This is a genomic window from Streptomyces sp. NPDC021100 (assembly GCF_044333095.1).
Taxonomy (GTDB): Bacteria; Actinomycetota; Actinomycetes; order Streptomycetales; family Streptomycetaceae; genus Streptomyces.
Map to the genome: position 1 here is coordinate 1 of NZ_JBIRQH010000002.1, position 115,343 is coordinate 115,343.

The following is a 115,343-nucleotide window of genomic DNA, read 5'->3' on the forward strand; positions in this document are numbered from 1 at the left end:
ACATGATCAGGCGGAGGCCGCCTCAGCGTCCGACGAATGCTCAGGTCAGCGACCCAGTTCGAGGCACATTTCGACGCCAGGGGTTAAAGAACAAGGTGAGCGGGTGTTCCCGATCCCCGGTTCCGGGGCGGGCAGGCGGCCTGCGCCGGCCCTGTGTCAGGTCCGCGCCGGCCCGGCCGCCCTGCGCGACCTGGCGGCGGAGAAGTGCGGTCCGGCTTGAGGACCAGGGCCACCGCTTCGGACTCCTGCCGCCGCTCACCCACGACGAGCCCGGTTCCTACCGCAGGATGTCCCGGAGGCGGGCGAGGTCCCGGTCGGTGAGGCCGGAGGGGCGCAGGACGGCGTTCCAGCCGTCGGCGTACGCGGCCCGGTAGGTGTGGCCGTGGCCGTCGGGTACCCCGGTGGCGAACGGGAGGTCGGCGGTCACCTGCCAGAACGTCACGAAGGGGACCCAGAACATGCTCTCCAGTACGTCGTGGCCCGGAGCTTCGCCGATCCAGTCCGGCTCCGCGTACATCAGTCGCGGGCTCCACCAGACGATGGGGTCCGAAGCGTGCAGGAGGTACAGCACCCGGGTGCCCTCCCACGGTGTGTGCGACGGCGGGGCGGCCACCGCGGCATCGGAGGCGAAGCGCACGGTGCGCCCGTTCTTGTAGACCGGCTGGATCTCGGGGCTGCCGGCCTCGCGGTGATCGCTGAACTCCCGGAACAGGGCGTTGAAGTTGGGCGGGCCGACGAAGAGCGCGCCCTGGGTGCGGTTGCGGAGGTCGTACTCCCCGCTGAAGGCGGTCTCCCCGCCGAACGACCCAAGGCTCTCACCCGCGACGTACAGCCGTGGCCTGCTGTCGGCCGGGAGCTTGGACCAGGCGTCGTAGACCGCGTCGAAGAGTTCGCGGCCCGCCTCGCGGGCCTTGGACCGGTCGACGAGGTACGACATCCACGACGGCAGGTAGGAGTACTGGAGCGCCACGGTCGCGGAGTCGCCGCCGGTGAGGTACTCGAAGCCGTCCACGGCGGCGGGATCGACCCAGCCGCTGCCGGTCGTCGTCATGACGAGGAGGTTGTGGCGCCGGAGCCCGCCGGCGCGGCGCAGGTCGGCGACCGCGCGGGCGGCCCGGGTCTCGGTGTCGTCCGCCGTGTGGAGCCCCGCGTACGAGCGGACGGGCTCCTGTGCCGGGCGGTGGGTGAACCGCTCGATCTCGACGGCCGAAGGGCCTCCGGCCGCGAAGGCGCGCCCGTTCCTGCCCAGCGAGTCCCACGGCACGAGCGAGCCGGGGCCGCCTGATCGCAGGGCGGTCACCGGTCGGCGCACCCCCTCCTCGGTCCGCCTGTCGCGGAGCGAGAACGCCTGGTTCGCGGCGGCGACCAGACCGTCGAGGAGCAGACCGCTGAAGAGCAGGACGAACACGACGGCCACGAGGATTCCGCCGACCGCCTTCGCGGCCCGCTCGCCGGTCCAGCGGCGAAGGAGGCGGACCGTCCAGCGGTGGGCCCGGCGGATACCGCGGGCGGCCAGCAGGATGATCCAGAACAGGACGAGCGCCACCAGGGGCATGGCGATCGTCTGGAGCCGGCTGTGGTCCGTGACGCCCAGCAGCCGGCGGATCCGGTGCTGCCAGTACTGCCCGAGGCCGAACGCGGTGCCGAGCAGGACGAGTGCGGTGACGAGGAAGATCCGCCAGGACCGGCGTCGCGCGGGACGCGGTCCGCGGTCGGCGAAGGCCCGCCAGATCCACGCGGCGGTCACACCGAGCGCGTAACCGATCGCGGCGAGGATCCCGGAGATCACCCCTTGGAGGATCCCGGCGCGCGGCAGGAGCGACGGGGTGAAGGACAGACACGCGAGGAGCAGCGCTCCGCAGGCGCCGGGCAGGGTGGTGTGCCACGTCGCAGGCTGTGCGCCGGCCTCGCGCCGCCGGCCGTCACCGGGTGGCGGCGCGCCCGCCGCCGTCGGCTCCTGGTTCATGGGCCCTCCGGCCGGGTCTTCACGCGCGTCAGGGCCGTTCGGTCGCCGGCCTGCCGTTCCCGTCGGGTTGCCGGGGGGTGCCGCCGCTCCCGCCCGCCAGTGACGACGGCACGAACACCCGGTAGCCCCGCACCGGGTCGTATCCGTGGATCTCCTTGGTGTCCAGGGCGTCCATGAAGTCGAGGATGTCCTCGCTGAACTCCTGTCCCGGGACCAGGATCGGGAAGCCGGGCGGGTACGGGGTGACGAAGATGGCCGACACGACCGGCAGCCCGGCGTCGACCCGGCGTCGTGCCTCGTCGGCCGGCACGAACTCGCACAACTCCTCCCGGTACGCCATGTAGTAGGCCCTGCGCATGTCCCCGTCGGCCGCGGCACCGGCGGGGTCGGCGCGGAACGTGGCGTGGAACCGCGAGAAGTCCGGCAAGGGCGGGTGGTCTTGGGCGAGTTGACGGACCCGGAGATCGAAGGCGCGCTTCCGCTCGGGCGTCATCCGGCCGGTGGCGGTCTCCAGTTCCTCCGCGATCCCGATCAGCGCCCTCAGCAGCCGGGCGACGGCGGTGCGGGTCGTGCCGATGTTCGTCATGGCCAGGACCGTGTTGCGCGTGGTCTTGTTGACCTGGATTCCCCAACGGTCCATCAGGTGCACGCGTTTGAAGGTGTCGCCGTCGATGCCGGTCGCCGAGATCTCGATGGTCACCCGGCACGGGTCGAGGACGAACTCGTCGACGCCCCATGCCTCTTCCATCGCCACCGGCCCGGCACGGACAGGGCACTCGGTGCCCCACGGCCGGTACTCGTCCGGGATCAGGTCGCCGCTGGAGAGCACGGTGAAGTACCGTGCGAGGAGAGGGTGTTCCGCGATCCGGTCACGGAGTGTCATGGCGATCTCGACCTGTCGCGCGACCAGCTCGAAGCCTTCCAGCTCGACCTGCCGCCGGCCGACGTCGAGGGATGCCAGCACCTGGTAGTTCGGAGAGGTCGAGGTGTGGGTCATATACGCCTCGTGGAACGCCTCCTCGCTCCGCCGGACGAAGTCGTCGTCGTAGACGTGGATCATCGATCCCTGGCGCAGTGAGGTCAGGGTCTTGTGCGTCGACTGCGTGGCGTACGCGCGGATCCGCACCTCGTCCGGGTCCGGGAGCAGCGGCTCCCGCACCAGCTCGTCGTCCGTCATGCCCCGGATCCGCTCCCGGTGCCGCTCGTACTCCCTCCGGTACTCCGCCGTACCGAAGCGCTCGGTCAGCCGGGCCGCGGCCGCCATGGCGGTGCGCCGCCGGTAGACCGGGTGGAAGCGGGCGAACGCGAACCAGGCCTCGTCCCAGAGGAACACCAGGTCGGGCTTGATCGCGAGGCACTCGGCCATCACCCGTTCCACGTCGTACACGACGCCGTCGAAGGTGCAGTTGGTGAGCGAGATCAGGGCGACCCGGTCGAGCCTGCCCTCGCGCCGGTAGGTCAGCAGGGTCCGCTTGATGTCGGCCAGCGGGATCGCGCCGTACATGGAGTAGGCGTCGATCGAGTAGCTGTCGAGGTAGGCGACGTTCGAACCGGCCAGCACCTGCGCGTAGTGATGCGACTTGTGGCAGTTGCGGTCCACCAGGACGACATCGCCCGGGGCCACGAGGGCCTGAGTGACGATCTTGTTCGCGGTGGAGGTCCCGTTGGTCACGAAGTAGGTCCGCCGCGCACCGAAGGCGCGCGCGGCCAGGTCCTGCGCCTCCCTGATCGCGCCTTGTGGTTCGAGGAGCGAGTCCAGTCCCCCGGCGGTCGCCGATGTCTCGGCCAGGAAGATGTTCAGCCCGTAGAAGTCGCACATGTCGTGGATCCACGGCGAGCGGACCACCGAGTTCCCGCGCGACACCGGCATCGCGTGGAACACCCCGGCCGGCTTGCGGGCGTAGTCGAGGAGGGCCGAGTAGAAGGGCGTCCGGTACCGCCGGGCGACCCCGCGCAGAATCGTCAGGTGCAGGTCCAGGACGTCCTCCTGCTGGAGGAAGACCGAGTCGAACTCCCGCCCGACCTGCGCCGTGAGCTGTTCGACCGACGCCTGCTCGACGAGGTGGAGGTCCACCTCCGGCCGTACCTCGCGTACCTGCCGGGCCAGTGCGCGGGCTCGCTCCGCCGCGGTGAAGCAGTCGAGGTCCGGATGGCCGGCCGGGGGCACGAGCTGGTGCAGCCACGTCAGGTCGGCAGCCGAACGGTTGCGGAAGTCGGGCCTGACCACGACCGCCTGGATCCACGGGTTGACGAGGATCGCCACCGTCGCGTCGACGAAGCTGGGCACCGCGACGATGTCGTACACGAACGCGTCCTCGCGACGGCGCACCGCACGCAGCTCGCGGCGGATCCTCGTCTCCTCCGCCTCGGAGAGATCGGCGACCACCAGCACGTCGAACCGGGGGCGCCGGTCCTGGGCGGGGCGCGTCGCGTCGGCGCTCCCGTCCTCCGTCCCCGTCACGGCGGCCGTCGGGATCGGCACGTCGCCGATCAGGCCGCGGCCGATCCGCTCCGCCGTCCGGCTCAGTTCGAGGTACGACTCGGATGCCTGCCCGCGCAGCGTTTCGGCCACCTGCCGCCCGGGACGGCTGAAGTAGGCGGCGAGCACCTCGACGTCCGCGAGCGTCCGGTCGAGGACCGCCTGCGCCTCGGCCCGCTCGGCGGCGCCGAGGCCGGGCGCCGCCAGTCTGCGGGCGGTGTCCGCGATCGACCACCAGAGATCGGTCTGCAGTTGCGCGACGCTGTTGTAGGCGGAGACTCCCTGCCCGGCCGCGGCGTGATCGGTTCGCCGCGCCGCGGGCCCGGCGGATGCCGTCGACGGTTCCATGAGGATGAACTCCCTGGCCTCGGCGTGTACAGGGCGATGCTAGGTTCCCCCGCCCGCGGCCGCATTCCGGCCGTCGGCCCCGGCTCGACGGCGGCGGGCCGGGGATCGTCGGCATCCGCGTCGAAGACACGGCGCGGGCAGCCGCTCTCTCCGCGCTCCCTCGAGGGCACGCGTCACCCCCGGGGCTCCCTGCCCCGGACGTCGGTACGGCCGAATGCCAGGTCGACGATCCGCCGCCAGTTCACCGGTGGCGGAGGTACGACGACGCCCGGGCGGTCGCGTGGCACCAGGACCCGCAGCGCGCCCCGGCGCAGCGTGCACACGACCGGGGTGGGCATGCGCAACGCCTCCCCGTCGATCGCCACGGGGATCTCGTCCGTCTCCGCGGTCACCTCGACCCTCCGGGCGGTGAGCACCGTCAGTCCTGGGGACCAGGTGCCCCGGACGGCCAGGTCGGCCGCTTGTGCCGCGTCTTCGACGCGGATGCCGATCACTCCCAGTTCGCCGCCGTCGAGCCGGGGCCGGCGGGCACCGCTACTGAGCGCGTCGGGTGAGGCGTAGGGGTTGTTGCTGACGAGCAGTGCCTGCTGGGACGAGAGCCGGGTGTCGTCGGCCCGCGCCCGCAGGCGTCCTACGCCCTCGCCGAGCAGGAGGTCCGGCGTGCGGGCCAGCGCCGTGCCCGCCTTGTCGTCGCGGTACTCGGGCCGTTGCACGATGTCGGCGTAGACCCCGAAGGAGACGGTGTTGACGAAGGCCCGGCCCGCGACGTCGCCGAGGTCGACGCGGAGTTCCTCGCCGTCGGTCAGGGCGTCGAGGCAGCGGGAGGGGTCGGAGCGGTCGAGGCCGAGGTCCATCGCGAAGTGGTTGCGGGTGCCGGCGCAGACCACGAGGAACGGCAGGTCGTGCTCGGCGGCGACCGCCGCGACCAGGGCCTGGGTGCCGTCGCCGCCCGCGACGCCGAGCAGGTCCGCGCCGTCCGCCACGGCACCGCGGGCCAGTTCGGCGACGTCGGCCGGCGCCGACGGGTCGAGCAGGATCACCCGCGCGCCGAGCTCCCGCGCCCGCTCGGCCAGGGCGAAGCGGCCGACCTTCCCTCCCCCGGACTTCGGATTCATGATCAGGACCGGATGTTCCGGCCGGGACGCGGGAGCCGCCCGCATCCACCGCTCCCGAGACGATCTGCGCAGCGCCTCCCGGGCGCAGGCCAATGCCACGCCCCAGCACAGGACCAGGATCAGCGCCGTCAGCCAGAGACCGTCGTGGGCGAAGAGGACGAGGACGGCGACGGGCGCGGCCACCGCGAGGAGCGCGCCGAGCAGCCGCGCCGGGCCACGGTACGCCACGAACCACCACGCACCCACGGCACAGATGATCAGCCCGAGGAGCCCGGCCCCGACGACCACCAGCCCGCCCTCGCCCAGTGCCGGCACGAGAACGGCCAGCGAGCCGACCGCCGCGAGCACCGCCAGGCGCGCGAGCAGCCGCGCGGGCCCGCCCGCGTCGGAGCCGGTCTCATGTGTCCTGCCCATGGGATGCCCTTCGCGCCGAGTCCGGCCGTGGCCGGTCCGAGGACCAGCCTGCACACTCCCGGACCGGAGGGCATCCCCGCAGGGCCAGGAGGTTGAAGCGGACGGGTCCGCGCCCGCGCCACCGGCCCGCTGCTCGACCGCGGCCCCGCGGAAGTTGAGCGACGGCGGCGGCAGGCGGGGCCGGACCGGGCCGTGCACCTGCGTACTCGTCCACGGCACGCACAGCGCGGGAGCGTACTGGCCGCCCGTCGCGCAGGAGCTGAGCCTGCGCGGCCACCGCGTGGTCGCCGTCGATCTCCCCCCGCACGGCTCGCAGGCCTTTGTGCCGGAGTCGTACCAGCGCTTCGGCAAGGACCGGACGACCGCCACGAAGCTCCAGGACCGGATGATCGCGGAGGCGGATGCCCGCACGCCCCGCAACCGCTTCCAAGTCCTCGACTTCCCGGCCGCCCCCCATCGGCCCGCTCGACCCCGCGCCGGTGGCGGGCGCACTGGCGGCGCTCGCCCCGTAGGCGACGCCGGGGCCCGGGGCGGCCCCATGACGGCCCCGGGCCGGATCCGACGTCTACTTCACGATCGACTTCCAGTCCGGGGACTGCGCCGGGTCGAGCCCGCGCAGCCGGGCCAGGACGTCCGGGTCCTGGACGTCCAGCCAGTCGGCCAGTTGCTTGAAGGAGACGCAGCGGACGCCGTCGCGTTTGCAGACGGACTTCACGACGTCCTCTATGGACTTCATGTATATGCCGCCGTTCCAGTCCTCGAAGTGGTTGCCGATGAACAGCGGCGCCCGGCTTCCGTGGTAGACGCGCTCGAAGCCGTTGAGGTAGCCGTCCCGGGTCAGTTTCCGCCACTCGGCGTACTTCTTCGGGTCGCCCTCGGTGTTGTCACCGGACTGGTTGTAGAGGAAGTTGAAGTCCATGGACAGGACCTGCTTCTCGCTCTTGGGGTAGGGCAGGAGCTGTAGCGGGAAGTTCCATATGCCGTCGATCTGGGACGGCCATATCTGGAAGTCGCCGGGCGAGCTGGCGTCGTAGCGCCAGTCGAACTGCCGCGCCGCCTTGAGCAGGTTCTTCTGACCCTCCAGGCACGGCGCCCGGCCGCCGGCCAGCTCCTTCTCGTAGTCGAAGGGGAGCGGCGGCAGGTCCTTGTAGCCGGTGTTCGTCTTCCAGTGCTGGACGAAGGAGTACGCCTGCTCGATCTCGCTCTTCCACTCCGTCTCGCTCCAGTCGCCGCCGCCCTTCTTGCCGCAGAAGTGGCCGTTGAAGTGCGTGCCGATCTCGTTGCCGTCGAGCCAGGCCCCGCGGAGTTGCTGGAGGGTGTCCCGGATGTGGGCGTCCGTCGCGTAGGAGATCGCGGATTCGCCCGGCTTGTGCTGCGGGGGCTTGTACAGGGTCGCCTTGGACTTGGGCAGCAGATAGGTGCCGGTGAGGAAGAACGTCATGGTGGCGTTGTTCTCCTTGGCGACCTCGCGGAAGTGCGAGAAGAGGTGGTCGTCGCCCTCCAGGGCGCCGTCCCAGGAGAAGACGACGAACTGCGGGGGCTTCTCCCCCGGCTTCAGCTTCTCGGGCTTCGGCTGCTTCGGCTGGGGGCCGGTGTAGGACGTGGAGCCGTCGCCGAGCACCTTGACCTTGCCGTCCCACTTCTCCTCCGGCTTGCGGCGGTTCTGCGGCCGGCTCTTGTGGGCGGAGGCGGAGTCCTGCGACGCGCTCCGCGAGGGCGACGCCGAGGAATCCTTTCCGCCGCCCTTCCCGCCGGAGTCTCCCCCGGAGTCGCAGCCCGACAGGCCGAGTGCGACAGTGGCCGCGGCGACCAGGGCCGTCGCACGCTGCATGGTCCTCTTCGACACCTTCGTACCCCCTGGCACCAAAACACACATTCCGGCCCCAGTATCACAGGGGCCACTGCTTCGACTTCCCCCCACCCTGTCTCCATTCGGACATTCACCATCAAAAGCGGCATAATCCATGGGTGGTCAGGGCGCGGGGAGACCAGTGGGTCCGGCCGGGGAAACCGGACCGGGCCCACCTCCCGGCCGCGCGGCGAGCGGTGCCCGCCCGCCGCGCGGCGGCACCGGTCAGGTGCGGTAGGCGTAGTAGACCGCGTCCGGGTAGGACGCGATGATGCTCGCGACCGACTTCCGGTAGGTGTTGGTGGAGTGGTACGTGAGGTACGGGAGGCCGTACCGGCTGCGGTACGTCACCATCATGGAGTGGTCCTTCGACCCGTCACCGTCGAAGTCCATCTGCATGACGTCGCCGACCTCGAGCTGGTAGACGTTGGCCAGGCTGGTGACGCGCTTGGAGTTGAGCGCGTACCACGACCACTCGTTGACGCCGACCCAGCTGTCGGACTGGTCGGAGGAGCCGTACCACCACTTGCGGTAGTCGTCCGCCGGGCCGGTCTCGGGCTTCCAGCCGCCGGCCTTCAGGGCCTGGCTGAGGAAGTTGGTGCAGTCGCCGCCGGCCTCGTTGAACTTCCGGTAGGACGGGTTGTAGTTCCGCCAGTACTTCTCGGTGTACGCGGCCATGGCCGCGTAGTCGACGCCGGCCTTGGCGCGCTTGGGCACCGACTGGTTCGTCCACGCCGTGGAGGCGCGGGGGGCGCTGGGCGTGGGGCCGAGGGAGGCGACGCGCTTCCGGACCGTGGGGTCGTTGATGGCGAGGGGACCGTCGTCGTCGGTCGTCAGGGCCGTGAGCTCCCAGGTGCCGCCCGGGCGGGCGGTGAAGCGGGCCTCGTGCCGGGCCTTGAAGCCGGTCGTGACCGGCTCGTCGCCGCGGACCTTCTTGTACGTGAGCGTGGTGGTCTCGGTGAGCCGCACGACCGCCCGGCCGCCGGCGGAGCTGGTCCCGTCCACGGTGACCTGCGTGTCCGCCTTGGTGTACGCCTCGTGGAGCCCGGCGAGCCGCTTCTTGCGCGCCTGGAGGGTGGTCAGCCCGGCCTGCTCCGTCTTGGCCGCGGCCGCGGCCAGCCGCACCTTGCGGTCGAGCTGGGTGGCTATTCGCGGCGTCTTCACCGAGTCGAGCAGCGCCGACGTGCGCTCGGTCAGCAGGGTGTCCGCGGCCCGGCCGAAGGAGGCGATGGTCGCCTTGTCCACCGTACCGGCCTTGGGCGCCGCGCTCGCGGCGGAGGCGGGCACCAGCACCGCCGGCACGGCCATGGCCAGCACGGCTCCGACGGCTGCTCTGAGAGTGGTTGGTTTCATGAAGTTTCCCCTTGTCACCCGGTCCACACGGACCGGGCACGGAATCTTCGCACGAGCCTCCGACGCCCGGAATGCTGGCCCCCGCATCCATCCCGGCCCCCGTGACGGCCCGTCCGCCGGGGCCGCCCCGGGCCCGGCGGACGGCGGAAAACCGCTGCCCCGGAGGGACCTTGTGACCTAGGGTCCAGACATGACGAGACTCCGCAGGGCGGCCTCGGCCGCCGCACTCGCCTGTCTGCTTCCCCTGACCGCGACCGTCACCGCCGCCTCCGCCGCCACGGAGGCCCCCGGGACACCGGCCACCGTCACCGCCGCTCCCCCGGAGGCGAGCACCGCGCCCCGGCTCCCGGACCCCACCGGGCCGTACGCCGTCGGCCGTTCGACCTTCCACCTCGTCGACCACGGCCGCAAGGACCTCTGGGTCCCGGAGGCGGACGGCCGCGAGCTGATGGTCGACATCACCTACCCGGCACGCCCCGGAGTCGGCCCGACCGCCCCGTACGCCACCACGGAGGAGGCCCGCCTGCTCCTGAAGAACCGTGAACTGGACAAGGTCATACCGGCGGTACGGTTCAGCGCGACGCGCACGCACAGCCGCGTCGACGCGCCCCCGGTGGGCGGGCGCCATCCGCTGGTGGTGCTCTCCCCGGGCTTCAGCGTCGCCCGCTACACCATCACCGCCCTGGCCGAGGACCTGGCGAGCCGGGGATACGTCGTGGCCTCGATCGACCACGCCTACGAGTCGGTGGGGACGCTGTTCCCCGGCGGCCGGATGCTGACCTGCGTGGCGTGCGAGAAGGCCAGGACGGAGAAGGACTTCCACGCGGCCGTGGCCAACCGGGCCAAGGACGCCTCCTTCGTCCTGGACCGGCTGACGGGGGCCCGTTCACCCTGGAAACACGCCGATCTGATCGACCGTCAGCGCGTGGGTGCGGCCGGGCACTCGCTCGGCGGCGCGACCGCGGCGGCCGTCATGGCGGCCGATCCCCGGGTGCGGGCCGGTGTGAACATGGACGGCTCCTTCCAGGGGGCGGTACCCCCCGGCGGGCTCGGCGGCCGGCCGTTCATGATGCTCGGCACCGACGACGGGATCCACCGCCCGGGCGGTGAGGACAAGTCCTGGGACGAGGCGTGGCGTCGGCTGGATGGCTGGAAGCGGTGGCTGACGGTGGCCGGCGCGGACCACTTCTCGTTCTCCGACTTCCCCTTCCTCGGCGACCAGTTGCTGCCGCCGGGGACCCCGTATCCGGGCTCCGGCCTCTCCGGCCGGCGGTCGCTGGACATCACCCGCTCCTACGTCGCCGCCTTCTTCGACCGGCATCTGCGGGGGATCCCGCAACCGCTGCTCGCGGGCCCGACGCGCGCCAACCCGGAAGTACGGTTCAACCGGCCCTGACGAGGGAGTGACAGGTGACGGCGGTCCGCCCCTCCGATGGGCAAGCGGCGCTCGCGGCACGGCTGTCGGCCGAGGACGGGATGGAACCGGCCGTGCACGAGGGCCAGTTCCACCGTGTGCTGGTCGGCGCGCGGCGGGTGGTCTGCCTCCCGCGCACCCCGGCCGCGGCGGCCCGGCTCCCCGCCCGCGCGGCGGTGCTGCGGGCGGTCGGCCGGGCGGGCCTGCCGTTCGCCGTCCCGTCGCCGCTCTGCGTCGAGGACGGCACCGGCGGGCCGGCCCACCTGGTGCTCACCCGGGTGCCGGGCGCGCCGCTGGAGCCGTCCGCGCTCGCCCGGCCGAGGCCGCCGACGCCGCGGCCCGGCAGTTCGCCGCGCTGCTGACGGCGCTCGGCCGCGCGGGCGGGGAGCCGGGGCCGCGCGGGGAGCTGCCGGAGGCCCCCCGCGACGAGTGGCGCCGGTTCGCGTCCGGGGTCCGCGCGGAGCTGTTCCCGCTGCTGTCCGCCGCCGGACGGGCGCGGGCGGAGCGGGAGCTGGCGGCGGCCGAGGCGCTGCCGTACGTGTCGGGCGCCCTGGTCCACGGCGACCTGGGCGGCGAGAACGTGCTGTGGGAGACGGAGGGCGGGCTCCCCGTGCTGCGCGGGGTGGTCGACTGGGACGAGGCCGCGATCGGCGACCCGGCCGTGGACCTGGCCGCCGTCGCCGCCTCGTACGGCGACGCGTTCCTGCGGCGCGTGGTGGCGTCGGCCGGCCCCGCCCTGTGCGGTGCGGCCGGCCGGGTGGCGGCGGTCCGCGGGACCTTCGCGCTCCAGCAGGCGCTGTCCGCGCTCCGGGACGGCGACGCGGAGGAACTGGCGGACGGGCTACGGGGTTACGGTCACGCCTGAGACAGCGCGCCGAGCCCCTCCCACAGGTCGTCGGCGTTCATGACGGGGTGCAGTTCGACCTCGGCCTCCATGCCGAGGAAGAACTGCTCGACGAGTGCCGGCATTTCGGCGGGCTCCCGCATCTCGAAGACCAGGAAGCAGGTGCGTCCGCCGTCCATGCAGGTGAAGTAGGCGGCTTCGGGGCGGAGCCGGTCCAGGACGCCCCGCATGGTGTCGGCCATGGTGCCGTTCCTGATCGCCTCGTTGGCGGCGGGGGTGTCCAGCCGGGCCCTGAGCAGAGTACGCATGGCGTTCTCCTTCGGCACGGCGTGCCGCGCCCGGCGCTCGGGTTCCGCGCCGGTCGGAGCGCGGGACGTCCCTTCCACGGTCCCTCCGGGCGGCCGGGGAGGCAAGGCCGGGCCTCAGGGGGGAGGCCGCGGCGGGGCCGCCCGGCGGAGACCGGCCACATCGGCTCAACCTGACCTGTACATGACCCCCTGGCAGTGGTGGCATGTCTCGCGCAGTCACTCGGCGGAGCAGCTGGAGGCATCCCCATGTGGAAAGCGGCACTCATCGGCACCGCGGCCGTGGCACTCGTCGCCACCGCCTTCTCCCCCCAGGCCACGGCGGCCGAAGGCACGCCGCCACCGGGCAGAATCCAGATCGACGTGGTCTCCGTCAACGGATCGGGCTGCCCGGCCGGGACCGCGGCCGTCGCCGTGGCGGGCGACAACACGGCCTTCACCGTCTCCTACAGCAACTACCTGGCCCAGGTCGGCGTCGGTTCGAAGCCCACCGACTTCCGGAAGAACTGCCAGCTCGGCCTGAACGTCCACGTCCCGCAGGGCTACACCTACGCCATCGCCAAGGCGGACTACCGCGGGTTCGCCCATCTGCAGAGCGGGGCGACGGGCCTGGAGAAGGCCAGCTACTACTTCCAGGGCATGCAGCAGACGACCTCCACCAACCACCGCTTCAGCGGCCCCTTCAGCGACGACTGGCAGACCACCGACGTGACGGACGTCGACGCCCTGGTCTACGCGCCCTGCGGCGTCCAGCGGATCCTCAACGTCAACACCGAGCTGCGGGTGAGCGCCGGCACCTCCGACCCGGCGTCGACCACCAGCTTCATGGCGATGGACTCGGCCGACGGCAGCGTCAACACCCTCTACCACTTCGAGTGGAAGCAGTGTTCCTGATCCGTGCCTCATCCGTGCTTCCGGGCGCGGCGCTGTGGGAGGGGACTTCATGCGCGGACGCACCAAGCTCAGACCGGCCGTGCTCGGCGGCGCCGTGGCGGCCCTGCTGACCGTCGCGGCCCCGCCGGCGGGCGCCACTCCGTTCGGGGTGCCGCCGCCGGACAAGGTCGTGATCGACGTGGTGACCGTCAACGGATCGGGGTGCCCGGCGGGGACCGCGAACGTGGCGGTGTCGCCCGACAACACGGCCTTCACCGTGTCGTACAGCGACTACGTGGCCCAGGTGGGCGTCGGCTCCAAGCCGACCGACGCCCGCCGGAACTGCCAGCTCAGCCTGAACGTCCACGTCCCGCAGGGCTTCACGTACGCGGTCGCGCGGGCGGACTACCGCGGTTTCGCGCACCTGGAGAAGGGGGCCGCGGGGCTGGAGCGGGCGAACTACTACTTCCAGGGGATGCAGCAGACCTCGTTCGTCAACCACCACTTCACCGGTCCGCTCAACGACAACTGGCAGACGTCCGACACCACGGACATCGACGCGCTGGTCTACGCGCCCTGCGGGGCGATGCGCTACTTCAACATCAACACCGAGCTGCGGGTGGACGCCGGCACCTCGGACACCTCCAAGACGTCCAGCTTCCTGATGATGGACTCGACGGACGGCAACATCAGCACCCTCTACCACTTCGCCTGGAAGCAGTGCCCCGCGGAGTGAGACGTCCCGGGGTACGGACCGGCCCGCCCGGCGACGGACGACGTCGCCGGGCGGGCCGGAACCACGGGGAGGCCGGGCAGCGCCTCAGTCGTGCGCCTCGGCCTCCACCGGCTTCGGGATCAGGAAGGACGTCCCGATCGCGAGGGCCAGGATCACCACACCGGCGATCATGCCGGCGACGTACCCGCCGGGCGAGGACGCGTCGGATGGCGCCATGGCCGTCTTGACGGCGTAGAGCGCGGCGAAGCTGAGCCCCGCGCCGAGGTTGAAGGCGCCCGCGTTCAGGCCGGGCAGGAAACCGGGGTTCTCCTTGGGCGAGAGCACGATGCCCAGTCCGTTGAGGACGATGTTGGCCACACCCGCGTAGGTGACGCCCACCAGCAGCGAGGTGACCAGCAGCAGGACCCGCGAGTCGGCCGGCACGGTCACGATCATCAGGACGACGGAGATCACGGCGCCGACGAGGCCCAGGCGCAGCACCCGTCCGTAGCCGTAGGTGGCGGCGAGCCGTCCGGCCACCGGTCCCATGGCCAGTCCGGCGAGCGCGTACGGGGTGAGGGTCCACCAGGCGGACTCGCTCGCGCTCATGCCGAGGCCGGCCTGCGCGTCCTGGGCGAACGCCGGGATCAGGCCGTTCATGACGGCGAACACGCCGGTCATGGTGAGCACGGTGGTGAGCAGAGTGGCCCAGGTGGCGCGCTGCTTCAGGTGGTGGGTGGCGACCAGCGGGTTCGGCGAGCGGTCCTCGGTGCGCCAGAAGAGGGCGAAGGCGAGCGCGGCCACCACGACGAGCCCGACGACGAGCGTCCAGTCGGCGGCCTCCAGCTTCCCGGCCTCGTTGAGGGCGACGAGCAGCGAGCCGACGGAGACGACGAGGAGGCCGACGCCGGGCCAGTCCATCCGGTGGGCCGACGGGACCCTGGTCTCGGGGGTCATGGTGGCGACCATGACGGTGGCGATGAGGGCGACGACGGCCATCGCCCAGAAGACGGCCTGGAAGCCGTGGTGGTCGGCGAGGTAGCCGCCGCCGAGGGAGTCCACGCCCGCGATGCCGCCGTTGACGGCCGTGATCACGCCGAGCAGGGTGCCGTAGCGCTTGGGCTCGGGCACCTCGACGCGGAGCATGATCAGGGCGAGCGGCACGGTCGGGCCGGACGCGCCCTGGATGACGCGGCCGAGGAAGAGGACGGCCACGCTGTGCGCCAGCGCGGCGACGACGCAGCCCACGGCCATCAGGGCGAGCATCCCGATCAGCACCTTGCGGCGCCCGAGGATGTCGCCGAGGCGCGGGAGGAACAGGGAGAACAGCGCCGCGGAGGTGAAGAACGCGGTCTGGGTGAGACCGATCTCCGCGGACGTGGCGCCGAGGCTGTCCTCGATGCTCTTCAGCGCGGGGCTGAGCATGCTCGCGTTGAGCTGGAAGGCGATGCAGGCCGTGAGGAGGGCGGTGACCAGGACGGCCACCCGGGTGGTGCGGCCGGCCGGGGGGCCGGTGGTGCCATCGGCGCCGCGATGGCCGGTGTGAGAAACGTTCATGCCTCGACGTCTTCGTGGGGGGCGACTCCCGCTGTCCGATGGGACAGCGGCGGAGCGGAGCGCGTCGGGTGTGCGGCATCGTCTCCGCCGTCCGCGGCGCGGGCCGTTCCGTCGGCCGGAACGAACCTGGTCACGAACCGCCCGTACGTCCAGTCCGTGCCCAAAGGTACCTGTTGTGGACCGTTGACCGGAGTCGGCCGTTCCGCTCCAGGGCCGGACAGCTCCCTCACGTCACCCGGTGACGCCCACGTCGTCACCGACCGCTACGAAGACCCCGGGAAGGCCGCCGCCTCCCGTCAGGCGGCGCCCATGGTCTCCGCGAACGCCTCCGGATCGGCGTCGAAGCCGCGGAGGAGCGGGCGGAACGACCACAGCCCGGCGGCGTCGCGGACGAACTCGCCCACCGTGGCCGCGGTGGACCCGCCGACGGACGCGAAGTCCTCCTCCGCCAGCACCTCGTACCCGGCCACGATCTGCACCCGGGGCGCGGCCACGTCCGCGAAGGTGAGCCGGCCGTCGGTCTGCTGGGCGGCCACGCCGACGACGACGCGCCCGTTGGCGTCGGCCATCCGGAAGAGCTCGACGGTCATCACCTCGTCCCAGCCCAGCCCCTTGCCGTTGCGGCTGTCGCGGTTGAGGGTGACCGTACCGTCGGGCGAGCGGCGGCCGAAGTGCACGAGCTGGGCCGGGGCGCCGTGCGGGTCGTCGGCCCTGAGGACGGCGATCACCAGGTCGAGGTCGTGCGGATCGGCGCCGTAGGGCGCGGGATCCCACTTCAGCCGCACCTCGGCCTTCTCGATGCCCTTGCCGAAAACGCTCACGCGTCGTCCCTCCCCGCGGTCCGGTGCCTGTGTCCCCACATGATGGCGTGCGGCGGGGCGGCCCCGGAAGGGGAATCGGACGGCACCGCACGGTGGGGGGACGCGGAAGACGGACGGCGGCCGGGGCGCCGGGGTCAGGACTTCCGGTAGCACCGCCGCATCCACGGCAGGGCCGTGGACCACAACCGCCGCCACACCGGCCCAGGGAGGAACCGGCTGCGCTCCTCCCGCGCCACCCGCCCGTACGGGTGCTGGAGCAGCCGGGTGGAAGGGGCGGCGTAACGGCGGCGGTACTCCAGGGCGACGACGTGCTTGACGCTCTTGTAGCCGTACTCCTCGGGGGCCACCAGCCGCACGGGGGCGCCGTGGGCGGCGGTCAGGGGTGCGCCGTCCAGCCGGTCGGCCAGCAGGACGCCGTCGTCCTGGGCTGCGCGGCGCCGGCAGTCGCGGTAGCCGTCCAGGCCGGTGACCAGCAGCCAGCGGGCGCGCGGATGGGGCCGGACGGTCTCGGCGATCAGCCGTTCGACCGCGTGGAAGGGGACGCCCTCCCAGGTGAGGTCCCGCGCGCTCCAGGTCGACACGCAGTGCAGGTCGCCGTGGCGGGTGCGGCGCGGGGCGGCCCGGCGCAGCAGGTCGTCGAGGTCGAACTGGGCGGGGTGGGCCACGTCGCCGCCCACGGCCAGGACCGGCCGCTCGGGGACGGTGACGTGACGGCCGGCGAACTGCGGGGGTCCGAAGCGTTCGAAGGCGGTGACGTGCTGGCCGGGGGGCAGCGGCCGGTCCGGTCCGTGCCCGCGTTCCCCGTCCCCGGTGCTCACAGGGTCTGTGGGGTTCATGGGACCAGGCTGCCACCGGGGCGGGGTCGGCGCCCTCCGGGAGCCGCGGGCTTCGGGGCGGTAGGCGCCGGTTCGTCCCGCGAGCGCCGGACCGCCTCCCCGGCCACTTCTCTCCTGACGTCTTGTCAATGCAATGTCACATTACTACGTTACGCATCACACAGCGCTCAGCGGCCGTCTCCCCCAAGCACCCCGTATCAGGGGGCAGTTCGGCCTCTTCTCACATCCCCCCACATATCCCCCCACTCTGGAGACAACGGTGTCCCGACACAGACCTGTCCGCCGCAGCCTCGCCGCCGGCGCCCTCGCCGCGGCCCTGTTCGGCCCGGCCGTTCCCCAGGCCGTCGCCGTACCGGCGGCCCCGCCCGGCCACCCGGCCCCGAAGACGGCGGCGGCGGCCGGTCCGGACTCCGGGCACGACCGGGCCGACCGCCTCGCCCGGGCGCCCCGCCCGGCCGCCCGCCCTCTGCCGGCCCCCGGCGGCCTTCCCGACGGCCGGGTGGCGGGCGCCCGTACGCCCACCGGTCCCGGCACGACGTCCCACCCGGGTCTGGCCCCCTGCACGCTCGACGGCATCACCGGCCTGGGGCCCGAGGCGTTCGCGGACTTCCTCGCCGATCCGGCCGTCACGGCGGACGGCTGCCTCCGCACCCTCATCTGGACCTGGGACGCCCGGCTCGCCCCCGTCATGTCCAAGGCGCACGTCCAGGCCGTCTCCCGCCGGATATCCGCCCTCGCGCCCCGGCACGACGGCCGCGACGGCAGCCACCTGCTGGAGATGCTCACCTACCTGCACGCCGTCGTGTACCACGACTTCTCGCGCCCGGAGATCGACGTCACGGACCCGCCGACCGCCGAGGCCATGCGCCGCGCGCTCAGCGCCTTCGGCGGCGCGGCTCACAGCTTCGACGTGACGCGCTCCAACGCGGAGAGCCTGCGCGAGGCCCTGTACGCGGGCAGCGGACCCGGCCTGCGGCAGTCGCAACTCGGCCTGATCCGCAAGGTCCTGGCGACCATGGACCCGTACCACACCACGACGTACAAGGACCCGTCCTGGGCCGGCGCCGCGCTCGCCGGGCTGTCCGTCAACTACCTGGGCCTGTACCCGGGCAACAAGGACACCGCGTTCCGCACCGTCGTCACCCGCAACGCCGCGTACCGCGAGGCGTTCCGCAAGTTCGCCGGCTACACGCACCTGAAGGGCACGCCCAACGAGTGGGTGGTGCGGGACGCCGTCGCCGAGTACGGCCGCTTCGGCGAGGTCGACGCGCTGCGCAAGGAGACGGTGTCCGGCCTCGGCGCACTGCTGCCCGTCGTCGAGCGGAACTTCGGCGCGCTCGGCTCACCGTGGGCCAAGGCGGCGGGCTGGCTGGTCTACTACCAGTCCTGTGCCGCCTACAGCGTCTGCAAGCCGGACATCGAGCGGCGCCTGTTCCCCGTCACGTACACCTACGACGGGGGCGGCATGAAGGTGCGCACCGCCCTGGACCGGGCCACGGTCGACCGGCTGTACTACGCGAGCAAGCAGGTGAAGGCCCAGTTCCACCGGGTGCTCGGCACCGACAGACCTCTGACGGGTGACGTCAACTCCACCCTGAACATCGTCCTGTACGCCTCGCGCGCCCAGTACGAGGACTTCCAGCCGCTGCTCACCGGCCTGAGCACGAACAACGGCGGCATGTACATCGAGCAGGGCGCGACCTTCTACACGTACCAGCGGCGCGTCCCGCAGGACTCCTCGCTGACCCTGGAGGAGCTCTTCCGGCACGAGTACACCCACTACCTCAACGGCCGGTGGGCCGTGCCCGGCCTGTTCGGCGAAGGCCCCTGGTACCAGGGCGACCGGACCACCGCGATGGACGAGGGCACGGCGGAGTTCTTCGCCGGCGCCACCCGCGGCGACGGCGTCAAGGTGCGCAAGTCCCTGGTCCGCGGCGTCATCAAGGACACCGCGAACGGCGGCCCGCGGATGAGCGTCGACCGGCTGCTGCACGCCACGTACGACGGCGACGGCTTCCGCTTCTACGACTACGCGGGCACCTTCTTCGAGTTCCTCTGGACCGAACGGCCGTCGCTGCTGCGGGAGATGTACGGCCTGCTGCGGGCGGACGACCCGGCCGGGTTCGACGCCTGGCGCGATCGGATGGGCAAGGACGCGGGGCTCCAGCGCGCCTACGACGCCTTCCTCGACCAGCGGATCGCCGAGGTGGACCGGCTGTACGTGCCCAGCACCGACGTCATCCCCAACGACCGGCTGCGGGACGCCTCCCCCGAGGCCGTGCGTGCGTCCCTGGTCTCGGCCGCCTCACTGACGCCGGACTGCGTCGCGGGACCCGACCCGTCGGTGCGGCGCTTCGTGTGCACCGGCCGGATCACCGCGCGGCTCACGGACGCGGCCGACCCCGACCGGGTGTTCCGCGACATGTCGGGCACGGTCGACTACTTCATCCTGGAGCGGGCCCGGCCGGCCTCCACCAACCTGGAGGAGATGAACTGCTCCTTCGGCCCGGTGGACGTCTGGTCCGACGGCCGGGGCGGGACCGCCGACTACTCCTGTGAAGGGCCGCTGCGCAGCTGAGCGGCCGCACCGGGCGGGCCGGCGGCGGTTGACCGCGCCGCCGGCCCGCCCGGTCACCGTTCGGCGCCGGTCTCCGGTTCCATCGGCGGTTCGACGGGCGCCTGCGGCTCGGGGCGCACCAGGACGGCCCGGGCGACGGCCGGCGCGAAGAGGGCGGACGGCGGTACGACGAGCCCCGTCATCGCCCGGAAGGCGGCTCCGACGACCGGGTCGCCGGTGGCCCTGCGGACGACCCGGGACATGTACCAGGCGCCGGGCCGGTCGACGGCCCGGACCCCGGCCGCGTTCCCGACGGCGGAGGGCAGCAGCCGGTCGCCGCCCGCGGAGATGTTCCACGGCGGGCGGACGGTCGCGCACAGCGCCCGCTGCACCCGCCGGGTCGTCGGGACCCGGCGGGTGTCGTCCAGCGCCTCCCGCAGGGCCAGGGCGCTCAGCGCCGCCACGGACATGCCCTGCCCGTAGACGGGGTTGAAGGCGCACAGCGCCTCCCCGGCGGCGAGGAAGCCCGCCGGCCGGCGGCCCGGAAGGTCGTAGCGGCGGCGGACGTTGGCGGTCGCCCGGTAGCCGTGGGCGGGGGTGAGCGGCTCGGCCTTGTCGATCCACTCGCCGAAGACGGGGTGCGGGAGGCGGTCGGCGAAGGCCCGGAACCCGGCGTCGTCGGTGGGTGGTTCGCAGCCCCGGAGCCCGGAGAGCAGGACGGTCCAGCGGTCCCCCTCCATCGGCAGGATGAGCCCGCCGTACGGCTGGGTGGCGTCGGGGACGATGTAGATGCCCCGGAACGGAACGTCCGCGTTGCCGCCGGCCCGGTAGAAGCGGGTGGCGTAGGCGAGTCCGGTGTCGATCCGCTCCTCGTGGGGCGGTTCGGCGCCGAGGTCCGTCAGCCAGCCGGGGGCCCGGGAGGAGCGGCCGGAGGCGTCCAGTACCAGGTCGGCCGCCAGCGTGCCGGGTTCCTCCCCCGCCCGCCCGGCGCCCCGGGCCCGGAGCCGGACGCCCCGCACCCGGTCGGCGTCGCCGGCCAGACCGGTGACCTCCGTGCCGTCGACGAGCCGGATCCGGGGATCGGCCAGGACCCGGCGGCGTACGACCCAGTCGACCAGCGGACGGGACGCGCTGACGAAGCGGATGGTGGCGGGGGTGCGGCGGTACCACCGCCCGGCCTGCCAGTGCAGCAGTTCGTCGGGCATCCCGATCGCCGGGGCACCGTGCCCGCGCAGCTCGTCCATGACCCCGGGCAGCAGCCGGTCCAGCGCCTGCCGCCCGCTCTCCAGCAGCACGTGCGTGTGCCGGTCCTGCGGCAGCCCGGCCCGGTGATCCGGCCCGTCGGGATAGCGGTCGCGTTCGACGATGGTCACCGTGTCGGCGTGATCCGCCAGCACATACGCCGCGAGCAGCCCGCTCAGGCTCCCTCCGACCACCACCGCGTGCCGCCCCGGCGCCCCTGCCGTCTCGCCCACGCTCAACCCCCAACTCCGGCCGCCCCCGCTCCCGCGGCGGAGCGGACTCCTTCCCCCGAGCAGGGCCACGTTACCGGGCACGCGGGCCTCACGGGGTGGCGGTTCCTCCGCTCCCGGCCTCCGCGAGGAGCGCGGCGACCCCGTCCAGGAAGCGCCGCAGGCCGAACTCGAAGACGTCGTCGAGCTCGAACTCGTAGGGGACGGCGGTGAACCGCGCCATGGCGGGGAAGCGTCCGCCGGCCAGGATCCGCCGGAGGGCGGGTTCCTGGGTGTCCATCCACGTGTCGCCGTCCATCCCGGTCAGGTCCTCCGCCTCCTGCTCGGCCTCGATGTCGACGGCGGTGCCACGGATGTAGTTGACCAGCGTCAGGTGGGTGGAGAAGACCGTCGCGGCGTCCAGCCCCCGGCCGTCCAGGGCGCCGAGCACCCATTCGGTGAACGGCAGGGCGCTGGGCACCAGTTGGGGGCGGGTCACCGAGAGGGCCGGGGCGAGCCAGGGGTGGCGGCGGAACACCCGCCACAGCAGCCGGGCCGCGACGGTCAGCCGCTCCCGCCAGTCGTCCGGCGGTACGTCCGGGAACGGGGTCCGGGCGAAGGCGGCCTCCATCATCCGCAGCAACAGGGCGTCCTTGTCGCCCACATGCCGGTAGAGCGACATGGTCGCCACGCCGAGACCGGTGGCGACCCGCCGCATCGAGACGGCGGACAGCCCCTCGGCGTCGGCGACGGCCAGGGCGGCCTCGACGATCCGTTCGAGCGAGAGCCCCTGATCCGTACCGCTCCCCCGCCGGGCCTCGGCGGCCTGCCGAACGGCGGGACGGCGGTCGGCGGTCCCCGGACGCCGGGGCGGCGGGGCGACGACGGTGCCCACCCCCGGGACGGCGTGGACCAGCCCCTCGTGACGGAGTTCGGTGAGCGCCTTGGTCGCGGTCGCCATGGCGACACCCCACTGCCGGGTGATCTCGCGCGTCGAGGGAACCCGGTCCCCCGGCGCCAGCTCGCCCGTCGCGATGCGCCTCCGGATCTCCCCGGCGATCCGCCCCGAGCGCGACCCCGTACCCCGATCCACGTTTCCGCCCCTCCCGCACTAGTGCACCTCGAAGGGCATCACCGTAGCGGTGGAGGGCGGGTGACGCCCCGGCCGGCCGCCCGGCGCGGTACATCGCACCCCCGGCGCACTAGTGCATCAGCACCTCAACACACCCTTCTGAACAGCGAGTTCACCGAGACGAGACGCCTTGCCGAACCCCGGCGTACGCCGTACATTCCTCGCCATGCAGAACACCGACATCCTGATCTCCGGCGGAGGCATCGCCGGCCCCGCGCTCGCGTACTGGCTGGGCCGGGCGGGCTTCTCCGTCACCGTCGTCGAACGGGCGGCCGCGCCGAGGTCCGGCGGCCAGGCCGTGGACCTCCGCGGCGCCGGCCGGACCGTCGTGTCCCGGATGGGGCTCCTGGAACAGGCGCGGGGGCTCGGCCTCGACCAGCGCGGCTTCGCCTACGTCGACGCCTCCGGCCGGATCTCCGCGCGGATGACGGCGGACAGCTTCGGCGGAGAGGGGATCATCTCCGAGATAGAGATCCTCCGCGGCGACCTGGCCCGCCTGCTGTACGAGGCGACCGGACCCGGGCAGGACACCGAGTACCTGTTCGACGACACGATCACGGAGCTCGTCGAGGACGAGCAGGGCGTCACGGTCGCGTTCCGGTCCGCGGGCACCCGCCGGTTCGGGCTCGTCGTCGGGGCGGACGGCCTCCACTCGGCGGTGCGCGGCCTCGCGTTCGGGCCCGAGCGGGAGCACGTCCGGCCGCTGGACCTGTACACGGCGTGGTTCACCGCCACGGACGGTCCCGACCTCGACGGCTGGTTCATGATGCACAACGCGCCCGGCGGACGCGTCGCCTCCGCACGGCCGGGCCGGCGGCCCGGCGAGATCAAGGCGGGCCTGAGCTTCCGTTCACCGCCGCTCACCGTCGGCCGCCAGGACGTGGCCGCCCAGCAGGCGCTGCTCACCGAGCGCTTCACGGGGGTCGGCTGGGAGACGCCGTACCTGCTGCGGGCGATGCGCGACGCGCCCGACTTCTTCTTCGACTCGGTGGGCCAGGTGCGCCTCGACCGGTGGTCCCGGGGCCGGGTGGCGCTGCTCGGTGACGCGGGGTACTGCCCGACGCCGCTCACCGGGCTGGGCACCAGCCTGGCGCTGGTCGGCGCGTACGTCCTGGCGGGCGAACTGGTCGCCACCGGCGGCGACCACCGGGTCGCGTTCCCGCGCTACGACCGCGTGATGCGGCCGTACGTCGACCGGGCCCGGGAGCTGCCGCCCGGCGGCGCGGCGGGGTACGCGCCGATGAGCGCGCTGGGCATCCGGCTGCGGAACCTCTCGATGCGCCAGGTGAACCGGTGGCCGATGCGGAACCTGCTGGCCGCCCAGTTCGCCAAGGCGGGGGACATCGACCTGCCCGAGTACCCGGTCGCCGCGGGGCGGTGACCCGCCGGCCGCCGGGTCCCCGCCGGTGCCGGTCCGCCCCCGTCGTCCGCCCGCCCTACGCTCCGCCGCGTGGCGGGTCCGTACGGCCGACGGCGCACGGTTCGTACGGGAAACGGACCATCGCGTCGACTCACCCGAAAGATGATCCGCTCATGGATGAGGACAATGACGGGGAGGAGCATGGCTCCTGTCCGCCAACCGGCTCTCCATGGGAGCGGCACATGACGAACCCCGACCCATCGGCACGGCGTCTGCGCACCCGCGTGAATCTCCACGGTGACCGCGCCGCCATCCGCCTCACGGGCGAGGTGGACCTCGGCACCGCACCCGGACTGCGCCGGACCATCTGCGCCTGCCTCGGCCGGCACCACCCGTGCGCCCTGGACCTGCACCTCGCCGAGGTGAGCTTCTGCGACTGCACCGGACTGAACACCCTGCTGTGGGCCCGGCTGAAGGCCGCGGACGCCGGAGCCGCGCTCGTCGTACGGGGGCCGCTGCAGCGCGGCGTCGCCCGCCTCCTGTCGGTGACCGGCACCGATACGGTGCTCGGTCCCGTAGCGGCCGCCTGAGCGGCCGCGCCGGCCGCGCGCCTCACGGCCCGGTGGGCACGCGGTAGACCACCAGGGCCTCGTTCTCCTTCTCCAGGGTCAGGCCGCCCGGCACCGGGGCGGTCTCGCCGTCGTACGCGAAGTGCGCACCGGAGTGCAGCCCGCCGACACGCAGCCGCCGCAGACGAGCGGTGCCGAGGACGGGGGTGCTGCGGATGCCGCCCGTCAGGGCCGCCGTCAGCAGGCGGGTGCGGGCCAGTCGGCCGGCGGAGACGATGCGGACGTCCAGGACGCCGTCGGCGAGGTCGTGGCGGCGCACCGGGGCCGCGCCGAGGCCGCGGTAGGTGCAGTTGCCCGCGAAGACCGTCCAGACCCGGCGGCGCCGGCCGTTGATCTCCACGGTGATGGGCCGGCCGGTCCGCAGGACGTGCACGGCGGCCAGGATCCCGGCGGGCCAGGCGCCGATCCGGGAGGCCCACCGCTCGCGGATCCGGACGAGCTCCGGGTAGGCGCCGACGCTGAAGGTGTTGAGGAACCACCGTTCGTCGCGCTCCAGCCCGCCGCGGATCCGCACCATGTCGACGGCGACCGCCTCCCCGCACTCGACGGCCCGGCAGGCGTCGCCGAGGGTCTCGATGCCCAGGTCGTAGGCGAAGTGGTTGCGGGTGCCGCCCGGCAGGACGGCCAAGGGCAGCCCGTGCCGCCTCGCGACGGCCGCGGCGGCGTTGACCGTGCCGTCGCCGCCCAGGACGCCCAGCGCGCCCCCGAGCTCCCGCGCCCGGTCCGCCGCCTCCTCCAGGGCCTCCTCCAGCGAGGGGCCCGGCCCGTCGGGGTCGGTGCCGACGGTCAGGAACTCGGCGCGCGGCAGGACGGAGCGCAGGGGGTCGACGACGTCCGGGCGTTCGGTCAGCCGCTGGCCCGAGCCCGGGTTCGCCACCACGACCAGTCCTTTGCCCTCCGTGAGGGCGGGCGCGTCCGCCTGCGGCCGGGCGGGCGGCGCGAGCTGCCGACGGGTGGGCGCCAGGCCGCGTACGGCGAACGCGGCACCCGCGCCGAGCGCCGCCCCGATCAGCACGTCACCCGGATAGTGGACGCCCGTATAGACGCGGGAGAAGCAGACCGACGCGGCGAGCGGGGCCAGGGCGAGCCCCCAGCCGGGGTTCTCCAGGGCGACGCCGGTGGCGAAGGCGGCGGCGGACGCCGAGTGCCCGGAGGGGAACGACGTGGTGATCGGCTGGCGGGCCAGCCGGCGGACCAGGGGGACGACGTCCAGCAGGGGCCGCGCGCGGCGTACGGACCGTTTGCCGAGCGTATTTACCGTGGCCGAGGCCAGGGCGAGCGACGCGGCACCGCGCAGCGCCGCCCGCCGGGCCGGCCTGCCGCCCAGTACAGCCGCTCCGGCCGCGAGGCCGAACCACAGCAGGCCCCGGTCGGCGCTGCGCGACAACCGGGGCAGTACGCGGTCGGCGCCGGGCCAGTGCCGGGTCGCCACCGCGCGGAAGGCCGCTTCGTCCCATGAACTCACCGCTTTGCGCATGCGCCACGACTACCCCGGCGGGGGATGTTGATGCGGACGCGCCGGAGGGCGGCGGCATCCGGTTTCCGGTGCCGCCGCCCTCCGGCGGTGCGTTTTTCGCTCTCCGTCAGTACGCGGAGTTGACGTTGTCCATCGAGCCGTACTTGTCGGCCGCGTAGTTGCAGGACGCGACGATGTTGGCCACCGGGTCGTAGATGTCCCAGGACGTGCCCTCGACGTGGTACGCCTTGAACGTCGGGTCGATGATCTGCAGCAGACCCTTCGACGGCACACCGTTGACCGCGTTGACATCCCAGTCGTTGATCGCGTGCGGGTTACCCGTCGACTCCCGCATGATGTTCCGCTTCACACCGTCGTAGGAGGCCGGGATGCCCTTGGCCTTCATGATGTCCAGGGCCTGGGAGATCCAGCCCTCCAGGTCGTTGCCGTACGCCTTCGGGGCGGGGGCGGCGGGGGCTGCCTTGACCGGCTTACGGGCGGTGGAGCGGTTCGCGGCCTGCTTCTCCGCGCGGTCCTTGTCCGCCTTCACCTTCGCCGCCGCCTCGGCCTTGGCCCGCGCGGCGGCCTCGTCCGACTTGTGCGCGGCCTCGCCCTGGCCCTGACCCGCGAACGCCTTGGCCTCGAACGCCACCGGCTTCACCACCGGACGCGCGTCCGCCATCGCCGGACCACCGGAGACCACCGAGAACGCGACCGCGGCGGCACCCGCGGCACCGAGACCGGCGGCGGAGAACTTGTGGACCTTGGACAGACGGGTATAGCCGGAGTGAGTGGAACGCATGGAGAGGTGAACCTTTCGGATCGGGGAACCGCGACGGGCCTGGACCGGCGCAAAGAAAAGCGCCGTTCTCGGTCGGACGGCGCCGTGCGGTCCCACCATTCTTAGCGGCGCTCGAAAACCCCGACAAGCACTGTGACCTACTCCCCCGCATCGTTCACCGAGTCAGGAAAGACCGGGTAATCCCCGGGAAATGCGGGAGCGCCCAGCACTAAAGAGACCCGTATGTGATCGAGGCCCTATGCGCGGCCTCACACCCCGGGCCCCTCCGGATCACTCAGGGCGAGGGTGCGCATACGGGCCGGTGGCGGCCGCGTGCGGCGCCGCGCGACGGCGCGTTCCGCGCGTGTGCGCCAACTTCCCGCTCCGTCACGCCGGTTGCGGCGCATCGGCCGGGGTGGAGCGGGCATGCGGTCCGGTGCCCACCGGCGGCACGGAGCCGGCAGCGATGGGCGTCAACGGCATGGACGGTTGTGAGACCGGGAGGTGAACGATGCTCTGGTGGAGCTGGTTGATCATTGCGGCCGTGGGCCTGCTCGTCGTGGCCGGCGCCCTGGCGGGCGTGCAGGCGCGGAGGCGGGCCGGAACGGTGATCGTGGTCCGGCGCGGGCACCGGGCGGGCAGGGGAGGCACGCGGTGGACTCGCTGATGCTCGCGTCCGAGCTGGCCAAGCGGCCGGTGGTGACCCTCGACGGGGAGGCCGTCGCGGAGATCAAGGACACGGTTTTCGACGGCGCGGCCGGGCAGATCACCGGGTTCACGCTGAACGGGCGCGGCCTGCTGGCCGGCCCGCTCAAGCAGAGCCTGCCGTGGTCCTCGGTGCACGCGCTGGGCCGGCACGCGGTGATGATCCCCGGGCGGGAGGCGCTGGCCGAGCCGGCGGCCGTCGTGGCCTCGGGCGAGGCGGCGCACGGCGCGGTGCCGGGGGCGAAGGTGCTGACGGAGGAGGGCGTCGAGGCGGGCAGCGTGCTCGACGTCGTGGTGGCTCCGGACGGCCGCGTGGTCGGCTTCCGGATCTCCGCCACCGAGGCGTTCGTCCACCGGGAGCACGGGCGGAACAGCGTCTTCGTGCCCCGGGGTGAGGCGCTGGCCGTCTCGGGGCGGGCGCTGGTGGTGCCCTCCGACGCGCCCCATTTCGTGGCGGACGACCTGCCCAGTTTCACCACTCAGGTCGAGATCTTCGCCGCGAGGGCGACGGCCGTCGGGCGGCAGACGTTCGGCGAGCAGCCGGCGCACGGCGGGCAGCGGACGGACGTCGGCGCGGCGGAAGGAAAGGAGCACCTGTGATGATGCTGTTCAGCGGGACGAAGGGCCTGCCCGTCGTGACGGCCGACGAGGCGGCCGAGCTCGGCACCGTCGAGGCGCTGGCCGTCGAGGCTCCGCTGGGGCTGATCGGTCACCTGCGGCTGTCCGGCTCCGGCGGCCCGGCCCGCAAGGGCCGGGCCTGGCTGCCCTGGAGTCTGGTGCGGGCGGTGGGTCCGGACGCGGTCATCGTCCGCTCGGCCGCGGAACCGGTGGTGGCGCGGGAGCCGGACCACCACGAGATCCTGGGCCGCCGGGTGCTCACCGACCGGGGTGACGAGCACGGCACCGTCAAGGACGTCGCCTTCGACCCCGCGACCGGGCGCATCGGAACGGTGCACACCACGCAGGGGAACGTGTCCGGGCACCGGCTGCTCGGACTGGGCGACTACGCCCTGGTGGTCCGCGCGGAGTGACCGGCCGGCCGGCCCTCGGGGCGGACGGCCCGGTCCGCCGTCCGCCGCACCCCGCGGGCCGCCGCCGGAACCGGCGCGGCGGCCGGGCGGGGCAGGACCGCCTCGACCGCCCCGGAGCCCGTCATGACGTCCACGGGGGCGGGGGCGTCGGCCAGCCGCCGGCGGGCGGCCCGCAGCGCGTCGGCGATGTCGCGGGTACCGGTGGTCACGCACAGGGTGTAGGTCACGTCCGCCAGCTGCCGCCGGATCGCCGGGTCCGCCGGCCGTGCGGTCGCGGAACGCTGCAGTGCCGTGTGGCGCTCGACGAGGTCGCGGAGAACGGCGGGGTGGGCGAGCAGCATGGATTCCTCCCGGAGGGATGTGGGCAGGCGTACCGACCAGGAAGCGCCTGCCCCGGATCCCGGCGCCCATTCCGTTTCCGTTCACCGGTGCCTTCCGCTTCGCCGCAGGCACCGGCTTTTCCCTGTCGTCCCGGGGCTCCCCCGCGCCCCTGGAGGACCGCGTTCTCCGGGAGCCCCACCTCGTCCGGGGAGAAGCACAAAGGGCATTCCGCCGAGGGCATCAGTTCCGGTCTCGCGGATACACGTACCGGCATGAGCGGGGAACTCGCAGCCGTGGAAGAACTGTTGACGGGAGCGCGGACGCGCCGCCAGGTGGTCCGGGCCTACCGGCGGATCCGGCCGGGAGACGGGCCGGGGCGGGACGGGCCGTACGCCCGTGGCGCCGCCGCCGGCTACCGGTGGGCGCTGGGCGCGCCGGGCGGGGCGCCGGTCACCGGCGCCACCCCGCACGGCGGGGTGAGCATGGAGACGCTGATGGCCGAGGTGGACGCGGCCGTGGTGCAGCTCGACGATCCGGCGCAGCCGCCCAACGCCGCCCTGTACACCCAGGGCGCGCATGACGCGCTGGCCTGGATCTGCGGTCTCAGCGACGACCATCCCTGACGGCGGGACCGGAGGCGGTACCGCGGGGACGCGCGGTGGCTCAGGCCGGGACCAGGGTCGTCACCAGCACGTCGCGGACGGCGGGACGGCCGGGGTCGAGGGGGCGGACGGGCGAGACCTCGTGGAGGGTGGCCCGGTCGTCGCCCAGGAGCAGGGTGCCGGGCCGGGTGAGGGTGACGGCCAGCAGCCGGTCGCCGTCCGGGGTGTACACGGCGCTCTCGCCGCCGGTGGCGTTGTCCCGGGCGACGGCGAGGGACGAGACGAGCGTGACGCCGTCGCGGTGCCGGCCCTCGGGGGTCGGCCGCCCGTCGCCGTCGGCCGAGGCGAGGACGCGGAAGGGGTGGACGTTGGCCTTCCACTCGGTGACCGTGTCCAGGGCGGTGGCCATGCGGCCGAGCAGCCGGAGGAGCGCGTGCAGCACGGGGTCGGCGGTGAACTCAGGGCTCAGGGGCTCGAAGTGGCGGTCGACGTCGACGTAGAGCGGGTTGCTGCGGTCGGGCTGGACGAACGGGACGTGGTCCAGCGGGCGGATCGTGCCGGTGGCCGGTGTCACGGCGAACTGGCCGTAGCGGCGCAGCCGTCGGGTGCCGTGGGTGGCGGCGTACGGGTCGGGGGCGAGCCGGTCCCAGTGGGAGGCGAACGCCGCCCAGCGTCCGTCGGCGGTCCGCGCGTCGAGGCGGGCGCGTACGTCGGGGGCGGGGAGCAGGTACACGCCCTCGGTGGCGAGAGCCCGCCGGGCGGCCTCCACCGGGTCGGCTTCCGTGCCGGGCGGGGGTGCCGGGTCACCGGGCCGGGCGGTCGCGCCGGTCTTGTCGGTCTTGTCGGTCTTGTCGGTCACATGGTCCACGGGTGGTCGCCTCCCTCGGTCGGCGGGCCGTTCCCGCCGGGGCGGGACGCGGTGGCCGTGCCCGGGCCGTCGTGTGGAGGAACCGCCCGTGGGACGCGGACGGTTCCGCGGCGGCCGTACCGCGCTGCGGACCGGGCCGGGGCCCGGCCGGGGTCCTCTCGGTCCGGGTCCCGGCCGGGGTCTCAGTCGCGGTCCTCGTAGCGGGCCAGGGCGAGGCCGAGGGTGAAGAACGTCGGCGCCCATTCGCCGACGAAGATGCCCCAGCGGTCGGCCCGGGCGGTGCCGGCGCTCTCCGCCTTCAGCGACCCGGCCCAGGCCACCACCGTCAGGGCGATGGAGCCGAAGGCCATGCAGTAGGCGTGCTCGCTCCGCAGGCCGGCTTCGTGCAGTTTCTGGACGATCATGCTCCTTCACCCTTTCGTCGGGGGACATCGAGATCGTCGTTCCAGCGTGCACGCCCGCCTTCCGGGCCGCATCTCGGGCCCGGCGGGACGCTCGCCGCCGGGCCGCGGGAGGCCGTCGAGGCCGGGGACGGGTCACCAGGGGTGGTCGGGAGCCTCATCGGGCTCGGTGACCCAGCCGGCGGCCAGGATCAGACCGGACTCCCGGTGCACGGCCAGGAAGCCGAAGGGGCGCTCGAAACTGGCGGAGACGTGCCGGGAGCGGCGCGTCGGCACACCGGCCGCGGCCATCCCGAACGCGGTCACGGCCGCCGCCTCGAACCCGCGGGCGGTGAAGGCCGCCACGATGTCCTGCCGCGCCGACGAGACCGCCAGCGGGACCGGGCTGATGCCCGGGAAGTGCCCGGTGGAGCGGTCGACGGCGGTGCGGAGGCCGAAGGCGCCCGGGCGTTCGAGGAGGTCGTGTCCGGCGCGGACGGTGAACCGGGCGGTGGAGGTCACCAGGACCGGGGCGCTGTCCCAGCCGGTCGAGTCGGCGACGGTGACGCCCGGGCCCGGGTTGCCGTAGGGCAGGGCGGAGCCGGCGACGGTGGTGTGGTCCCCGGCGAGCACACCCGGGCCCGCCGCGAGGACGTCCGCGCCCGCGACCCCTTCGGCCCCGAGCAGCAGGTGCACGTCCAGGCCGTTGTCGCCCCGGATCTCGGCGACGGTCAGCGGTCCGGCGGGGGTGTCCGGCGCGACGCGGACCGCGTCCAGGTCCCCGCCGCTCCGGTACAGGCCGGTCAGCCGGCGGCCCTGCCAGGGGCCGGTCTCGGGGGTGAGCCAGCCCTCCGAGAAGGGCCTCGTCCACCGGGTGCGGACGAGCAGGGCGCCGGCCAGGACCATGGCGAGGTCGGGGCCGGCCGGCACGGGCATCGACGGGACGGCGCCGTCCGTGTGCGCGGCGGCCCAGGCGTCGAGCGCGCGGCCGTCCCGCTCGGCGTCGCCGGTCAGCTCGCCGCGCACCCCGCCGGGCAGCCGCGCCTCCCACACCGGCCGGACCGGCACGTCCCGTCTCGTCCACAGGCCGACGGCGGCGTCGACGCCGTCGGCCGCGCGCAGCAGCTCGACCAGCCGGCGGCCGCGATCCGCCGCGTCGGCCGCTCCCGGCAGGCCCAGGACGCCGCGCAGTTCGGAGCGGGCCGGGCCGTCCGCGCCCGCCGCCAGGAAGGCGAGCAACGGCCAGACGGCAGCCGCGGAGAACACGGTTCCGCGCCCCTCGCCCGGTCCGACGGCGAGGCGCGCCCAGTCGGCCGTCAGCTCGTTGACGGAACGTATCGATTCTTCGTCGGGTCCGGTCGGCACCGGGTCCCACCCCATTTCGTTCACGGACTTCTGTTCGCCCCCGCATGCGCTCATGGGCGTCGCGAAGGTCATGGACGCCGTGGGCGTCCGCCGGGTTCCGCCGGGCGCGACGTGGCGGGCCGGTCAGGGCCGTTCGAGAACCAGGTGGCTCCATGTCGCGTCCGCCCGGCCGAGCTGGTCGCCGCCGTGCCCGCGGTGCAGGGCGGCGAGCCCGTGCCGGCGGGCCAGGGCGGCGGCCTCGTCGGCGGCGCGGTGCCCGCGCCCGGCCGACGCGGCGGTGTCCCGTCCGCTGCCGGCCGCGAGGTCGAGGACGGTCCCCGGCCTTCAAGGAACAGGTACGGCACTTCGCGGTGCACCTCGGCGAAGTCCGCGCTCTCGTCCTGCCCGGCGAGCACATCGGCGGCCTCGCCGTAGCCTGCGGTACCGGGTAGGGGCGGGGGTCCGGTGGACGTCTCGTCACGCATGACGCCGTACTCCAGGCGCTGTCGAGGACCGTGGTGCGGGCCATACTCGGTCACCGGCCGCCTTGTGGCCTCCGGCGGCGGCGCGGGCAACGGGCGGTCACGGCGTCCCGCAGTCCGTTCCGCAGTCTCCGGGCCGCCGGGGCACTCGCCGCGATGAGCAGCCCGGAGAGCAGGTTTCCGAACAGGTCGTGGGTGATGAAGTCGTACACGGCGGTCCGGCGCGCGTCGGCCGTGCCGGACCGCGCGCCGTGCTCCTTCGCGTACGCCGAGGCCACCGACGTCCGGCACCACCCCCCGGCTACCGGCGTCGTGCGAGGCCGCCGCGCTCCGCCGCCCTCGCGGGCGGGCCGGGACACGGGCGGTCCGGTACCGCCGCCCAGTCTGCACCGGCGCGGGGCGGAAGGGAAGCGGGCGGGCGGACGTCAAGGCGCCCGGGAGGCAACGGTGTTCAGGCCCGGGGTACGGCCCCTGGTCACCCGTAGGAGATGTGCGAGCAGATGTCGTCGTCGGCGGAGCGGGCCTCGTCGGTCACCCGGGAGGGGACGGTGGAGGGTGCCGACGCGGAGGGTGAGGGAGTGCCCGGTGCGGGGTGGGAGGCGTAGGAGGTGCCCAGGGTGACGTCGATACCCGGTGTGGAGGCGGAGCGCAGTTCCGCGCCCGGGAAACGGTCGGCGACGGTCCGCGCGCGGTCCTGGAGGCCCGGGCCGTAGGTGACGACGGTCGTCCGCTCGCGAGACGGCGCGTCGCCGGTGCCGGTGACCGTGAAGCCCGCGGCCCGCAGCTCGCCGGCGGCCCTGGCGGCCAGACCCGGGACGTTCGTGCCGTTGTGCACGCCGACGCTGATCCCGGCGCCGGAGGCGGGCGAGGGTGAGGGCTTCGGGCTTCTGCCGGCGGTCTCCTTGCCGTCGAGGGTGCGGTCGTGCCGCAGCGCGTCCCACAGGGCGTCGGCGTCGGGCTGGACGATCGCCACCCGGTTGCCCTGGTAACGCCAGGGCACGGTGACGAACTTGGTCTCGTGCAGGTCCACGTTCTTGAGCGACATCGCGAAGGAGAGCAGCTTCCGGGCCGAGTCGAGGCCCGGGTCGACGGTCAGGGAGCGGGTGGCGGCGTCGGCCAGCGGCAGCAGGGTGGTGGGGTCGAAGCCCTCCCCCTTCACCTTCTTGATGAGGGCGCCGACGAAGGCCTGTTGACGCCGGATCCGGCCGATGTCGGACCCGTCGCCCAGGCCGTGCCGCAACCGCACGTAGTCCAGGGCCTTCTGGCCCGACACGGTCTGCGGCCCCTTGGCGAAGATGCGCTCGCCGCGGGATCCGCGGTGGGGGTTGAGGTCCCCTTCGTAGACGTCGCCGGGCAGGCACACCCGCACCCCGCCGACGGCCGAGGTCATCGCCGCGAATCCGGCGAAGTCGACGACGACGGTGTGGTCGACGCGCAGTCCGGTGAGTTTCTCCACCACGTTCTGGGTGCAGGCGGGGTTGCCCTTGGCCGTGAGTCCCACGGAGAAGGCGGAGTTGAACATGGCGCCGGACTGCGGCTCGGTCCATCTCCCGTCCGGCAGGCGGCAGGGCGGGATGTCGACCAGGGTGTCCCGGGGGATGGACACCGCGACGGCGTGTCTGCGGTCGGCGTAGACGTGCAGGAGGAACGCGGTGTCGGAGCGTCCGACGTCCCCCTCTCCCCCGCCGAGCGCGCTGTTGGCCCCGGACCGTGAATCCGAGCCGATGACGAGGACGTTCCGGCCGCCCTGCCCTTCGGCGGGGCGGTTCTTGGACAGTCCCCCGGCGTCGAAGCTGTCGATGTTGCCGTCGAGCCGGCAGTAGAACCACACCCCTCCCGCGAGGAGCACGAGGACGCAGGCCGCGGCCGAGAACGCGAGGACGCGTATACGGCCGCGCCGCCGCCGCTTCACCCGCGTGGTGCGCCGGTCCGGGGGTGCGGTCCGTCGACTCGGCCGTACGGTCGGTGAACTGGGGCTCGCGGTCTGTCGACCCGGGCCTGCGGTCCGTCGGCCGCCATGACGCCCGGCACTCGTGGCGCGCGTCATACGCACACCTTCATCCGCTTCCTCCACAATTTCATGGTTGCGCAATATAGCAAGTATGAATGACGGCGCGACCGGGCGGCGCCCGGGCGGGGCGCGCGCCTCCGCGCGGCGCCCGAACCGGACTTCGGCAGGCCGCCCGGTGGGTAGGAATTTTCGGGGCAGACCGCTCACCTGGCCTTGCGCCCACCCCCCGCTCCCGCCCGCAGCGATGACGAGGACCGTGCATGCCGAGCGCCGACCCCACGCGGACCGAAGACCGAGCCGCCTTCGAAGACGTCCTTGAACAGGGCCTGAGTTCGCCGCGGATCACCGAGGCGCTCCGGACCACGACCGCCGTCTCCGCCGACCGACTCCGCACCTGGGCACTGCAGTCCCGCGCGGAGATCGCCGCCGCCGCGATTCCCGAGTACCGCGCCTACCTCGAAGCCCGCTCGACGCGCCGGCGCGGGGCACCGTCACCGCTCGGGAACGGACTGGGCGCGCTGGCCGTTCTCATCCCGGCCCTCGCGGCGGCCGCGGCGGCGGCGTTCCTCGTCCTCGGCTACGGCTTCCGCCTCCTCGGCGTCCAAGCCCGGCTCGCCCGCGGCCTGCAGGCCGCCGGCTGGACGGCGGTGGCGGTGGCGGCCGCGGCGGTCGTGCTCGGGGTCGTCGCGGTCCTGGTGATCGCGGTACGCAACCGCACGGCGCGGCCCGCCGCTTCGAGCGGCGAACGCGTGGCGGAAGCGCGGGCGGCTTGGCAGCGGGCGCTGCTGGAGCGCGGGGTACTGCCGTTCCTGCGCCATCAGATAGAGGAGGCGGGCCGTCCGGAGTGAGGGCGGTCCGGCTCGGTTTCTTGCTTGCGCAACTATGAAACTATAGGGTCCCAGCCGGGGTTGTCCCATCGCGTCGCCCCGACCGATCACCCATCACCTGGAGGACGTTCATGGCAGTGACCCTGGCCAAGGGCGGCAATGTCTCGCTGAGCAAGGAGGCGCCGGGCCTGACCGCCGTCACCGTCGGCCTCGGCTGGGACGTCCGCACCACGACCGGCGCCGACTACGACCTGGACGCCTCCGCCCTGCTGTGCGACGCCAACGGCAAGGTGCCGTCCGACCAGCATTTCGTCTTCTTCAACAACCTGCGGAGCCCCGAGGGTTCGGTCGTCCACTCCGGCGACAACCTGACCGGCGGCGGTGACGGCGACGACGAGCAGGTCCAGGTCGACCTGGCCGCCGTCCCGGCCGAGGTCGACAAGATAGTCTTCCCGGTCTCGATCTACGATGCCGCCCAGCGCGGCCAGAGCTTCGGCCAGGTCCGCAACGCCTTCATCCGCGTGGTGAACCGCGCCGACGGCCGCGAACTCGCCCGGTACGACCTGACGGAGGACGCCTCCACCGAAACCGCCATGGTCTTCGGCGAGCTCTACCGCCACGGCCCGGAGTGGAAGTTCCGTGCCATCGGCCAGGGTTACGCCTCGGGCCTCGCGGGCATCGCACAGGACTACGGCGTGCGGGTCTGAGCACGGCGGAGCGGGCGCGGACGTGCGGCGGGGACGACGCCGAACCGAACGCCGTCACGACAGAGCCACCGCCGCGGCACCCCGGCGGAACGCCGTGACCGGCAGCGGACCGACAGCGGACGGGCGCGACCGGACACCGGTAGCGTCACCGGAATGACCGCGCCCTCCGCGAACCTCCTGTCCCGCGCCTTCGAAACCCCCGGTGAGCCGCCCCTGCGACCACTTCCACCCGTGGTGGCGGACCTCCTGCGGGCCCTGGGAGCCCCACCCCGCCTGGCAGCGCACCTGCGCGCGGTCCACGACGTCGCGGCCCGCCTGACCGCCTGGGTGCGGGACCGCTACCCGGACACGCCCGTCGACCACGACGCCGTCCTCTTCGGCGCCGCCACCCATGACGTGGGCAAGATCCTCCACCCCGAAGAGCTGACGGGCCCCGGCTCGGCCCACGAGACGGCGGGCCGGGACCTGCTCCTGAGCCACGGCTTCACCCCGGCGACGGCCCGGTTCGCCGCCACCCACGCGAGCTGGGACGACCCCGCCGTGACGATCGAGGACCTCCTCGTCAGCACGGCCGACAAGGTGTGGAAGGACAAACGGGTCCCGGACCTCGAGGACAGACTCGTCCGGGAGTTGACCGCCATGACGGGCAGGGAACCCTGGCAGGAGTACCTCGCACTCGACGACCTACTGACCCGCCTCGGCGCGGACGCCCCCCCAACGGCTGGCCTTCCAGGCGGCGTTCCCGGTGAACGGGTGAAGCTACCGCTCGAAGCGGTGGCACCACCGGATCTCGCCTTCGTGCCATTCGTCAGTGGGAACGAGCCCCGCGGCGGCGGCTACGGCGGCGGACGCCCGGTGTTCGGGGTGGACGTGCGCGATGACGGTCCGTACCGACTGCCGTCCGAGCCAGTCGACGAGCCCTCGGGCCGCTTCGGTGGCGATTCCCCGTCCCTGCCACGGAGTCCCCACCACCCAGGCGATTTCGGCGTTGCGCCCGGAGCCGGAAGCAGTGACCGTGGCCTGGACGGTTCCGGTCAGGCAGGGCTCGTCGCGGAACCGTATCACCCAGTTCAGCCAGGAGACGGCCGGGTCGGGGGAGCCCGACATCATCCGCCGGTAGCGCGAACGGAGAGCTCGCGGGGAATCCGGGGTGCCGCCGATGAACGCATACAGGGCCGGATCGGACAGAACAACGGCCATTTCCTCGGCATGCCCGACCCGCAACGGCAGCAGATCCAGCCGCTTCGTGCCGATGGCCTCGGCCGCCATGCCGTTCATGACGCGGCCGCGATCGGGGCCTGGGCACGCGTGCCCCTACGCGAGCAGCACTCGTGGTGGCGATTCCCGGGCACGGACATCTCCTTGAAGCCACCGGCACACGCGCCGGCCGAATCGAACCTTCCCACGGTCTCACCCACCCAGGAGCACAGCGAACCGCCCTCCCCTCTCACTCCGCCGGCGTCGGAGCCGGTCTGAAGTCCCTCGACCACGCGAGCGCACGAGGGCGTGATCGGCGGGCTCGAAACTCGATGCCGCCCGCAGCCTGAGCCGCCTAGGATTCGAACACCCGACGCGGCCTGTCGCGACGCCGAATCGACCCTTCCCTGGAGACGACATGAGCAGTGCCCTTCTCGTGATGGACGTCCAACGGGCCGTCGTGGACATCGCGGTCGACGACTCCGGATACCTGCCCCGCCTGCGCAGGGCGATCGACGGGGCGCGAACGGCGGGTATCCCTGTGATCTACGTGGTCATCGCGCTGCGGCCCGGTTTTCCCGAGGTCGGGACGCGCAACAAGCCGCTGGCCGCCATCGCGAGCGGCGGGCTCTTCGTCGAGGGCGAGCCGGGCACGGAGATCCACCCTGATGTCGCGCCCCGGCCGGGCGAGGTGGTGGTGACGAAGAGGCGGGCGAGCGCTTTCTCGGGCAGCGACCTGGATGTGGTGCTGAGGGCGCGCGGTATCGACGGCCTCGTCCTCACCGGCGTCGCCACCAGTGCCGTGGTGCTGTCCACCGTATGCCAGGCGAACGACCTGGATTTCGGTCTCACCGTCCTCTCCGACGCCTGCGCGGACACCGACCCGGTACTGCACCAGGCCCTCACCGAGCGGCTGTTCCCGCAGTGGGCGGACGTCGTCACCGTCGACGACTGGCTCAAGACGGTCGTGCTTGCGTAGTGACGGAAGGCGCGGAAGGTGACGGTACCGGCTTCGTCGTGCGCGAGTTGAGCATGGCGGACGCCGCCACCGCGTCGGAGGTGCACCGCGTCGGCCGCCGCGCCTACGCGGTCGAGGCCGAACTGATCGGTTTCACCGGCATTCCGGCTCTGCGGGAGAGCCTGGAGGAGATGCGGGCCCAGCCCCTGCGGTGGCTCGGTGCGGTCACCCGGAACGGTCGGGTCGCCGCGTTCGTCGCCTGGCAGGAGCTCGGCGAGGAGACGGCCGTCGATGTGCACCGCGTGTGCGTCGATCCGCGCTGGTTCCGGCGCGGGCTGGCGTCGCGGCTGCTGCGCCACCTGCTCGACGAGCTGGCCCCGGAGCACGACGCGCTGGTGAGTACGGGCGCGGGCAACCATCCGGCCGTGGCGCTGTACCGGCGGCTCGGTTTCGTCCGCGTCGGTGGTTTCGAGCCGGTTCCGGGGGTGGCCCTCGCCCGGTTCCGGCTGACGCGGAAGGACGGAGCAGACGTCCACGGCACCGCATCCGGCGCCGCCGGTAGGGGTGTGCGCAAGCGGCGCACTCCAACGGGCGAATGACGACTCCACGCGTAGTACTCTCAGCGCAGTGGCTCGTCCTTAGTACTACGACCGGAGTACCTCGCATGGCACGACGTAACGACCAGCGCCGCGCCGCCCTCGTCGACGCCGCGATCGAGGTGCTGGCGCGGGAAGGCGCACGCGGGCTGACGTTCCGGGCGGTGGACGGTGAGGCGGGGGTGCCCGCCGGGACCGCGTCCAACTACTTCACCGGCCGGGACCAGTTGCTCACCCAGGCCGGCGCCCGCGTCTACGAGCGGCTCCAGCCCGACGAGGCCCTGATCGCCCGCCAGCGGGCGGCCGGCCGCGACCGGGAGACCTACGCGGAGCTGATGCGCGAGGTCGTCGGCCGCGTCGCCTCCTTCCGGACCGGATACCTGGCGCTGCTCGAACTGCGGCTGGAGGCCACCCGCCGCCCCGAGTTGCGCAAGGTCCTCACCGAGCGGGTCCGGGCGGACCTCGACGCCAACCTCGCCTACCACGCGGCCTCCGGCCTCCCCGGCGACGCCATGGCGGTCAAGCTGCTCTTCGCGACGCTGAACTGGGTGATCGTCGAACAGCTCACCCTGCCGGACGTCTTCTCGGAGGCGGAGCGCGACGAGCTGGTGCGGGCCGCCGTGGAGCGGATCGTGGTGGAGGAGGAGTAGGCGGCCGCCGGCCGGTGCGGAACAGCGGAGTATTCGAGTGCCCGTGCGAGTGCCGTTCCGGTAGCCTGCCGGTCATGTCGAGCCCCGAAGCATCCAGGGTGGGGGCTGCCGGTCACGCCGTCAGCCCCCTGCACCACTGAATTCCGCCGTCCTTCCGGACGCCTGCCGGACGCGTGCGCCCGTGGGTGCTGACCGCGGTGACGAGACGAGCCTTCCCGCCTCTCCTCACCTCGGAGCCACTCGATGCCCCTCCCCTTGTATCTACTCGCCCTGGCGGTCTTCGCCATGGGAACGTCCGAATTCATGCTCTCCGGCCTCGTGCCGGACATCGCCTCCGACCTCGGCGTACCGCTCGGTACGGCGGGCGCGCTCACCCCGGGCTTCGCGGTCGGGATGGTCGTCGGCGCCCCGCTCGCGGCCGCGCTCACGCGCGGGCGGCCGGGGCGGAACAGCCTCCTCCTGTTCGTCCTCGGGTTCGCGGCGGCGCATGCCGTGGGGGCGGTGACGACGAGTTTCCCGGTCCTGTTCGCGACCCGGGTCGTCGCCGCGCTCGCGAACGCGGGCTTCCTCGCCGTCGCGCTGACGACCGCCGCCGGCCTGGTCCCGCGCGACCGGAAGGGGCGAGCGCTGGCCGTCCTGCTGTCGGGGACGACGCTCGCCACGATCGCCGGCGTCCCGGCCGGAGCGCTGCTCGGCACGCTGCTCGGCTGGCGGGCCACCTTCTGGGCGGTGGCGGCGCTCTGTCTGCCCGCGGCCCTCGGCATCCTCATGGGTCTGCCCGCCCGCCCACGGCAGGGGGACGCGGCCGGAAAGCCGGCCCTCCGCTCGGAGCTCGCGCGGCTGGGGAGCCCCCGGCTGCTCCTGGTGATGCTGCTCGCCGCGCTGGTCAACGCGGCGACCTTCGGGAGCTTCACCTTCCTCGCTCCCGTCGTGACCGACCGCGCCGGGCTGGGCAGGCTGTGGGTCCCGGCCGTCCTGATGCTCTTCGGGGCCGGTTCCCTCGCCGGTGTCACCCTCGCCGGGCGGCTCGCGGACCGGCGCCCGGGCCTGGTCGTCGCGGCCGGCGGCCCGCTGCTGCTCGTCGGCTGGCCGGCGCTGGCCCTCCTGGCCGAGCGGCCCGCCGCCCTGCTCGTCCTCGCGTTCGCGCAGGGCGCGCTGTCGTTCGGGCTGGGCAGCACGTTGATCACACGGGTCCTGTACGAGGCGGCGTACGCCCCCACCATGGCGGGCGCGTACGCGACCGCCGCCCTCAACGCCGGTGCCTCCGTCGGTCCGCTCGTCGCCGCCACCACGCTCGGCACCGGCCTCGGGCCCGTCGGGCCACTGTGGGCGGGCGGCTGCCTCGTCGCGGCGGCGCTGTCCCTCGCGCTGCCCTTCCGCGCGGTGTTCTCGGGTGAGGAGAGTGAGGAGAGGGGAAACGGCGAGGCGGTCCGCTGACGCCGCCCACGTCCGCTCCCCACCGGACGACGGACCCGGCCGCGTCCGCTCCCCACCGGACGCTCGCCCCCACGCCTCCGCCCCGACCCACGGCCGCACGGCCCGTCCTCTTTCCGCCAAGTTCCCGCGGCCGCCCGGTGCCGGCGCCGGGAGGCTCCTCCCAGGAGTCCCGGCGCCACCCGCCCCGTCGGTCCCGCACGGAACGGCGGAGCGGGTGGCCGGTTTCCCTCCCCTCCCGCCCTCCTCGTTCCGGTTCCGCTCAACGGGTGGGCGCACCACGGGAGTCCTGTCCCCCGTACGCACCTCTCATCGCACAGTGACCGAACGGAGACCGCAGATGAGCAGCGTAAGGAGAGCGCGCAGCACCCTGGTCGCCGCGGCGGCGGCCATGACGGTGGCCGCGACCGCTGTCACCTCGGCCGTGGCCGCCCCGGCGGCCGGCGGGCGCACGTCGCACCAGGCGACGCAGGCCGCGCTGGAGGCGCAAGTACGGGCGGGAGTACCCGGGTTGCTCGCGGAGGCGCGGGACGAGGACGGGCGGTGGAACGGCTCCGCGGGGGTCGCGAACGTGGAGACGCACCGCAAGCGGCTGCCCCAGGACCGCTTCCGGATCGGCAGCATCAGCAAAGTGTTCAGTTCGGTCGTCCTCCTCCAACTGGAGGCGGAGGGCAAGGTCGGCCTCGACGACACGCTGGAGCGCAGACTGCCCGGCGTCGTCCGGGGCAATGGGAACGACGGCAGCCGCATCACCATCCGGCAGGTGCTCAACCACACCAGCGGCCTCTACAACTACACGGACGACGAAGGCATCCGGAAGTCGCTCAGCACCGATTTCTTCAAGCACCGCTACGACACCCGGAAGCCGGCCGATCTCCTGCGCACCGCCCTGTCACACCAGCCGAACTTCACGCCGGGCACGGACTGGCGCTACTCCAACACCAACTACATCCTCGCCGGGATGCTCATCGAGAAGCTGACCGGCCACTCCTACGCCGACGAGATCGAGCGCCGCGTCGTGAAGCCGCTGGGGCTGCGCGCCACGACGCTGCCGGGCACCTCGCCGGGCATCCCGGGCCCGCACGGGCGCGGGTACAGCAAGCTGTTCGACGACTCGTCCACGAAGATCTACGACACCACCGAGCAGAACCCGTCGTGGGCCTGGGCCGCGGGCGAGATCATCTCGACCACCGGCGATCTCAACCGCTTCTACGGCGCGCTGCTCGCCGGCCGGCTGCTGCCCGAGCGGCAGCAGCGCGAGTTGCTGACGACCGTGCCGAGCAAGGGCGAGCCGGGCGAGACGGGGTACGGGCTGGGCATCTCGCGGGCCGTCACCTCCTGCGGCACGCCGGTCTGGCTGCACAGCGGCGGCATCCACGGTTCCACGTCGCTGGCCGTGTCGTCGCCCGACGGGCGGCACACGGCGGCGTTCAACCTGAACGGCGACTGGACCGGCGACCTGGCCGCCCTCGTCGACGCCGAGTACTGCGGGACAAGCACGCCCGCCCCGGACGCCGGTGACCGGCGGAACGGCCACCGGGCGCTCCAGCGGATGACCGCGCTGCGCTGATCCGACGCGGCGGGGCGAGCGGGGTGTACGTCCCTGCCCCGCCCCGCCGGCTCAGGGGTGCGGCACCACGGCGACCGGGCCGGGCGCGTGGTGCAGGGCCGCCAGGGCGACCGGGCCGAGGCGCTGGACGCCGTGCCGCCCGGGCAGCCGGCGTCCGACGACCACGAGCGCGGCCCCGGTGCCATGGGTGAGCAGCACCTGGGCCGCGCTGCCCGTCTCGACGTGCACGGCCACGTCGACCGCCGGGTGGCGTTCGCGCCACGGGCGCAGGACCTCCTCGAGGCTCCGGCGCTCGCGTTCGTCCATCCCCTCGTCCTCGCCGGCGAGCCACAAGGAGCCGGGGCTCCAGGCGAAGACCGGCGGAACCGTCCAGGCCCGTACCGCCCGCAGCCGCGTGCCCAGCCGTTCCGCCGCGGCGAACGCGAAGTCCAGGACGGCGGCGCCGCGCTCCTCCAGATCCTGTACGCCCACGACGACCTCGCCCGTGGCCGGGTCGTCCGCCGGACCGTCCGCGTACCGCCCGCTCCCCCGGCGGTCGTCGTCGCGCGGACCGCGGACGACCACGACCGGGCCGGTGGCCTGGCGCAGCACGTGCAGCCCGACGGATCCGAGCAGGTGGCCGACGACGGTGCCGTGGCCGCGCGAGCCGAGCACCAGCAGGTCGGAGCCGGCCGCCTCGGCGATGAGGGCGGGGACCGGGTCGGCGGCGACCTGCCGGGTGATGACGGTGAGGCCCGGGAACTCCTTGGCCGCCCGCTTCCCCGCGTCCCGCAGGACGTCGGCCGCCCAGCGCTCCCGCGCCGCGGCGTCGTCGGCGGGGACCACGGCACGGGGGCGCCGTACGGAGGCGTGCACCAGGCACAGCTCCATGCCGCGCCGCGCGGCCTCGGCCGCCGCCCAGTCGGCCGCGGCGCGGCTGTGATCGGTTCCGTCGACTCCGACGGCGATGGTGCCGGGCATGGGACCCTCCTGGGGCGCGGGGGCGGTGCGTACGCGAGGCGCCGGACGGGAGCGGCCGGCGCCTCCACCTCCAACATGGCTGCCAGGGCCGGTCTTTCGGGAGGGGCCGAAAGGCCCTGTCCCGGGTCCGGACAGGCCCGTCGGGCGGCAGGCCGGGCGGGTCGAAGCCCGCTGGGTCCACGGAGGGTGTCCGGCGGGCGGAGGGTGACGGGTCGCCGAGGCGCCCGGCGGGCGGAGCGCCCGATCGCCGGAACGCCCGTCGGCGGGCCGCCCGGACGCCGCTTCGGCCGCGGAGTGGTCGGTCAGGCGCCATCTCGGTCCGCGGCGGGTCGGTCAGACGCCACCTCGCCCCCCGAGGAGTCGGTCAATCACCGCTCAAGGACTGACCGCCAGCACCACGTACGCCGCCAGCAGCGACAGGTGCACGCCGCCCTGGAGGGGCGTGGCCCGGCCCGGGATCACCGTGAGGGTGCCGACGGCGACGGTGAGGGCGAGCAGGACCATGTGGGTCGCGCCGAGGCCGAGGACGAGCGGGCCCTCCAGCCAGACCGAGGCCGCGGCGACCGCCGGGATGGTGAGGCCGATGCTGGCCATGGCCGAGCCGAGACCGAGGTTGAGGCTGGTCTGGACGCGGTCGCGGCGGGCGGCGCGGACGGCGGCGATGGTCTCCGGGAGCAGTACCAGGAGGGCGATGACGACGCCGACGACGGACGCCGGGAGGCCGGCCGCGGCCACGCCGGACTCGATGACCGGCGAGACCCCCTTGGCCAGGCCGACCACCGAGACCAGGGCGACGCCCATCAGCCCGAGGCTGGTCAGCGCGGTCCGGGCGGTCGGCGGGTCGGCGTGGTCGTCGGTGTCGATGACCTCGCCGGCGGCCGTCACGGGCAGGAAGTAGTCCCGGTGCCGTACGGTCTGGGTCGCCACGAACAGGCCGTAGAGGGTCAGGGCCGCCAGCGCGGCGAAGACGAGCTGGGCGGCGGAGAACCGCGGCCCGGGGGTGCTGGTGGTGAACGTCGGCAGGGCCAGGCTGAGCCCCGCCAGGGTCGCCACGGTGCCGAACGCCGCGGCCGTCCCCTCCGCGTTGAAGACCGCCACGCGCCGCCGGAGCGCACCCACCAGCAGGGACAGGCCGACGATGCCGTTGCAGGTGATCATCACGGCGGCGAAGACGGTGTCCCGGGCGAGCGAACTGCTCTTGTCGCCGCCGTCGGCCATCAGCGTGACGATGAGGGCCACCTCGATGACGGTCACCGCCAGGGCCAGCACGAGCGAGCCGAAGGGTTCGCCGACCCGGTGCGCGACGACCTCCGCGTGGTGCACCGCGGAGAGCACCGCGGCGGCCAGGCAGCAGCTCACGAGGGCCACGAGGCCGGGGGACAGCGACCGCCCCCAGGTCAGCGCGAGGACGGCGGCGGCCAGGACGGGCGCGCCCACCGGCCAGTGCGCCGGGAGGGAGCGGAACCGAGCGCTCATGAGCCGATCTTCGCAGATCGCCCGATACGCGCATGTTTTCCGCGGTCTCCCGCCCCTTCCGCCTCCGCCGCGCGACGATCACCGTGCGTGACGCGATCGTCCGAATATCGGACGAGCCACACACCCACTCACCCGTTTGCCCATAATCGAGGCCTCCCGATCTCGCATATTGGACAGGCATGACCATGAGCCGGACACTGACACCCTCTCCGCCGCCCTCGGGCGGCGGATCCGCGACCGACGCGGCCGACACGCCGCCCGCCCGCGGCACGGCCCCCGACGACCGCCCGGCCGGCGACGCGTCGCGCCCGGGCCCCTCGGGCTCGCTGTCGAACGGGCTCAAGCAGCGGCACCTGTCGATGATCGCGCTCGGCGGGGTCATCGGCGCGGGCCTGTTCGTCGGCTCGGGCGCCGGCATCGCCGCCGCCGGGCCCTCCATCGTGCTCGCGTACGCCGTGTCCGGCCTGCTCGTGATGTTCGTGATGCGGATGCTCGGCGAGATGTCCGCCGCGAACCCGGCGTCCGGCTCGTTCTCGGTGCACGCCGACCGGGCGATCGGCCCGTGGGCCGGCTTCACCGCCGGCTGGATGTTCTGGACGCTGCTGGTGGTGGGCGTGGCGATCGAGGCGATCGGCGCCGCCCACATCCTCCAGGGGTGGTTCCCCGGTACCCCGTCCTGGATGTGGGTGCTGATCCTGATGGCGCTGTTCTGCGGCAGCAACCTGGGCTCCGTCGCGCACTTCGGCGAGTTCGAGTTCTGGTTCGCGGCCCTGAAGATCGGGGCCATCGCCCTCTTCCTGGGCCTCGGCGTGCTGGCGATCCTCGGCGTGCTGCCCGGCAGCGACTCCCCCGGCACCGCGCACCTCCTGCACGACGGCGGCTTCCTGCCCAACGGGACGAACGGGCTGCTGATCGGGCTGCTGGCCTCGGTCGCCGCCTACGGCGGCCTGGAGACGGTCACCATCGCCGCCGCCGAGTCCGAGAACCCCGTGCGCGGCGTGGCCAAGGCCGTCCGGACGACGATGTGGCGGATCGGCGTCGTCTACGTCGGGTCGATGCTGGTGATCGTCACGCTGCTGCCGTGGCACGACAAGGCCGTCACCGAACAGGGGCCGTACGCGGCCGTGCTGGAGCGGCTCGGCGTCCCGGGCGGCGGCCAGATCATGAACGTGGTCGTGCTGATCGCGCTGCTGTCGGCGATGAACGCCAACATCTACGGCTCGTCGCGCATGGCTTACTCGCTGGTCGCGCGGGGGCAGGGCCCGAAGTTCCTGGCGAAGGTGTCGGGCGGGATCCCGCGCCGCGCGGTGCTCGCCTCGTCCGGCTTCGGCTTCTTCGCCGTCCTGCTCTCCTTCTGGTGGCCCACCACCGTCTTCGCCTGGCTGCTCAACATGGTCGGCGGCGTCGTGCTGATCGTGTGGGGCTTCATCGCCGTCTCCCAACTGCTGCTGCGCCGCCGGCTGGAGCGCGAGGCGCCCGGCACGCTGGTGGTCCGGATGTGGGGCTTCCCGTATCTGACGTGGGTGACGCTGGCGGGGGTGGCCGGGGTGCTGGTGCTGATGACGCTCGACGCGGACACCCGGGTGCAGCTGTACTTCACGGGCGGCCTGGCGCTGGCCCTGGCCCTGGTCGGGCGGCTGCGGCAGCGCGCCGGGAGGCGCTGACCGGCCGGCCGGCCCGTCGTGACGAGAGGTCCGGAGAGGCCGCTTCCCGTACGGACGGGGAGCGGCCTCTCCGGCGTCGCGGCCCGCGCGCCGGAGGGCCGAGGCGAGTGCGCTGCCGCGGGACGCGTGATGGCCGCGGGCGCCGCCTGCCAGGGGTGAACGGCGTGGCGCACCCCGCCCTGACCGGAATGCCCACGCTCACCTGCCACCGACGATTTTCGCTCTCGCCCCCTCCCCCGGACACGCACCGGCCGTTCCCCAACCGGCCCCCGCCGGAGCGGAGTAGGGCGTGTCACACGCATGGCGGCCGGATCTCCGGGCAGCCGTCGGTTCAGGAGATCGAACACGCGACGACGCGAGCGGCTGACACGGCGTCAGGGAACGACCCGCGCGTCGTCGCCCGCGGACCGCCCATTCGACAGCTCGACGGAAAGGACGGACATGTTCTTCCTTGTCCTGGCCCTCTTCCTGCTCGGCGTCCTGACCGGGACGGCCGCGCACGTGCCCCTGTCCGTGACCCTGGTGTCCGCGGCGGCGATCCTCGTCTGGCTGGCCGCCTTCGCGGTGCGGGAGCGCCGGACGCACCGGCGGGACCGGTAAGGAGGAGCCCCCGTGAACCCCTATTCTTCCCCTTCCCTCGACGAGCGGAAGCCCGTCGGCCCCGCGGCCGACGGCCATCGCTCCACCGGCACGCACGAACGCGCCGGCGAGCGCCGGACCGCCCCCGTCAGGCCGGGCACCGGCCGCCCGGACCACACGCGTCATCCGGCCGACATCGGCCCCGGAGGCCGTCACCAGGCCGACCGCCCCGACGCGAACCGTCATCGGCACCCGCGTCAGGACATCGGTCCGCGGCACACGAGCCGGCGGTTCCTCGGGCGCCGGGCCGCGGGCCTCGACCCGGCCGAACGGCGCCGCCGGAACGTCGACTTCATGGCCGTGACGTCGTTCGTCACCGGACTCCTCGGGCTGCTGATCGCCAACCTCGTCTTCGGCCCCTGCGCCATCGCGCTGGGCGCCGTCGCCCTCGCCCGGGGGACCGTCCGCCGCTTCCGCGCCCGGCTCGGCATGGTGCTGGGCGCCGTGGGACTGGTGCTGTACATCGTGCTCTCGGTGGCGGACGGGACGCCGAGCTGGCATCTCTGAGGCCGCAGGGGGGCGTGCGGGCCGCCGGCCTCGTCGAGCGTGCCGGCGGCGATACGACGGACCGCGTCCCGCGGCGAGGCGTCCCGTCCGCGTCGTCCGGGCCGTACGCCGTCTTCACTGCTCGGCTACGCGGCGGGGGCATCGGCGGCGGCCGGTGCCGCCAAGTCCACTGCCCCCTGTGCGATTTCCGTGTTCTCTGTGTTCCCTGCGTTCGCAGCCGTCACGGTGATGACGCAGGCGCGGTGCCGGCCGGGCGGCACCGCATAGGGCCGCCGGCCCGCGCGACCTCCACGTGCGCGCGAGCCGGCCTCCGTCCGTCCCGTCCCGGAGGAATCCCCGGGCGGGGTGCCGGATCAGTGGTCGATCTGCACCTCTTCCAGGCCCAGGTACATCACGGACGGCCGGGCCGGGTTGAAGGCGATGGCCGAGATGCCGTCGTGGGCGTTGTGCGTCTTGCCGACCTTGCCCGTCCGCGCGTCGTAGCGGTACAGGTCGGTGCCGTACGCCTGGAAGTACGTGCCGTACTCGAAGTACAGGACGTTGGCGTCCACGGGGCTCGGCGCCAGCAGGGTGCTGTTGGTGAGCTCGGTGTCCGGGGTGTCGTCGACGATCCGGGTGTACGTCCGGCCGCCGTCGGTGGACCGGTACAGGTGCCGGCCCTCGGCGCCCGAGCTGGGCGCGGCCTCGACGAGGTCGATGCCCAGGGCGTAGACGACGTTGCGGTCGGCCGGGGAGACGGACGCGGCGAAGAGGTTGGCCTTGCCGCCGGCCGTGGCGGACAGGCCGGTGGCGGCGGTCCAGGTGGTGCCGCCGTCGGTGGTGACCGCGCCGCCGGTCGTCATGCCGCCGGCGACCGCGTGGTCGAGGTCGGCGGGGTCGAAGGACACGGTGTAGAGGTTGGCCCCCGGGCCGAAGGCGAGCTTGCCGATCGGCTTCCAGGTGGCGCCGGCGTCCGTCGAGTCGTAGAGCTGTCCGTCGCTGCCGGCGAGGCGGACATGGTCGCGGCGCGCCTTGTCGGTGCCCACACCGACGATGTCGGCGCTGGGCGGGGACAGCTTGGTGACGGTCTTGCCGTCGACTCGGGCGAGGTAGCCGCCGTTCTTCTCCCAGGCGAAGGCCCGGCCGCCGGGGGCGGCGGTCAGCCAGGTGGAGCCGCTGCCGAGCGTCGCGACCCGGGTCCAGGTGCAGCCGGCGTCCGTCGAGCGCTGGAGCTCGTCGTTGTGCGTGGCGAGGAGCGTGTTGGGGGTGTCCAGCGCGACCAGGCCGTGAGTGTAGCTGACGGACTTCAGGGTGCCCGTCGTCGGGGCGAGGCTGGCGCCGTCGTCGGTGGTGAAGGTGACGGCACCGTCACCGGTGACCTTGGTGCACGAGGGGGCCCGCCACCCGGAGGTGGAGTCCGCCGCCTGGGCGGCGAGGGACGACTGGGCCAGGACGATGGTGGTGACGGCCGCGGTGACGGCCCATCCCATCCGCTTCACGATCTCTCCCTTGTGGGGCGCAGATATGAGGTTGTTGTTGACGATCAGGTTCTATCGGGGCGGAGCTGCGGAGCAGAACACGCTTGAGCGCCAATCTTCCTGTCCAGAAAGGATCTTGACGTAAGGTTTCCTGTCTGCGGACGGGGATTTCGTCACCGTTCCGTCCACCGGCGTTCACCTCCGTCCACCGGCGTTCACCCGCGCGCCGTCCGCCGGCCCGCTCGGCACCTCCGGGCCCCTCGACGCGGCGCCCCCGGGCCCCTCGACGCGGCGGCCCCGGCCCCCGGCCGCACCGCGCCGCGTGATGCACCGCCACGGGAGGGGCGCCCTATACCGCTTTAGTCGGCTCGGACTCCCCGCCGCACCTCGGGGCCCCCACCATTCTCGATCTTGATCACGCCGGCCGGGATCTTATTACCAGCGGGTATTCCCCGACGGTCCCGACCTGCGCTTACCGTTCACGATTCGGAACCCTTCGCCTTCCCCGCAAGCGAGTCTTTGGCCGGGCCATCTATCGGTGGCCGACCCGATACGGGAGCAGGGTCACATTCGAGCGATCACCCATTGACACGCCGCATTCAGTGATCAATCATCGCCGTACAGTCCAGACCCGACACACGGCGCCTGTCGCCTCGCGTTCCTTACGCCATGGCGATCGGGCGACCCGGAGGTTCGCCATGCCCTGACGCCGCCGCATGAAGTCGTTCATGACGGCTGGTCGTTACCGGTGCCGCAGCCGAATTTCCCCCGGTAAGCGCACGCCCCCACCCATGCCTCCCCCGCTTTCCCCCCACAGAAGCGGTCTTCCCCCCTCCCCTTGAGGAGAAGAAGCAGCCTTGCCCGCGCAGCAGACGCCCAGCGCCCCCACCCCCCAACAGCCGTACGCGGCACGGAAGGAGCCGGCCGAAGGGCGGCCCGCGCGCCCCGCGCCGGCCGCCGCCCCCGGCCCGGACCCCGCTCCGGCGGCCGCCGCGCGGGACCGCGTCCCGGCGTCGTTCGCCCAGCGGCGGCTGTGGTTCCTGGCCCAGCTGCCGGGGGCGAGCGAGGCGTACCACGTGCCGCTCGCCTTCGACGTGCGCGGCCCCCTCGACCGCACCGCCCTGGCCCGCGCGCTCGACGCCCTGACGGCACGCCACGATGCCTTGCGCACACGGCTGTTGGCGGTGGACGGCGAGGTGTTCCAGCGGGTGGACCCGGCGGACACCGGGTTCGCGCTGTCCGTAGACGACCTGTCGCGGGCCGTCGGCGCCGACGCCGGTGTGGAGGAGCGGCTGGAGCGGCTGCGGCGGGAGGAGGCCGCGGCCCCCTTCGACCTGGCCCGGGGTCCGCTCGCGCGCGGCCGGCTGGTCGTCCTGGGCGAGGACCGGCACCAACTGTTGCTGACCTTCCACCACGCCATTTACGACGGCTGGACGGAAGTCCTGCTGATGCGGGAACTCGGCGCCCTTTACGCGGCGTTCCTGCGCGGGGAACACGACCCGCTGCCGCCGCTCGCCTCCGGATACGCGGATTACGCCGTGCGGCAGAAGCGGGAGTGGGAGGACGGAACGTTCGCGGAGCAGGCCGCGTATTGGACGGAATCCCTGACGGGGGCGCCGCCGCTGCTGGAACTCCCCACGGACCGGCCGCGTCCGGCGGAACAGGATTACCGCGGCGCCGAGGTCCGGTTCGCTTTCGACGCGGAACTGACGGCGGCGGTGAAGTCGCTCGGCGAGCGGCAGGGCGCCAGTTTGTTCATGACCGTGCTCACCGGCTGGTCCCTGCTCCTTTCCCGGATGTCCGGACAGCGGGATCTCGTCGTCGGGATACCCGTCGCGAACCGCCGGCGGGGCGACGTCGAGGACGTCGCCGGATTCTTCGTCAACACCCTCGCCCTGCGCGTCGACCTGTCCGGCGAGCCGACGGTCGCCGAGGCGCTGGACCGCGTACGGACGGTGGCACGGGCCGGGCTGCGCCGCCAGGACCTGCCGTTCGAGCACGTGGTGGAGCTGGTGAAGCCGGTGCGCAGCCCGGCGCACACCCCGCTGTTCCAGAACATGCTGGCGTGGCAGTACACGGACGGCGGCGCGCTGGGCCTGGCGGGCACCGAGGTGACGCCGCTGCCGCTCCCGGCGCCGGGTGCCACCTTCGACCTGACGCTGATGGCGGCGGAGAAGGACGGCCGGCTGACCGGCAGCCTGCGCTACGCCGAGGCGCTGTTCGACGAGGTGACGGCCGAGCGGTACGTCGGCCGGCTGCGGCAGGTGCTGGCGTGGATGGCGGACGGCCCGGAGCGCCCGGTGGCGGATCTGTCGCTGCTGGACGGGCGGGAGCGCCGGCGGGTCCTGGAGGAGTGGAACGACACCGCCCTGCCGGGCGCCCCGGCGGGGCTGGTGGAGCGGTTCGAGGAGCAGGCGCGGACGCGCCCCGACGCGCCGGCCGTGGTGGACGGCGCCGTGCGGCTCTGTTACGCGGAGCTGGACCGGCGCGCCAACCGGCTGGCCCGTGCCCTGATCGCCCGGGGCGTGCGGCGCGGCGACGTGGTGGGTCTGCACGTGCGGCGCTCGGCGGAGCTGGCGGTGGGCGCCCTGGGCGTCCTCAAGGCCGGCGGGACCTGTCTGCCGCTCGACCCGGACCTGCCGGCGGAGCGGCTGGCCGGGATGGTGGAGGACGCCGGTCCGGCCGTGGTGCTGAGCGGTGAGCCGGCGCCGCCCGAGGGCTGGTTGCCGTTCGCCGCCGTGGAGACGGAGGCGGACCGCGAGGACGCCCCCGGCGTCGCCGTGTCCCCCGACGACCTGGCGTACGTCATCTACACGTCCGGTTCGACCGGCCGTCCCAAGGGCGTGGCGGTGCCGCACCGCGCCGTCCTCAACCTGCTGGACCACTGGGTGGCGCGGTGCGGCGCACTGCCCGGCGAGCCCGCGTCGCAGTGGGCGAGCACCGGCTTCGACGTGGCCCAGCAGGAGCTGCTGCTGCCGCTGACGACCGGGGGCGTGCTGTACCCGGTGCCGGACGAGGTGCGCCTCGACCCTGCCGCGCTGCTGGACTGGATGCGCGAGCACCGGGTGGCACAGGCGTTCCTGCCGCCGGCCTTCGTCCGGTGGATCGGTGAGGCACCCGCCGAGCGGCTGAAGGGGCTGGCGCTGCGGCAGTTGCTGACGGGGGTGGAATCGCTGCCCGAGGACATGCTGCACCGCTTCACCGAGGCGCTGCCGGGCCTGCGGCTGCTGTACGGCTACGGGCCGACGGAGACGACGGTGTACAGCACGGCCTACTTCACGCCCCGGCCGCTGGACCGGCAGAGCCCGGTCGGCCGGCCGATCGCCAACACCCGGGTGTACGTGCTCGACGAGCGGCTGCGGCCGGTGCCGCCGGGTGTGCCGGGTGAGGTGTACGTGGCGGGGGCGGGCCTGGCCTGCGGCTACCTGGGCCGTCCGGGGCCGACGGCCGGGCGGTTCGTGGCCGACCCGTTCGTGCCGGGCGGGCGGATGTACCGCACCGGCGACCTGGCCCGGTGGCTGTCGGACGGCGACCTGGAGTACGCGGGGCGCCGGGACGACCAGGTGAAGCTGCGCGGGTTCCGGATCGAGCCGGGCGAGGTGGAGGCCGCGCTGCGGGCCGAGCCGGGCGTCGCCGAGGCGGCGGTGCTGGTGGACCGCGCCGCGCGGGGCGGTCCCGCCCTGGTGGCGGCCGTGGGGCGGGACGGCGCGGAGCCGCGTCCGGCGGCGGAGTGGCGGGCGGCACTGGCCCGGCGACTGCCGGACTACATGATCCCGCAGGTCTTCGTGGAGTTCCCGCGGCTGCCGCTGACGGCCAACGGCAAGCTCGACCGCGCGGCGGTGCTGGAACGGGCCGCGTCCCGCGGCCCGGCCGCCGTCAACCAGGCGAGCCCGCGCGACGACATCGAACTGACGCTGTATCAGATATGGCGGAGTGTCCTGCTGCACCAGGACATCGGCGTCCGGGACGACTTCTTCGCCCTCGGCGGCACGTCGATCTCCGCCATCAAGCTGGCGCACGCGGTCCGCGAGGCGTTCGGCGTGACGCTCCAGGTGCGGGACGTCCTGCTGCACCCGACGATCGAGGCGCTGGGCGGGCTGCTCCGGGAGGGCGCCGCGGAGCGCCGCCCCGGGAGCCTGATCGAGTTCCGTCCGGGTGCCGGCGGGGCACGGGTGGTCTGCGTCCACCCGGCCGGCGGCACGGCCTTCTGCTACCTGCCGCTCGCCGGGCTGCTGCCGGACGAGGTCGGCGTGACCGGCGTCCAGGCGCCGGGCCTCAACGAGGGCGAATCGTTCCTGCCCACCGTCGAGGCGATGGCGGAGGAGTACCTGCGGCTGATCGAGCCGCTGCCCGAGGGGCCGCTGGTGCTCACCGGGCTGTCGTACGGCGGCCTGATCGCCCACGAGATGGGCCGCAGGCTGGCGGCGGCCGGCCGGGCCGGGGTGAGCGTGGTGCTGCTGGACACCCACGGCACCGACGACCCGGCCGAGCGGGCCGCGATCGAGCCGGTGGAGCTCGCGGAGTTCCGCGACAAGCTCGTCCGCTTCAACGGGATGTACCCGGGCATCGACGACGAGCAGATCGAGCGGTACTTCCAGGTCTACAACCACAGCCGGCTGACGACGCGCGACTACGAGGTCCCGCCGACGGCCGCCCGCACGGTGCTGCTCCAGGCCGAGGGCCCGGAGGACGACCGGGTGGCGCCCGAACAGCTGGCCCGCCAGCGGGAGTTCTGGACCCGGCGCACCGGCGACGGCCTCACCGTCGAGCCGCTGGCCTGCGGCCACTGGGACGTGCTGGAGGGCGGCGGCGTGACCCGCGTGGCCGCGCTGATCGAGGCCGAGCTGTCCCGCCTCCCGGCGTCCCCCGTCGCCGTCCCCACCCCCCGTACCGCCCCGGCGCAGGAGACACGATGACGAACATCCCCCTCGGCCTGGCCCGGAGCGTCCTCGACCGGGCCCGCCGCACCCCGTCCGCCCCCGCCGTGGTGGAGGGCGACCGGATCCTCGACTACGCGGCGCTCGACGCCGGTTCCGCCGCCGTCGCCCGCGCCCTGCGCGCCCACGGGGTGCGGCCGGGGCAGGCGGTGGCCGTGGCGCTGCCGCGCTCGGCGCGCCTGGTCCGGGTGATGCTGGGCGTGCTGCGGCTGGGCGCGGTGGTGGTCCCGCTGGACGTACAGAGCCCGGCCGGCCGGCAGCGGCACATCCTCACCGACTCGGGCGCCGTCGCGGTGGTGCACGACGGGACGCCGCCCGCCGGCGCGGGCGAGGGCGTCATCCCGCTGGAGGCGTCCGTCCTCGAAGCCGGCCCCGCGGCGGATGACGAGCGGGCGGACGAGCCGGCGGCCGGCCCGTCCGACACGGTCTTCGTCTTCTACACCTCGGGCACCACCGGCCTCCCCAAGGGCGTGGACGTCCCGCAGGCCGGGATCCTGCGGCTGGCCCGGCCGGGCTGGCTGCGGCCCGGCGGCCCGAAGCGGCACGCCTGGCTGGCCAACCCGGCGTTCGACGCGCTCAGTTTCGAGGTGTGGGTGCCGCTGCTGACCGGCGGCTGCTGCGTGGTCGTCGACGACGCGACGGCGCAGTCCCCCGAGCTGCTGGCCGCCGCGCTGCGCGACGCCCGGATCGACACCGTGTTCGTGACGACGGCCCTGTTCAACGCCGTGGTCGACGCCGTCCCCGACTGCTTCGCGGGCACCGGCGAGGTGCTGGTCGGCGGCGAGAAGCTCACCGCCCGCGTCATCCGGGACTGGTACCGCGCCAACCCGGACAGCGCCACCACGCTGTACAACGTGTACGGCCCGACCGAGTGCACGACGTTCGCGCTGATCCACCCGATCCCCCGCGGCCTCGACGGGGACGAGGTGCCGATCGGGCGCCCCCTGCCGGGCACCGGCGCGCTCGCCGTGGCCGGCGACCGCCCGGCCGCCCCGGGGGAGCTGGCCGAACTCCTGCTCTCGGGCGAGGGCTTGGCGGCGGGCTACCGCAACCGGCCCGAGGAGACCGCCCGCGCGTTCGTCCGCCTGCCGTGGCACGACGGCGGCCGGGAGCGCCACTACCGCACCGGCGACCTCGTCCGGCTGGACGACGACGGGCTCGTCACCTACGTCGGGCGCGCGGACCGGCAGGTGAAGGTGCGGGGCTTCCGCATCGAGCCCGGCGAGCTGGAGCAGCGGATCACGGCCCATCCGGCCGTCCGCCGCGCCCATGTGTGCGCCCGGCCCGACGCGGCCGGGGTGCTGGAGCTGCTGGCGTTCGTGGTGCCGGACGAGGGGCTGGCGTACGAGGAGTTCGACCGCCATCTGTCCGCGGCCCTGCCGCCGTACATGCGCCCGCACCACCTGCACCGGGTGGCGGCCCTGCCGCGGAACGCCAACGGCAAGGTCGACGAGGCCGCGCTGCTCGCGCACGCCGGGGAGCCGTGGCGCCCCGCGCGCACGGCGGACGGCGGGGACGGCGGGGACGGCGGGGACGTCACGCCCTGGCAGCGCGAGGTGCTCGGACTGGCCGAGGAGGTGCTGGGCGTCACCGGCCTGCGGCCGGGCGACCGCTGGATCGCCAGTGGCGGCGACTCGCTCAAGGCGCTGCGGCTGCGCTTCGAGGCGCGCCGCCGCTGGGGCTGCGAGCCGCCGCGCGCGGCCGTGGTCGGAGGGGACTTCGCGTCCCTGGCCGCCGCCCTCGCCGCGCTGCGCGACGGCGCGCCGGCCGCGTACCCGCCGGTGCCCGCGCCGACCGGTGCCCTGTCCGCCCCCGCGACCTCGGAGCAGCAGCGGCTGTGGCTGCTCCAGCAGCGGGACCCGGACTCCCGCGCGTACCACGTCGGCATGGCCTTCCGGCTGGACGGCGCCGTGGACACCGGCGCGCTGCGCGAGGCGCTGCGCCGGCTGGTGGTCCGCCATCCGGCGCTGCGGACGGCCTTCGTCCCCGCGGCGGAGGGGCTGCGGCAGGAGGCCGGCGCGCCCTACGACCCGTGGGTGACCGGCACGGACACGGGGGACGAGGCGCAACACCGGTTCCTGACCGCGCCGTTCGACCTGGCCCGGCCCGAGATGTTCCACGCCCGCTGGCTTCCGGACGGCGACGACGGCGGGACGCTGCTGCTGCGGCTGCACCACATCGCGATCGACGGCTGGTCGCTGAACGTGCTGTTCGAGGAGGTGTCCGCGGCGTACGCGGCCCTGGTGTCCGGCGCGGAGCCCGAGGAGCCGGCCGCCGTGCCCACGCCGCTGGACTTCGCCGGGTGGCAGGCCGCGTGGTTCGCCACGCCCGGCTACGCGGAGCAGCGGGCCGCGCTGCGCGAACGCCTGGACGGCGTCGAGGAGGCGGAGCCGGCGCTGCCGTCCCTCCCCCGGCCGGCGGAGCCCGGGCGGCTGCTGCGCACCACGCTCGACGGCGAGCGGCGCGCGGTGCTCGACCGGCTCTGCGCCGGCCTGGGGCTCACCCGCTTCCAGTTGCTGCTGGGCGTGTACGCGTGGAGCCTGTACGGGGTGGCGGGCCGGACCCGGCCGCGGCTGGCGGGCCCGGTGGCCAACCGGCCGGTGCGGGAGTTCGCGGACAGCGTCGGCATGTTCGCCAACACCGTGCCGCTGCCCGTCGAGGTGGCGCCGCGCGAGAGCCTGCGCGGTCAACTGCTGCGCCAGGGCGAGCTGGTGCGGGAAGTGCTGGAGCGGCAGGACGTGGCGTTCGCCGATGTCCTGGCCGACCGGCCGTCCCGCGCTGACGGGCCGCCGTTCGACTTCCTGTTCGTCCTGGAGAACACGGACTTCTCCGCGCTGTCCCTGCCGGGCGTCACGGCCCGTCCGCTGTGGCCGGCGCCCGCGGACGCCAAGTGCCCGATGACGCTGTCCGTCGTGGAGCGCGGCGGCGGCCTGGACTGCCTGTGGGAGTACGCGGCCGACCACTTCACGGCCGACGAGGTCGCGGCCATGGACGACCTCTTCCGGCGGGGCCTGGACGCGCTCGCCGAGGGCGGCGACACGACCCCGGCCGAGCTGGTGGCCGGCTACCGGCGTGCCCTGCCGGAGCCCGGCCGGGGCCCGGCGGCCGAGCCGGCGTTCACCACGGTGGCCGAGGGCTTCGCCCGCCAGGCGCGCCGCACCCCGGACGCGACGGCGGTGGTGACGCCGGACGGCCGGGAGATCCGCTACGCGGAACTCGCGGCGTACGCGGCCGGGTTGGCGCGGGAGCTGCGGGACCGGCACCCGCTGCCGCCCGCCTACCGCCCGGCGAGCGTCGCCCTGTACCTGGAGCCGTCGGCCGAGCACGTGGTGGCGCTCCTCGCGCTGGCCCGGCTCGGTGTGACCGCCGTCCCGCTGGACCCGGCGTACCCGCCGGAGCTGCTGCGGCAGGTGCTGGACCAGGCCGCGCCGCTGTGCGTGCTGGTCCCGCCGGGCGGCGCGCCCGCGCTCGACGCCATCGCCCCGCAGGGGCTGCCGCGCCACCCGGTGGTGCTGTCGGCGGCGCCGGACGGCACGGACCTTCCGGAGAACCCGGGAACACGCCCGCTGTACACCCTCTTCACCTCCGGCTCGACGGGCCGCCCCAAGGGCGTCCAGGTGCCCGACGCGACGCTGTGCAACCTGCTGCGCTGGCAGGAGACGGACGGCGGGCTCGCGGGGCCCGCGGTCACCCAGCAGTTCTCGATGCTGTCGTTCGACGTGTCGTTCCAGGAGATCTTCACCACGCTCACCGGCGGCGGCCGGCTGCACCTGGTCCGGCCCGGCTGGCGGCGGGACGCGCCGGCCCTGCTCGACCAATTGGAGGCGGCCGGCGTCGAGCGCCTCTTCCTCCCGTACGTGGCCCTCCAGTTGCTCGCCGAGCACGGGGTGCGGCGAGGCCGCTTCCCGTCCCGGCTGCGCGAAGTGGTCACGGCGGGCGAGCAGTTGCTGTGCACCGACGCCATCCGCGGCTGGTTCGCGGGGCTGCCGGGCGCCCGGCTGTTCAACCACTACGGGCCGACCGAGACGCATGTCGTCAGCGGGCTGTGCCTGGACGGCGATCCGGCCGGCTGGCCGTCCCGCCCGGCGATCGGCCGCCCGGTGGCGGGCGCCGTGCTGCGGGTGGTGGACGCGGCGGGCGAGCCGGTGCCGCCGGGCTGCCCGGGCAGCCTGCTGATCGGCGGCCCGATGGCCGGGCCCTGCTACCTGGGTGACGAGGACCTCAACGCCGCCCGGTTCACCGAGATGCCCGGGGAGGGGCTCTTCTACCGCAGCGGCGACCGGGCGTCCTTCGACCGGCAGGGGCTGCTGCACTACCTGGGCCGCGAGGACCAGCAGGTGAAGCTGAGCGGTCACCGGCTGGAGCTGGGGCAGGTGGAGGCGGCGCTGCTGCGCCACCCGGCCGTCGTCAACGCGGTCGTGGCACAGGACGGCGGGCACCTGGTGGCGTCCCTCCAGTGCCACGGCGAGCCGCCGGCCGCCGACGACCTGACCAGGCATCTGGCCGGGCTGCTGCCCGCGCATGTGCGGGTGGACCGCTTCCGCGTCGTGGAGGCGCTGCCGCTGACGCCCAGCGGCAAGCTGGACCGCCGCCGGGCCCTGGCGGTACCGGGGACGGACCTGCGCCCGGGAAGTGCCTCCGGGCCGGCGCTGACGCCGCTGGAGGCGCGGATCGCGGGGCTGCTGGAGGAGGTGCTGGGCCGTCCGGTCGGTCCGGACGAGCGCTTCTTCGACGCCGGGGCGTCCAGCCTCGACCTGATGCGCTTCCACCTGCGCTGCACCGGCGAGCCCGGGCTGCGGTTCTCGATCCCCGACCTGTTCGAGCACGTGTCCGTGCGGCGGCTGGCCCGCTTCCTGGAGGCGGGCGCGGCGCCGGCCTCCCCCGCCGTCGCGGAGGACCGGCCCGCCGGTGACGAGCCGATCGCCGTCGTCGGCATGGCCGTTCGGCTGCCCGGCGCGGACGACCTGGCCGCCTTCTGGGACCTGGTCCGCGAGGGCCGGCGCGGCATCGAGACCTTCGAGGCGGGCGACGGACTCGTGGGCGCCCGCAGCCAGTTGTCGGGCCCGCTGGACTTCGACCCCGAGTACTTCGGCATCAGCCGCCAGGAGGCCCGGCTGATGGACCCGCAGCAGCGCCATCTGCTGATGGCGTCGGTACAGGCGCTGGCCCACGCCGGGATCACCGGCGACACGGCGGCGCGGCGCACCGGCATCGTCGCCGGCTGCGGGGAGAACACCTACTTCCAGTCGCTGCTGCGGGACGCCGACCCGGCGGCACTGCCGGACGCGTTCCGGCTGGCCCAGCACCACGACAAGGACTTCCTGACCACCAAGGTCGCCTACCACCTGGGGCTGACCGGTCCGGCGTTCACCGTGCAGGCGGCGTGCTCCAGTTCGCTGCTCGCGGTGCACGTCGCGGCCGGGCTGCTGCGTCAGGGGGACGCGGAGGTGATGCTGGCCGGCGGCGTCCTCGTCGACCCGACGCTCACCGGCGGCTACCGCTACCAGTCGCAGCACATCTTCTCCCCCGACGGTCACTGCCGCCCGTTCAGCGACGACGCCGCCGGGACGGTCGGCGCGAGCGGTGTCGGCGTGGTGGTGCTCAAGCCGCTGCGGCTGGCCCGGCGGGACGGCGACACCGTGTACGCGGTGGTCACCGGCTCGGCCGTGAACAACGACGGCTCGGACAAGATGAGTTACAGCGCTCCGTCGCTCGCCGGGCAGCGCGAGGTGATCCGTACCGCCCTGCGGCGCAGCGGCCGGACCGCCGCCGACCTCGGCTACGTCGAGGCGCACGGCACCGGCACCCGGCTCGGCGACCCGGTCGAGGTGGGCGCGCTGCGGCAGGCGTACGGCCTGGAGGAGCCGGGCCGGTGCGCACTGTCGTCGGTGAAGAGCCAGCTGGGCCACCTGGGGGCCGCCGCGGGCGTCGTCGGACTGGTCCGGGCGGCGCTGGCCGTGCACCACGGCGTCGTCCCGCCGACCGTCGACTTCCGGCGGCTCAACCCGCAGATCGCCGACGAGCGGCTGCCGTTCCGGATCCCGACGGCGGCGGAGCCCTGGCCCGCGGACCGGCCGCGGGTCGCGGCGGTGAGCAGCTTCGGCATCGGCGGCACCAACACCCACGTCGTCCTGGAGGCCGCCGAACCTACCGCCGTCCTCGACGCCGCCGCACCGGCCGTGCCCGTCCTGCCGCTGTCCAGTGGCGGCGAGGCCGGGCTGCGCGCCGACGCGGCCCGGATCGCCGACTACCTGGAGACGCGACCGGAGGCGTACGGGCGGGTGCTGCGGCACCTCCAGGCCGGGCGGCCGGCCCGCGAGTGCCGGGCGGCGGCGGTGTGCGCCGACGCGGCGGAGGCGGTCGCCTGGCTGCGGACGGTGACCGGCGGCACGGCCGTGACGGCGGACGGCACGGCCGTCGACGCCGTGGGCCGGACGGCCGGGGAACTGGCCGCCGCCTGGCGGGCCGGTACGGACGTCCGCTGGCCGGCCGGCCCGGCGCAGGCGCCGTGGGACTTCCCGCCGCCCGCCTTCGACCTGGCCCGCTACGAGGTCGAACGGGCGGCCCCCGCACAGGAGACGGCCTCCGCACAGGAGGCGCCCCCCGCCCAGGAGTGCTCCTGGCCCGAGCGGCTGCCGGAAGCGGAGTGGCTGCGCCAGCCGCACTGGGTGCGGCGGCACCACGCGGCGGCGGACCCGGCGTCCCGGGTCGCCGGCACGCTCGTCGTCCTGACGGACGGCCCCCTCCCGGACGGCGCGCTGCGCCCGTTCGAGGCGGCGTACGAGCGGGTGGCGCACGTCCGGGCCGCGGCGGCCTTCGCCCGCGTCGGCGCGGACCGGTACGAGGCGGACCCGGCCGACCCGGCGTCGCTGCGGCGGGTGTTCGACGCGCTCGGTGCCGCCGGGGCGGAGACGGTCGACTGGCTGCACGCGCTGCCGCTCGCCGTCGAGGGACCCGTCGGCGAGGAGTCGCTGGACCGCGCCCGGTGGGCGTGTCTCGACACGCCCGCCGCGCTGCTCCGGGCCGCCGCCGAGCTGGCCGCCGGGACGCGGCTGCGCCCATGGTGGCTGTCGTACGGCGCCCAGCCCGTCGAGGGCCCGGTCACCCGGCCCGAACTCGCCCTGCTGGCGGGCGCGGCGGAGGTGGTGCCGCAGGAGTGCGGCGTCGACGGCCGCTGGCTGGACCTGCCGGGCCGCGACCCGGCCGACTGGGCGGCGCTGCCCGCGCTGCTGGCCGAGGCGGACGAGGCGGACGAGACGGACACAGCCGCGCAGCTGCCGCGCCGGCTGGCGCTGCGGCAGGGCTACTGGTGGCGGCAGGCGCTGCTGCCGGTGCCCGCGCCCGCCCCGGTGGCGGCGCCGGCGCGGCCGGTGGGCCCGGGGACGTACCTCGTGCTCGGCGGGACGGGCGGCATCGGCCGCAGCGTCGCCGCCTGGCTGCTGGAGCACGCCGACTGCCGGGTCGTGCTGCTGGCCCGCCGCGCGGAGCTCCCGGAGGCGCTGGCGCCCTGGGCCGACCGGGTCGACCTGCTGGAGGCCGACCTCGCGACGGCGGCGCCGGAGGCGGTCCTCGACCGGCTAACCACCCGTGTCGACGGCGTGGTGCACGCGGCGGGCGTGGCCGCGGGCGGCCTGCTGGTCCGGCGCGACGCCGCCGCGGCGCGGGCGGCCTCGGCGGCCAAGCTGCGCGGCGCGCTCCTGGTGGAGCGGCTGATCGAGCGCGACCGGCCCGCGTTCGCCGTCTACTGCTCGTCGATGGCGGCGCAGTTCGGTGGCGTCGGCCAGTTCGACTACGCCGCCGCCAACGGCCTGCTGGACGGGTTCGCCCGGTATCAGGGGGACGGGAGCACGCTGCGGATCGGCGTCGACTGGGACGTGTGGAGCGAGACCGGCATGGCGCTGGGCGCGCTGCACGCCGACGCCCGGCACCAGGCGCACCTGGCGGTCGGACTGACGGTGAAGGAGGGGCAGCGGCTGTTCGCCGACGCCCTGCGGCTGCGGCTGCCCCAGCTCCTGGTGTCCACCACGGATCCGGAGGAGGCGCGCGTCTTCTACGCGCCGCCGCCGGGCGAGGACCGGCCCACGGCCCTCGAGGCGCGCCCCGCACCGGCCGCCGCCGAGCGGCTCGCGGAGTGGCTGTGCCGCTCCCTGGGCGTGGACGAGCTCGACCCGGAGGCGTCCCTGTACGACCACGGCGCCGACTCGCTCACCCTCCTCGACCTCATCAGCACGGTCGAGGAGGAGTACGGCGTCGAGCTCGAACTGTCGTGGCTCAGCCACCGGGTGAGCCTGACGGAAGTGCTGGCGCACCTCGCGGCGGCCACCGGCGGCGGCGCCCCGGACGAGGTGCCGCTGGACGTCTGGCAGGAGGGTGCGGGCGGCGACGTGCTGTGCCTGGTGCACCCGGTCGGCGGTGACGTCCAGGCGTACCGCGAGCTGGTGTCGGCGCTCGACCCCCGGCTGACGGTCTGTCTGATCAGCGACCCGGGCCTGCGCGGCGCGGAGGCCCCGGACTGGACGGTCGCCGAGCGCGCGGACCGCTACCTCGCGGCGCTGCGCCGGCGCTTCCCCCGGGACGCCTGGCGCCGGCGGCTGGCCGGCTGGTCGTTCGGCGCGTGGGTGGCCCAGGCGATGGCGGCCGCGGCGGAGGCGTCCGACGGGCCGGTCGCGGAGCTGTACCTGCTCGACCCGCCGCCGCCCGGCGCCGGGAAGGACGTACTCGGCTACGACGAGGGGCAGTTGGAGCGGCTCTTCGCCCGGGAGCTGGCCGAGGCCGGCTCCGGTGCCCCGGCGGGTCCGGAGGCCCGGGCGTACGCCGAGCGGCTGGCGCGCTGCTGCCGCGCCAACCTGGCCGGCATGGCGGCCCACGAGCCGCCGCCGCTGCCCGCCACGCCGGTGCGGCTGTGGCTCGCGGACCGGGCGGAGTCCGGGCTGCCGTCCCGGGTGCCGGCCGAGGAGCAACGGCGGCTGTGGGCCGGGCGGTTGCCGCTGCTGGCGGAGGCGCGATGCCTGGACACCACGCATTACGGGATCGTCCGGGCCCCGCACGTGACGGCGGTCGCCGAGGCCGTCAACGCGGCGTGCGTCCCGGCGCCGGAGCCGCCCGCCCGCATCTGACCGCCCGCCCATCACCGACCACCGACACGGACGAACCGAGGCCGAGACAACACCCCATGAATCCCTATCAGTCCCTCCCACCGCGCTCCTTCTGGCGGACCGCGGTCGCCGAGCCCGCGTGGGCGGACATCGACGGCCTGTGGACGCCGAAGTTCGCCATCGGCCAGGACGACGTCCTGCTCACGGCCGGCTCCTGCTTCGCCCGGCACATCGGCCGCGCCCTGCGCGACCGGGGCATGAACTGGCGCGACACCGAGCTCGCGCCGCCCGGCCTGACGCCGGAGCAGCGCCGCGACCGCCACTTCGGCGTGTTCTCCTTCCGCACCGGCAACATCTACACCGCCGCCGTGCTGCGCCAGTGGTTCGCGTGGGCGCTGGGCGCGGAGGAGCCGCCGGAGGAGGTCTGGCAGGAGGACGGGCGCTTCCACGACCCCTGCCGCCCGGCGGTCGAACCGGCCGGGTACGCCTCCGCCGAGGAGCTGTTCGCCGCGCGGGCGGCGACGCTCGCCGCCGTCCGCGAGGGCCTCGCCGAGGCGGACTGCCTGATCTTCACGCTCGGGCTGACCGAGGCGTGGCGCGACCGCGACGGCGGCACGGTCCACCCCGTCTGCCCGGGCACCCTGCGCGGCACCTTCGACCCCGAGCGGCATGTCTTCCACAACTTCGCCTTCGACGAGGTGCGCCGGGACCTGACCGCCGCCCTGGAGCTGGCCCGGTCCGCCAACCCCGGCCTGAAGGTGCTGCTCACCGTCTCGCCGGTGCCGCTCACGGCCACCGCGACCGGTGGTCACGCGCTCGCCGCCACCACGTACTCGAAGTCGGTCCTGCGGGCCGTCGCCGGCCAACTGGCGGCCGAGCACGCGCACATCGACTACTTCCCGTCGTACGAGATCGTCACGGGCACCCCGTTCCGCGGCGCGTTCTTCGAGCCGAACCTGCGGACGGTGACGCCGGAGGGCGTCGCGTTCGTGATGGACCGGTTCTTCGGCGCGCTCGACGGGCGGCAGGCCGCCGCGGCCCCCGTGAGCCCGCCCGCGACCGACCACTCCACCGCTCAGCCAACCGCCGGAGAGGACTTCTGGTGTGACGACGCCGTACTCGACTACTACAGCCCCCGCTAGGACGGCCCCCGCCCGGTTCCTGCTGCTGGGCGACTCGCACGCCGGTCCCGTCGGCCGGGCGGCGCAGGCGGCCCGCGTGCCGTTCGCGGGCGGGCCCATCGGCTCGGGGCGGGACTTCACCGCCGGCTTCTACGACCTGCGCGGGAACGACGTCGTCTTCCGCGACGCCGAGACGGAGGCCCGCTACCGGGCGGCCCTCGACGAGCTGGGCGTGCCGGGCCTGGACCGGCTGACCGTGCCGCTGGTGTGCACGTTCGGCTTCAGCGCCCACTTCGTCGCGACGACGGAGAACTGGCGGATCTACCGCACCCGCGGCGGCGCCTTCCCGCCGGGCTTCCTCGACAGCCCGCTGTTCGACGCGCTCGTCCGGACGGCCGTCCGCGACGCGCTGGCGTTCTACGCCCACGCCCGCGGCCTCGGCCTCCGGGTGCTGGCGGTGATGGGGCCGCAGCGGGTGCCCGGCATGTCGGACCGCGAGGTGTTCATGGCGGCGCAGGAGCGCGTCCGCCGGGCCGTCGCCGAACTGGGCGTGGAGGTCGTGGACCTGCGCGCCCGCACCACCGACGCGTCGGGGCTCCAGCGGCCCGAGCTGTGCGAGAAGGACGACATCATCCACGGCAACCTCGCCTTCGGCCGCGTCATCCTCGCCGAACTCCTCGACCGCGGGCTCTGAAGCCCCCCATCCCTACCGCGACGCAGTACAGGAAAGGCCATGGAAGACTACGCACTCGACGCCGTGAAGGCGCTCACCACCCGCCCGAAGCCCGCCTACGAGACCATCGCCCTGGACCCGCTGACCCCGGTCCTCGGCGCGGAGGTCTCCGGTGTCGACCTCTCCCAGGAACTGACGGAACGTCAGCTCACGGAGGTCAAGGACGCGTTCCTCGCCCACCACGTCCTGGTCTTCCGCGACCAGGACATCACACCCGAGGACCACAAGCGGTTCGCGGCGCACTTCGGTCCGCTGCACCCGGTGGCGCTGGCCGCCCCCGACAGCGACCCGTACGTGCTGGAGATCAGCGCGTCGGCCGAGTCGAGGAACGTGGCGGGCAACGGCTGGCACGCCGACGGCACCGCCGACGCCGAGCCGTCGCTCGGCTCGATGCTGCACATCACCCGCATACCGGAGGCCGGTTGCGGCGGCGACACCATGTTCGCCAACATGCACCTCGCCTACGAGATGCTCTCGCCCGCCATGAAGGCGTTCCTGGAGGGCCTCACCGCGGTCCACGACGGCGCCCAGCCGTGGGGCAAGCAGGGACCGCCGGCCGAGTACGAGGTGCCGGTGAACGAGCACCCGATCGTCGTCCGCCACCCGGAGACCGGCCGCAAGCTCCTCTTCGTCAACCGCCCGTACACCTCGCACATCCCGCAGCTGTCGGCCGCGGAGAGCGAGGCCCTGCTGGAGATGCTCTACCGGCACATCGCCGACACGCCGCTGCTCGTCTGCCGGGTGCGCTGGCAGCCGAAGACCCTGGTGTTCTGGGACAACCGCTGCGTCCAGCACCACGCCATCTGGGACTACTTCCCGCACAGCCGCTACGGCCGCCGCGTCGCCATCGACGGGACCAAGCCGCAGGCCTGACGCTGCGTCAACGGCGGTCCCCCCGCCCCGTGTTCACGGGGAGGGCGGACCGCCGTTCGGCGTGCCCGTCAGGGACCGGTGTCCCCCGGGTGGGAGCAGAGTCCGCCCCGGTAGCCGCTGTCGTACCAGGCGCCGGTGGCGTCGAAGTCCAGGTTGGTGCGGCCCGGTCCGACGCAGCGGTGGTAGTTGGACCGGGGGAACCGCGTGACCTGGATCCACACGTTGGTGTTGGTCGCGCAGTGCTCGTAGTAGGCGCGCTCGCCGCCCCTGCTCTCGTTCCAGCCGCAGCCCTGGATCCGTTCCGGGGCGGCCGTCGCGGGGACGACCGTGGCACAGGCGAGGGCGCCGGCCAGGGTGACGGCCGCGAGGCCGAGCCGGGCAGTGGTGCCGGACAGTGATCCGCGGAGTTTCATGCGTCGTCTCCTTCGCCGGAGGGTGGTGACGGGGCCGGTCCCGCCACCGCTGCTGACGACGCCAGAGTGGCCTGGCGGGAGCCGGGTCACCAGGCGTTTCGACAGTGCTCGAAGGAGCCGGAACGGCGTTTCCGGGATCGAACCGCCGTCCGTTTTCCCGGGGTTCCGGCCCCGGCCCCCTCAGGCCCCGGGCCCCCTCTGGCCCCGGCGGCCCCCTCAGGCCCGCCCGCCTCAGACCCCGCCGGCCTCAGACCCCGGCTGCCCGCTCCAGGCTCCCGGCCAGGCCCGCCGCGAGCCGCCCGCAGGCCGCCCGGCGCCGCTCCTCACGGCCGTCCGCCGTGTCCTGTCCGGCGAGCGCGAGGGCGTAGGCGTTCACCGCGGCGAACGGGTAGCACGCCGCGTAGGCGGCCGGGTCGGCCGCCGCGTAGGCCGCCGCGAGCGCGCGGGCGTGCACGAGGGCGTTGGCGTCCGCGTACGACGTCACGTTGGCGCCGGTGTTGAGCTCGGCGTAGCCGTCCGCGAACTCCCGGGCCTCCGCCTCGCCGTAGTCGTTGGTCCGCGCCCAGGCGAGGGCGTTGGACGCGGCCGTGGCGAAGGCGTCGGCGTACGGGTAGGCGCGCCGGTGGACGTCCCGCAGGGCGGGTTCGAGGGCGGCGGCCCAGACGTCCTCCGCGACCGGCTCCCCCGCCGCGGCCCGCAGGTGCAGCGCCCGTACGGCCTCGTACGCCGCGGAGTCCGCGCCCTCCGGCTCCGCCAGCGGCGGGAGGACGGTGTGGGCGTGCCAGTCGTGGACGACGGCCAGGGGGACGCGGCCGTCGAGGCGGGCGCAGGCGTCGTGGACGCGCCGGGCCCACTCCCCCGCCGTGCCGGGCTCCAGGCCGTCCCACAGCGCGCCGGTGAGCTGGGCCAGCCAGTCGGGCAGGTCCGGTCCCCGCCCGGGCCGCTCCTCCCACCGGCCGGCCGCGGCGGCGTCGAGCCGGGCGAGGAAGCGCGGGAGTGCGTCGGCGGAGGGCGCGGGACGGCTCACGGTTCTTTCTCCTGTTCCGCTGTACTGCTGCGTGGTGTGGGCCGGAGTGTTCCGGTCCGCCCCCGTATCCTCACCCGCCGGGGGCGGGCGGCGCGATGTCGCGATGATCACGCCCCGGGCACGGAGCGGTCCCGTGGGTCAGCGGGCGGTCCAGCCGCCGTCCAGGACGAGTGTGGTGCCGGTGACGGCGGAGGCGTACGGGCCGCAGAGGTAGGCGACGGCCTCGGCGACCTCCTCCGGTTCGACCAGCCGCTTGAGCGGCGTCCCGGCGAGGAGGACGTCGTTCAGGACGCGCTCCTCGGGGACGGAGTGGGCGGCGGCCTGGTCGGCGAGCTGCCGTTCGACGAGCGGGGTCCGGACGTAGCCGGGGCTCACACAGTTGGACGTCACGCCGTGTGGCGCCCCTTCGAGGGCGGTGACCTTGGACAGGCCCTCCAGGCCGTGCTTGGCGGCGACATAGGCCGACTTGAACGCGGAGGCCCGCAGGCCGTGGACGGACGATATGTTGACGACGCGCCCCCAGCCCCGCTCGTACATCCCCGGCAGGGCACCTCTGATCAGCCGGAACGGCGCCTCCAGCATGACCGTGAGGACGGTGTGGAACGCCTCCGGCGGGAACGCGTGAATCGGGCGCACGGTCTGGATGCCGGCGTTGTTGACGAGGATGTCGGCGCCGGCCGCGGCCCGTTCGGCGGCGTCGAGGTCGGTGAGGTCGAGGACGACGGCCTCGACGGCGCCGGGCAGGTCCGCCGCCCGTCCGGCGAGCGCGGCGAGCCCCGGCGCGTCGCGGTCCAGGGCGCGGACGTGGGCCCCGGCCGCGGCGAGGCGGAGGGCGCAGGCCGCGCCGATGCCGCTCGCCGCGCCGGTGACGAGGGCGGTGCGGCCGTGGTGGGTCGTTCCCTGGGCGGGTGTCGGAATCATGGGCGCAGCGTAGGCGGCGGGCGCCCGGGCGGTCGACGGTCCGCCCGGGCCGCTTCGGGCCGCTCGGGACCCGTCAGGGAACGTCAGGCGAAGGCGTTCAGCCCCGTGAGCCGGGCCGAGAGGTCCCAGAGGCGGGCCGCCGCCTCGGGGTCGACCGCCCACGGCTTGACGCCTCCGGCGAGCATGTCGTCGGTGGTGGCGGGACCGGCGACGTCGCAGTCCTGGCAGTACGCGCCGCCGTGCCCGGCCAGGAGGGGCGAGGTGGCCGCCCAGACGGCCGTCGCGGCGCCCTGGGCGGGGGACTTGAAGCCCGCCGCCGGGGTGCCGTCCGCGTCCATCCACCCCTGGGCGATCTGCTCGTCGCGGGGCACGTGCCGCTGGAGCGGGGTGAGGATGCTGCCGGGGTGGACGGAGTGGGCGCGCAGGCCGTCGTCGGCGCCCAGGGTGTCGAGGTGCAGGGCGAAGAGGGCGTTGGCCGTCTTGCTCTGGGCATAGGCGAGCCACCGGTCGTATCCGGTGCGGAAGTGGAGGTCGTCCCAGCGGATGCCGGAGAGGAAGTGGCCGGAGGAGGCGACCGTCACCACCCGGGATCCCGCCGGGTTCAGGGCCGGACGGAGGCGGTTGACGAGGGCGTGGTGGCCGAGGTGGTTGACGGCGAAGTGGAGTTCCCAGCCGGCGTCCGTACGGGTCTCCGGGCAGGCCATGACGCCGGCGTTGGCGATGAGGAGGTCGAGGACGCGGCCGGTGGCGAGGAAGCCGTCGGCGAAGTCCCGGATGGACGCGGGGTCGGCGAGGTCGAGCGCGTGGACGGTGACGGCGGCGTGCGACCCGGCGGGGAGCGCCGCGCGCACGGCCGCCTCCGCCGCGGCGGGCCCGCGGACGGCGACGAGGACGCGGGCCCCGGCCCGGACGAGGGCCCGCGTCGTCTCCAGGCCGAGGCCCGAGGCGCCGCCGGTGACCAGGGCGGTCCGGCCCGTCAGATCGATGCCCGCGAGGACGTCGTCGGCGGTGCTGCGGGCTCCGAAGCCGGAACCGAGCGGGCGCTGCCGGCGCATGCGGTCGTCCGGCACGTGGTGCGGTGTGTTCATGATCGGGACGCTAGGAGCTGGAGTGCGGTCCAGGTCAAGCTAGGCTGCGGCGCCATGGACACGAGTGCGGGCGACACGGGTGCGGACGAGACGGACGCGGGCGGCACCGGCGCGGGCGGCCTCTGCATAGGCGAGGCCGTGCGGGCGACCGGGATGAGCGTGGACACCCTGCGGTTCTTCGAGCGCGAGGGCCTGCTGCTGCGCCCGGTCCCGCGCAACGCGGCGGGCCGGCGGGTGTACGGACAGGCCGACGTGGACTGGCTGTTGCTCGTCGGCCGGCTCCGCGCGTCGGGCATGCCGGTGGCGACCGTCGGGCATTTCGCGGAGCTGGTGCGGTCGGGGCCCGGGAACGAGGCGCTGCGGCTGGAGCTGCTCCGGGAGCACGAGCGGGCGGTCCGCGCGAGGATCGCCGCCCTCGGGGCGGACCTGGAGATCATCCGGCGCAAGGTGGCGGTCTATGAGCGGCATGTGAGCGAGGGGACGGCCGCCGGGCTCTGGGCTCCGCTTCCTCCCTCGCCCGCCGATGCCCCATAAGCCCCTTTTCTGAGGGCAGTTGAGGCAGCGCGAACCCCTACCGTCACTCCCCTATCATCTGTCACATCCGGGCGCCCGATCGACGGCGTCCGGACGACAGGATTCCTACGGGGAAAGGCCCACAGGGCATTGCAACGTACAGGTAAGCGTCGAATATCCACCGTGGCCTTCTGCGCCGCGGTGACCCTCGCGGGGGGGCTCCAGGGCTCGGCCGGTGCCGCCGGCTCCCACCCTGCCGGGCCCGGCACCGCCCGTCCGGCCGTCGCGCCGGGCTTGGCGGACGTGCCGGACTCCGGCGCCTCCCGCACCGACGGCACGGTCTTCAGGAACGGCACCATGTCGCTGGGCCCGGCGCCCGCGGCCCGCCGGTCCGTGGCCGCGGCCCCGCACGGCGAGGGGTGGCAGCTGGACAAGGCCACCAAACTGCTGGCCACCGGCTACACCGTCAAGTTCTACGACAAGAAGTCCGCGGACGTGCTGGCGCGTTATGTGAAGGCGTCGGCCGCGGACCTCCAGCGCGTCACCAACATCCGCTACACGGTCGACACCAAGCCGGTCGGCTGGGACTACTCCCGGCCGCGCGGCGAGGTCGTCATCGGCCTGCTGAAGCGTCCGTGCGTGCCGGGCGCCACCCCGGACCAGCCGTGGAAGGTGGTCCGGGACGGCTCGGGCACGGCCAACCTGAGCTGCGGCTTCTACTCGTCCTCGCTCCCCGACACGGTGACCAGCGGACACGCCTACATCGACAGCGAGTTCTTCACCGCCGACGGCAAGGCCATCCCCTGGATGGGCGAGACGTACCTCCGCAACCACATCAGCCACGAGCTCGCGCACACGATGGGGATGGCGCACGCCAACCGCAGCGAGAAGCGGGGCGACTGCGCGGTGGGCAGCGATTCGGGCGAGAAGCCCGTGATGTGCACGCCCAGCGACGCGTACCCGGACAAGCGCGCGGGCACCTACGTCCAGCAGTTCGACATGCAGGGGCTGCGCGTCCTCGCCCGGGGCGCCGGCGTGGCGCTCCCGCCGCAGGGCCGGGTGGCCGGACTGGCGAAGAAGTGCCTGGACGTCAAGGGCGGCAAGGCGGCCAACGGCACCCGCATCCAGCTGTTCACCTGCAACGGCGGGGTGGCGCAGTCGTGGATCGCGCAGAAGGACGGGACGTTCCGCGCGCTGGGCAAGTGCCTCGACAACGCCGGCAACGCCACGAAGAACGGCAACCGGATCCAGCTGTCGGACTGCACCGGCGGCCCCGCGCAGAAGTGGAAGGTCGACGCCAAGGGGCGCATCGTGCACGTCGCCTCGGGCAAGGTCCTCGACGTGACCGGCGGCCGGACGGCCGACGGCACCATGATCCAGCTCTACTCGGCGAACGGGTCCAAGGGACAGGTCTGGTCCGTTCCCAAGTGACGTTCCGCCGGTGACGTTCCGCTGATGACGTTCCGCTGATGACGTTCCGTGCTCGCCGAGGGGCCGGACGGGCGCGCGCCCGTCCGGCCTCCGTCGTCTCCCGGGCCGGCGTTCCCGCCACCGCCCCGCCACTCGCCTCGCATGAGCCCCGCCGACCTGGGTAGCAGCCCGTTCACCGCGGACGGCGTGCCCCCACGACGGCACCGCGCGGCACCCCCACAGGGAAAACGGTGAAAGGAGTGGTGACCGTGTTGATGGCTCACCCCGCTGTTCTGGCCAACCTCGTGGAGCAGTACACGGCGCTCGACCTGCTGCACGCGGAGTCGGGTGACCCGGATGCGCGGCAGCGGCTGGACGACGTCGCCTACCTCCTCTGCCTGGCCACGGGCACCAACGACGTGGACGCCGCGCTGATCGCCGCCCGGTACCGGCTGCCGGGCGCCCGGGTACGGGACGATTCCCTGCTGGCCGCCGGTGAATGAGCGGAAACGCGGCCCGGCCCGCCGGCCGGACGCCGTGTGAACGCCCGGAGAAGGGGTAACCGGAGGGCTCGGAAAACGAGCACTCGTCCAGCACGGAAACACGCAGGGAGGACACACCATGGCCACGGGTGAAACCGGATTCAGTGATGTCGTCTTCGATCTCGTCTCGGTGCAGTACCACTCGCTCAAGGCGGGTCACGACTACGGGCAGTACGTCCGTGACGCCGAGAACGCCGGCAAGAAGGAGATCGCGGAGTTCTTCCGCTCGGTCATGGCCGAGGACGCGCGCCGCGCGGCCGAGTGCCACCGGTTCCTCAAGGGGCTGTCGGGGACCAAGGAAGCGGGTCCGGCCGCCGACTGAGCGGGCCGGATCACCGTCGGAGGGGGCCGTGCCGTCCGGTGCGGCCCCCTCGTCCGCCTCATTTCTCTCATCCCGCTCCTCCCGCTCAGCTCATCCCGGGAACGGCACGGCGGCAATCGGCGACACGAGGCGACACGCATCGGCGACACGCGTCCGGAATTCCGGCCGGATTGCGAAAACCCCCGGCCGGGGGTTGGCTGGAAGCGGCGGTTCCGCACGCGTACGGCCGCCGGCCGGGATTCCGGCCCCGGAACACCCGGGAACGCCGGCCCATTCGGGTTCCGAGCCGCGTCGCGTTTCCGGCCCGGCGCCCGGGCGAAACGCAGCCGAACGCAACGGAAGCCGGCACAGCGAAACGCGAAACGAGTGCGGAGGAACCGCCGTCGATATGACCGCCCCCGACGCCCTGCCCGTTCTGACGTCCCTCGACGATCTGGTCGCCATGGTCGAGCGCGGGAAGAACCTGTTCGTGCGGTGGTCGCGGGGGCCCGGGAAGGATCTGGGCCCCGCCTCCAGCACCGACGACCTCACCGGCATCAGCATGCCCGGCCTGTCCGTCAACGCCCTCGACGTCGAACCGTGGTGGGACGACCGCCCGCTGCGGCTCTGGGTCGCCCGCCGCCTCTACGACTACTGCCATCTGCGCCGCGACAAGGGCCCCGGCGTACGCCCGTGGGTGCTCGACGGCCGGGAGATCGGCCGGGGGCCCGACAACGAGCCGCTGGTCCGGGACGTACGCCCGCTCGCCTGGATCGGCTCGGGGGTGATCGACGAGGCGGAGCGCGAGGTCGTCCGCCAGCGCGGCCCCTGGGGGCCGCTCCGCCGATCGGCCGACGGCGAACCGGCGGGCTGAACGGGACGCGAGGGGCGCGGGGAGGACCCCCGCGCCCCTACCTCACACCCCCAGCAGCTCCCGCATCACCGCCGCCGACCGCACCGCCGCGTCGCCGCAGCAGTTGTTGAACAGTACGTGCACCTGCTCGGCCTCCCCGGCCAGCCGGCGGATCCGGTCCCGCCAGGGCACCAGCTCCTCGGCGGTGTAGGAGTGCCGGTACGCGTCCTCCTTCCCGCCGGTGCGCCACGCGGCCGACCGCCCGTGGAAGCGCACCACCGCCAGCTCGGGCCGGGTGACGGCGGCGACCGGCGGCATGGCGTCCGGCACGTCCTGGGCGGTGTCCACGGCCACCAGCGACATCCCGTGCGCCCGCAGCACCTCCAGCGTGCGCTCCCGCTCCCCCGGGGCCAGCCAGCCGGGGTGCCGGAACTCGACGGCCAGCGGCAGCCGGCCCGCGCGCCGCCGGCACTCGGCCAGGAACGCGTGCCCCCGCTCCCCCGCCCGCACCCATGGCGGGAACTGCAGCAGCACCGCCCCCAGCCGCCCCGCGTCCCACAGCGGGCGCAGCGCGCCGGTGAAGCGCTGCCACAGCTCGTCCACCACGCCGCGCGGGAGCCGGGCGGGGGTCAGCCGGCGCTGCGGGGGCCCGGGCGGGCGGAGGTCGGGCGGCAGCGCGCCGGCGCGGGCCGAGTGGCCGGTCAGGGTGGCGAACGCCTTGACGTCGAAGACGAAGCCGGACGGGGTGCGGTCGGCCCAGAGCGTGCAGTTGCGGGTGCTGGGCAGCCCGTAGTACGTCGCGTCGACCTCCACGACGGGGAACCGGGCGGCGTAGTGCCGCAGCCGCTCCTCGGGGTCGTCGCGCGCGGCCGGCGGATACCAGCCGCTGCCCCGCAGGGCGGGGTCGGTCCAGGAGCAGGTGCCGACGAGGTACTTTTCCATGCGGGGGCGGTTACCCCGTCGCGGCGCGGGTCCGCACGCCCCGTCCACGCCTCCGCAGGTGCGGTTGAACTCCCGTCGGCCGGTTATCCGTTGGGCGTGACGACGACGGAGAAGAGCACGGAGGGGGCGGGCCCGAGCCCCCGGGTGGAGCGGCGGGCCCCGGACGAGCCGACACAGTTGCCCGCCCGCTCGTGGTGGTCGGTGCTGCGGCGGACGGCGAAGGAGTTCGTGGACGACGAACTGGCGGACCGCGCGGCCGGGTTGACGTACTACACGATGCTGTCCCTCTTCCCGGCGCTGCTGGTGCTGGTGTCGCTGCTGGGCGTCGTCGGGAAGTCGGCGACGGAGAAGCTGCTGGCGAACCTGGAGCATCTGACACCCGGCCCGGTGCAGGACATCCTCACCGGCGCGGTGCGCCAGGCGGGCGCGAGCGGGGGCGCCGGTTCCGTACTGGCGGTGGCGGGTCTGCTGGGCGCGCTGTGGTCGGCGTCGGGCTATGTGGCGGCGTTCATCCGCGCCTCCAACGCCGTCTACGACATCAAGGAGGGGCGGCCGGTGTGGAAGCTGACACCGCTGCGCCTGGCGGTGACCCTGGTGCTGATGCTGCTGGCGACGGCGAGCGCGCTGATCGTGGTGTTCACCGGCGGCATCGCCCGCCAGGCGGGCACCGCGCTGGGCGTCGGGGACGAGGCGCTGGCGGTGTGGTCGGTGGTGAAGTGGCCGGTGCTCGTCCTGCTGGTGACGGTCATGATCGCGATGCTGTACTGGGCGGCGCCGAACGTGCGCGGGCGCGGTTTCCGCTGGGTGACGCCGGGCAGCCTGGTGGCCCTGGTGCTGTGGATGGCGGTCTCGGCGGGTTTCGCGCTGTACGTCGCGAACTTCGGTACGTACAACAAGGTGTACGGAACGTTCGCCGGGCTGATCGTCTTCCTGATGTGGCTGTGGTTCACCAATCTGGCGATCCTGCTGGGCCTGGAGTTCGACGCCGAGCTGAGCCGGGAGCGGGCGATCCTCGGCGGCCACCCGGAGGACGAGGAGCCGTACGTGCCGCCCCGGGACACCCGCGCCTGGCCGCCGGGCGACGACGGCGCGGCGTGAGGGGCGGAAGGGTCCCGCAGGGGGAATGCCCGGGGGCGCGAGGCTCGGCCTCGCGCCCCCGACCGCTGTCTACCAGCTCCAGTAGCCGTGCGAGATCCAGCCGGACACGCCCGTGGTCACGTCGTAGACCTTGTCCCACTGGCCGTCGCCCGAGACGTCGCGGTGCGCGAGGCGGTGGTCGCTGTAGCACAGGCCGACGACCGAGCTGGACGTGCTCGCGGCGGCGCGGATGCGCACGCCCTCGCCCCTGCAGTGCCCGTAGACGTCGTCGGCGTGCGCCGGCGCGGCCAGCGCGGCGCCGCCGAGCGTGGCGGCGGCCAGCAGGCCCGCCATGGCGGCGGCACGCTTGCCCGCGGTCTTCCCCCGGTTTTCGGAATTCACTTGTTGCTCCTTGCTATCGGTTTCACACCGGTCACCGCTGGTCGCATGCCCGGCGAGGAGGAACGTACCAACAGATGATCTTGAAAAGGGGCCCTGAAGCGATGCGGAGACATGTTCATGATCAAACAGTGACAGTTGCCTCGCCGCCCGGCACGCATGCCCGGCGGCCGGCCGGGCACCCGGTACCGGGCCGGAGGATCACGGCCCGGCCGCCGTATACGGACGATCAAGCGGGAGGACCACGCATGAGGGACAAGGACACCCCGGAGCACAAGACCGGCAAGCCCCGTACCGCCGCCGAGGAGGCCATCGAGGAGCTCGGCGAGATCACGGCCCGCCCGGACCGCCGGCACGAGCGGGACGCGGCCGACGGCATGACGCCCAGCACCGAGGCGCAGGAGTCCGTCCAGCGCGCCGGACGCGACCGCGGCGGGCAGCCGCGGAAGGGACGCTGACCCCGCACCCGGAGGTAAGTACGCACCGGAAAGTGGGTACTTGGCCCGGCCCGCCGCCTCTCCGAGACTGACACCGCGGCCACCGCCAGGGTGGCCGCGGTGTCGGCGCGCGGGCGCGGAGAGGCGGCGGGAACATGCAGGAGACAGGGCGGGGAACAGAGACGGCGGCGGAAAGGGCGGTGCCCCGTTCCGTGGCGGTGCTCGGGCTCGGCAACATGGGCACGGCCCTGGCCGACGCCCTGCTGACGGCCGGCCACCGGGTGACGGTGTGGAACCGGACGGCCGCCAGGACCGCGGGCCCGGCGGAGCGCGGCGCGGCGGTGGCCGCGACCGTCGAGGCGGCGGCCGAAGCCGCGGACCTGGTGATCGTCTGCGTCCGCGACTACCCCGCCGTCGGGGAGCTGCTGGACCGGGCCGGGCCCGCTCTGGAGGGCCGGACCGTCCTCAACGTCACCAACGGCTCCCCCGCCGAGGGCCGGTCCATGGCCGGACGGGCGGCGGCCCTGGGCGCCGGCTACCTCGACTGCGGCGTCATGGCCGTGCCCGCCATGATCGGCTCCCCGGAGGCCCTGCTGCTGTGCAGCGGCTCCGAGGCGGCCTACGCGTCCTGGCGCGACGTCCTCGGCGCCTTGGGCCGCGGCTCCTACCTGGGCGAGGACCCCGGTCTCGCCCCACTGGCCGACCTGGCCCTGCTGACCGGCATGTACGGCATGCTGGGCGGCTTCCTGCACGCGGCGGCGCTGGTGCGGTCCGCCGGGGCGTCGGTCGGGGAGTTCACCACCGACCAGCTGGTGCCGTGGCTGCGGGCCATCGCCGGGATCCTTCCGGGGATGGCGGCGCAGGTCGACAGCGGTGACTACACGGCCACCGGCTCCGACCTGGCCATGCAGGTGTCGCACGACGCCATCGGGGACGTCAGCCGCGCCCAGGGCGTCGGCACGGAGCTGTTCGACCCGCTGCTGGGTCTCATGCGCCGCCGGGTGGCCGACGGCCACGGGAACGAGGACCTGGCGGGCGTCGTGGAGCTGCTGCACCGCCGCTGACCCGCCGGGAGCCCCGGCGTTTCCCCCGAGGAGCGCCGGGCAGCCGCACGGAGGAGACTGGAAGTGACGTCGCTGCGGGGCCGCGCGGGAGGAAGGAGCGCAGCATGTCCGACGACGCGATGGGTGACGAGGTCTACCAGCCGGTGCGTTCCGACACCCGGGACAACCCCGACGACCTGGACCTGGAGAACGCGCTCGACGGCGACGGCCTGGACGAGGTGCTCGACGAGGGCTGGTCGCCGCCGGAGAAGCCGCTGGCCGTGACCCACCACGGCACCACGGCCCGTGAGCAGCGCGAACGGGAGACCCTGGACCAGCGGCTCGCCGAGGAGGTGCCGGAGCCGGCCGTCCCCGACGGCGACGGCATCGGGGACGCGCCGCGCGACGGGGAGCCGATCGACGAGGAGGCCGGCGACGAGCGCGCCGGGCGGCTCACCGGAACGGCGGACCTGATGCCGCCGCGCATGAACGACATCTACGCGCGGGATGTCGGCGTCAACGGCGGGGCGGCCTCGGCCGAGGAGGCGGCGATGCACGTGGTGCCCGAGGAACCCGTCGTCCCGCCCGAGGAGTTCGAGGGCTGAGCTGCCGGACGGCACGTCCGGCCGTCAGACGCGCCGCCAGGAGTCGTCCTCCAGGTGCGACCCCGCCTGGGGCCCCATCCGCAGCATGCCGCCGTCCACGCTCCACGAGGCGCCGGTGACGTAGGCCGCCTCGCTCCCGCAGAGGAAGGCGATCACCGCGGCCACCTCCCGGGCGTCCCCCGGCCGTCCCGCCGGTACGCCGGGACGGTGGACCGTGTGCACGTCGACGTCCTCCTGGCCGGTCATAGGGGTGGCGATCTCACCGGGGGCGACGGCGTTGACGGTGATGCCGTGTTCGGCGAGTTCCAGGGCCATGACCTGGGTGAGCAGGCCGAGGCCGCCCTTGGCCGCGCAGTAGGGGGCGGCGCCGACGCGCGGCTGGTGTTCGTGGACGCTGGTCACGTTGACGATCCGGCCGCCGCCGCCCTGCCGGATCATCCGCCGTGCGGCGCGCTGGCCGCACAGGAACGGGCCGACGAGGTCGACGTCGAGCACCCGCCGGACGGTCTCCAGATCGAGGTCGAGGTAGGGCGTGGCCGTGCCGGTGCCGGCGTTGTTGACTAGGACGTCGATCCGGCCCAGTTCGTCGGCGAGGGCGTCGACGGCGTCGGCGGCCCCGGGCAGCAGGGTCAGGTCCATCCGGGCCAGGGCGGCGCGCCGCCCGTGGGCGCGGACCTCCTCGGCGGTGCGCTCGGCGCCCTTCCGGTCGCTGTGCCAGGTGATGCCGACGTCCAGGCCCTGCCGGGCCAGGTGGACGGCGGTGGCGCGGCCGATGCCGGAGTCGGCGCCTGTGACGACCGCGACGCGGGGGCCGGCCGTTTCGCTGCTCATCCACGGGCTCCTCTCGTGCGGGTGCGTCGCCTGCGAGCCGCCGGTCCGCGGCCGGGGCCCCGCGGGCGGGTACCCGGCAGGCGGGGCCGCACACGGGGTCCGGAGCGGGCGCCGGGGGGACCTCGGCACGACGCCCGCGCGCCGCCGGGCCGGGCCCGGGCCGTGGGAGGCGGCGGACCGGCCGCGGCGGCGCGCGGGCGAGGTTCCGGGGTAGGCCCCGGGCGGGCTATTTCTTCTTGGTGACGGCCTCGGTCACGGCCGCCGGCGAGTCGTACTCCTTCTTGGGCATGTTGCCGAGCGCCTCCAGGGTGGTCTTGTCCGCGCCCTTCTTCTTGGCGTGTTCGACGAGGGTTTCCTTGTCGGCGGGGTAGTGCATGCCGCCGAGGCTCTTCTGGAGCTCAATGGGGTTCGGCTTCGCTGTCATGGGCTCCGGGTACCCGTGGGACGCCAGGGGATGAGCGGGCGCCCGGGAATCACCCGGACGGCCGTGCTCCCGGAACCCCGCTGCGCCGTCCTCCGGCCCTCCGCATAAGGTGGCGATCATGGAAACGGAAGATCGGAATCCGCATACCCGGCCGGGCCCGTGGGAGCGCTTCCGGCGGTCCCCCTTCCTGCCGGCCACCGTGCTCGTCCTGATCATCTCGGCGGCGGCCGGCCTGTTCGCCGGTTCGTACACCTACGCCATGGCCAACCCCACCCCGCACCGCATCCCCACCGCCGTCACCGGGGTGCCCACCTCGGACGTCAAACGGGTCGAGTTCGTCCAGGGCATGGAACGCGCCCTCGACGCGTCGCTCGAACTGCACCACTACGACACCTACGCCGAGGCCCGGCGGGCCGTCGAGGAGCAGAAGGTGTACGCGATCCTGCGACCCCGGCCGCGCGGCGCGGCGCTGGACGTCTCGGGCGCCTCCGGCGCCACCGTCGCCCAGTTGCTGAGCGAGACCGCACCGAAGGTGGGGGACGCGATCGGGGTGCGGGTCGCCGTCACCGACATCAACCCGCTGCAGGAAGGCGACCCGCGCGGGCTGGCCCTCTTCTACATCTCGCTCGCGGCGGTGATCCTCGGCTTCGTCGGCGCCATCCAGCTCAGTGTCCACGCCCGCTCCCTCAACCCGGCCGAGCGCGTCGCCTTCACCCTCGCCTACTCGGCACTCGGCAGCTTCGCCATCGCCGCCATCGTGGACTGGGGGCTGGGCGCGCTGCGGCTGCCCTTCGGGGAGTCGTGGTTCATCCTCGGCCTGACCATGTTCACCAGCGGCATGTTCTTCACCATGTGCAACACCCTGTTCGGCCGGTGGGCGATGCTGCCGACGTGGGGCCTCATGGTGCTGCTGGGCAACCCCTCCTCCGGCGGCGCCGTCTCCTGGCCCCTCCTCCCCTCCCCCCTCGCCGAGATCGGCCGCTGGCTGCCGCCCGGAGCCTCCGTCAACGCCCAGCACACGGCCGTGTACTTCCGCGGCCACCAGCAGCTCTTCCCGTTCGCCGTACTGGCCGTCTGGGCGGCGGTCTCCACGGCGGTCTTCTGGGTCTGGCGCCACCGCCACCCGGGCGGCCGGGAGCTGGGCGACCGGCTGGTGGACGCACCGCAGTCCTGACCGTCCTCAGGGGCATGCCGAAGACGCGAAGGTCTCCGGGAGGTGGCTCCCGGAGACCGGCGAACGCCCGTGCTGAGCCGAGGTCAGGAGCCGTCGGCGTTGTCGGCGCCGTTCAGTCCGTTGTCGGCCTGCAGGTGGTGCACACCGGATCGAGCCGGAGACGGCGGTCAAGAAGGCCGCCCGCGACCGGGCCACCCGGGCCGTCGCGCACCGGGGCGCATCCGCGACCCGGCCGGTCCCGCGCTGTGACAGCTTTCGGGCGGGCGGGGGAAACGACCGGGGGGGAACCGCGGTGTGGCTTGTTTTCCGCCTGTACGACCTCGGCGGAGTGCCCCCAGGATTTCTCTCGCCTACCGGACGGCCGTCCTTCGAGGGCCGCAACCGATGACCGACTCGGGTAGCGAGGGGGACACATGCGCAGCGTACGCAAGAGGATGACATCGGCCGCCGCCGTGGCCGCCGCGGTGCTGGCCGCAGGCGGGGTCACCGCCCAGGCGCAGGCGTCGCCGGGCGGGGCGCTGGACCAGGGAGAAACCCACCGGACGGTGTGGACCAGCGACCGCTCGGGAGAGGTCCGGGTCAACTGGGAGTGGGCGAGTAACGGCAAGGGCAGCTATGACGGCCATTACTGGGGCAAGTTCTACGACCACAAGATGGACGGCAAGTACGTGGTCCTCCAGGCGAAGTGGGAGGGGCGGGGCTGGTTCACCGTTCAGTCCGCCCAGAACGGCGAAGGCTTCGACTCCCGTTTCCACGACATCAAGGGCCTGAACTTCCGTGCGTGTCTCCAAGGCGGAGGCACCTGCGGGGCCGCCGCCTGGTAGGAACGCGGCGCCCGGACGCGGGCGTCGTCCGGCGCCCGCTCCCCCGCCGCCCTGTCCCGTCCGGCTCTCGACCGCCTGACGCGGTCGTGCGCGTGCATGCGTAGAGTTCGGGTACGGAGGTCACCGGCGCGGTCTCCGCGCCCCCCGGCCCCGTCCGCGCCCGCCGCCGGCTCACGGCGGGAAGCGCGTCCGGTGGGCCCCCGGCGTGTGGCCGAAGGCCCGGCGGAAGACGTCGATGAAGGCGCTGCTCGACGCCCAGCCGCAGCGGCGGGCCACGGTGGAGACCGAGGCGCCCTCGGCCAGCAGGCGCAGGGCGTGGTGCAGCCGGACCTGGGTGCGCCACTGCGGGAAGCTCATGCCGAGTTCGGAGCGGAAGAGCCGGGTGAGGGTCCGTTCACCGGCGCCGAACGCCGCGCCGAGCTGGGCGAGGGTGCGGTGGTCGGCGGGGTCGTCGCGGAGGACGGCGCAGACCGCGGCCAGGCGGGGGTCCCGGGGAGCGGGGACGTGCAGGGGCTGTTCGTCGGAGCGGCGGAGCCGGTCGAGGAGGACGGCGCGCAGGCGGAGGCGTTCCGCCGTGGGGTCGGCGGGCTGCTCGGTGTAGGCGAGGATCAGTTCCCGCAGCAGCGGGCCGACGCCGATGACGGCCGGCCGGTCGAGGGCCAGCGGGTTGTCCTCCAGTGGCAGCCCGACCAGGTGGATCTCGGTGTCGCCGTACGCCCGGTGCTCGTGGACGGTGCCGGCGGGGATCCAGATCGCGCGGTTGCCGGGCGCGATCCAGCTGCCCGCGTCCGTCGTGACGGACAGCACGCCGCGGCCCGCGTAGACGATCTGGTGCTCGTCGTGCCGGTGGGCGTCGACCTCCGCCCCCGCGGGCAGGGGGCGGTGACCGGTGGTCGCGCGCGGCGTGTGCCGGACGCGGACGCCCCGCGCGCCCTCCTCGTCCCCCGGCGGTCTTGTCGTCGTCACCCCGGTCTCCCTTCTGGTCCAGACCTATTGACGAGTGTGGCGGGCGCTCCTACGTTCCCTGACACCCCACTCCCACCCCCCACTCAGGGAGCGAACGTGACCTCTCGAACCCTTGGGACGGTACGCCTGTCGGCCACCGTCCTGGCCCTGACGTGCGCCCTGCAACTGCCCGCCGCCGCGTCCCCGTCCGGCAGCACCTCGGAGGAGGTCTGCGCCACCAAGCCCAAGCCCGCCGGCCGCGTCCTCCAGGGCTACTGGGAGAACTGGGACGGCGCGGCCAACGGCGTCCACCCGCCGCTCGGCTGGATCCCGGTGACCGACGACCGGATCCGCGACCACGGCTACAACGTGCTGAACGCGGCGTTCCCGGTGATCCTCTCCGACGGTACGGCGCTGTGGGAGGACGGGATGGACGCCACGGTGAAGGTCCCGACCCCGGCGGAGATGTGCAAGGCCAAGGCGGCCGGGGCGACGGTGCTGCTGTCCATCGGCGGCGCGGCGGCCGGCATCGACCTCAACTCGTCGGCCGTGGCGGACCGGTTCGTGGAGACGGTCGTGCCGATCCTGAAGAAGTACAACTTCGACGGCATCGACATCGACATCGAGACGGGCCTCACGGGCGGCGGCGACATCACCCGCCCGTCCGCCTCCCAGGCCAACCTCATGCGGATCATCGACGGCGTACTGGCCCGGATGCCCGACGGCTTCGGGCTGACGATGGCGCCCGAGACGGCGTACGTGACGGGCGGCAGCGTGACGTACGGCTCCATCTGGGGCGCCTACCTGCCGATCGTGAAGAAGTACGCGGACAACGGCCGGCTGTGGTGGCTCAACATGCAGTACTACAACGGGAACATGTACGGCTGCTCCGGCGACTCCTACTCCGCCGGGACGGTCGAGGGGTTCACCGCGCAGACCGACTGCCTCGACCGGGGCCTGGCCGTCCAGGGCACCACCATCAGGGTGCCCTACGACAAGCAGGTCCCCGGCCTGCCGGCGCAGCCGGGCGCCGGGGGCGGGTACATGGCGCCCGGTCAGGTGGCGCAGGCGTGGCGCCCCTACGACGGCCGGCTCAAAGGGCTGATGACCTGGTCCGTCAACTGGGACGGGTCGAAGGGGTGGACGTTCGGCGACAACGTCAAGGCGCTGCAGGGCCGTTGACGTCCCGCCCTACAGGAGATCGGCCGTCAGCGGGGTGCGGTCCCGCCACATCGCCACCATCGGCTCCAGCACCGGCGCCAGTTCGGGCATCCGCGGGACGACGCCGAGCGCCGACACCGTCTGGAGCAGCCGCGCCCCCTCCATGACGTGCAGCAGCGCGCGGTCGACGGGAACGCCGCCCGCGCGCTCGTACGCCTCGACGCCGAGGGGGCCGACGAGGGTCAGGTCCCACTCGACGGGTCCGCGCGTCGCGTCCTCGAAGTCGCTGAAGCGGTGGCCCTCGGCGGTGCGCAGGACGTTGTACGCCGGGGAGTCGCCGTGCAGGGCCTGGAGGCGGGCGCCCGGGAAGCGGGCGGGCAGGTCGCGGACCAGGCTTTCCAGTGCGGCGTACTCGGCCTCGGCGCGGTCGAGGTCGGCCGTCGTGAGCGTCTGCGGTTCCTTGCGCAGGGCCTCCAGCGCGGAGCCGATCGCCGGGACGAGCGGGGCGAGGACGGGCAGCTCGCCGGGGTAGTCGGCGAGGTGCCGGTGCAACTCGGCCGCCCAGGCGGTCTGTTCGGTGAAGCGTGCCTGGAGGGCCTCGGCGTCGTCCTGCGGGAGGTCGGCGAGGCGGTCGGTCTCGGTGACGAACTCCCAGAAGGTGAGCGACGTTCCGTCGATCTCCACGGGCTCGCGGGGCACCAGCGGGCTGGGTCCGACGACGGGGACGCCCCGGTCGGCCAGCCAGCCGGTCACCGCCAGTTCGCGCCGCTGTTTGGCCGGCAGCTCGTCGGGCGGCGTGAGGGCCAGGGACGGGACGCGCACCACGACCGGGTCCGGCGCCAGGTGCACCAGGACGTTGAAGACGTCGTGCAGGACGCGGGGTTCGTCGGCACGCAGGCCGAGCCGGCGGCCGGCCCGGGTCGCGAGGTCCACGGCGCGCCGGGCGCGGTCGCTGAGGGCGGTGTCGCGGGAATGCGGGTTCACCATGAAGATGATCTTGCCTGGTGGGCGAGCCGGTTGTCGACGCCGTTTCCCGGCCCGGCCCCGGCTCAGGCGGCCGCGCCCCGCCGCCGGTACGTCAGCACGAGGTGTGCGCCCATGCCCAGGATCAGTCCCCAGAAGGCGGATCCGATGCCGAGGAGGGTGACGCCGGAGGCCGTGGCCAGGAAGGTGACGAGGGTCGCCTCCCGGTCGTCGGCGTCCTGGACGGCGCCGGTCAGGCCGCCGGACAGGGCCCCGAGGAGGGCCACGCCGGCGACCGCGGCGACCAGTTCCTTGGGCAGGCCGGCGAAGAACACCACGAGCGTCGCCCCGAAGACGCCGATGAGCAGGTAGAACACCCCGCAGGCGACGCCCGCGACATAGCGCCGGCGCGGGTCCCGGTGGGCCTCGGGGCCGGTGCAGATGGCGGCGGTGATCGCCGCGAGGTTGACGGCGTGCGAGCCGAAGGGGGCGAGCAGGGTGGAGACCGCGCCGGTGGTGCCGATCAGCAGGCGGTCGTCGGGCCGGTAGCCGGACGCGGTGAGGACGGCCATGCCGGGGGCGTTCTGCGAGGCCAGCGTCGCGATGGTGAGGGGGACGGCGATGCCGATGAGGGACGCGGCGGAGAAGTGCGGCGCGGTCGGTACCGGGTGGGCGAACTCGATCCCGTTCAGGTGGACGTCGAGGCGGGAGTCGGCGGCGGCGCAGACCACGCCGACCGCCAGGGCCGCCAGGACGGCGTAGCGCGGCAGCCACCGCTTGGCGAGGAGGTAGGCGAGGAGGACGGAGCCGGCGACGAGGGGCGCGGTCTTCAGCGAGGTGAACACCCCGACGCCGAAGGGGAAGAGGATGCCCGCGAGCATGGCGGAGACGACGGCGGCCGGCACCCGGCGTATGAGCCGGCCGAACACGCCGGTCAGCCCGGCGACGGTGATCGCCACTCCGGTGACCAGGAACGCGCCGATCGCCTCCGGATAGGAGTACGCGCCCAGTCCGGTCACCAGGAGGGCCGCGCCGGGCGTGGACCAGGCGGTGATGACGGGCGTCCGGGTCCACAGGCTCAACCCGAGGCAGGTGAGGCCACTGCCGAGGGAGATCGCCCAGACCCACGAGCCGGTCTGCGCGGTGTCCAGGTGTCCGGCCCGGGCGGCGGTGAGGACGATGGCGAGCGGGCCCGAGTACGACACCACGACGGCCACGAGCCCGGCGAGCACGGCGGAGACGGAGGCGTCGCGCAGGAGGCGCGGCCGTTCGGGCGGTGCCGCCCCGGACGTGCCGTCCTGGGCGGCGGCGGGATCGGTGGAGCTGCTGGTGCCCGAGGTCATGGGGGGTCCTCTTCTGTCACGGGCCCCCGACGGTATAGCGCCGACGATCAAGCTTCCACCCTGTTCAAGGCGGCAGCGGGGAAGGGGACTTCACACGCGCGCCGTCCGGCGGCCGCCCCGGGCGGCACCCTCACCCACCCTCAACATCGACTTAGGTTAGGCTGACCTAACCCGCAGTCGGCGACAGGAAAGGTGCCACCGTGACGACGGCGTTCCCCCACGAGGTCCGTCCCCCGGTCCTCACGCCCCTCGGTGAACGCGACCCGGTCCGCGTCCGTGCGGCCCGGCCGGCCGACGCCGCCGCGCTGTACGCGCTCTCCGAGCCGTTCATGCGCTCGGGCGCGCTCCGCCGGCGCGCCCGGCGGCTCTACGAGCTGACGGCGGACCAGTTCCTGGTGGCGGTGGACATGGACGGGACACCGGAGGGCTGTGTGGCCCTGCGCACCTATCCGGACGAACCGGCCGCCGTCCTGCACAACTTCTGCGTCCGGGCCGACCGGCAGCGGTGCGGCGTGGGCTCGCGGCTGCTGGCCGCCCTGCTGGCCGAGGCCGCCGCCCGTTCGGCGAGCGAGGTCTTCGCGGCCACGACCGGCGGCGGGCGGTCGTTCCTCCGCGCCGGCTTCCGGGAGACCGACGCCTCCGCGGCGCCCCGGGTATGGGCCGCCGCGCTGGACCCGGCACGCGGCTCGCGGATCTTCGTACGGGACCGGCCCTTCACGGAGAGCGGTCCCGGCCCGTGGAGCCGGCCGGAGCACGCCGGCACCAGGTGGTGAGGAGGCGGCCGGACGCCCGGCGGCCCGGACCGCGTACGCTGCGCACGCGGCGGCCCCCGGAAGCCGCCCGGTGGGGAGCGGAGGTGGAGGGTGGACGTCCGGCAGCTGGAGTATTTCCTGGCGGTCGTCGACCGCGGCGGATTCAGCCGGGCCGCCTCGGCGCTCTACGTGTCGCAGCCGTCGCTGTCCCAGGCCGTCCGGACGCTGGAGCGGGACCTGGGCGCGGAGTTGTTCCACCGGATCGGGCGCCGCGTGGTGCTGACGGAGGCGGGCAGGGCACTGATCGGGCCGGCCCGTGGAGCCGTGCGGAGCCTGGAGACTGCGCGCGCGAGCGTGACGTCCGTGCGCGAACTCCGCTCGGGGCGGCTGGACATCGCGGCGATGCCGTCCCAGGCGGTCGAACCGCTCACCACACTGATGCGTTCCTATGCCGAGCGGTACCCCGGCGTGGTGGTCACGGTCGCAGCGGCCTTCACCGCCCGCGACGTCGTCGAGGCCGTGCGGACGGGGGCCGCGGAACTGGGCCTGCTCGCGTCGGCCGGTGCCGGGCCGGACGCCGAGGTCCGCTCGCAGGTGCTGGGCGAGCAGCGGTTCGTGCTGCTGGCCCCGCCCGGAGGGCCCTTCGCCGGCCGGAAGAGCGTGCGGTGCGAGGAACTGTCGGGTCGGCGGCTGATCGTGGGGCAGCCGGGGACGGGGATGCGTGCGTACGTCGACTCCCTGCGGGAGCAGGGTGTCGACTTCGCCGTGACGGCCGAGACCGGGCACCGGGTGGCTCTGCTGCCGCTGGTGCTGGCCGGGGTCGGGCTCGCGGTCGTGACCGAGGCGTGGCGGGACATCGCCCGGCGGACGGGGGCCGACGTCCTGGACATCGAACCCGCGACCGCGCTGCGGGTGTCGCTCGTGAGCCGGCGCGGAACCCTCTCCCCCGCCGCCGCGGCGTTCTGGTCGGCGGCCATGCCCAGCGGCCGCTGACGCCCACCGCCGGACAGGCGCCGCTCGTACGGGCAGGCGCTCGTCCTACGGATAGGCACCGCTTATAAGACGCATCCGGTTTGCGTCTTGGACGCCCTCCCGGTCCCGTTGCTGCAATCGACGGCATGACGAACCACCGCATCGCCCTGATCCCCGGCGACGGCATCGGCGCCGAGGTGCTGCCCGCCGCCCGCCGGGTCCTCGACGTCGTCGCCGGCCGCCACGGCATCGGCCTGACGTACACGTCGTACGACGACTGGTCGTGTGAGCGGTACCTGCGCGAGGGCGCGATGATGCCGGCCGACGGCCTCGACCGGCTCCGTGACAAGGACGCGATCCTGCTGGGCGCGGTCGGCCACCCCGGAGTGCCCGACCACGTCTCGCTGTGGGGCCTGCTGATCCCCATCCGGCGCGGCTTCCGGCAGTACGTGAACCTGCGGCCCGTCCGGGTCTTCGACGGCGTCGACAGCCCGGTGCGCGGCGCGCGCCCCGGCGAGGTCGACTTCGTCGTCGTGCGGGAGAACGTGGAGGGCGAGTACAGCGAGGTCGGCGGCCGGTTCCACAAGGGTCTCCCGGACGAGACGGCCGTCCAGGAGGCCGTGTTCACCCGGCCGGGCGTCACCCGCGTGCTGGACTACGCGTTCGGTCTCGCCGCGCGGCGCGGCGGCCGGCTGACCTCCGCGACGAAGTCCAACGGCATCGTGCACACCATGCCGTTCTGGGACGAGCTCGTCGCCGAGCGGGCCGCCGCGTTCCCGGGGGTCGCCTGGGACAGCGAGCACATCGACGCGCTCGCGGCCAAGTTCGTCCTCGAACCGGGCCGGTTCGACGTCGTGGTCGCCTCCAACCTCTTCGGCGACATCCTCAGCGACCTGGCGGCCGCGGTCGCCGGGTCCATCGGCATCGCTCCGGCGGCCAACCTCGACCCGGAGCGGGAGTTCCCGTCGATGTTCGAGCCGGTGCACGGCTCGGCGCCCGACATCGCCGGGCGGGGGATCGCCAATCCGCTGGGCGCGATCGGGGCGGCCGCGATGATGCTCGACCACCTCGGCCACCCGGCCGCGGCCAAAAACGTCATGGACGCCATCGTCTCGGTCCTGGCCGGGACCGACGTCCGGACCCCCGACCTGGGCGGCACCGCGACGACCGCCGAGTTCACCGACAGGCTGCTCGCGCTCCTCTGAGCCGTCGCAGCCTCCCGGTCGCGTCCGTTCCCCGACGAGGAGAAACGCCATGGCAGCACCCGCGCCCCCCGCGCCGGCCCCGGCCGGCGCCGCCCGACGGCCCTGGTACGGACAGCTCTACCTGTGGGTCGTGACCGCGATCGCCGCCGGCGCCCTCACCGGGTGGCTGTGGCCCTCCGTCGGCACCGCGCTGGAGCCCCTCGGCACCACCTTCCTCGCGGCGGTCAAGATGCTCATCGCCCCGATCGTCTTCCTGACCGTCGTGGGAGGCATCGGCGGGGTCGACAGTCTCGGCCGGGTGGGCCGCGTGGGACTGAAATCGCTGCTCTACTTCCAGGCGGGCACCCTCGCCGCGCTCCTCGTGGGTCTGATCGCCGTCAACGTCTTCCAGCCCGGTGCCGGTGTGCACGCGGACCCCGGCGACCTCCACCTGACGGGCGCCGCCCGGCAGTACGTGAAGGAGGGGGAGAACCAGGGCTGGTGGCACTTCCTGACCGGCCTCGTGCCGACCAGTGCCGTCGGCGCCTTCGCCGAAGGCGACATCCTCCGGGTCCTCTTCTTCTCCGTGCTCTTCGGCGTCGCGCTGAAGGCGGTGGGTCCCCTCGGCGAGCCGCTCGTCGACGGCGTCCACCGGCTCACCGCCGTCGTCTTCAAGGTCCTGCACTACGTCATGCTGGCGGCCCCGGTGGGCGCGTTCGGCGCCATGGCGTTCACCGTCGGCAAGTACGGCGTCTCCACCCTCACCGGCCTCGGCAGACTCATGGGGCTCATGTACGGCGCGTCCGCGTTCTTCGTCATCGTCGTCCTCGGGGCCGTCACCGCCGCCCTCAAGGTCAATGTCTTCCGGCTCCTGCGCTACCTGCGGGAGGAGTTCGTCCTCGTCCTGGGCACCTCCTCCTCGGAAAGCGCCCTGCCCCGGCTGATGACGAAACTCGAAGGGCTCGGCATCCGCCGCGACATCGTCGGCCTGACCGTACCGGCCGGCTACTCGTTCAACCTCGACGGCAGCTCCCTCTACCTGTCGCTGGCCGCCGTCTACATCGCCCAGGCCACCGACACGCCCCTGGGCGTCGGCCGGCAACTCGGCCTGCTGGCCGTCATGCTCCTCACCTCGAAGGGGTCCGGCGGTGTCACCGGCGCCGGCTTCGTCGCCCTCGCCGCCACCCTCTCCGCGGTGGGTACGGTCCCGGCGGCGGGGATCATGCTCGTCTTCGGCATCGACAGGTTCCTGTCCGAGTGCCGGGCTCTGACCAACCTCGCCGGCAACAGCGTCGCCACCCTCGTCGTCGCCCGCTGGGAGAACGCCCTCGACACCGCGCGCGTCGACGAGGTCCTGCGCGGCCGCGCACCGGAGTCCGGGCAGGGCCGGGATGCCGGTGCGGGCCCGGCTCGGCCCGCTCAGCCCTGCCCGGACCGCCACTGCCGGGCCAGCACCCACACCAGGTAGCAGCCGCCGACGACGCCCGTCAGCACCCCGACGGGCAACTGCGTGGGTGCCAGCATCCGTTGCGCGGCGAGGTCGCTGAGCGACAGCAGCAGGGCGCCCATCACCGTGGACGCGAGCAGGTTGGGGCCGGTGGCCCGGGTGAGCCGGCGGACGACCTGGGGGGCGACCAGGGCGACGAACGGGACGGGCCCGGCGACGGCCGTGGACAGCGCCGTCAGCCCGACGCCGACGACGAGGGCGCCGGAGGCGACGCGCTGGACGGGCACCCCGAGCGCGGCGGCCGTGTCCTCGCCCATCTCCAGCATCCGCAGCGGCCGGCCGAGCAGCACGGCCGCCGGCCCGAGGACGGCCAGCGTCGCCACCATCGTCCAGACATGTTCCCAGCCGCGGCCGTTGAGGCTGCCGGTGAGCCAGACCTGGGCGCTCTGCGCGTCGTTGAAGGAGGCGCGCGCGATCAGGTAGGCGTTGGCGGCGGACAGCAGGGAGCTGACGCCGATGCCCACGAGGATCAGCCGGTAACCGGCCGCGCCACCCCGCCAGGCGAGCAGGTAGACGGCGGCGCTGGTGACCGCGCAGCCGACGACGGATCCGGCGGCGACGGAGGCCGCGCCGGCGCCGAGCACCAGGATGGTGACGAGGGCGCCGGTGGCGGAGCCGACCGTGAAGCCGATGACGTCGGGGCTGCCGAGCGGGTTGCGGGCGACGGTCTGGAAGAGGGCGCCGGACAGTCCCAGGGCGGCGCCGACCAGCAGCGCGGTCAGCAGCCGGGGCAGCCGGAGCTCGCCCACGATGTAGTCCGCGCCGGGGACGTTCTCGCCGGCCAGCACCTTCAGCACGTCGGGCACGGGGACGTGGAAGTCGCCCGTGGTCAGCGTCCAGACGCCGATGACGGCGGCGGCCAGCGCGAGGAGGGCGCCGACGGCGGTGGCGCGCGGGTCCCAGCGCACCGACAGGGTCCTGCCGGGTCCCGGCAGGCGCAGGGCGCGCGGCCGGTGCCGCGGCGCCGGGCCGGCGGCGGGGCGCGCGGGCGTGGTGCTGCTGGTCACAGTTGGGTGATCCTCTTGCGGCGGACGAGGGCGATGAACAGGGGCGCTCCGAGGAACGCGGTGACGACGCCCGCCTCCAGCTCCTCGTTGGCCAGCACGACGCGGCCGACGATGTCGGCGGCGAGCAGCAGGGCCGCGGCGAGGACGGCGCTGTAGGGCAGCAGCCAGCGCTGGTCGGGGCCGGTGATCAGCCGGGCGAGGTGCGGAACGGCCAGTCCGACGAAGGCGATCGGGCCGACGGCGGCGGTGGCCGCGCCGCACAGCAGGGTGATCGCCGCCATGGTCGCGAACTGGGTGCGGCCCGGGTGGGCGCCCAGCGACCGGGCGGTGTCCTCGCCGAGCGCGATGGCGTTCAGCGGCCGGGCCAGCAGGGCGGCCAGCAGGGCGCCGGCGCCCAGGAAGGGCAGCACCTGGACGAGGACCGAGCCCGGCTGCCCGGCGAGCGTGCCGATCTGCCAGAACCGGAACTTGTTGAGGCTGAGCGGGTCCAGCAGGATCAGCCCGTTGACGACGGCGGTGAGCACGGCGGAGACGGCCGTCCCCGCGAGCGCCAGCCGGACGGGCGTGGCCCGCGACCGGCCGCGGGTGCCCAGCAGGTAGACGGCGGCGGCGGCGACGGCCGCGCCGAGCAGGGCCGCCCAGACGTAGGCGGAGAAGGAGCCGAGGTCGAGCAGGGCGGTGGAGCCCGCGACGGCGGCGGCCGCGCCCGCGTTGACGCCCAGCAGGCCGGGGTCGGCCAGCGGGTTGCGGGTGAGGGCCTGCATCAGGGCGCCGGCCAGGCCGAGGGACGCGCCGATGACGATGCCGAACAGGCTGCGCGGCAGCCGGGAGGTGCGGACGACGATCCAGTCGTCGCTCCGCGGGTCCCGGGTCAGCAGCGCGTGGACGACGTCGCCGGGCGCGATGCTCTTGGCGCCGATGCCGATGCCGAGGACGGCCAGGACGAGGACGAGGCCGGCGCAGACCAGCAGCCCGGCGGCCCGCCGGGCGTGCCAGGCACGCCCGGCCCGGGGCGGCACGGGGGCGGGAGCGGGCGGGGACGACGAGGGCGAGGGTGAGCCGGTGACGGCCGGGGCGGTCGTGCTCACGCGTGCTCGTGCTCTTCGTCCTCGTGGTGGTCGTGGTTCTCCACGCCGCGCTTCCAGTAACCGTCCACGTCCACCTGCTCCTTGGCCAGGCCGAGGTCGCGGCGCAGGTAGCGGCGGATGGGCTTGAGGCTGGTGGCCTCGCCGGCGACCCAGGCGAAGCCGAGGCCGTCGGTGGGGAGTTCGGCGGCGCGGATGGCGCGTTCGATGAGGTCGCTGTGGCCGGCCGGGGTGGTGCCGCGGTGCAGCCAGGTCAGCGAGAGGTCGGTGGCGGTGCGGAAGGTCTGCTCGTCCTCCGGGCCGGGGACCTCGGCGAAGGCGATGACGCGGACGCCGGCGGGGAGCTTCTCCAGCCAGCGGCCGAGGGCCGGGAGGGCGGTCTCCTCGGCGGCCAGCAGATACCAGTCGTGGACCATCGGCAGCACCTCGGAGCCGCGCGGGCCGAGGACGCCGAGCCGCATGCCGGGCCGGGCCCGCTCGGCCCAGGAGGAGCCGACGCCGCTGCCGTGCAGGACCATGTCGACGTCCAGCTCGCGGGCGTCGCGGCGGTAGTGACGGACCGTGTAGTCGCGGGTGATGGGCTCCAAGGGAGCGTCCATCCAGGTGTCGTTCACGACGACCGGCTCGACGGGGAGTTCGGCGCCGTCGTGGGCGAAGCAGAGCTTCACGTGGTCGGTGGGCGCCTGCTCGCAGAACCCGTCGAGGTCGGGGCCGCCGAGGGTGACGCGGACGGTGGAGGGGGTGATCCGGTCGACCTTCCGCACTTCCAGCAAGCGGTACTTGAGGGGGTGGCGGACGATGCGCATGCGCGGGAGCAGCGTGTCGGTGGTCATCGATCATCCCTATCCGGTCGGGCGTGCGGCGGGGCCGGTGCCGGTACCACCGCGGCCCCCGGCGCGGGGTACGCGCCGGGGGCCGACGGGGATCGGCTCGTCGGTCGGGCCAACCTCCCCGACCGAGGTTAGGCTACCCTAACCCAGATCACGAGGTCTGCGCCATCCGCCCGGCCACCCGGCCCTGTTCGAGCCGGATCACCCGCGGCAGCCGCGCGATCGTGGCCGGCCGGTGGGCGATGACGATGAGGGTGCGGTCCTCGCTCATGCCGTCCAGGGCGTGCTCCAGCCGGGCCGCCGTCACCGGGTCGATGTCGGCGGTGGCCTCGTCGAGGACGAGCACCGCGGGGTCGGCGAGCGCCGCCCGCAGCAGTCCGACGATCTGCCGCTCCCCCGCCGACAGCCGCTCGCCGCGGACGCCCACCTCGGCGTCCAGCCCGCCCAGGTCGCGCAGCCAGTCCTCCAGGCCCAGCTCGCGGACGGCCCGTTCCATGGCAGCCCGGTCCGGGGCGCTGTGCACCAGCTCCAGGTTGCGGGCGACCGAGCCCGTCACCATGCGGACCTCCTGCGGCACCAGGACGACGCGGCACCGCAGTTCGGCCTCGGACAGCTCCCGCAGGTCCGTCCCGGCGAACCGGACGGCCCCGCCGTCGGGGGCGTAGAGCCCGCAGAGCAGCTTGGACAGGGTGGTCTTGCCGGAGCCCGTCTCGCCGACGACACCGACGCGGTCACCGGCCGGGAACACCAGGGACACGTCGCTCAGCACCCGGGTGCCGTCCTGGTACCCGTACTCCACGCCGTCGCAGCGCAGTTCGCCGCGGAGCGGCAGGTCCGCCGGGCCGGCGGCGGCGGGCACCGCGGGCTTGACGCGCTCGGTGGCGGCGAGCAGGTCGAGCAGCCGGGCCAGCCCGGTGCGCGCGGTCTGCACGTGCCCGACGAGCTGCGACAGGTCGGAGAAGGAGTCGAAGAGGTTGCGGCTGGCGAGGACGAAGGTGACGACCGTGCCGATGGTGATGTCACCGTGCGACGCCTGCCAGCCGCCGAAGAGGAGCAGCGCGACGAGCGCGACGCCCTCGATGAGGCTCACCAGGTCGATGCGGTTCTCCACCCGCACCGCCCGGCGGGCGGCACTCACCGCCACGGCGTTCTCCCGCCCGAACCGGCGCATCCAGCCCGGCAGTCCGCCGGCGGTCTGCAGCGCCTCGCGGACGGAGAGGGTCTCGCTGAACGTGGCCGCCACGGTGGCCTCGGCCGTCGCCTTCCCGCCGAACGCGGCGGACGCGTCCCGTTGGAACCAGCGCATCGCCAGCAGCGCCGGCGGGACGAACACGACGAGCTGCACCAAGGCGAGCTGCCAGGAGTAGAAAAACAGCACGCCCAGCGTGAAGACCAGGGTGGCCGTGGCGGACACCAGGTTCCGCAGGTGCATCCGGACGAACGCGGCCAGCGCGGCCACCTCGCCGGTGGTGCGGCGCAGCAGTTCGCCGGTGCGGTGCGACTCCAGGAACCGCAGCGGCGCGGACGCCAGGTTGGCGACGGACCGCTCGCGCAGGCCGCGGACGACGTTCTCGCCGGCCTTGGCGAGCAGCAGTTCGCCGGACCGGGCGAGGCCGAGCTGGACGACGGCGAGGGCGACCAGCGCCCCGGCGGCGACCAGCAGCCCGGTGCGGTCGCCGGCCTTCAGCGCGTCGGTGGCGCGGCCGACCAGCGGGGCGACGGCGACGAGCGCGGCGGAGTCGGCGAGGCCCACCGCGACGGCGGTGATCAGGGCACGCCGGTGCGGACGGAGGTGGGGGGCGGCCCGGCGCAGGATGTGGCGCTCGTCGGGCCGGTCGTCGAGGAGTACGGGCTCAGCCACGGTCGGCCTCCGAAAGCGCGGCGGACAGGGCGGGCCCGGCGGCCTCACCCGGGGTGGTGGTGTCGCGGTCGGGGAGGGTGACGACGCGGTCGGCGGCCTCCAGGACGGCCGTCCGGTGGGTCGCGAAGAGGACCGTGCGCCCCTCGGCCCAATCGCGCAGCCGCTTGAGGACCAGGGCCTCGGTGGTGGTGTCGAGGGCGGAGGTGCAGTCGTCCAGCACCAGCACCTCGGGGTCGCCGAGCAGGCCCCGGGCGAGGGCCAGGCGCTGGATCTGGCCGCCGGACAGGGCGGTTCCGCTCTCGCCGAGCGGGGTGTCGTAGCCGTCGGGCATGGCGGCGATCTGGTCGTGGACACAGGCCGTCTCGCAGGCGGCCCGCAGGGCCTCGTCGGAGAGGTCGCGGCCGAGCCGCAGGTTCTCGGCGACGGTCCCGGACAGCAGCAGCGGCCGCTGGGCGACATAGCCGATCCGGCGGCGGACGTCGTCGAGCGCGGCGTCGCGCAGGTCGGTGCCGCCGTAGCGGACGGTGCCGGTGGCCGGGTCGTCCAGCCGGGCGGGCAGCCGCAGCAGGGTGCTCTTGCCGGAGCCGGTGGCGCCCTGGACGGCCACGAACTCGCCGCGCCGCACGGCCAGGTCGAGCGGGGCGAGGACGGTGACGCCGTCGCGGACCGCGCTGACGCCGGTCAGCTCCAGGTCCCCGCCGGGGGTGAGGGCGACCGGCTCGGCCGGGTCGGTGACGGTGGAGGTGAGGGACAGCGCCTCGTCGATCCGGGCGGCGGCGACGTCGGCCTGGCCGCGTTCGAGGAGCCGCGTGACGAGGACGCGGGTGGCCAGGGTGACGGTGGCCATCCACGAGGTGAAGGCGACCAGCCCGCCGATGGTCAGCCGGCCGTCGAGGACGGCGAGACCGCCGACGCCCACGCCGACGGCGACGGCCAGCCGGGGCACGAAGGGCGCCACGGCGGCCCAGTTCGCCTCGATGCGCGCGGCCTTGACGGTCTTGTCGGTGACCTCGGCGCTGGCGGTGTCGTGCCGGTCGAGCAGCGGCCGGTGGCCGCCGGTGCCGCGCAGCCCGGTGCCGACCTGGAGCAGGTCGGCGACGGCCTCGGCGCGTTCGCCGTGGGCGGCGGACAGCGCGTCGCTGGCTGCGCCGAAACGGCGCGGGAAGTACAGGTTGACCCAGGTGAGGAAGGGCAGCATGCCCAGCGTCACCAGCAGCAGGACGGGGTCGAGCGCGGCCAGCCCGGGCAGCACGACGACGAAGGTGGTGGCGAGCACCACCCACACGGCGAGGCCGTGCACCCACTCGCGGACCATGTCCGTGTCCCGGGTGGCGCGCATGGCCAGGTCGCCGTGGCCACGCTCGGCGAGGGCGGCCCGGTCGAGCCCGGCCAGCCGGCCGAGCAGCCGCGACCGCAGGTCGGCACCGACCCGGGCGTCGGTGACGCTCGCCCAGTACTGCCAGCCGTAGAGCCCGGCGAACTGCACACAGGCGGCGAGCGCGGTGGCGCCGGACCACAGCAGCAGGGCGTTGTCGTCCTCGCCCGTGATGCCGTCGTCCAGGGCCCGCTGGACGCACCACGGGACGGCGAGCAGCGCGACCTGGCGGAGGCAGGCGGAGACCATCCCGGCGAACAGCGTGGCCCGGTGCGGGCGCAGCGAGCCGCGCAGCAGGCGGCGGGCGCGGCGGCGGCGCTCGGCGGGGAGACTGTTCGGGTCGTCGTCCTCGGGATCGCCGGCGCGGGCCGCTTCGGAGGGTTCGACCGGCTCGGAGGCGCCGGACGCAGCAGAGGATTCGACCGGTGCGGAGACGTCGGACGTCACGGACGTGCCGGCCGGCCCGGCGGTGTCCGCGGCCGTCCCGGAGGTGCCGGCCGCTTCTTCACCGGCCGCTTCATCGCCGGCCACAGGGCCGGTGGCAAGCGCCCGTTCGTCGGTGGGGGCCCGGTCCTTCGCGGGCTCGGCGGCCGGCCGGTCGCCCGGTGGCCGGTCGGCGTGGCCGGGGCGCTGCTCCGGCTGGGCGGGGTGGGTGCTCACGACGTCAGGTATCCGATCCGAGGGGTGGTTCGACCGCGCGGTCCGGCCGGGACGACCGGTCCGGACCGCGCGGGGCGGGGGCGGGGGTCCGGGTCAGGACCGCGCGGCGAGACTGGCCGGGCGCATGTCGGTCCAGTTCGCGTCCACGTACTCGGTGCAGCCCTGGAGGCTGTCCTCGCCGTGGACGACGGTCCAGCCGGCGGGGACCTCCGCGAACACCGGCCACAGCGAGTGCTGGTTCTCGGCGTTGACGAGGACGTAGTAGCGGGCGTCGTTGTCCTCGAAGGGGTTGGTGGCGCTCATCTGCGGTGCTCCTTTGGTGAGGTGGAGGGGATCCGTGTCGATTGTTGGTGATCTTGGGTGGTTCAGGAAAGGGCCGCGGTGGCCTCGGGGGCTCCCTCGTCCGGCCGGGCGGTGAGGAAGGCCGCGAGCTCGGCGACGGTGGGCCGGGCCAGCAGGTCGCCGACGGTCACGCCGGTGCCGAACGCGTCGCGGACGCCGTGCAGCAGGGCCATCAGCAGCAGCGAGTGGCCGCCGAGGTCGAAGAAGCCGTCGTCGACGCCGACGTCGGGCAGGCCGAGCACCTCGGCGAAGACGTTACACAGCGTCTTCTCCACGGCGTCGCGCGGGGCCCGGCCGGTGGAGCCGACGGCCGTGTCGGCTGCGGTGGGCGCGGGGAGGGCCTTGCGGTCGAGCTTGCCGTTGACGGTCAGCGGCAGCGCGTCGAGGACGACGAACGCCGACGGCACCATGTACTCCGGCAGCCGCGCGGCCAGCGACCGGCGGAGCTCCGCGACGTCTACCGCACCGGCGGCCGGGACGAGGTAGGCGGCCAGGCGCTTGACGCCGGGGGTGTCCTCGCGGACGACGACGGCGGCTTGGGCGACGGCGGGGTGCCCGGTCAGGGCGTCCTCGATCTCGCCGGGTTCGACGCGGTAGCCGCGGATCTTGACCTGGTCGTCAACGCGGCCGAGGAAGTCCAGCAGCCCGTCCTGCCGCCACCGCACCACATCACCCGTGCGGTACATCCGCGCACCCGGCTCCCCGAACGGATCCGCCACAAAACGGCCGGCGGTCAGCCCGGGACGGCCGAGGTAGCCCCGGGCGAGTCCGACGCCGGAGACGTAGAGCTCGCCGGGGACGCCGACGGGCACGGGCCGGAGGTGGGCGTCGAGGACGTGGGCGCGGGTGTTCCAGATCGGGCGCCCGACGGTGGCGGTGTCGCTGTCCAGCGTGCCGCCGCCGAGGGTGTTGATCGTGTACTCAGTCGGACCGTAGAGGTTGTAGCCGATGAGACCGGGAGTCTCCTTGAGGCGCGTCCAGAGCGACTCGGGCACGGCCTCGCCGCCCAGCAGAACGAGGACGGGCCGGTGCCGGCTGTCGTCCAACAGTCCGCATTCCACGAGGGCTTGGGCATAGGAGGGCGTCACGTTGATGACGTCGACCTCGTGCTCGGCGCAGTAGGCGGCCAGCCCCTCCGCGTCCCGCCGCAGCGACTCGTCCAGGACGTGCACCTCATGCCCCTCGACCAGCCACAGCAGCTCCTCCCACGACATGTCGAAGGAGAACGACACCGTGTGCGCGATCCGCAACCGCCGCCCGCCCGCAGCCGAGACCACCGGCTCGAAAATCGCCTCACGGTGATTGAGCTGCATGTTCGTCAGACCACGGTACGGCGTCACCACACCCTTCGGCCGACCCGTCGAACCCGACGTGAAGATGACGTACGCGGCCGCGTCCAGATCGACGTCCGCGTCCACCGGACCAGCCGGGAAGTCGGCCAACTCCTCGACGACGCGCGGGTCGTCGAGCTCGACGACCGGAACGCCGTGCACGTCCGGCATCCGGTGCCGGGCGGTGGAGTCGGTCAGCAGGACGACGGGACGGGTCTCTGTGACCATGTAGGCGAGCCGGTCCACCGGGTAGTCGAGCTCCAGCGGCAGGTACGCCGCCCCGGTGCGCAGCACCGCGAACAGCGCCGCGACCATCTCCAGCGACCGCGGCAGCCCCAGCGCCACCACCCGCTCCGGCCCGGCGCCCCGGGCCGTCAGCAGCCGTGCCAGGCGGTCGACCTCGGCGTCCAGTTCGGCGAAGGTCCACACCCGCTCGCCGGCCACCAGCGCGACCTCGTCCGGGACGGTCGCGGCACGCTCGGCCAGCAGCTCCGCCACCGACTTCTCGGGCAGCTCGCGGTCGGTCGCCGCCCACTCCCCCAGCACCAGGCCGCGCTCACGCCCGGTCAGCACGTCCAGGGTGCCGACACGGCGGTGCGGGTCCTCGGCGATCTGGGCGAGGAGGGAGAGGAGACGTTCGACGAGGGCCTCGGCGGTGGCGCGGTCATAGAGGTCGACCGCGTATTCGAAGGCGATGTCGATCTCCTCGGCGGTGGGCGTCTCCTCGAAGTTGAAGTCGAGTTCGAACTTGGCGGCGCCGAGCTCGAAGGGCAGGATGCGGCTCTCCAGGCCCAGGAGCCGGCCGGCGCGGCCGTCGTTGTTCTGGTAGCCGAGCATCACCTGGAACAGCGGGTGCCGGCCGGCCGCGCGCGGCGGGTTGAGCGCCTCGACGAGGCTGTCGAACGGCAGGTCCTGGTGGGCGAAGGCGGCCAGGTCGTTCTCCCGTACGCGGCCGAGGAGTTCGGTGAACGTCGGGTCGCCGGACAGGTCGTTCCGCAGCACCAGGGTGTTGACGAAGAAGCCGACGAGTCCGTCGAGCGCCGCGTCCGAGCGGCCCGCGACGGGCGCGCCGAGCGGGATGTCGTCCCCGGCCCCGAGCCGGTGGAGGAGCGTGGCGACGGCGGCCTGGAGCACCATGAACGTGGTGGTGCCGGTGGCCGTCGCGGCGTCGCGGAGGCCGCGGTAGACGGCCGGCGGCACCTGGGCGCGCACGGTGTCGCCGCGGTGTCCGGTGTCCCGGCCGCGCGCCCGGTCGCGGGGCAGGGCGAGTTCGTCGGGCAGGCCGTCCAGGGCCTGCCGCCAGTAGGCGGTCTGCCGGTGGTGGGCGCTCCGCTCGTCGGCCGGGTCGCCCAGCAGCTCGCGCTGCCAGAGCGTGTAGTCGGCGTACTGCACGGGCAGCGGCTCCCAGCCGGGGACCGTGCCCGCCGCGCGGGCGGTGTACGCGGCGGTGAGGTCGTCGATGAACGGCAGCATCGACCACTCGTCGCCGGCGATGTGGTGGAAGAGGAGGACGAGGACGTGGTCCTCGGGCGCCACCTCCAACACCATGACGCGCAGCGGCAGTTCCCGCGCGAGGTCGAAGGCGTGGCGGACGGCCGCCTCGACGTCCGCCGCCAGCGCCTCCTCCGTCGTCGCGGCGGTGTGCAGCGCGTCGGCGGGGTCAGGCGCGTCGAGGATCCGCTGGACGGGCCGGCCCTCGTACTCGCCGACGATCGTGCGGAGGCTCTCGTGGCGCCGGGTCACGTCGGCGACGGCGTGCCGCAGCGCGTCCTCGTCGAGCGCGCCGGTCACGCGGACGACAAGCGGGACGTTGTACGTGGCGCCCACGTCGTCGAGGTTCTGGAGGTACCACATGCGCCGCTGGGCGTGCGAGAGCGGCAGCTCGGCCGGGCGGTCGCGGCGCGTCAGGGCGGGACGGCGGTCGGCGCCCGGGGTGGTGCGCTCGGCGAGCGCGGCCGGGGTCGGGGCCTCGAAGAGGTCGCGGACGGCGAGGTCGGTGCCGAGTTCGGTGCGGACGCGGCTGACGAGGCGGGTGGCCAGCAGGGAGTGCCCGCCGAGGTCGAGGAAGTGGTCGTCGGGGCCGACGGCCTGGACACCCAGTACCTCGCCGAAGAGGGCGCAGAGGAGTTCCTCGCGCTCGTCGCGGGGGGCGCGGCCGGTGCCGTCGCCGCCGAGGTCCGGAGCGGGGAGGGCCTTGCGGTCGAGCTTGCCGTTGACGGTCAGCGGCAGCGCGTCGAGGACGACGAACGCCGACGGGACCATGTACTCCGGCAGCCGCGCGGCCAGCGACCGGCGCAGGCCCGCGACGTCCACCGTGCCGGCCGGGACCAGGTAGGCGGCCAGACGCTTGACGCCGGGGGTGTCCTCGCGGACGACGACGGCGGCCTGCGCGACGGCGGCGTCGGCGGTCAGCGCGTCCTCGATCTCGCCCGGTTCGACCCGGTATCCCCGGATCTTGACCTGGTCGTCAACACGGCCGAGGAAGTCCAGCAGCCCGTCCTGCCGCCACCGCACCACATCACCCGTGCGGTACATCCGCGCACCCGGCTCCCCGAACGGATCCGCCACAAAACGGCCCGCCGTCAGACCCGGACGGTCGAGGTAGCCGCGCGCCAGGCCGACGCCCGACACGTACAGCTCGCCCGGCACACCGACCGGGACCGGCCGCAGCCAGGCGTCGAGGACGTGGGCGCGGGTGTTCCAGATCGGGCGCCCGACGGTGGCGGTGTCGCTGTCCAGCGTGCCGCCGCCGAGGGTGTTGATCGTGTACTCAGTCGGACCGTAGAGGTTGTAGCCGATGAGACCGGGAGTCTCCTTGAGGCGCGTCCAGAGCGACTCGGGCACGGCCTCGCCGCCCAGCAGAACGAGGACGGGCCGGTGCCGGCTGTCGTCCAACAGTCCGCATTCCACGAGGGCTTGGGCATAGGAGGGCGTCACGTTGATGACGTCGACCTCGTGCCCGGCGCAGTAGGCGGCCAGCCCCTCCGCGTCCCGCCGCAGCGACTCGTCCAGGACATGCACCTCATGCCCCTCGACCAGCCACAACAGCTCCTCCCACGACATGTCGAAGGAGAACGACACCGTGTGCGCGATCCGCAACCGCCGCCCGCCCGCGGCCAAGACCACCGGCTCGAAAATCGCCTCACGGTGATTGAGCTGCATGTTCGTCAGACCACGGTACGGCGTCACCACACCCTTCGGCCGACCCGTCGAACCCGACGTGAAGATGACATACGCCGCCGCGTCCAGATCGACGTCCGCGTCCACGAACTCACCCGAGAGCGCGTCGAGTTCGGATACCACGGCCGGGTCGTCCAGCTCGACTACCGGAACGCCGTGCACGTCCGGCATCCGCTCGCGGACGGTGGAGTCGGTGACCAGGACGACGGGACGGGTCTCGGCGACCATGTAGGCGAGGCGGTCGGCCGGGTAGTCGAGTTCGAGCGGCAGGTAGGCGGCACCGGCTCGCAGGACGGCGAACAGGGCGGCCACCATGTCGAGCGACCGGGGCAGCCCGAGGGCGACCACGCGGTCGGGGCCGGCACCCCGGGCGAGGAACAGCCGCGCGAGGCGGTTGACGCGGGCGTCGAGTTCGGCGTGGGTCCAGACGCGGTCCCCGGCGACGAGGGCGACCGCGTCCGGGACGGCGGCGGCGCGCTCGGCCAGCAGGTCGGCCACCGACCGCTCCGGGAGCTCCCGGTCCGTCGCCGCCCACTCCCCCAGCACGAGACCGCGTTCCCGTTCGGTCAGCACGTCCAGTTCGCGGACGGGCACGTCGGGTCCGGCGGTGATGCGGTCGAGCAGGGTGACGAGCCGCCCGGCGTGCTCCTCGACCGTGGTGTGGTGGAAGGCGTCGGGGCGGAACTTCCAGTCGAAGGTCAGCCGCTCGCCGGGGTTGGCGGTGAAGATGAGCGGGAAGTGCGTGGCATCGACGTCCGTGACGCCCTCGACGCCCAGGGCCTCGCCGACGCGGTCGCGCTCGTCCTGGTCGACGGGGGTGTTGCGGAGCACCTGGAGGGTGTCGAAGAGGCGGCCGAGGCCGGTGGTGCGCTGGATGGCGCCCAGGCTCAGCTGGTGGTGCGGCAGGAGCGCCGCCTGCTCGCGCTGGAGGCGGGTGAGAAGGCCGGCCGCCGTCTCGTCACGGTCGAGGCGGACGCGGACGGGGACGGTGTTGAGGAACATGCCGACGGTCCGCTCGATGCCCGGCAGGTCGGCGGGGCGGCCGGAGACGGTCGTCCCGAAGACCACGTCCTGCCGGCCAGTGAGCCCGGCGAGGAGCAGGCCCCAGGCGCCGGAGAGCACGGTGTTGAGGGTCAGGCCGTGGGCCTGCGCCCAGCCGGTGACGCGGGCGCTCAATTCGGCGGTGAGCTCGGTGGTGTGCTCCTCGGGGAGCAGCGAGGCGCGCTCGCGGGCGTGCGGGGCGACGAGCGTCGGTTCCTCGACGCCGGCCAGGGCCATGCGCCATACCTCCTCGCCGGCGGCGGTGTCCTGGGCGTGCAGCCAGGCGAGGAAGTCCCGGTACGGGAGCGGCTCTTCGCCGTCGGGGGCCGCGAGGGACCCGGTGGTGACGAGGGCGTGGCAGTGGGCCAGCAGCTCCTGGAGGAACAGTCCGGACGACCAGCCGTCCCACAGCAGCGTGTGGTTGGTGACGAGGACGTGCTGCCGGCCGTCGGGGGTGAGGACGGAGACCAGGCGCAGCAGCGGCGGGTTCGTGAGGTCGAAGCGGGTGCGGGCCTCCGCGTCGCGGAGCCGGGCGAGTTCGGCGTCGGCGGCCTCCGGCGCGAGGCCGCGCAGGTCGGTCTCGGTGACGGGCACGTCCACGGCGTCCGGGACGAACTGGACGGGCTCGTCGAGTCCGTCGTGGAGGAAGCCGGCGCGCAGGTTGGGGTGGCGGTCGAGGACGGCGGTGACGGCGGCGCGCAGCGCGTCGAGGGGGACGGGACGGCGGAGGGTGACGACGTCGCGGGAGGTGTAGACGTCGAGCGCGTCCTCGTCGTACAGGGCCTCGAAGAGGAGACCGCGCTGGAGCGGGGAGAGCGGCCAGATCCCGGCCCCCGCGGGCGCGGCAGCAAGGGCCTCATCGCTTGGCCGGGGCAGCTCGGCGACTTCCGACGGGGTGCCATCAGCGGCCTCCCCGCGTGCCCGCTCGGCGAGTCCGGCCGGCGTACGGCCCTCGAAGACGTCGCGGGGGCTGAGGGCGAGGCCCTCGGCGCGGGCGGCGCCGACGAGGCGGATGGAGGTGATGCTGTCGCCGCCGAGGCGGAAGAAGTCGTCGTGGACGCCGGCCCGGGGGAGGTCGAGGACCTCGGCGAAGACGCGGCAGAGCAGGGCCTCGGTGGCGTCGGCGGGTTCGCGGTCGTCGGTGTGCCCGGCGTAGTCGAGGGCGTCGTCGGCCGGCAGCGCGGTCCGGTCGATCTTGCCGTTGACGTTCAGCGGGAGCGCGTCGAGGACGGCGAACGCCGACGGGACCATGTACTCGGGCAGCCGCGCCGCGCAGGCGGCCCGCAGCTCCCCGGTGTCCGGGGTGGCACCGGGAGCCGGGACGACGTAGGCGACGACGCGCTTGACGCCGGACGCCGTCGTCCGGACGAGGACGGCGGCGTGGCCGACCGCCGGCTGGTCCGCGAGGACGGCCTCGATCTCGCCGAGTTCGATGCGGTAGCCGCGGATCTTGACCTGGTCGTCGGTGCGGCCGAGGAAGTCCAGGCCGCCGTCCGGGCGGCGGCGGACGAGGTCGCCGGTGCGGTACATGCGGCTGCCGGCCGGGCCGTAGGGGTCGGCGACGAAGCGGGACGCGGTGGTGGCCGGGCGGCGGAGGTAGCCGCGGGCGAGCTGGGCGCCGGCGAGGTAGAGCTCGCCGGGGACGCCGACGGGTACGGGCCGCAGCCAGGCGTCGAGGACGTGGGCGCGGGTGTTGCGCAGCGGCCGGCCGACGGTCGGGGTGGGGCTGTCGGCGAGGTCGGCCGCGAGGGCGTCGACGGTGAACTCGGTGGGCCCGTAGTAGTTGACGCAGGTCAGGCCGGGTGCGCGGTGCAGCCGTGCCCACAGCGCCTCGGGCACGGCCTCGCCGCCGAGCAGCAGGACGGCCGGCCGGTGCGGGGCGTCGGAGTCCAGGAGCCCGCTGTCGAGGAGCTGCTGGGCGTACGTGGGAGTGACGTCGAGGGTGTCGACGCGCTGTTCCCGGGCGTACGCGACGACGGCCTCGGCGTCGCGGCGCTCGTGCTCGCCGAGGACGTGCAGCTCATGGCCGCCGATCAGCCAGATGAGCTGTTCCCAGGAGGAGTCGAACGAGAACGAGGCGGTGTGCAGGGCGCACAGCCGGTCGCGGCCGGTGGCGCGGACGGCGTCGGCGAAGACGGTGTCGAGGTGGTCGTGGGCGAGCGCGGTGAGGCCGCGGTGCTCGATGACGACGCCCTTGGGACGGCCGGTGGAACCGGAGGTGTGGATGACGTACGCGGGGTGGCCGGGGGCGACGGGCCCGCCGCGCTCGGCGTCGGTGAGCGGTCCCGCGGGCAGCGCGTCGAGGGCCACGCGGACCTCGGGGTCGTCGAGGAGGACGACTGCCGTGCCGGGGCTGTCGGGCAGTCGGTCGGCGACCTCGCGGGTGGCGAGCAGGAGGGCGGGCCGGGCGTCGTCCAGGAGCAGGGCGAGGCGCTCGTCGGGGTGGTCGAGGTCCAGCGGCAGATAGGCGCCGCCGGCCTTGAGGACGGCGAGGATCGCGGTGACGGAGGCGGTGGTGCGGGGCAGGGCGAGGGCGGCGACGCGCTCGGCGCCGAGGCCCCGGGCGCGGAGCAGCCGGGCGAGCCGGTCGGAGCGCTCGTCGAGTGCGGCGAAGGAGAGCCGCTCGGTGCCGCCGTCGAGGGCCGGTCCCGCGAGGGCGATGGCGTCGGGCGTGCGGGTGGCCTGCGCCGTGAACAGGTCGGTGACGGTGCCCGCCGGGACGGGGTGCTCGCCGCCGTCGGCGGCGGCCGTCAGCTCCTCGCCCTCGCCGGGCAGCAAGGTGTCGAGGCGGGCGAGCGGGGTGTCGGGCTGCTCGGCGAAGAGGGTGAGCAGGCGCAGGAAGCGGTCGGTGACGCGGCGGGCCGCCGCGTCGTCGAACAGGTCGGGCCGGTAGCCGAGTTCGAGGCGCAGGGTGGTGCCGGGCAGCACGGACATCGTCAGCGGGTAGTGGGTGGCGTCGCGGGCTCCGAGGCCGGTGACGCGCAGTCCGCTCGCGGCGGCGGCCGCGCCGAGGGTGTCGGAGACGTCGTCGCTGCCGCTGTAGTTCTCGACGACCAGCAGGGTGTCGAACAGCGGCCCGTCGACGGCGGTGAGCCGCTGGATGCCGCCGAGGCCGAGGTGCTGGTGGTCCATGAGCGCGGCCTGGTCGGCCTGGACGGCGGCGGCCGTGCTCGCGAGGGTGGCGTCGGGGGCGAGCCGGACGCGGACCGGCAGGGTGTTGATGAACAGGCCGACCATGGTGTCGGCGCCGGGCAGGTCGGCCGGGCGGCCGGAGACGGTGGTGCCGCTGACGACGTCGTCGGTGCCGGTGAGGGAGCCGACGAGGACGCCCCAGAGGGTATGGGCGACGTTGCCGAGGGTCAGGCCGCGGGCGCGGGCCACGGAGGTGACGGCGGCGGTGAGTTCGGGGCCGGCCTCGGTCTCGACGGTGCCGGGTTCGACGGCCGCGCCGAGCGCGGCGCCGGGGGCCACCGGGTGGGGCTCGGTGAACCCGTCGAGGGCGGCGGCCCAGGCCCGGCGGGCGGCCTCGGTGTCGCGGGTGGCGAGCAGTTCGAGGTGGTCGCGGTAGGGGCGGACGGGCGGCAGGGCGGCGAGGTCGCCGCGCGCGCCGACGAGGGTGAGCAGCTCCCGGACCAGGATCGGCATGGACCAGCCGTCGAGGAGGAGGTGGTGGCAGGTGATGACCAGGCGGGCGCGCGCCTCGCCCAGGCGCAGCAGGGTGAGCCGCAGCAACGGCGGCTCGGCGAGGTCGAAGCGGTGGTTCCAGTCCTCGGCCATGGCCGCGCGGACCGCGTCCTCCCGGGACCCCGGGTCGGCGGCGAGCGCGGTGAGGTCGCGTTCGCGCACGGGGGTGTCGACGTGCCGGGGGACGAACTGGACGGGCTCCTCGCCGTCGTCGTACCAGAAGCCGGCGCGCAGGTTGGCGTGGCGGCGCAGCAGGGCGTCGGCGGCGGCCGCCAGGTCGGAGGTCTCCAGCGGGCCTTCGAGGTCGAGGTGGGACTGGACGACGTAGACGTCGCGGGCGTCCTCGTCGTAGACGGCGTGGAAGAGGAGGCCCTCCTGGAGGGAGGACAGGGGGTAGACGTCCTCCAGCGCGGACCTCGCTGCGGAGTCGGCCTGGGTCGGTGCGGTGGCGTCGTTCATGGTGGGGTTCTCGGTCCAGGAGGGAGTGGGGGCGGTGGGCTGCTGGTCGGGGTTCATCGGCGCCTGCGCAGGCGGGCTTCGAGGCGGTCGATGCGCTTCTGGTCGAGGCTGACCAGGCGGACGTCGGACGGGGTGATGCCGCCGGCGTGCGGGTCGGCGGTGTGCCGGGCGAGGGCGTCCAGCGCGGCGAAGAGGCGGTCGGCGAGGCCGGCCACCTGCTCGTCGGTGAACAGGGCCTGCGGCCAGCTCCATTCGATGGCCAGTTCCGGCCGGCCGTCGGCGCCGGTGGTGACGACGGCGTCGAGCTCCAGCGGGTACGGCACCGGCATGGCCGGGTCGGGCGCGGCGCCCTCGGCGACGGCGGCCCGCTCCGCGTCGGGGGCGAAGGGCCAGCGGCCGTCGCGCGGTCCGCCCTGGTGGTCGGTGCGCCCCCGGTAGTTGAAGAGGAGCTGGGAGGCGGGGAGCGCGGCGAGCAGGGGGGCGGTCTGCGCGTTGAGGTGGCGCAGCAGGCCGTGGCCGAGTCCCCGGTCGGGGGCCGCCCGCAGCTGCTCCTTGACCCGTTTGAGGGCGTCGCCGGCCGCCGGACCGCCGGCCAGGGCGGCGGGCACGTCGAGCGTGGAGACGTCCAGGCGGACGGGGTGGACGGTGGTGAACCAGCCCACCGTGCGCGACAGGTCGGGGGTGAGCCCGGCGGTGTCGCTGCCGCCCCGGCCGTGGCCTTCCAGGTCGATCTGGAGGGCGCCGGTGTACGCGGCGGGCAGGGCCGGGTTCGCGGCCCGGCGCCAGTCGGCGGCGGCGAGCGCGAGGCCGGCCAGCAGGACGTCGTCGACACCGGCGGAGAACGCCTGCGGCACGGCGGTCAGCAGGGGCGCGGTGCGGTCGGCGGGCAGGGTGCGGCGCAGGGTCCGCAGGGTGGCGGTGGTGTCGCGGCGCGGGTCGACGGGCGTGCGGGACAGCGGTGCCTGCGGCCCGGCGAGCGCGGTGCGCCAGTGGGCGGCCTCGGCGGTGCGGGCCCGGGTGTGGGCGTGCTCCAGCAACTGTGCCGTCCAGGCGCGCAGTCCGGTCGCCTCGGGCTCGAGGGCGGGGGTACGGCCTGCGGCACGGGCGGCGTACGCCTCGGCGAGCTCGGGGAGCAGGACCCGCCACGAGACGCCGTCGACGGACAGGTGGTGGACGGTCAGCAGCAGCCGGCCGTCGGCGTCCGGCCCGGCGTCGCCGTGGACGGCGCGCAGGACGGTGCCGGTGGCGGGGTCGAGCGCGGCGGCGGAGGCGTCGGCCTCCTTGACGAGCAGGTCCCGCAGGGCATCGGCGTCCAGCCCGGTGAGGTCGGCCTGCCGCAGGGTGGCCGGGTCCGTGACGGCGGGGGCCGTGTCGGCGGGCAGGATCTCCTGCGCCCACAGCCCGTCGGTGCGGTCCAGGCGCAGGCGCAGGGCCGGGTGGTTGCGGGCGAGGTCGGCGAGGGCCGCGCGCAGCGGCTCGGGGCGGAGTCCGGCCGGGACGGTGAGCAGCACCGACTGGTTGAACCGGTCGACGGGCCCGCCGTGTTCGCGCAGCCAGTGGACGACGGGCAGCAGGGGCAGTTCACCGTCCTCGGCCACGGGCGCGGCGACGGGCTCTTCCGTGGGTGCCGTGCCGCCCGCGGCCGCCAGGGCGGCCGGGGTCGGGTGCTGGAAGACGTCCTTGGCGGCGACGGCGAAGCCGGCCTTGCGGGCGGCGCCGACGAGCTGGATGGAGACGATGCTGTCCCCGCCGAGAGCGAAGAAGTTCTCGTCCTCACCGACCTCGGGCAGGCCCAGGACCTGCGCGAAGACGGCTGCCATGGCGGCGGCCGGGGTGGCGTTCCCGGTAGGGGCCGGGCGGGGTGCGCGGCCGGGCTCGGGCAGGGCCTTGCGGTCCAGCTTGCCGTTGACGCTCAGCGGCAGCGCGCCCAGCAGGGCGACGACGGCGGGGACCATGTGGTCGGGGAGCCGTGCGGCGAGGGCGTCGCGCAGGTCCTGCGGGTCGGGTGTGACGCCGGGGGCCGGGACGGCGTAGCCGACGAGCTGCCGGGCGCCGCCGGGAGCGAGCGGCCGGGCGACGACGGCGGCCTGGGCGACGGAGGGCAGGCCGGCCAACGCCGCCTCGATTTCGCCGAGTTCGATGCGGAACCCGCGGATCTTGACCTGGTCGTCGGTGCGGCCGAGGTACTCGACGGAACCGTCGGCGCGGCGCCGGACGAGGTCGCCGGTGCGGTACATGCGGCTGCCGGCGGGCCCGTACGGGTCGGCGACGAAGCGGGACGCGGTGAGCCCGGGGCGGTTGAGGTAGCCGCGGGCCAGCTGGACGCCGGCGAGGTAGAGCTCGCCGGGGACGCCCACAGGGGCCGGGCGCAGCGCCGCGTCGAGCACGTGCAGGCGGGTGTTCCACACCGGCCGGCCGATGGGGACGACGCCCGCGCCGGGCTCGGCCCGGTGGTGGGTGACGTCGACGGCGGCCTCGGTCGGCCCGTACAGGTTGTGCAGCTCGATGTGCGGCCACAGCGCGGCGAACCGGTCCACGGCGGCGGCGGGCAGCGCCTCGCCGGAGCAGAAGACGCGGCGGACGCCGCGCAGCCCGGCGCGGATCGCCTCGTCCTGCTCGGCCGCCGCGGTGAAGGCGGTGAGCATGGAGGGGACGAAGTGAGCGGTGGTGACGCCGGTCTCGGCGGCGAGAGCGGCCAGGTAGTCCGGTTCGCGGTGGCCGCCGGGCCGGGCGAGGACCACGGCCGCGCCGCTCACCAGCGGCAGGAAGAACTCCCAGACGGAGACGTCGAAGCTCGCCGGGGTCTTCTGGAGGATCCGGTCCGCGGGCCGGATGCCGTACGCCTCCCGCATCCAGTCGAGGCGGTTGACGATGGCCTCGTGGGTCACCACGACGCCCTTGGGACGGCCGGTGGAGCCGGAGGTGTAGATGACGTACGCGGCGTGGTGCGGCGCGGCTCCGGCCGGGACGGCGATGCCCGGGCCGGGCTCGTCCACCACGACGACGGGCGTCCCGTCGAGGCGCGGCAACCGGTCGCGGACGGCGCCGACGGTCACCACGGCCACCGGCGCGGCGTCGGCCACCATGTCCGTGAGGCGTTCGGCCGGGTGGTCGAGGTCCAGCGGCAGGTAGGCGGCGCCGGCCTTCAGGACGCCCAGCAGGGCGACCATCAGCTCGGCCGAGCGCGGCACGGCGACGGCCACGATCCGGTCGGGCCCGGCACCGAGGGCGGCCAGCCGCCCGGCCAACTCGCCTGCTTGATTATCGAGTTGACGGTACGTCAGCTTCTCGTCGGCATACCGGACGGCGACCGCGTCGGGCGTCGCGGCCAGCCGCTCGGCGAAGCGGGTGACGAGGGTGCCCGTGGGCACCGGGTGGTCGGTGGCGTTCCACTCCCCCGCCAGCGCCCCGCGCTCGCGCGGGCTGGTGACGTCGACGCGGTCCAGGGGCCGGCCGGGGGCGGCGAGGGCCTGCTCCAGGACGTGCAGGAGCCGCTCGGCGAGGAGTTCGGCGGTGGCGTGGTCGTACAGGTCGGCCGCGTGGATGACGGTGAGGTCGGTGTGGGCGCCGTCGGCGGACTCCACGAAGGTGAACGCGAGGTCGAAGCGGGCCGCGTGCAGCGGGTCGGGGAGCAGCATGGTCCGGGCGCCGAACAGGGCGTCCAGGCCGGCGGCCTCCTTGCGGTGCTGCACCATCACCTGGAACAGCGGGTGCCGGCCCAGCGACCGCTCGGGGCTGACGATGTCCACCAGCCGGTCGAAGGGCAGGTCCTGGTGGGCGAGCGCGCCCAGCACGGTCTCCCGGGCCCGCTCGACGAGCCGGTCGAAGGTGAGGGCGGCGCCCTCGGGGGCGGTCAAGTCGTGCCGCAGGACGAGGGTGTTGACGAAGAAGCCGACGACGTTCTCGACGGCCTCGTCCGCACGGCCGGCGACGGGCGTGCCCAGGGCGACGTCGGTGCTCCCGGCGAGGGTGCCGAGCAGCAGGGCGCCGGCCGCCTGGGTGACCATGAACGGGGTGACGCCGGTGCGGTGGGCGTAGTCGCGCAGCGCCCGGTGCAGGGCGTCGGGCAGCCGCAGCCGGACGGCGCCGCCGCGGCCGCTCGGCTCGGCCGGGCGGGGGCGGTCGGTGGGCAGCGTCAGCTCGTCGGGGAGGCCGGCGAGCCGCTCGGTCCAGTAGGCGGTCAGGCGCTCGTCGGCGGGCAGGTCGCGCTGCCACAGGGCGTGGTCGGCGAACTGCAGCGGGAGCGGCTGCCAGGCGGGTGCGGCGCCCTGGAGGCGGGCGGCGTAGGCGGCGTCGAGGTCGCGCAGGAGCACGCCCTCGGACCACTCGTCGCCGACGATGTGGTGCAGGGCCACGCACAGGACGTGCGTCTCCGGGCCGGCCGTGAGCAGCGTGGCGTGCACCGGGGGCCTGGCGGCCAGGTCGAAGGCGCGGGCGCCGGCCTCGGCGACGGCCTCGTCCAGCCGCTCGGGGACGACCTGCCGCACCTCGAACGGAATCCGGGCCTCCTCCGGCGTCAGCACGCGCTGGTACGGGCGGCCGTCGGTGTCCGGGAAGGCGGTGCGCAGCGCCTCGTGACGGGCGACGACGTCGGCGAACGCGACGCGCAGGGCGTCGGCGTCGAGCGGTCCGTCGATCCGCAGCGAGCAGGGGATGGTGTAGGCGGTGCTGGGGCCCTGGAGCTGCTGGAGGAACCAGAGGCGGGCCTGCGCGGGCGACAGCGGCACCTCGGCCGGGCGCGCGCCGGCGGTGGGGCCGGGGCGGTCCGTGCCCGCGCCGTCCAGCCGGCGGGCGAGGGCGGCGGGGGTGCGGGCGTCGAACAGGTCGCGGATGGTGACGGGCGCTCCGAGGGCCGTACGGACGCGGCCGACGAGCCGGGTGGCGAGCAGCGAGTGGCCGCCGAGGGCGAAGAAGTCGTCGTCGGGGCCGACGGCGGGCAGGCCGAGGACGTCGGCGAACGCGCCGCAGACCAGGGCCTCGCGCTCGTCGCGCGGCGCCCGGCCGCCGCCCGCCGTGCCGGCGAACGCGTCGGCGTCGGGCTCGGGCAGGGCACGCCGGTCGAGCTTGCCGTTGACGTTCAGCGGCAGCGCGTCCAGGAGGACGATCGCGGACGGGACCATGTACTCGGGCAGTCGCTCGGCGAGGGCGTCACGCAGCTCGCGCGGGTCGGCGGAGACGCCGGGCGCGGGGACGGCGTAGCCGACGAGGCGCTTGACGCCGCCGGCCGCGCCGCGCGCCAGCACGGCGGCCCGGGCCACGGCCGGCAGGGCGGCGAGCGCGGCCTCGACCTCGCCGGTCTCGACGCGGAAGCCGCGGATCTTCACCTGGTCGTCGTCGCGGCCGAGGTAGTCGAGGGTGCCGTCGGCGCGCCACCGGACGACGTCACCGGTGCGGTACATGCGGGTGCCGACGGGGCCGTACGGGTCGGCGACGAAGCGGGACGCGGTGAGGGCGGGCCGGTTGCCGTAGCCGCGGGCGAGGCCGGGCCCGGCGATGTACAGCTCGCCGGGGACGCCGGCGGCCACGGGCCGCAGCCGGGAATCGAGCACGTACACGCGGGTGTTGGCGATGGGCCGGCCGACGGACGGCGCGGGGCTGCCGTCGAGGGCGGCGCCGAGGGTGTCGACGGTGTACTCGGTGGGGCCGTAGAAGTTGTGGCCGATGACGCCTTCGGTGTCCCGGATCCGGGTCCACAGGGCGTCGTCTACGGCTTCCCCGCCGAGCAGGAACAGCACCGGCCGGTGGCCCTCCCCGTCCAGCAGGCCCCACTCGACGAGCTGGCGGCCGAAGGACGGGGTGACGTCGAGGGTGTCGATCCGGTCGGCGCGCAGCCGGGCCGCGAGGGCCTGCGGGTCGCGGCGCGACTCCTCGGTGTAGACGTGCAGTTCGTGGCCGCAGACCAGCCAGAGGAGCTGTTCCCAGGAGGAGTCGAAGGAGAACGAGGCGGTGTGCGCGGCGCGCAGCCGGCGCCCGCCGGCGGCCTCCACGGCACGGGCGAAGACGGTGGAGCGGTGGTGGTCGAGCATGTTGACCAGGCCGCGGTGCGGCACCTGGACGCCCTTGGGGCGGCCGGTGGAGCCGGAGGTGTGGATGACGTACGCCAGGTCGTCGAGGGCGGGCCGGCGCGGGGTGACGTCCGGGTCGCCGTCGTCGCGCACGTCCTCCAGGAGGACGGCGGTACGGCCGTCGAGGGGCAGCCGGTCCGCGACCTGACGGGCCGTCAGAACGGCGAGCGGCGCCGCGTCGTCGAGCATCAGCGCCACGCGGTCGGCCGGGTGGTCGAGGTCCACCGGCAGGTAGGCGGCGCCCGCCTTGAGGGTGCCGAACAGGGCGGCGACCAGGTCGGCGGAGCGGGGCAGGGCGAGGGCCACGACGGTGTCCGGGCCGGCGCCGAGGGCGGCGAGGCGGCGGGCGACGGCGTCGGCGCGGGCGCTCAGGTCGGCGTAGGTCCATCGCTCGGTGCCGCAGACGACGGCGGTGGCGTCGGGCGTGGCGGCGGCCTGCGCGTCGAAGGCGTCGACGACCGTGCCGGCGGGGACGTTCCGCCCGGTGGCGTTCCAGGCGCGCAGCAGGGTGTCGCGCTCGGCCGGGGCGAGGACGTCGAGGGAGCCGACGGGCGCCTCCGGGCGGGCGGCCATGGCGTCGAGCAGGCGCAGCAGGCGTGCGCCCAGGTCGGCGGCGCGGGCGGCGGTGAAGGTGTCGGGCCGGTACTCGACGGTGATGCGCGGGGCGTCGCCGGGCAGGACGAGGACGGACAGCGGGTAGTGGGTGGCGCCGCGGTGGCCGATGCCCGTGACACGCAGGTGCCCGGGCCGGCCGGCGGGGTCGGGGGCGGTCAGTTCGTCGGCGTCGACGGGGTAGTTCTCGAAGACGAGGAGGGTGTCGAAGAGGGTGCCGAGCCCGGCCTGGGCCTGGATGTCGGCGAGGCCCGCGTACTGGTGGTCGAGCAGCCGCGACTGGTGGTCCTGGAGGCGGGCCAGGGCGGCGGCGACGGTCTCGTCCTCGTCCACCGTGAAGCGAACGGGGATGGTGTTGCTGAAGAGGCCGACGATGGACTCGACGCCGGGGATGTCGGCGGGCCGGCCGGAGACGGTGGCGCCGAAGACGACGTCGGTGCGGCCGGTGAGCCGGCCCAGCAGGACCGCCCAGGCGCCCTGGACCAGGGTGTTGAGGGTCAGGCCGTGCTCGCGGGCGAGCGCGGTGAGCGCGGCGACGGTCCCGGCGGGCAGCGGCAGGTCGACCTCGCCGGCCGTGGCGCCGGCGGCCGGGTCGCCGTCGGCGAGGGTGTCGGCGAGCAGCGTCGGGGCCGTCAGGCCGTCGAGCGCGGCGCGCCAGCCGGCGGTGTGGGCGGCGGCGTCCTGGCGGGCGAGCCAGGCGAGGTGGTCGGCGTAGGAGGCGGCGGGCGGGAGGGCGGAGGCGTCGCCGCCGGCCGCGTAGGCGGCGATGACCTCGCGCAGCAGGACGGGGGTGGACCAGCCGTCCATGACGAGGTGGTGGCGGGTCAGCACCAGCCGGTGGCGCTCGGGGCCGAGGCGCAGCAGGGCGCAGCGGAGCAGCGGCGGCCGGGCCGGGTCGAACGGGGTGGTGGCCTCGGCGGTCTCGACGGCCTCCACGGCGACGTCGACGGCATCGGCCGGAGCGTTCGTCAGGTCGTGGACGGTCCAGGGGACGACGACCCGTGCGGCGACGGTCTGCACCGGCCGGTCGGCGGCGGTGTGGTCGAAGGCGGCGCGCAGGGCGGGGTGACGGTTCGTCACCGCGTCGACGGCGCGGCGGAGCGCGGCCTCGTCGAGCGGGCCGGTCAGTTCCAGGCCGGTGAGGGAGGTGTAGAGGCCGTCGGCGCCGGTCTCGTAGAGGGCGTGGAAGAGGAGGCCGTCCTGGAGCGGGGAGAGCGGCCAGACGTCCTCGGTGCCGGGCCGGGCGTCGAGGACGCGGTCGAGGGCGGCCTGGCCGAGCCCGGCGAGCGGGACGTCGGAGGGCGTCGGCCGGGGCTCGCCGGCCCGGGCGGCCCAGGCGGTGAGCGCGTCCAGGGCGCGGAACCAGCGGTCGCCGAGGTCCCGGACGGCGTCCTCGGTCAGGACGCCCTCCGGCCAGGTCAGCACGGCGGTCAGCTCGGGCCCCTCGGCGCGGTCGTGGACGAACGCGCCGACCTCCAGGGCGTGCGCGGCGGGCAGCCCGGGATCGCAGGCCGCGGCGAAGGCGTCGCCGACGGGCGTCCAGGGCGCGTCGCCGGACGCGAACCTGCCGAGGTAGTTGAAGAGCAGCCGCGGCGCGGGCGCGGCGGCGAGTCCGGCACGCGCCTCGGGGTCGAGGTAGCGCAGCAGGCCGTACCCGGTGCCGTCGTCCGGCAGGGCGCGGAGCTGCTCCTTGACGAGGGCCAGGGCGCGCCCGGCGTCGGCGGGGTCGACGCCTTCGAGGTCCAGTCGCGCGGGGTATTCGCTGGTGAGCCAGCCGACGGTACGGGAGGTGTCGGCGCCGGGGACGAGGTGGTCCTGGCGGCCGTGCCCCTCCAGGCGCAGCAGCAGATCGGCGCGGGCCGCGGCACCCTGCCGCTCCCGCCGCCGGCCGAGCACGGCCAGGGCGAGCCCGGTGAGCAGCACATGGTCGACGCCGGCCCGGCGGGCGGCGGGCACGTCGGCGAGCAGCGGCGCGGTGCGGTCGGCGGGCAGGGTCAGCCGCAGGGTGCGACTGGTCGCGGCGGTGTCGCGGGCCGGATCGACGGCCCGCTCCCCGAAGAGCGACCCGGCGCCGGGCGCCAATACCTCGCGCCAGAGCGGCAGTTGGGCGCGGACGGCATCGGAGGTGGCGGCGGCGCGCAGCCCCTTCGCCCAGCGGCGCAGCGGGGTGCTCGCCGGTGCGAGGGCCTCGCCCTCGTATGCGGCGCGCAGGTCGGGCAGCAGGATGCGCCAGGAGACGCCGTCGACGGCGAGGTGGTGCACGGCCATCACGAGCCGGCCGGGCACGTCCGGGCCGAGGTCGCACCAGGTGGCGGCGAGGACGGTCCCGGCGGCGGGGTCGAGCCGGTCGACGGCGGCGGCGCGCTCGACGGCGGCGTCGAGGTCGTCTTCGTCGGCGATGTTCACGCGGTGGAGGGTGACGCCGGGGGTGGCGGAGACGGGGAGGATCTCGGTGGTCCAGGCGGCCGCGTCGGAGACGGCGGCACCGGCCCCGGCCCCCGTACCCACGAGCGCGTCCGGGCCACCTTGGCCGGCGGCCGGGTGGGCGACGCCGGCCGGCGGGTCACCGACCAGCCCGGGGATGTCGGCCTCGAGCGCGGCGGCCGCCGTCGCCTCCAGGCCACCGGAGCCGGCGGCACCGGCGGGCGCCGGGCCCACGGATGCGTCCGGGCCGCTGTGGCCGGGTTCCACCCCGGCCGCCCGCGCGCCGGCGCCCGGCACCGGTACCGCACGGCCGTCCTGTCGGCCCGCGACCGCGCC

General features: G+C 74.4%; 82 protein-coding genes and 2 pseudogenes (1 of these 84 running past the window's edge). 42 read left to right on the plus strand and 42 right to left on the minus strand.

Annotated features, from left to right (window positions below; all coding sequences use genetic code 11):
* Positions 1-277: 277 nt before the first annotated feature.
* From ACH4PU_RS03695 to ACH4PU_RS03715, 5 genes are all read right to left on the minus strand, one after another.
* Positions 278-1,966 (minus strand): alpha/beta hydrolase, encoded by a 1,689-nt coding sequence (locus ACH4PU_RS03695; RefSeq protein WP_398265405.1) that lies wholly within the window; start codon positions 1,964-1,966, stop codon positions 278-280.
* Between the two features lie 28 nt (positions 1,967-1,994).
* The gene (locus tag ACH4PU_RS03700) at positions 1,995-4,793 is read right to left on the minus strand and encodes an aminotransferase class I/II-fold pyridoxal phosphate-dependent enzyme (RefSeq protein ID WP_398265408.1); all 2,799 of its coding nucleotides are present in this window, start codon (positions 4,791-4,793) and stop codon (positions 1,995-1,997) included.
* 173 nt (positions 4,794-4,966) lie between these two features.
* Positions 4,967-6,322, minus strand: a complete 1,356-nt coding sequence (locus ACH4PU_RS03705) for a diacylglycerol/lipid kinase family protein (protein ID WP_398265410.1) — start codon at positions 6,320-6,322, stop codon at positions 4,967-4,969.
* Between the two features lie 565 nt (positions 6,323-6,887).
* Complete coding sequence (locus ACH4PU_RS03710) at positions 6,888-8,153, minus strand: hypothetical protein (RefSeq protein ID WP_398265413.1); 1,266 nt, start codon at positions 8,151-8,153, stop codon at positions 6,888-6,890.
* Positions 8,154-8,396: 243 nt separating this feature from the next.
* Positions 8,397-9,524 carry an amidase domain-containing protein gene (locus ACH4PU_RS03715; protein ID WP_398265416.1) on the minus strand — a complete coding sequence of 376 codons (1,128 nt, stop codon included), beginning with the start codon at positions 9,522-9,524 and terminating at the stop codon, positions 8,397-8,399.
* 190 nt (positions 9,525-9,714) lie between these two features.
* On the opposite strand from ACH4PU_RS03715, the gene ACH4PU_RS03720 reads away from it, so the two are divergent.
* Positions 9,715-10,920: an alpha/beta hydrolase family protein gene (locus ACH4PU_RS03720; protein ID WP_398265419.1), complete on the plus strand. Its 1,206-nt coding sequence runs from the start codon at positions 9,715-9,717 to the stop codon at positions 10,918-10,920.
* Positions 10,921-11,000: 80 nt separating this feature from the next.
* Positions 11,001-11,803 (plus strand): annotated as a pseudogene (locus ACH4PU_RS03725) (phosphotransferase family protein).
* Here ACH4PU_RS03725 and ACH4PU_RS03730 read toward each other — a convergent pair.
* On the minus strand, positions 11,794-12,090 hold the full coding sequence (locus tag ACH4PU_RS03730; protein WP_398265422.1) for a DUF3303 family protein: 297 nt from the start codon (positions 12,088-12,090) through the stop codon (positions 11,794-11,796). The pseudogene ACH4PU_RS03725 and the gene ACH4PU_RS03730 sit on opposite strands and share 10 nt — an antisense overlap.
* Before the next feature lie 246 nt (positions 12,091-12,336).
* Here ACH4PU_RS03730 and ACH4PU_RS03735 point away from each other — a divergent pair, with 246 nt between their 5' ends.
* Together ACH4PU_RS03735 and ACH4PU_RS03740 are read left to right on the plus strand one after the other, a co-directional pair.
* On the plus strand, positions 12,337-12,981 hold the full coding sequence (locus tag ACH4PU_RS03735; protein WP_398265425.1) for a DUF4360 domain-containing protein: 645 nt from the start codon (positions 12,337-12,339) through the stop codon (positions 12,979-12,981).
* A gap of 49 nt (positions 12,982-13,030) precedes the next feature.
* Entirely contained in the window at positions 13,031-13,696 is a 666-nt protein-coding gene (locus tag ACH4PU_RS03740) for a DUF4360 domain-containing protein (protein WP_398265428.1), read from the plus strand.
* An 84-nt stretch (positions 13,697-13,780) separates the two neighbouring features.
* On the opposite strand, the gene ACH4PU_RS03745 is transcribed toward ACH4PU_RS03740, so the two are convergent.
* From ACH4PU_RS03745 to ACH4PU_RS03755, 3 genes are all read right to left on the minus strand, one after another.
* Positions 13,781-15,232: an MFS transporter gene (locus ACH4PU_RS03745; RefSeq protein ID WP_398265431.1), complete on the minus strand. Its 1,452-nt coding sequence runs from the start codon at positions 15,230-15,232 to the stop codon at positions 13,781-13,783.
* Between the two features lie 296 nt (positions 15,233-15,528).
* Positions 15,529-16,053: a TerD family protein gene (locus ACH4PU_RS03750; RefSeq protein ID WP_398265434.1), complete on the minus strand. Its 525-nt coding sequence runs from the start codon at positions 16,051-16,053 to the stop codon at positions 15,529-15,531.
* Positions 16,054-16,187: 134 nt separating this feature from the next.
* Complete coding sequence (locus ACH4PU_RS03755; RefSeq protein WP_398265437.1) at positions 16,188-16,889, minus strand: molybdopterin-dependent oxidoreductase; 702 nt, start codon at positions 16,887-16,889, stop codon at positions 16,188-16,190.
* 259 nt (positions 16,890-17,148) lie between these two features.
* Between ACH4PU_RS03755 and ACH4PU_RS03760 the strand changes: the two genes are divergently transcribed.
* Entirely contained in the window at positions 17,149-19,467 is a 2,319-nt protein-coding gene (locus ACH4PU_RS03760) for a collagenase (protein ID WP_398265440.1), read from the plus strand.
* 53 nt (positions 19,468-19,520) lie between these two features.
* Here ACH4PU_RS03760 and ACH4PU_RS03765 read toward each other — a convergent pair whose 3' ends face one another.
* Positions 19,521-20,921 (minus strand): FAD-dependent oxidoreductase, encoded by a 1,401-nt coding sequence (locus tag ACH4PU_RS03765; protein WP_398265443.1) that lies wholly within the window; start codon positions 20,919-20,921, stop codon positions 19,521-19,523.
* A gap of 88 nt (positions 20,922-21,009) precedes the next feature.
* Positions 21,010-21,990, minus strand: coding sequence for a TetR/AcrR family transcriptional regulator C-terminal domain-containing protein (locus tag ACH4PU_RS03770; RefSeq protein WP_398265446.1), 981 nt, complete (start codon positions 21,988-21,990; stop codon positions 21,010-21,012).
* Positions 21,991-22,195: 205 nt separating this feature from the next.
* Here ACH4PU_RS03770 and ACH4PU_RS03775 point away from each other — a divergent pair, with 205 nt between their 5' ends.
* Both ACH4PU_RS03775 and ACH4PU_RS03780 read left to right on the plus strand, forming a co-directional pair.
* Positions 22,196-23,410, plus strand: a complete 1,215-nt coding sequence (locus tag ACH4PU_RS03775) for an FAD-dependent monooxygenase (RefSeq protein WP_398265449.1) — start codon at positions 22,196-22,198, stop codon at positions 23,408-23,410.
* Positions 23,411-23,631: 221 nt separating this feature from the next.
* Positions 23,632-23,979, plus strand: a complete 348-nt coding sequence (locus ACH4PU_RS03780; protein WP_398265452.1) for an STAS domain-containing protein — start codon at positions 23,632-23,634, stop codon at positions 23,977-23,979.
* A gap of 22 nt (positions 23,980-24,001) precedes the next feature.
* On the opposite strand, the gene ACH4PU_RS03785 is transcribed toward ACH4PU_RS03780, so the two are convergent.
* Together ACH4PU_RS03785 and ACH4PU_RS03790 are read right to left on the minus strand one after the other, a co-directional pair.
* A complete protein-coding gene (locus ACH4PU_RS03785) occupies positions 24,002-25,495 on the minus strand; it encodes a bifunctional phosphatase PAP2/diacylglycerol kinase family protein (protein WP_398265455.1) in 1,494 nt (497 codons plus the stop codon).
* A 106-nt stretch (positions 25,496-25,601) separates the two neighbouring features.
* Complete coding sequence (locus tag ACH4PU_RS03790; RefSeq protein WP_398265458.1) at positions 25,602-26,276, minus strand: transglycosylase SLT domain-containing protein; 675 nt, start codon at positions 26,274-26,276, stop codon at positions 25,602-25,604.
* A gap of 633 nt (positions 26,277-26,909) precedes the next feature.
* Here ACH4PU_RS03790 and ACH4PU_RS03795 point away from each other — a divergent pair.
* Positions 26,910-27,560: a PRC-barrel domain-containing protein gene (locus ACH4PU_RS03795; RefSeq protein ID WP_398265461.1), complete on the plus strand. Its 651-nt coding sequence runs from the start codon at positions 26,910-26,912 to the stop codon at positions 27,558-27,560.
* A complete protein-coding gene (locus ACH4PU_RS03800) occupies positions 27,560-27,991 on the plus strand; it encodes a PRC-barrel domain-containing protein (protein ID WP_185943107.1) in 432 nt (143 codons plus the stop codon). Before ACH4PU_RS03795 ends, ACH4PU_RS03800 begins: the two co-directional genes overlap by 1 nt.
* On the opposite strand, the gene ACH4PU_RS03805 is transcribed toward ACH4PU_RS03800, so the two are convergent.
* Positions 27,964-28,332, minus strand: a complete 369-nt coding sequence (locus tag ACH4PU_RS03805; RefSeq protein ID WP_398265466.1) for a DUF5133 domain-containing protein — start codon at positions 28,330-28,332, stop codon at positions 27,964-27,966. The two genes, ACH4PU_RS03800 and ACH4PU_RS03805, sit on opposite strands and share 28 nt — an antisense overlap.
* 252 nt (positions 28,333-28,584) lie before the next feature.
* Between ACH4PU_RS03805 and ACH4PU_RS03810 the strand changes: the two genes are divergently transcribed.
* Positions 28,585-28,935 (plus strand): hypothetical protein, encoded by a 351-nt coding sequence (locus ACH4PU_RS03810; RefSeq protein ID WP_398265469.1) that lies wholly within the window; start codon positions 28,585-28,587, stop codon positions 28,933-28,935.
* Between the two features lie 40 nt (positions 28,936-28,975).
* On the opposite strand, the gene ACH4PU_RS03815 is transcribed toward ACH4PU_RS03810, so the two are convergent.
* The 5 genes from ACH4PU_RS03815 to ACH4PU_RS03835 all read right to left on the minus strand — a co-directional run bounded on the left by ACH4PU_RS03815 (position 28,976) and on the right by ACH4PU_RS03835 (position 34,035).
* Positions 28,976-29,782 carry a 2OG-Fe dioxygenase family protein gene (locus tag ACH4PU_RS03815; RefSeq protein WP_398265472.1) on the minus strand — a complete coding sequence of 269 codons (807 nt, stop codon included), beginning with the start codon at positions 29,780-29,782 and terminating at the stop codon, positions 28,976-28,978.
* A 182-nt stretch (positions 29,783-29,964) separates the two neighbouring features.
* Positions 29,965-30,186, minus strand: coding sequence for a hypothetical protein (locus tag ACH4PU_RS03820; protein ID WP_185943109.1), 222 nt, complete (start codon positions 30,184-30,186; stop codon positions 29,965-29,967).
* Positions 30,187-30,318: 132 nt separating this feature from the next.
* The gene (locus ACH4PU_RS03825) at positions 30,319-31,527 is read right to left on the minus strand and encodes a serpin family protein (RefSeq protein WP_398265476.1); all 1,209 of its coding nucleotides are present in this window, start codon (positions 31,525-31,527) and stop codon (positions 30,319-30,321) included.
* Positions 31,528-32,041: 514 nt separating this feature from the next.
* Positions 32,042-32,266 carry a hypothetical protein gene (locus tag ACH4PU_RS03830; protein WP_398265479.1) on the minus strand — a complete coding sequence of 75 codons (225 nt, stop codon included), beginning with the start codon at positions 32,264-32,266 and terminating at the stop codon, positions 32,042-32,044.
* Positions 32,267-32,463: 197 nt separating this feature from the next.
* A complete protein-coding gene (locus ACH4PU_RS03835; protein ID WP_398265482.1) occupies positions 32,464-34,035 on the minus strand; it encodes an LCP family protein in 1,572 nt (523 codons plus the stop codon).
* A gap of 224 nt (positions 34,036-34,259) precedes the next feature.
* Between ACH4PU_RS03835 and ACH4PU_RS03840 the strand changes: the two genes are divergently transcribed.
* The 3 genes and pseudogenes from ACH4PU_RS03840 to ACH4PU_RS03850 all read left to right on the plus strand — a co-directional run bounded on the left by ACH4PU_RS03840 (position 34,260) and on the right by ACH4PU_RS03850 (position 36,290).
* Positions 34,260-34,847: a hypothetical protein gene (locus ACH4PU_RS03840; protein WP_398265485.1), complete on the plus strand. Its 588-nt coding sequence runs from the start codon at positions 34,260-34,262 to the stop codon at positions 34,845-34,847.
* Between the two features lie 110 nt (positions 34,848-34,957).
* Positions 34,958-35,533: a TerD family protein gene (locus ACH4PU_RS03845; protein WP_185943114.1), complete on the plus strand. Its 576-nt coding sequence runs from the start codon at positions 34,958-34,960 to the stop codon at positions 35,531-35,533.
* A gap of 153 nt (positions 35,534-35,686) precedes the next feature.
* Positions 35,687-36,290 (plus strand): annotated as a pseudogene (locus ACH4PU_RS03850) (HD domain-containing protein).
* A gap of 2 nt (positions 36,291-36,292) precedes the next feature.
* Here the strand turns inward: ACH4PU_RS03850 and ACH4PU_RS03855 are convergent.
* Positions 36,293-36,811 carry a GNAT family N-acetyltransferase gene (locus ACH4PU_RS03855; RefSeq protein ID WP_398265489.1) on the minus strand — a complete coding sequence of 173 codons (519 nt, stop codon included), beginning with the start codon at positions 36,809-36,811 and terminating at the stop codon, positions 36,293-36,295.
* 337 nt (positions 36,812-37,148) lie between these two features.
* Here ACH4PU_RS03855 and ACH4PU_RS03860 point away from each other — a divergent pair, with 337 nt between their 5' ends.
* From ACH4PU_RS03860 to ACH4PU_RS03880, 5 genes are all read left to right on the plus strand, one after another.
* Positions 37,149-37,709, plus strand: coding sequence for a cysteine hydrolase family protein (locus ACH4PU_RS03860; RefSeq protein ID WP_398265492.1), 561 nt, complete (start codon positions 37,149-37,151; stop codon positions 37,707-37,709).
* 38 nt (positions 37,710-37,747) lie between these two features.
* Positions 37,748-38,287, plus strand: a complete 540-nt coding sequence (locus ACH4PU_RS03865) for a GNAT family N-acetyltransferase (RefSeq protein ID WP_398265495.1) — start codon at positions 37,748-37,750, stop codon at positions 38,285-38,287.
* A 65-nt stretch (positions 38,288-38,352) separates the two neighbouring features.
* Positions 38,353-38,934 carry a TetR/AcrR family transcriptional regulator gene (locus ACH4PU_RS03870; RefSeq protein ID WP_398265498.1) on the plus strand — a complete coding sequence of 194 codons (582 nt, stop codon included), beginning with the start codon at positions 38,353-38,355 and terminating at the stop codon, positions 38,932-38,934.
* A 243-nt stretch (positions 38,935-39,177) separates the two neighbouring features.
* Positions 39,178-40,371, plus strand: coding sequence for a Cmx/CmrA family chloramphenicol efflux MFS transporter (locus ACH4PU_RS03875; RefSeq protein WP_398265501.1), 1,194 nt, complete (start codon positions 39,178-39,180; stop codon positions 40,369-40,371).
* Between the two features lie 337 nt (positions 40,372-40,708).
* Positions 40,709-41,938, plus strand: coding sequence for a serine hydrolase domain-containing protein (locus tag ACH4PU_RS03880; protein WP_398265504.1), 1,230 nt, complete (start codon positions 40,709-40,711; stop codon positions 41,936-41,938).
* A 51-nt stretch (positions 41,939-41,989) separates the two neighbouring features.
* Here the strand turns inward: ACH4PU_RS03880 and ACH4PU_RS03885 are convergent, their stop codons facing one another.
* The gene (locus tag ACH4PU_RS03885; protein WP_398265507.1) at positions 41,990-42,898 is read right to left on the minus strand and encodes a universal stress protein; all 909 of its coding nucleotides are present in this window, start codon (positions 42,896-42,898) and stop codon (positions 41,990-41,992) included.
* A gap of 375 nt (positions 42,899-43,273) precedes the next feature.
* Entirely contained in the window at positions 43,274-44,374 is a 1,101-nt protein-coding gene (locus tag ACH4PU_RS03890; RefSeq protein WP_398265510.1) for a calcium:proton antiporter, read from the minus strand.
* Positions 44,375-44,559: 185 nt separating this feature from the next.
* Between ACH4PU_RS03890 and ACH4PU_RS03895 the strand changes: the two genes are divergently transcribed.
* The 3 genes from ACH4PU_RS03895 (at position 44,560) to ACH4PU_RS03905 (ending at position 47,184) form a co-directional block, all read left to right on the plus strand.
* Positions 44,560-46,038, plus strand: a complete 1,479-nt coding sequence (locus ACH4PU_RS03895; protein WP_398265513.1) for an amino acid permease — start codon at positions 44,560-44,562, stop codon at positions 46,036-46,038.
* 441 nt (positions 46,039-46,479) lie between these two features.
* Positions 46,480-46,638, plus strand: a complete 159-nt coding sequence (locus ACH4PU_RS03900; protein ID WP_351509936.1) for a hypothetical protein — start codon at positions 46,480-46,482, stop codon at positions 46,636-46,638.
* 12 nt (positions 46,639-46,650) lie between these two features.
* Positions 46,651-47,184, plus strand: coding sequence for a DUF4190 domain-containing protein (locus ACH4PU_RS03905; RefSeq protein ID WP_398265516.1), 534 nt, complete (start codon positions 46,651-46,653; stop codon positions 47,182-47,184).
* Between the two features lie 353 nt (positions 47,185-47,537).
* Here ACH4PU_RS03905 and ACH4PU_RS03910 read toward each other — a convergent pair whose 3' ends face one another.
* The gene (locus tag ACH4PU_RS03910) at positions 47,538-48,653 is read right to left on the minus strand and encodes a WD40/YVTN/BNR-like repeat-containing protein (RefSeq protein ID WP_398266932.1); all 1,116 of its coding nucleotides are present in this window, start codon (positions 48,651-48,653) and stop codon (positions 47,538-47,540) included.
* A gap of 845 nt (positions 48,654-49,498) precedes the next feature.
* Here ACH4PU_RS03910 and ACH4PU_RS03915 point away from each other — a divergent pair.
* Genes ACH4PU_RS03915 through ACH4PU_RS03935 form a run of 5 tightly spaced genes read left to right on the plus strand, consistent with a single transcriptional unit; the run spans position 49,499 to position 65,400 of the window.
* On the plus strand, positions 49,499-53,557 hold the full coding sequence (locus tag ACH4PU_RS03915) for an amino acid adenylation domain-containing protein (protein ID WP_398265519.1): 4,059 nt from the start codon (positions 49,499-49,501) through the stop codon (positions 53,555-53,557).
* Positions 53,554-62,694: an amino acid adenylation domain-containing protein gene (locus ACH4PU_RS03920; protein WP_398265522.1), complete on the plus strand. Its 9,141-nt coding sequence runs from the start codon at positions 53,554-53,556 to the stop codon at positions 62,692-62,694. The genes ACH4PU_RS03915 and ACH4PU_RS03920 overlap by 4 nt, the downstream gene beginning before the upstream one ends.
* Positions 62,695-62,750: 56 nt before the next feature.
* On the plus strand, positions 62,751-63,815 hold the full coding sequence (locus ACH4PU_RS03925) for a GSCFA domain-containing protein (RefSeq protein WP_398265524.1): 1,065 nt from the start codon (positions 62,751-62,753) through the stop codon (positions 63,813-63,815).
* Complete coding sequence (locus tag ACH4PU_RS03930) at positions 63,778-64,488, plus strand: hypothetical protein (RefSeq protein ID WP_398265527.1); 711 nt, start codon at positions 63,778-63,780, stop codon at positions 64,486-64,488. The genes ACH4PU_RS03925 and ACH4PU_RS03930 overlap by 38 nt, the downstream gene beginning before the upstream one ends.
* A gap of 39 nt (positions 64,489-64,527) precedes the next feature.
* A complete protein-coding gene (locus tag ACH4PU_RS03935; protein WP_398265530.1) occupies positions 64,528-65,400 on the plus strand; it encodes a TauD/TfdA dioxygenase family protein in 873 nt (290 codons plus the stop codon).
* Positions 65,401-65,468: 68 nt separating this feature from the next.
* On the opposite strand, the gene ACH4PU_RS03940 is transcribed toward ACH4PU_RS03935, so the two are convergent.
* The 4 genes from ACH4PU_RS03940 to ACH4PU_RS03955 form a co-directional block, all read right to left on the minus strand.
* Positions 65,469-65,813: a DUF6355 family natural product biosynthesis protein gene (locus tag ACH4PU_RS03940; protein WP_398265533.1), complete on the minus strand. Its 345-nt coding sequence runs from the start codon at positions 65,811-65,813 to the stop codon at positions 65,469-65,471.
* A 247-nt stretch (positions 65,814-66,060) separates the two neighbouring features.
* A complete protein-coding gene (locus ACH4PU_RS03945; protein WP_398265536.1) occupies positions 66,061-66,840 on the minus strand; it encodes a SpcZ in 780 nt (259 codons plus the stop codon).
* Positions 66,841-66,978: 138 nt separating this feature from the next.
* Complete coding sequence (locus ACH4PU_RS03950) at positions 66,979-67,761, minus strand: 3-hydroxybutyrate dehydrogenase (protein ID WP_398265539.1); 783 nt, start codon at positions 67,759-67,761, stop codon at positions 66,979-66,981.
* Positions 67,762-67,844: 83 nt separating this feature from the next.
* On the minus strand, positions 67,845-68,849 hold the full coding sequence (locus ACH4PU_RS03955; protein WP_398265542.1) for an oxidoreductase: 1,005 nt from the start codon (positions 68,847-68,849) through the stop codon (positions 67,845-67,847).
* Between the two features lie 54 nt (positions 68,850-68,903).
* Here ACH4PU_RS03955 and ACH4PU_RS03960 point away from each other — a divergent pair, with 54 nt between their 5' ends.
* The 5 genes from ACH4PU_RS03960 (at position 68,904) to ACH4PU_RS03980 (ending at position 72,489) form a co-directional block, all read left to right on the plus strand.
* Positions 68,904-69,383 (plus strand): MerR family transcriptional regulator, encoded by a 480-nt coding sequence (locus tag ACH4PU_RS03960; RefSeq protein WP_398265545.1) that lies wholly within the window; start codon positions 68,904-68,906, stop codon positions 69,381-69,383.
* Positions 69,384-69,545: 162 nt separating this feature from the next.
* Positions 69,546-70,793 (plus strand): ricin-type beta-trefoil lectin domain protein, encoded by a 1,248-nt coding sequence (locus ACH4PU_RS03965; protein WP_398265548.1) that lies wholly within the window; start codon positions 69,546-69,548, stop codon positions 70,791-70,793.
* Between the two features lie 248 nt (positions 70,794-71,041).
* On the plus strand, positions 71,042-71,275 hold the full coding sequence (locus ACH4PU_RS03970) for a DUF5133 domain-containing protein (protein ID WP_398265551.1): 234 nt from the start codon (positions 71,042-71,044) through the stop codon (positions 71,273-71,275).
* 118 nt (positions 71,276-71,393) lie between these two features.
* Positions 71,394-71,636 carry an acyl carrier protein gene (locus ACH4PU_RS03975; RefSeq protein WP_398265554.1) on the plus strand — a complete coding sequence of 81 codons (243 nt, stop codon included), beginning with the start codon at positions 71,394-71,396 and terminating at the stop codon, positions 71,634-71,636.
* A gap of 388 nt (positions 71,637-72,024) precedes the next feature.
* On the plus strand, positions 72,025-72,489 hold the full coding sequence (locus ACH4PU_RS03980) for a DUF6098 family protein (protein WP_398265557.1): 465 nt from the start codon (positions 72,025-72,027) through the stop codon (positions 72,487-72,489).
* Positions 72,490-72,531: 42 nt separating this feature from the next.
* Here the strand turns inward: ACH4PU_RS03980 and ACH4PU_RS03985 are convergent, their stop codons facing one another.
* Positions 72,532-73,410, minus strand: coding sequence for a DUF72 domain-containing protein (locus ACH4PU_RS03985; protein ID WP_398265560.1), 879 nt, complete (start codon positions 73,408-73,410; stop codon positions 72,532-72,534).
* 90 nt (positions 73,411-73,500) lie between these two features.
* Between ACH4PU_RS03985 and ACH4PU_RS03990 the strand changes: the two genes are divergently transcribed.
* Complete coding sequence (locus ACH4PU_RS03990; RefSeq protein ID WP_398265563.1) at positions 73,501-74,508, plus strand: YihY/virulence factor BrkB family protein; 1,008 nt, start codon at positions 73,501-73,503, stop codon at positions 74,506-74,508.
* 69 nt (positions 74,509-74,577) lie between these two features.
* Here the strand turns inward: ACH4PU_RS03990 and ACH4PU_RS03995 are convergent, their stop codons facing one another.
* Positions 74,578-74,889, minus strand: coding sequence for an SH3 domain-containing protein (locus tag ACH4PU_RS03995; RefSeq protein ID WP_185943142.1), 312 nt, complete (start codon positions 74,887-74,889; stop codon positions 74,578-74,580).
* A gap of 245 nt (positions 74,890-75,134) precedes the next feature.
* Between ACH4PU_RS03995 and ACH4PU_RS04000 the strand changes: the two genes are divergently transcribed.
* From ACH4PU_RS04000 to ACH4PU_RS04010, 3 genes are all read left to right on the plus strand, one after another.
* Positions 75,135-75,344, plus strand: coding sequence for a hypothetical protein (locus ACH4PU_RS04000; RefSeq protein WP_398265567.1), 210 nt, complete (start codon positions 75,135-75,137; stop codon positions 75,342-75,344).
* A 134-nt stretch (positions 75,345-75,478) separates the two neighbouring features.
* The gene (locus tag ACH4PU_RS04005) at positions 75,479-76,387 is read left to right on the plus strand and encodes an NAD(P)-dependent oxidoreductase (protein ID WP_398265570.1); all 909 of its coding nucleotides are present in this window, start codon (positions 75,479-75,481) and stop codon (positions 76,385-76,387) included.
* Positions 76,388-76,491: 104 nt separating this feature from the next.
* Positions 76,492-76,971 carry a DUF5709 domain-containing protein gene (locus tag ACH4PU_RS04010; protein WP_398265573.1) on the plus strand — a complete coding sequence of 160 codons (480 nt, stop codon included), beginning with the start codon at positions 76,492-76,494 and terminating at the stop codon, positions 76,969-76,971.
* Between the two features lie 24 nt (positions 76,972-76,995).
* On the opposite strand, the gene ACH4PU_RS04015 is transcribed toward ACH4PU_RS04010, so the two are convergent.
* Positions 76,996-77,802, minus strand: coding sequence for an SDR family oxidoreductase (locus ACH4PU_RS04015; RefSeq protein WP_398265576.1), 807 nt, complete (start codon positions 77,800-77,802; stop codon positions 76,996-76,998).
* 226 nt (positions 77,803-78,028) lie between these two features.
* Entirely contained in the window at positions 78,029-78,226 is a 198-nt protein-coding gene (locus tag ACH4PU_RS04020) for a DUF2795 domain-containing protein (protein WP_224347335.1), read from the minus strand.
* A 118-nt stretch (positions 78,227-78,344) separates the two neighbouring features.
* Between ACH4PU_RS04020 and ACH4PU_RS04025 the strand changes: the two genes are divergently transcribed.
* Both ACH4PU_RS04025 and ACH4PU_RS04030 read left to right on the plus strand, forming a co-directional pair.
* A complete protein-coding gene (locus ACH4PU_RS04025; RefSeq protein ID WP_398265579.1) occupies positions 78,345-79,400 on the plus strand; it encodes an ABC transporter permease in 1,056 nt (351 codons plus the stop codon).
* Positions 79,401-79,813: 413 nt separating this feature from the next.
* On the plus strand, positions 79,814-80,224 hold the full coding sequence (locus ACH4PU_RS04030; protein WP_398265582.1) for a hypothetical protein: 411 nt from the start codon (positions 79,814-79,816) through the stop codon (positions 80,222-80,224).
* Positions 80,225-80,395: 171 nt separating this feature from the next.
* Here ACH4PU_RS04030 and ACH4PU_RS04035 read toward each other — a convergent pair whose 3' ends face one another.
* On the minus strand, positions 80,396-81,190 hold the full coding sequence (locus ACH4PU_RS04035) for an AraC family transcriptional regulator (protein WP_398265585.1): 795 nt from the start codon (positions 81,188-81,190) through the stop codon (positions 80,396-80,398).
* 96 nt (positions 81,191-81,286) lie between these two features.
* On the opposite strand from ACH4PU_RS04035, the gene ACH4PU_RS04040 reads away from it, so the two are divergent.
* Positions 81,287-82,351, plus strand: a complete 1,065-nt coding sequence (locus tag ACH4PU_RS04040; protein WP_398265588.1) for a chitinase — start codon at positions 81,287-81,289, stop codon at positions 82,349-82,351.
* 9 nt (positions 82,352-82,360) lie between these two features.
* On the opposite strand, the gene ACH4PU_RS04045 is transcribed toward ACH4PU_RS04040, so the two are convergent.
* Positions 82,361-83,317: an aminoglycoside phosphotransferase family protein gene (locus ACH4PU_RS04045; protein ID WP_398265591.1), complete on the minus strand. Its 957-nt coding sequence runs from the start codon at positions 83,315-83,317 to the stop codon at positions 82,361-82,363.
* Positions 83,318-83,379: 62 nt separating this feature from the next.
* Entirely contained in the window at positions 83,380-84,636 is a 1,257-nt protein-coding gene (locus ACH4PU_RS04050; protein ID WP_398265594.1) for a benzoate/H(+) symporter BenE family transporter, read from the minus strand.
* A gap of 200 nt (positions 84,637-84,836) precedes the next feature.
* Here ACH4PU_RS04050 and ACH4PU_RS04055 point away from each other — a divergent pair, with 200 nt between their 5' ends.
* The 4 genes from ACH4PU_RS04055 to dctA all read left to right on the plus strand — a co-directional run bounded on the left by ACH4PU_RS04055 (position 84,837) and on the right by dctA (position 89,012).
* Positions 84,837-85,409: a GNAT family N-acetyltransferase gene (locus tag ACH4PU_RS04055; RefSeq protein WP_398265597.1), complete on the plus strand. Its 573-nt coding sequence runs from the start codon at positions 84,837-84,839 to the stop codon at positions 85,407-85,409.
* Positions 85,410-85,499: 90 nt separating this feature from the next.
* Complete coding sequence (locus ACH4PU_RS04060) at positions 85,500-86,381, plus strand: LysR family transcriptional regulator (RefSeq protein WP_398265600.1); 882 nt, start codon at positions 85,500-85,502, stop codon at positions 86,379-86,381.
* Between the two features lie 125 nt (positions 86,382-86,506).
* Positions 86,507-87,565 (plus strand): tartrate dehydrogenase, encoded by a 1,059-nt coding sequence (locus ACH4PU_RS04065; protein ID WP_398265603.1) that lies wholly within the window; start codon positions 86,507-86,509, stop codon positions 87,563-87,565.
* 49 nt (positions 87,566-87,614) lie between these two features.
* Positions 87,615-89,012 carry a C4-dicarboxylate transporter DctA gene (gene dctA, locus ACH4PU_RS04070; protein ID WP_398265606.1) on the plus strand — a complete coding sequence of 466 codons (1,398 nt, stop codon included), beginning with the start codon at positions 87,615-87,617 and terminating at the stop codon, positions 89,010-89,012.
* On the opposite strand, the gene ACH4PU_RS04075 is transcribed toward dctA, so the two are convergent.
* The 8 genes from ACH4PU_RS04075 to ACH4PU_RS04110 all read right to left on the minus strand — a co-directional run.
* Positions 88,964-90,058 carry a FecCD family ABC transporter permease gene (locus tag ACH4PU_RS04075; protein WP_398265609.1) on the minus strand — a complete coding sequence of 365 codons (1,095 nt, stop codon included), beginning with the start codon at positions 90,056-90,058 and terminating at the stop codon, positions 88,964-88,966. The genes dctA and ACH4PU_RS04075 overlap by 49 nt on opposite strands.
* Positions 90,055-91,146 carry a FecCD family ABC transporter permease gene (locus ACH4PU_RS04080; protein ID WP_398265611.1) on the minus strand — a complete coding sequence of 364 codons (1,092 nt, stop codon included), beginning with the start codon at positions 91,144-91,146 and terminating at the stop codon, positions 90,055-90,057. The genes ACH4PU_RS04075 and ACH4PU_RS04080 overlap by 4 nt, the downstream gene beginning before the upstream one ends.
* Positions 91,143-91,976, minus strand: a complete 834-nt coding sequence (locus tag ACH4PU_RS04085; RefSeq protein WP_398265614.1) for a siderophore-interacting protein — start codon at positions 91,974-91,976, stop codon at positions 91,143-91,145. Before ACH4PU_RS04085 ends, ACH4PU_RS04080 begins: the two co-directional genes overlap by 4 nt.
* A gap of 148 nt (positions 91,977-92,124) precedes the next feature.
* The gene (locus ACH4PU_RS04090; protein WP_398265617.1) at positions 92,125-93,834 is read right to left on the minus strand and encodes an ABC transporter ATP-binding protein; all 1,710 of its coding nucleotides are present in this window, start codon (positions 93,832-93,834) and stop codon (positions 92,125-92,127) included.
* Positions 93,827-95,869, minus strand: a complete 2,043-nt coding sequence (locus tag ACH4PU_RS04095) for an ATP-binding cassette domain-containing protein (RefSeq protein ID WP_398265620.1) — start codon at positions 95,867-95,869, stop codon at positions 93,827-93,829. The genes ACH4PU_RS04090 and ACH4PU_RS04095 overlap by 8 nt, the downstream gene beginning before the upstream one ends.
* 93 nt (positions 95,870-95,962) lie before the next feature.
* Positions 95,963-96,172 carry an MbtH family protein gene (locus tag ACH4PU_RS04100; protein WP_004945011.1) on the minus strand — a complete coding sequence of 70 codons (210 nt, stop codon included), beginning with the start codon at positions 96,170-96,172 and terminating at the stop codon, positions 95,963-95,965.
* A gap of 62 nt (positions 96,173-96,234) precedes the next feature.
* Positions 96,235-105,963: an amino acid adenylation domain-containing protein gene (locus ACH4PU_RS04105; protein WP_398265624.1), complete on the minus strand. Its 9,729-nt coding sequence runs from the start codon at positions 105,961-105,963 to the stop codon at positions 96,235-96,237.
* Positions 105,960-115,343 carry the 3' portion of an amino acid adenylation domain-containing protein gene (locus tag ACH4PU_RS04110; protein ID WP_398265627.1) on the minus strand. Its footprint extends 3,387 nt past the window's final position, so only the last 9,384 of its 12,771 coding nucleotides appear in the window; its start codon lies beyond the right edge, outside the window; the stop codon is at positions 105,960-105,962. Before ACH4PU_RS04110 ends, ACH4PU_RS04105 begins: the two co-directional genes overlap by 4 nt.

What these genes read in the sequence shown, in the direction of transcription:
- ACH4PU_RS03695 (WP_398265405.1), bottom strand. Translation starts at nt 1,966, where the DNA reads ATGAACCAGGAGCCGACGGCGGCGGGCGCGCCGCCACCCGGTGACGGC.
- ACH4PU_RS03700 (WP_398265408.1), bottom strand. Translation starts at nt 4,793, where the DNA reads ATGGAACCGTCGACGGCATCCGCCGGGCCCGCGGCGCGGCGAACCGAT.
- ACH4PU_RS03705 (WP_398265410.1), bottom strand. Translation starts at nt 6,322, where the DNA reads ATGGGCAGGACACATGAGACCGGCTCCGACGCGGGCGGGCCCGCGCGG.
- ACH4PU_RS03710 (WP_398265413.1), bottom strand. Translation starts at nt 8,153, where the DNA reads ATGCAGCGTGCGACGGCCCTGGTCGCCGCGGCCACTGTCGCACTCGGC.
- ACH4PU_RS03715 (WP_398265416.1), bottom strand. Translation starts at nt 9,524, where the DNA reads ATGAAACCAACCACTCTCAGAGCAGCCGTCGGAGCCGTGCTGGCCATG.
- ACH4PU_RS03720 (WP_398265419.1), top strand. Translation starts at nt 9,715, where the DNA reads ATGACGAGACTCCGCAGGGCGGCCTCGGCCGCCGCACTCGCCTGTCTG.
- ACH4PU_RS03730 (WP_398265422.1), bottom strand. Translation starts at nt 12,090, where the DNA reads ATGCGTACTCTGCTCAGGGCCCGGCTGGACACCCCCGCCGCCAACGAG.
- ACH4PU_RS03735 (WP_398265425.1), top strand. Translation starts at nt 12,337, where the DNA reads ATGTGGAAAGCGGCACTCATCGGCACCGCGGCCGTGGCACTCGTCGCC.
- ACH4PU_RS03740 (WP_398265428.1), top strand. Translation starts at nt 13,031, where the DNA reads ATGCGCGGACGCACCAAGCTCAGACCGGCCGTGCTCGGCGGCGCCGTG.
- ACH4PU_RS03745 (WP_398265431.1), bottom strand. Translation starts at nt 15,232, where the DNA reads ATGAACGTTTCTCACACCGGCCATCGCGGCGCCGATGGCACCACCGGC.
- ACH4PU_RS03755 (WP_398265437.1), bottom strand. Translation starts at nt 16,889, where the DNA reads ATGAACCCCACAGACCCTGTGAGCACCGGGGACGGGGAACGCGGGCAC.
- ACH4PU_RS03775 (WP_398265449.1), top strand. Translation starts at nt 22,196, where the DNA reads ATGCAGAACACCGACATCCTGATCTCCGGCGGAGGCATCGCCGGCCCC.
- ACH4PU_RS03780 (WP_398265452.1), top strand. Translation starts at nt 23,632, where the DNA reads ATGACGAACCCCGACCCATCGGCACGGCGTCTGCGCACCCGCGTGAAT.
- ACH4PU_RS03785 (WP_398265455.1), bottom strand. Translation starts at nt 25,495, where the DNA reads ATGCGCAAAGCGGTGAGTTCATGGGACGAAGCGGCCTTCCGCGCGGTG.
- ACH4PU_RS03790 (WP_398265458.1), bottom strand. Translation starts at nt 26,276, where the DNA reads ATGCGTTCCACTCACTCCGGCTATACCCGTCTGTCCAAGGTCCACAAG.
- ACH4PU_RS03800 (WP_185943107.1), top strand. Translation starts at nt 27,560, where the DNA reads ATGATGCTGTTCAGCGGGACGAAGGGCCTGCCCGTCGTGACGGCCGAC.
- ACH4PU_RS03805 (WP_398265466.1), bottom strand. Translation starts at nt 28,332, where the DNA reads ATGCTGCTCGCCCACCCCGCCGTTCTCCGCGACCTCGTCGAGCGCCAC.
- ACH4PU_RS03810 (WP_398265469.1), top strand. Translation starts at nt 28,585, where the DNA reads ATGAGCGGGGAACTCGCAGCCGTGGAAGAACTGTTGACGGGAGCGCGG.
- ACH4PU_RS03820 (WP_185943109.1), bottom strand. Translation starts at nt 30,186, where the DNA reads ATGATCGTCCAGAAACTGCACGAAGCCGGCCTGCGGAGCGAGCACGCC.
- ACH4PU_RS03835 (WP_398265482.1), bottom strand. Translation starts at nt 34,035, where the DNA reads ATGACGCGCGCCACGAGTGCCGGGCGTCATGGCGGCCGACGGACCGCA.
- ACH4PU_RS03840 (WP_398265485.1), top strand. Translation starts at nt 34,260, where the DNA reads ATGCCGAGCGCCGACCCCACGCGGACCGAAGACCGAGCCGCCTTCGAA.
- ACH4PU_RS03845 (WP_185943114.1), top strand. Translation starts at nt 34,958, where the DNA reads ATGGCAGTGACCCTGGCCAAGGGCGGCAATGTCTCGCTGAGCAAGGAG.
- ACH4PU_RS03855 (WP_398265489.1), bottom strand. Translation starts at nt 36,811, where the DNA reads ATGAACGGCATGGCGGCCGAGGCCATCGGCACGAAGCGGCTGGATCTG.
- ACH4PU_RS03860 (WP_398265492.1), top strand. Translation starts at nt 37,149, where the DNA reads ATGAGCAGTGCCCTTCTCGTGATGGACGTCCAACGGGCCGTCGTGGAC.
- ACH4PU_RS03870 (WP_398265498.1), top strand. Translation starts at nt 38,353, where the DNA reads ATGGCACGACGTAACGACCAGCGCCGCGCCGCCCTCGTCGACGCCGCG.
- ACH4PU_RS03875 (WP_398265501.1), top strand. Translation starts at nt 39,178, where the DNA reads ATGCCCCTCCCCTTGTATCTACTCGCCCTGGCGGTCTTCGCCATGGGA.
- ACH4PU_RS03880 (WP_398265504.1), top strand. Translation starts at nt 40,709, where the DNA reads ATGAGCAGCGTAAGGAGAGCGCGCAGCACCCTGGTCGCCGCGGCGGCG.
- ACH4PU_RS03885 (WP_398265507.1), bottom strand. Translation starts at nt 42,898, where the DNA reads ATGCCCGGCACCATCGCCGTCGGAGTCGACGGAACCGATCACAGCCGC.
- ACH4PU_RS03890 (WP_398265510.1), bottom strand. Translation starts at nt 44,374, where the DNA reads ATGAGCGCTCGGTTCCGCTCCCTCCCGGCGCACTGGCCGGTGGGCGCG.
- ACH4PU_RS03895 (WP_398265513.1), top strand. Translation starts at nt 44,560, where the DNA reads ATGAGCCGGACACTGACACCCTCTCCGCCGCCCTCGGGCGGCGGATCC.
- ACH4PU_RS03900 (WP_351509936.1), top strand. Translation starts at nt 46,480, where the DNA reads ATGTTCTTCCTTGTCCTGGCCCTCTTCCTGCTCGGCGTCCTGACCGGG.
- ACH4PU_RS03910 (WP_398266932.1), bottom strand. Translation starts at nt 48,653, where the DNA reads ATGGGATGGGCCGTCACCGCGGCCGTCACCACCATCGTCCTGGCCCAG.
- ACH4PU_RS03920 (WP_398265522.1), top strand. Translation starts at nt 53,554, where the DNA reads ATGACGAACATCCCCCTCGGCCTGGCCCGGAGCGTCCTCGACCGGGCC.
- ACH4PU_RS03925 (WP_398265524.1), top strand. Translation starts at nt 62,751, where the DNA reads ATGAATCCCTATCAGTCCCTCCCACCGCGCTCCTTCTGGCGGACCGCG.
- ACH4PU_RS03935 (WP_398265530.1), top strand. Translation starts at nt 64,528, where the DNA reads ATGGAAGACTACGCACTCGACGCCGTGAAGGCGCTCACCACCCGCCCG.
- ACH4PU_RS03940 (WP_398265533.1), bottom strand. Translation starts at nt 65,813, where the DNA reads ATGAAACTCCGCGGATCACTGTCCGGCACCACTGCCCGGCTCGGCCTC.
- ACH4PU_RS03950 (WP_398265539.1), bottom strand. Translation starts at nt 67,761, where the DNA reads ATGATTCCGACACCCGCCCAGGGAACGACCCACCACGGCCGCACCGCC.
- ACH4PU_RS03955 (WP_398265542.1), bottom strand. Translation starts at nt 68,849, where the DNA reads ATGAACACACCGCACCACGTGCCGGACGACCGCATGCGCCGGCAGCGC.
- ACH4PU_RS03960 (WP_398265545.1), top strand. Translation starts at nt 68,904, where the DNA reads ATGGACACGAGTGCGGGCGACACGGGTGCGGACGAGACGGACGCGGGC.
- ACH4PU_RS03975 (WP_398265554.1), top strand. Translation starts at nt 71,394, where the DNA reads ATGGCCACGGGTGAAACCGGATTCAGTGATGTCGTCTTCGATCTCGTC.
- ACH4PU_RS03980 (WP_398265557.1), top strand. Translation starts at nt 72,025, where the DNA reads ATGACCGCCCCCGACGCCCTGCCCGTTCTGACGTCCCTCGACGATCTG.
- ACH4PU_RS03985 (WP_398265560.1), bottom strand. Translation starts at nt 73,410, where the DNA reads ATGGAAAAGTACCTCGTCGGCACCTGCTCCTGGACCGACCCCGCCCTG.
- ACH4PU_RS04000 (WP_398265567.1), top strand. Translation starts at nt 75,135, where the DNA reads ATGAGGGACAAGGACACCCCGGAGCACAAGACCGGCAAGCCCCGTACC.
- ACH4PU_RS04005 (WP_398265570.1), top strand. Translation starts at nt 75,479, where the DNA reads ATGCAGGAGACAGGGCGGGGAACAGAGACGGCGGCGGAAAGGGCGGTG.
- ACH4PU_RS04010 (WP_398265573.1), top strand. Translation starts at nt 76,492, where the DNA reads ATGTCCGACGACGCGATGGGTGACGAGGTCTACCAGCCGGTGCGTTCC.
- ACH4PU_RS04015 (WP_398265576.1), bottom strand. Translation starts at nt 77,802, where the DNA reads ATGAGCAGCGAAACGGCCGGCCCCCGCGTCGCGGTCGTCACAGGCGCC.
- ACH4PU_RS04020 (WP_224347335.1), bottom strand. Translation starts at nt 78,226, where the DNA reads ATGACAGCGAAGCCGAACCCCATTGAGCTCCAGAAGAGCCTCGGCGGC.
- ACH4PU_RS04025 (WP_398265579.1), top strand. Translation starts at nt 78,345, where the DNA reads ATGGAAACGGAAGATCGGAATCCGCATACCCGGCCGGGCCCGTGGGAG.
- ACH4PU_RS04030 (WP_398265582.1), top strand. Translation starts at nt 79,814, where the DNA reads ATGCGCAGCGTACGCAAGAGGATGACATCGGCCGCCGCCGTGGCCGCC.
- ACH4PU_RS04045 (WP_398265591.1), bottom strand. Translation starts at nt 83,317, where the DNA reads ATGGTGAACCCGCATTCCCGCGACACCGCCCTCAGCGACCGCGCCCGG.
- ACH4PU_RS04050 (WP_398265594.1), bottom strand. Translation starts at nt 84,636, where the DNA reads ATGACCTCGGGCACCAGCAGCTCCACCGATCCCGCCGCCGCCCAGGAC.
- ACH4PU_RS04065 (WP_398265603.1), top strand. Translation starts at nt 86,507, where the DNA reads ATGACGAACCACCGCATCGCCCTGATCCCCGGCGACGGCATCGGCGCC.
- dctA (WP_398265606.1), top strand. Translation starts at nt 87,615, where the DNA reads ATGGCAGCACCCGCGCCCCCCGCGCCGGCCCCGGCCGGCGCCGCCCGA.
- ACH4PU_RS04085 (WP_398265614.1), bottom strand. Translation starts at nt 91,976, where the DNA reads ATGACCACCGACACGCTGCTCCCGCGCATGCGCATCGTCCGCCACCCC.
- ACH4PU_RS04100 (WP_004945011.1), bottom strand. Translation starts at nt 96,172, where the DNA reads ATGAGCGCCACCAACCCCTTCGAGGACAACGACGCCCGCTACTACGTC.
- ACH4PU_RS04105 (WP_398265624.1), bottom strand. Translation starts at nt 105,963, where the DNA reads ATGAACCCCGACCAGCAGCCCACCGCCCCCACTCCCTCCTGGACCGAG.